The sequence below is a fragment of the Alishewanella agri BL06 genome (assembly GCF_000272005.1).
In the GTDB taxonomy this organism is placed as follows: domain Bacteria; phylum Pseudomonadota; class Gammaproteobacteria; order Enterobacterales; family Alteromonadaceae; genus Alishewanella; species Alishewanella agri.
In genome coordinates this window covers 1-96,099 of the sequence record NZ_AKKU01000018.1, presented here as the reverse complement: position 1 = coordinate 96,099, position 96,099 = coordinate 1, and the positions used below count along the sequence as shown (strand labels likewise).

Here is a 96,099-nt window from a genome sequence, read left to right as displayed (position 1 = left end):
ACCTACTGCTTCACTCTGCTTTTCGGGGCTTTCATCAGCACCCTGAAGCGAGGCGGCCATTTTAGTGATTTAAACGTTGCTGTCAAGCGTCTTTTTCAAGATTTTTGAGCGCTTCGTTTTCTCACCCGGCTTGCCAGCTAAGCTGGTTTAGCGCAGCACCCGGCTACGCGCCCCGCATGTCATGGCGCGCATTATAGGGAGTTTTAACGAGGCTGCAAGCAGAGTTTAGAGAAAACTTCGGGTTTTTAGATCGTTCGCAGAAAAATGCAGCGAAAAGCGCTTTTTTAGAACATTTACTGCATAATAACGCAGCACTGGAGGAAATGATGACAATAAGAGCTTATAAAGGTGTATTGCCGACTCTGGCAGAAGGCGTTTATGTGGATGAGTCAAGCGTACTGGTTGGCGATATCGTGTTGGCTAAAGATGTCAGTATCTGGCCCTTAGTTGTTGCGCGGGGGGATGTTAACTATATCCGCATTGGCGCCCGCACTAATGTGCAGGACGGTTCAGTATTACATTTATCCAGACCGAGCAACGGCAAGCCGGAAGGTTCGCCACTTATAATTGGCGAAGATGTTACCGTAGGCCATAAGGTGATGCTGCATGGCTGTACCCTGGGTAACCGCATCTTGATTGGAATGGGTGCTATCGTGATGGATGACGTTATTGTCGAAGATGATGTCATTATCGGTGCCGGTAGTTTAGTACCACCAGGTAAAAGACTACAAAGTGGTTATCTGTATGTTGGCAGCCCTGCGAAACAGGCACGTCCGCTTAATGATAATGAGAAAGCCTTTCTAACAGAATCTGCCAGCAATTATGTGCAACTGAAAAACGAGTACCTGGCTGGCTAGCTCATACCGAGATTAATCGTTGCCGGTTAGCCAGATCTCACCGGCACTATTATATGCATCTGTCGCAATCGCGGCCTCTGCTACATCTTCCCAATAAAAGCTATCGGCCTGCACTTGCTGCAGAAAATCCGCAGCGCTCTGTGTCGCGGGGATCAGAATAAAACAGCGAACTTTTAGTCCCGCTACCAGGCAACTAAAGCTAATAGCCGCTGCGTTGCTGGCAATCGAAAAGTCATTGTTGAAAATTAACTGTTGGTTCATCGCCCGAGCTCCGCGCTTAACGCCTGCAGTACCGGCGCCACCTCCGGTAGCTTGCCACGCCAGATCCGAAAAGCTTCCGCTGCTTGCCCGACCAACATACCCAGACCATCAGCTATCTTTGGTACACCCTGCTGCTGACACCAAATTAAGAACGGGGTCGGCGTCTTACCGTACAACATATCATAAGCCAACTCACAGCTGGCCAGGTGCTGCGCAGCTAACTCAGGACGTGCACCGGTTAACCCAGATGAGGTAGCATTAATGATCAGTTGATACGCCAGGTCTGGGATCGCCGTTAAGGCACAAGCTATGACCTTTCCCGGAAAACTCGCTGCGATAGCCTGTGCTTTTTCGACTGTACGGTTGGCGAGGATCACCTCACTCACACCGGCCGCCAATAGCGGACCTATCACACCGCGACTGGCCCCACCGGCGCCCAGTAACAGCACCCGCTTTGCTTTTAGTGTTATGCCAAGCCGCTGCAGATCCGTCACCAGACCAATACCATCGGTATTGTCGCCCCATAGTTGGCCACTTGAATCAAAGTATAGAGTATTGACGGCGCCAGCTGCGCTGGCTCTTGCGGTTAACTGTTCAGCCAGATGAAATGCTTGTTCTTTAAAAGGTACAGTGATATTGCCGCCCTTTCCGCCAGCTGCCACAAAAGCATGCCAGTGTTCGGCAAAGCCGTCGACTGGTGCTAGAATGGCCTCGTATTGCATCGACTCTGCCGTTTGCTGTGCGAACAGACGGTGAATAAAGGGTGATTTTGAATGCCCTATCGGATTTCCAAACACAGCGTAACGGTCCACTTTATTTATGCCTTTTAAAAAGTTAGTCCAAATGTTCAGTAAAAAAACCAGCAATCAGGATAATACGGCACATCCGACACCCGGGCAAACCCCTTACCAGCTAATGGGAGGGGAAACGGCAGTGCGGGCGCTGGCAAATCGCTTTTACGATATTATGGCAACCGCACCGGAAGCCAAAGAGTTGTACGCCATCCACCCACTGCCGCTGGATGGTATCCGGCAAAAGTTTTTTGAGTTCTTATCCGGCTGGCTTGGCGGCCCGGCCCTGTTCGAGCAGAAATATGGCCATCCGCGGCTGCGTGCCCGCCACCTACCCTTTACAGTCAATCAGCAACTCAGAGATCAGTGGATGTTCTGTATGGAGCAGGCGTTAGATGAGGTGGTAGAAAACAAAATGCTGCGTGATGGTATTCGCCAGTCGATTGGGCAACTGGCGAGTCATATGATCAATTGTTGATTGGAGTCTTAGTTACAATCGCGCGCTGTAGTTTTCCAGACAACGGGTTGCCAATAGGCATCTCTGCTGCTGCGATCATTTGGGTTTGGAAAATATTCTGCCGCCAGGTGATAAACGGTGTCTGGTTCCACTTTTAGCGTAAGCGTTTTTACAGAACCGAAGTTACGCGCTCGTAGATCGCCGCGATAGCGCGACAAGATATTACCGGGGATATGTTCCTGTAATGTGATTTGTATTTCTCCTACCGGAACCTTTATCACTTCATGAGTTCGTTTATAAGAAAAACCGGCTCTAAAGCCAATAGTGTCAATTTCATTTATTTTTACCGGATGACGTCGTAAGCTTGTAGGAGTATTATAAAATACTGAAACATAGCCACAACTTGTAGATGCAGGCAACTCGTTCTGTTGACCAGCCGCAAGTAACTCCAGACGCCATCCGGGAAGCGCCTGCCGGCTAACAGTGCCTTTTAGGTTAAGTTGTTTGTCAGCCCTCAAAAGTTGCACGCTCAGTGCATCATCATCGGCTAATTCATTGATTTTTGCCAAAATATCGGCCAGATTGCTGTCGGACACGCGCTGCTGATTAATAGCGAGCAATTTATCTCCTTCCTTAAGCCCTAACTTTGCTGCATCGGACTCAGGTGTTACAGCCACAACGACAAACTTAGCATCTAATATTGCGCCAAAGTGATAGATACTTCTCGATGGCTCTTCTATAAGCAGAGGACCGTCTTTGTTTGTTATACCTGAACTCAACAGCGCTTTTTGTACTTGCTGCAATAATTCAACCTGCTTTTGGTAATCAATAGTCTGTTCAGCTACCGCCGAGAACATAACAGGTAAAAGTAGTATTGCTGTCAGATGATTTTTCATAATTCAATGCTCCCGGGTAAGTTAATTTGCATGGCTTTACGTTTTTCCAGCAAGAGTGCAACCTCCACCGAATCGGGTTCAGTTAACAGCAGATGTTGCAATTCAGCATCCAGACTAATAAGTGCTATTTGCGGTGTATGGCCTGACATGTTTTGCGCAGGGTTTGCGCCAAGATATGTCCAGAACGCAATTACCGCCAAACTTGCCGCCAAGCTATACCATGGCCATGCCCTGCGCTGTGATTGCGTCGTCACTTTAGCGGCTATGGCCTGCCAAAGCGCTTCATCAGCCACAAGTGGTTCATGTGTTGCCCGGAGTTTATCCGCGAGCAACTTACTAAAGTCTTCTTGCTGTTTCATGACTGACCTTATTAATTAATGTTGCTTTTAACTTCACAATCGCTCTGCGATAGCGCTGTCTGACTGCCATTTCAGACGTTGCCATCAACGTGGCTAACTCATCATGTCGATAACCTTCAACGGCAAATAGCCACACCAGAGCTCGCTCACTTGTACTTAAAACACGCAGTAATTCTTCTACATCATCAAGTTGGGTGAGTAAATCACAGGCTTGCACCCAGTCATCCGGCGCTTCTATCAGCTCCAATATCTCCGGCTGCGCCCAATCAGACTTTCGCCGCAACTGATCAATTGCCATTCTTGAGCTAAGTTGCTTCAACCAGCCAGCAAAGGCAGCGACGTTTTGCAGCTCTGGTAACTTCTCAAAAGCTTTTATAAAGATCTCCTGCGTGAGATCGCGGCCATCTTCAACCGAGCCCAAGATCCCGGTTACCAGCCTTAAAACACCACTTGCATATTGTTGGTACAGCAATTTCAAAGCAGGTAAGTGCCCGCGCTGAGCGGCTCTGACTAGGTCATCGGTCACGATATCTGGGTGTCCATTAGGAAGTTTTGCTTCAACTGTAAGAATAAGACGGCTTTACTTTGCAAAATGTGACATTGATTTTATGAAGTGCAGTAATACCTGAGTACAGTATTAGCTTTCGCAGTACTCAGGGCCTGTATATTTGGCGATATTTAAAGTCGGGTCAAACCAGTTTAGCTGCAGTCAAACTCCGGACACTGCCGCAGCTTTGTTGATCACAGCTCAGATCACATTTATCGCTTAAGCTCGCCTAACCAATCCTGCGGTTTTAAATAGCGTTCGTAGAGTAAGGCTTCCGGGCTGCCCGGCTCCGGCTGATAACCATATTGCCAACGTACCAGTGGCGGCATCGACATTAAAATCGACTCGGTACGGCCACCACTTTGTAAGCCAAACAGGGTGCCACGGTCATATACCAGATTAAATTCGACGTAACGGCCACGCCGGTATAGCTGGAACTGCCGCTCGCGCTCGCCATAGGGGATGTCTTTGCGCTTAGCCACTATAGGTAAGTAAGCCTGGCAGAACGCCTCGCCGACCGCTCGCATTAAGGCAAAGCTTTGCTCAAAACCCGGTGCATTAAGATCATCGAAAAATAAACCGCCGACACCACGGGTTTCGCCGCGGTGTTTGAGATAGAAATAGTCATCACACCATTTCTTGTAGTCTGGGTAGTAATTAGCGCCAAAGGGATCCACGGCCTGTTTCGCCGTTTGATGCCAATGGATCACATCTTCTTCAAATGGATAATAGGGCGTCAGGTCAAAGCCTCCGCCGAACCACCACACTGGCTCAGCGCCTTCCTTTTCGGCAATAAAAAACCTGACATTAGCATGCGTGGTTGGCAGATATGGGTTATGCGGGTGAATCACCAAGGATACGCCGCAGGCATTGAAATTACGCCCGGCCAGCTCCGGTCGGTGTGCTGTGGCCGAGGCAGGCATTTGCGCACCAAAGACGTGCGAGTAATTCACCCCTGCCTGCTCAAAGACTTGGCCTCCGGTGAGGACCCGGCTGCGACCACCGCCCCCCTCTGCCCGCTGCCAGGCATCTTCTACAAAGGCCGCGCCACCGTCAGCCTGCTGTAATTGTTGGCAAATCTGATCCTGCAGCGCCATTAAGAATGCCTGCACCTGCGCTAACTGGGTTTGATAGGGTTGCATCAATACTCCTGACTGTCTGAGTCAGCGGGCTGTCTGGCAGCGCTGCTGTACTAAAAATTTTCTTCAGTTGCCGATGACGGGTATAATACCGCTTTACGGCCCGATGTTCATTACGTACAGAGAAGGAAACCACTATGCAGGTTGGTATTATCATGGGTTCAACGTCTGATTGGCCTACCATGAAACTCGCAGCAGATATGCTGGACCGGTTTGGTATTGCCTATGAAACCCGGGTGGTTTCCGCACACCGTACGCCACAACTGCTGGCCGAGTATGCCAGCTCAGCCGCCAGCCGCGGTTTAAAAGTGATTATTGCCGGTGCCGGCGGCGCGGCACACCTGCCTGGTATGGCCGCTGCTTTTACCAGCCTGCCGGTACTGGGTGTGCCGGTACAATCGAAAGCCTTAAAAGGCATTGATTCGCTGCTATCAATAGTCCAGATGCCCAAAGGTGTTGCAGTCGGCACCCTGGCCATCGGCGAAGCCGGTGCTGCCAATGCTGGCTTGCTAGCGGCGCAAATTCTTGCCACCTCAGACGCGGCCTTAATGCAGCAAATTGATGCCTTCCGCGCCGCCCAAACCGAAAGCGTATTAAGCCAACCGGATCCAGCACAGGTTCCACTATGAAAGTATTAGTTTTAGGCGCCGGGCAGCTGGCCCGGATGATGGCGCTGGCAGGTGCGCCGCTGAATATCAGCATCAGTGCTTATGATGTGAACAGCGACAATATTGTGCATCCATTGACCCAGCAATTACTGGGTAACGGTTTGGCACAAGCGCTGGTCGATGCCGATGTCGTAACGGCTGAATTTGAGCATATTCCACTGCCGGTGTTAGCACAATGCCAGCAAAGCGGTAAGTTTTTACCCGGTGCGCAGGCCATTCAGGTTGGCGGCGATCGCCGGCTGGAAAAAAGCCTGTTACAAACCGCGGGTGTCGCAACCAGTGCCTTTACTGTGATCAATAACGAAACGGACTTTAACGCCGCTATCGCGCAATTGGGTTTGCCACTGGTATTTAAAAGTGCGCTGGCCGGCTACGATGGCAAGGGACAATGGCGGTTAAAAGACGCGGCAGCCGCGCCGGCATTATGGCAAGAATTGGCGGCGTTCTTAGCAGCGGATCCGCAGCAGGCCATAGTTGCCGAGCAGTTTATTCGTTTTGACCGTGAAGTCTCACTGGTCGGTGCCCGGAACCGCCATGGCGAGATCAAGGTTTATCCGCTGACAGAGAACCACCATGTTAATGGCGTACTCAGTGTGTCGCTGGCTCGCCCGCTAGACACCGCACTACAACAGCAAGCGGAGCAAATGTTTACCGCCGTCGCCGAGCAACTGAACTATGTTGGGGTGTTGGCTATCGAGTTCTTCGATGTACAGGGTAAGCTGCTGGTCAATGAACTGGCACCGCGGGTGCATAACTCCGGCCACTGGACACAGCAAGGCGCTGACTGTTGCCAGTTTGCAAATCATTTACGGGCTGTGTGTGGTTTGCCATTGGGCAGTACGGCTTTGATCCGGCCTACGCTGATGGTTAATATCCTTGGCGAAGATCAGGTCCCGAACAGTATCCTCGAACTACCGGCGCTGGGCTTACACTGGTACGGTAAAACCAAGCGCGCCGGGCGTAAAATGGGACATATTAATTTATCTGCCAACAGCACCGCAGAGTTAAAGGCCCGCTTTGCCCAGCTGATTGACCTGTTACCCGCCGCCACCTTCCCCGAACTGGAACAGATGCTACAGCAGCTATAACCGAGAGCACCATCTGGTGCTCTAGCCAGCCTTTGCCGGCTGCTTTTTCTGACAACCTTTAGCGGCACAATACAGGCCGCTCTTCTTTTGCAGCAACAGTGGAAACTGACAGAACTGACAAGTTCCAAGCTGCGGCGCATCATTAACCAGAAAGCGGCAATCCGGATAACGGTTACAGCCCCAAAAGGTTTTACCAAACTTGCTCAGCCGCTCTGTTAACTGACCTTGCTGGCACTGCGGACAAGCAATGCTGCTACTGGCTGACGCTTCTTCGTGTACCACAAAATGGCAATCCGGGTAACGGGTACAACCGATAAACATGCCATAACGGCCGTGCTTCACCGCCAGCGGCGCGGCACATTCCGGGCAGGGTTCATCCTCCAGGATCTTGACCACCGTATTATCATGCTGATGTAGTGGCTTCAGATAGTCGCAGGCCGGATAACTGCTACAGCCCAGAAAAGGGCCGCTTTTACCGGAGCGAATAACTAAAGGCTGCCCGCATTGCGGGCAGGGTTCGGCGTGCTGTGGTAACTGAAACAGCGGGTTATGATCAGACATCCGTCTATATGATCTCTAGATAAGCGTAAAGTGGTGCCTTAGCTTAATGCAGCGGGCCGTCCACTTCGTCAAAGATTAAATCTTCCATCTGGGCGTAGGCGGTTTCTTTACCTGGTACATTGAACAGCACCATCAGCACTACCCACTTTAAATCTTCCAGACTGATGCTGGCAGCATCTAAATCCATCACCCGATCGATCACCATTTCCCGGGTGGTCGCATCCAGCACATTGATTTGCTCCAGAAACATCAGGAAACCCTGACCGGCAGTATCGATTTTCCGATATTCTTCTGCCGTATAAATCCGGGTAGCAGTACTGACCGCCTTGGTCAGATAGGGCTTGATATGATTTTCCTGCAACGCTGACAGGCGGTCCAGCCACTTCAGCGCACGGAAAATATCATCATCGTGAAAACCGGCTTTACTGAGCTCTTTGGTCAGATCCGCATGGTTCACATAAACATCGGCTTCGTTGTGGATGTAATTTTCGAACAGATAAACGAGGATATCAAACATCTTCAGGCACTCCTCACTCTTATGTAACCACCGGGGACTACTGCTACCCTGCCTGCAAGTTCTAGTTGCAGCAAGGCAATGGATACGTCTGTTACTGACATGCCGGAGCGTTCTGCCAACTGATCAGTGGCAATAGGCTCATCTCCTACGTTAGCTAACAACTGCTGTTCAGACAAGCTGATTTCAGGATTTTTTTCCGTTTTGGCTAAACCGTTATCGGCAAACAGCGCCCGCTCTTCCAGGATATCGGCCACGGAGGTGACAAGTTTAGCACCCTGTTGGATCAGATAATGGCAACCAGCGGCCTGAGTATTAAACAAGGCGCCAGGCACGGCAAAGACTTCGCGGTTGTACTGTACCGCCAGATGGGCACTGATTAAGGAACCGCTGCGCAGCGCCGCCTCCACCACCAGGGTACCAGTACTTAGCCCGACGACAATGCGGTTACGCTGCGGAAAAAACTCTGCCCGGGCGCGTACATCCGGAAAATACTCACTGACTAAGGCTCCGTGCTGCACTATTCTGCCGGCCAGCGCCCGATTGCCTACCGGATAGATTTGCCGCAGGCCATGACCCAGTACCGCTATAGTCTTGCCACCCGCCTCCAGTGCCCCCAGATGACTCTCACTATCAATTCCCTGTGCCATGCCGCTGGTAATCACCATCCCCTGCGTACTGAGTTCAGCCGCAAACTGGCGGGCAATTTGCCGGCCACCCGGCGTCGGTGAGCGACTGCCGACCATCGCAATTTGTGCCTGTTGTAACAGCTCAGCATCGCCCTTCACAAAGAGCACAGCCGGTGGATGCGGCGTTTCTTTTAACAGCAGGGGATAACGGGGATCATCGAAGCAAAGTAAGTGATGCTGTGGGCTTTCAGCTTGCCAATGCAGCGCTTGTTCGACCCAGGGTTGGCTTTGATAACAAAGCAGCTGGGCTTGTTTCGCTGTTAAGCCCAGTTGTTGCAGGGTGCTTGCAGGTAATCTGGTTAAGGCTGCAAGGTCGATATGTTGGGTTAGCTCACGAAGGCGATGACCATCAAGACCATGTACACTCGCTACCGCAAGCCAGTGTTGCAACGAATCCATCGCATGCTGGCTCCCTGGTTAGAACTACTACAAATTACTGACGATATCTCCGACCCGAATCGGCCGCTCGGTTTGGGTTACGATGGCAAAACTGACTTTTTCTGCCACTTTAAAGACCATTAACTCTCCAACTTTCTCCTGTGGCATGTCTAACACTCTACCGCCAAAGTCACGCATCACTTTCTGTAATTTACTGGCATCCTCGAGATAGACCGGTTTCGTACCACTGTCGACCACTGACGGAGACTGGCGGTAAATACCTAACATATGGCCGGCACGCAGTTGCTCTTGCCCCTGATTAAGTACCACGACGTCCATTCGGGCAAACTCACGTAAATCTGACGTACTAGCAATGATGCGACCAACGATATCTGTTTCGGGTTTTGTCATAATAAACTGCGCAGGCAGCATTTGTTGCTCGTAAGCCGGGATGATTTTATCGCCCTGACGAATTTCACGCACCACCGACAGCACGTCCAAAGACGCCGGGATCATTTGTTGGGTTTCGCTGCCCGCCGAACCCGCTCTCACCGCGCGCGCGGTCGCGATTAAGCGGGTTTCAAAGCCTAATATTTCGCCACTGTCCGGATCGACATAGCTACGGCCCGGACGGTATACCGCATAAGCGGCTCCTTCAATAAGCTGGCTATTAACGTAGAGCCGGCTGGTATCGTTGGCGCTCTTCGCTACGGTATCACTGCCCAGGATATAGGGTAAGGCATCAATCTGCTGCTCAGATAGCGCCTGGTCGTAAGTTAAGAAAGGCCGGATAATGCCCAATGGTAAAGTTGCAATCGCATCGGGATTTTTATGGATAGTGCGACCTTGTGGCGTAAGGCGCATTGCCTTTTTACTACTTAGTGCTAAACGCGGGCGACCCTGGCTGTCAAAGGTTAGGGTTAATACATCGCCCGGATAGATCAGATGCGGATTGTCGACCTGCGGGTTCATTTGCCATAATTCCGGCCAACGCCAGGGCTGATCAAGATAGATCCCGGAAATATCCCACAGCGTATCACCCTGTTTCACGGTGTAAGTTGCCGGCGCATCGGGGCGCACCTGCAACACATCCGCTGTTACCGCTGCAGAAAACCAGCATAACAAGGCCGCCAGTGTCAGTGTTATTTTTTTCAGCATGCCCGCATCCTTAACTTTATACTGTTTTTATTAATTACACGCTAAGCTGTTATTAAAGCGCAATAATGGCTAAAATTAAAACATACCACAGCGAACTAATTAAAGCATATTTTGTAGGTGTTATGGCAGTTTTAAAAGTATTACATTTTCCGGATGAGCGTTTACGCACCATTGCTAAGCCAGTGGCAGAGGTTAACGCTGAAATTCGTCAGCTGGTCAAAGACATGCTGGAAACCATGTACGATGAAAACGGTATCGGTTTAGCCGCTACGCAAGTTAATGTGCATCTGCGTGTTGTCGTCATTGATTTGTCAGAAGATCGCAATCAGCCGCAGGTCTTTATTAACCCGGAAATCATCGCTCATGATGGCGAGACCAGCTATGAGGAAGGCTGTTTATCGGTGCCGCAAAACTATGCTTCGGTATCACGGGCGAAAATCGTTACAGTCAAAGCTCAGGATATCGACGGTAACTGGTTTGAGTTACAAGCCGACGGCTTATTGGCGATCTGTTTACAGCACGAACTGGATCATTTAATCGGTAAGCTGTTTATCGATTATCTGTCACCGTTAAAACGGGATCGGATCCGCAAGAAACTGGAAAAAGAAGCCAAACTGGCTGAGCGCCACGCGCTGTAAACAGGACTCAAAGTGACCACGCCTTTACGTATTATTTTTGCCGGTACGCCGGATTTCGCCGCCTGTCATTTACAGGCGTTACTCGCTAGCTCACATCATATCGTTGCTGTTTATACTCAACCGGACCGGCCAGCCGGCCGCGGCCAAAAGCTGCAGCCCAGCCCGGTCAAACAACTGGCGTTACAACATCAAATCCCGGTTTATCAGCCAAAATCGTTAAAAAAAGCCGCCGCCCAACAAGAGTTGGCAGCACTGAATGCGGATTTAATGATTGTTGTCGCCTACGGCCTGATTCTGCCCAAGATCGTGCTGGATACACCTAAGCTGGGCTGTATTAATGTCCACGGCTCGCTGTTACCACGCTGGCGTGGTGCAGCGCCAATCCAACGCGCACTTTGGGCTGGCGACAGTGAAACCGGTATCACCATTATGCAGATGGATGAAGGTTTAGATACCGGCGCTATGCTCAGTAAAGTCCGCTGTCCGATTTTAGCCACTGACACCAGCGCCAGTCTGTATCAGACGTTAGCCGAGTTGGGGCCACAGGCGCTACTGTCCGCAATAGCCGATCTGCCTGCACTGCAGCAACAGGCCGAAGCGCAGGACGAAAAACTGGCGAACTATGCTGAAAAGCTCAGTAAAGATGAAGCCAAGCTCGACTTTAATAAAGATGCCGCCGCACTTGAGCGGGAAATTCGCGCTTTTAATCCCTGGCCGGTCAGCTATCTGGAATTACCGCAAGGCATGGTCAAAGTTTGGCAGGCCCAAGTTAGCCAGAGCTTATCTGGTGCAGCAGGGACTATTCTGAAAACGGATAAAACAGGGATCTATATCGCCTGTCAGCATCAGGTGCTACAAATCACCCAACTGCAGCCTCCAGGTAAAAAACCGATGAGTGCGGCAGATTTTCTGAATGGCCGGGCTGATTGGCTGGCCGTAGGTCAGCAATTATGAGTGCTCAGTTACGCGCCCTGGCAGCGGAGATCTGTTATCAGGTGATTGATCAGGGTAAGTCGTTATCCGAGGCCCTGCCGAAAGGCCAGCAAAAACTGCCGTTTGCACCGGACAAAGCGCTGTTGCAGGAAATCTGTTTTGGCGTGATGCGCCAGCTGCCGCAATTAGAAACGGTGTGCCAGCAGCTGATGGATAAGCCGCTAATTAAACAGCTGCGGCCACTGCAATTTCTGATCTATGTTGGTATCTATCAGCTCAAATTTTTACGGATTCCGGATCATGCCGCTATCAGCGAAACGGTAGAAGCAGCGCGGCTGTTAAAAGGGCAGAATCTGACCAAACTGATTAATGCGGTGCTGCGCAATGTGCAGCGCAAGCCAGAACTATTTGATTTTTGTCAGGCCAGCAGTGCGGTGCAGTTTAATCATCCGGGCTGGCTGATTAACGAACTGCAACAGGCTTATCCTGAACAATGGCAGACGATCCTCACCGCAAACCAGCAAAAAGCACCGCTGTGGCTTAGAGTTAACCAGCAGCAAATCAGTCCCGATGCGTATCTGAAAGCCTTAGATGAGGCAGGTATTGCTGCCAGCCAGCCTTTTGCTTATTTGCCGGTTGCCATTAAGCTGGAACAAGCCTGCGATATCACTACCTTGCCTGGTTATACTGAGGGTTGGTTTTCAGTGCAGGATGCCGCAGCGCAACATGCCGCCTTCTTCCTGGCACCGCAAGCGAGCGAGCGGGTATTGGATGCTTGCAGTGCCCCCGGGGGCAAAACCTGCCATTTACTGGAGCAGGCGCCAGCGCTTCAGTTAACCGCGTTAGATCGTGACGCAACCCGTTTACAACGGGTTACTGAAAACTTGGCGCGCTTAAAGCTGAGTGCGCGCGTTGTTGCCGCTGATGTGCTGGATACCGCCAGTTGGTGGCAAAGCGAATTATTCGACCGGATTTTATTGGATGTGCCCTGCTCAGCAACCGGGGTGATCCGTCGCCATCCGGACATTCGTTGGTTACGCAAAAAAACCGATATCGCGCCGCTAACGGTGTTACAGCAGCAGATCCTGCAATGCGCCTGGCAGTTACTGAAACCGGGCGGTACCTTGTTGTATGCAACCTGTAGCGTATTACCAGCGGAAAACCGTGAGCAACTTCAACAGTTCATGGCACAGCATAGTGATGCCAGCCTGCTATCTTTACCGGAACTGGGCGTCAATAGCTGGCAGATTTTACCCGGCGAGCAGGATATGGACGGTTTTTTCTATGCCTTGCTACATAAAGCAGCCTAACAGAGTACCAGCATGAAAATTATCATTCTCGGCGCCGGACAAGTGGGTGCAACCCTGGCAGAAAACCTGGTGGGTGAGCAGAACGACATTACTATTGTCGATACCAACCTGGATAAATTGCGAGCCCTGCAGGATCGCTTCGACTTACAGGTAGTTTACGGCCACGGCTCACATCCGGATATTTTACGTAAAGCCGGCGCTGAAGATGCGGATATGGTGGTTGCAGTAACCAGCAGCGATGAAGTGAATATCGTCGCTTGTCAGGTTGCCTACAGTATCTTTAATACCCCTCTGAAAATCGCCCGCATCCGTACCAACCAGTATCTAAAATACCGCGATCAGCTATTTCATAAAGATGATATGCCAGTCGACCACTTTATTGCACCGGAAGCGCTGGTGACCAACTATATCCGGCGTTTGATCGACTACCCCGGTGCGCTGCAAGTGGTGGAATTTGCTGAAGGTAAAGTCAGCCTGGTCGCCGTAAAAGCCTATTATGGCGGCCTGTTAGTGGGTCATGCGTTATCTACCTTAAAGGAGCACATGCCACATATTGAAACCCGGGTTGCGGCTATTTATCGGCGCGGTACGGCGATTAAGCCGCTTGGCACCACTATTATCGAAGCCGACGACGAGGTATTTTTTGTTGCCGCGACCAAGCATATCCGCGCCGTGATGAGTGAGTTGCAAAAACTGGAGCGCAGCTATCGCCGGATTATGATTGCCGGTGGCGGTAACGTTGGCTATGGCCTGGCACGGGCACTGGAAAAAACCCATAGCGTCAAGTTAATTGAGCGCAGCAAAGAGCGCGCTGAATTTCTCTCCAGTGGACTGGATAATACGGTGGTTTATGTCGGTGATGTATCAGATCCGGAGCTACTGGAAGAGGAAAATATTGAGCAAATTGACGTTTTTATCGCAGTAACTAACGACGATGAAGCCAACATCATGTCGGCGATGTTGGCCAAACGGATGGGTGCGCAAAAAACCATGGTACTGATTAAACGTGGCGCTTATGTTGATTTATTGCAAGGCGGCGAGGTCGATATCGCCATCTCGCCGCAGCAAGCGACTATCTCAGCACTGTTAACCCATATCCGCCGCGGTGACATTGTTAATGTGTACTCACTACGCCGCGGCGCTGCAGAGGCTATAGAGGCGATTGCCCACGGTGACAGCAGTACCAGTAAAGTTGTTGGCAAAACCATAGGCGAAATCCGCTTACCGCCTGGTACCACCATCGGCGCCATCGTCAGAAGTGATGAGGTGCTGATTGCGCATGACAGCACCCGTATCGAAACTGACGACCATATCATCTTGTTTATGGTCGATAAGAAACATATCGTTGAAGTGGAAAAGCTGTTCCAGGTCAGCGCGATTTTTATCTAATCTTTCCAGAACACCGGCGTAAAGAGTACCAGTAAAGTAAAGATCTCCAGTCGGCCAAACACCATGGCAATAATCAGGATCCACTTGCTGGCATCCGGAATATTGCCAAAATGGGCGGCCACTTCGCCCAGGCCCGGCCCGAGGTTATTCAGGCAAGCCGCGGTTGCTGAAAAAGCAGTAATATTATCCAGGCCGGTAAAAATCAGCGCCAGCATAATCACTACAAACACCAGCGCATAGGCGGCAAAAAAGCCCCAAACCGCCTGCACAATGCGATCTTCAACCGGCCGCCGGCCAAGTTTAATGGCATACATCGCCCGTGGATGAATCAAGCGGTTAAGTTCTCGCACCCCTTGCTTAAATAGCAACAACACCCGTACCACCTTCATACCGCCACCGGTAGAGCCGGCACAACCACCAATAAAGCTGGAGAAAATCAACAATATCGGCAAGAACAGCGGCCAGGCTGCGAAACTGTCAGTGGCAAAGCCAGCGGTGGTAGAAATAGAAACCGCTTGAAAGGCCGCATGATTTAGTGCTGTCAAACCATCCGGATACACGCTGGTATGCAACAGTACCAAAAAGCAGATCAAAATCAGCGCCGCCTGAATGCCAAGAAAGGTTTTAAACTCCGGATCACGAAAGTAGGTTGCCACACTCTTACCGCGGATAGCAGCAAAATGCAGCGGAAAGTTCACCGCACTGATCAGCAGAAACACAATACAGATGGTATTAATCAAGCCACTATCAAAATGACCGATGCTGGCGTCGTAGGTTGAGAAGCCGCCAATAGCCACCGTCGAAAACGCGTGACAAATCGCATCAAACCATGACATTCCGGCCAGATAAAACGCCAGTGCACAGGCCAGCGTTAGCGCCAGATAGATATACCACAGATGTTTGGCGGTATCGGCAATCCGTGGTGTCATCTTGTTATCTTTCACCGGACCCGGTGTTTCCGCCCGGTATAGTTGCATACCACCAACACCCAATAGCGGCAGAATAGCTACAGCTAAGACGATAATACCCATACCGCCCAGCCATTGCAGCTGCTGCCGGTAATACAAAATTGCTTTAGGGAGTAACTCAATGCCGGTGAGTACGGTAGCGCCGGTTGTGGTCAGGCCGGAAAACGCCTCAAACATCGCTGAGGCCAAATTCATATTGGGCCTTTCTGCCAACACCAGCGGAATGGCACCGACTGCTCCCAATACAATCCAGAACAACACCACAATTAAAAAGCCATCACGGACTTTTAATTCAGCCCGATACTGGCGGTTGGGGTACCAAATCAGGAAACCACTTAACAAACATAACAGAAACGACAGAATAAAAGGCACGCCAGCGCCATCCTGGTACCAATATGCCACCAAGGCCGGCGGCACCATAGTGATGCTGAAGATGGCAATCAGCATCCCCAGGATCCGGATTATCGAACGATATTGCATAGCGTCCTTAATGCGCCCTTGCCGCTGCTTATGGCAGTTGCAGCTCGCGGGTCATATTTTCATTACGTTCGCGATGGACAATGATATTGTCCTCAATCCGGATACCGCCATAACTACGGAACTGATCGATTTTTTGCCAGTTTAGCTGCTTGGCTGCTGGCATTGCCTGCAAATCAGCTAATAAAGACTCGATAAAATACAGCCCAGGCTCAATGGTAAATACCATTCCCGGCTCAATCAGTCGGGTACAGCGTAAAAACGGATGCTCTGCCGGCGCCGCAACATGAGTGCCGCGCTCATCAGCCATAAAACCACCCACATCATGCACTTGCAAGCCAAGATGATGACCTACACCGTGTGGGAAAAAGGTACGGCTAACGCCGGTTTCAACCACGCTGTCTGCGTTACCGCGCACAAAGTCAAAGTCGACCAGCACCTGCGCCAGTAAACGATGGGTTAACAGTTGCAGTTCAGTATATTTAATACCCGGTTTAATAGTATCAACCACCTGCAAATGCACCCGGTTTACTGCCTTAATCAGCTCAGCAAATTCATCTTTCGGATTAAAACTATAAGTACGGGTAATGTCGGCGGCATAGCCATGGCAGGAGGCGCCAGCGTCGATTAAAAAGGATTTAGGCTGCTCAGGTTTTAACCGCTCTAACACCGTGTAGTGCAAAATAGCAGCATGCTCGTTAAGCGCAATGATATTGCCGTACGGCACTTCGTTTTCGCCCTGCCCAACGGCCGCCAGATAAGCCAGCTGAATCTCAAACTCACTGCCGCCGGCATAAAACGCAGCTGCCGCAGCACGATGGCCGGTTACCGCCAGCCGGTTAGCTTCACGCATACACGCCAGCTCGTACTCCGTTTTATAAGCACGGTGGTAATGCAGGTAGTTTAGTACCGGCTCCGGGTTAATTTCAGTAAAACCGAGTGCTCTGGCCACTTCCAGATACTCACCAACATAGGCCAATCTGGCTTTGTCATATGGAAGCAGATTCTCGACCATATTGGCTTTTTCCAGCAGTTGAATGTCAAAATGCTCAGCCCAAAAATCGGTTGGTACCGGAGGTACTTTATGCCAGAAATCTTTTGGCCGGTAGAAAATCAACTTGGGTTTATTGACACCGTCAACTAACAACCAGCAATGCGGATTATCCACGACCGGCAACCAGGCTTTAAAATGCGGATTGACCTGAAACGGATAATCCATATCATCCAGAAACTTGCGTTTAGCCTGGCCAGAATGAATAACTAGTGCATCCAGATTTTCGCGAGCCAGCACATTACGGGTGCGCTGTTGTAATTCCTGCAGGTGCGCCTGATACAGTTGTGGGTAGTTCGGAGTCATAATTACCTTATGCATTGCTGTTAAGGGAAAGCCGATAATAACATTATTTGCCAGCACGCCCAATCTGCATGGCTAACAGCGGCTGAAACACATCTTTGGGTTCATTTAAGCGAATATTATAGATCTGATAATATGCCATCACCGCTTTAACGTACTCTCGGGTTTCCCGATACGGAATCGTCTCAACCCACACATCCACTGGCAGGGAGCGGTCACGCGGGATCCACTGCCGCACTCTGCTGTAGCCAGCATTATAAGCCGCTGTCGCCATAATCAGGTTGCCATCATTACGGCGCATCAGATAGTTCAGATAATCGGTGCCAAAATCGATATTGGTGACCGGATTATACAACTGGCTCAGTGGGACTTTCTTTTTTGCAATGTAGTTAGCGGTATCGGGCATAATTTGCATCAAACCACGGGCACCCACCGGCGAATTGGCATCAGGCATAAAGGAACTTTCACGCCGGGCAATGGCCATCGCCCAACCCGAATCAACCTTGGCACTTTTGGCAAAACGCTGGATTTCCTCTTTAAACGCCAGTGGAAAGCGTAACTCGACATCGTCCCAGTAGCCAGCATCGGCCAGGGTAAAAATCGCCCGCTCATGCCACTCCAGCTGGCCTGCCAGTTTCGCCACGGCCAATTTTTGTGGCTCGGTCACAGCGCGTTGTAAAAAATTCCATTCGCGACGCGCCTCAGTCATCCTGCCCAGCGCCAACCACTCTTTGGCCCGCGCAACAGCAGGATGCTGCTGCACCAGAGTTAAATCCTCAGCAGAAACTGTTACCGGGTTATGCGCCAAACTCGGCGGCAAACCCAGTTTTGCTGCTGCCATAAAACCATAGAAATGCCGACGCTGTGCCAACTCGCGGAAAATCGGTTCGGCCGCAGCTTGTTGGCCTTGCTCTTCCAATGCTCTGGCTAACCAGTAACGCCAATTTATATCTGCGGCCAGCTCGACAGGAAAGCGCTCTATCACCTGCTGCACCCGCGGCCAATTCAGCTCGCGCAGCGCATGACCCACCTGCCATTGCGCCAGAGTATTATCCAATTGCTCCGGTGGTAATTGATCCATCCAGGCGCTGGCCCGTTCATCGCCCTTGTGCGCCAACGCGATTGCAAACTGGCGCTGCACGTCCAACCGCTGGGCAGCGGTAAAATAGGGATCGCTGGCATAACGTTGCCAGGTTTGCAGTGCCTGATCCGGTGCCCGCCATACCAAACGCTTTAAACCATAGGCCAAAATATCACGCTCAATCACATGCTTGCCGGGTAAAAACCGCGGTTTAGCAATGGCTGCCGGGTTCTGACGCACTTGTAACCATAAATCTGCTAAATACTGCTGCTGTGCCGGCAATAAGGTTTTTAAATAGCGGATTAAACCGGCATCACCGCCCTCGGCGGATAACTGCAGCCGCCGCAATACCGCTTCAGTGGTTAATTGACCGGCATTACGCCACTGACTAAATAAGGGATCGCAGGCTTTAGGTTGCGATTTGCCCACCGTCCACAGCGATTCTGTTTGTTGCCATATTTCAGCTATCGTAGCAGGTCGCACCTTCAATTGTTGCTGTATCGCGATACAGTTTAGTTCCGGATCATTAGAACCTGGAAAGTGCTCTAAAAATCGCGCTGCCTGCTGCCCTTTGGCTAAACTCATTAACCAGGGGCGACGTAATGGCCAGTCTAGTGGTGAGCCTTGATGTTGCTCCAGAAAACGGGCAATGTCATCGTGTTGAGATATGCGGCGCTGTAACCAGCGTTGTTTCAGATAGGGCTGCAGCGGATAATCCTGCAGCTCGGTCAGCCAGCGCTCGACCTGGGACGGCGATGCCGAACTGATCTGATGTTCTACCTGAATAAATAGCCGACGCTGCTGCTCTTGCTGGGCGGCACTGGAATCTGGCATTTCGGCTTGTAACGGGGCAGACATTGCGCCAAGTGAGATAAAGAAGAACAGGTGTTTCACAAAACGACTCCGGCATAATTAGAAGAGACAATCACAGCGACAAGACTTGGACCGACTGACAGCAATCCAAGATTCAAACACCTGTTTAAATAACTGTTGATATTTTCATTAAAGCACGACACACTGGATAGGATAACCTCATCGTACCAGTTGCGAATAACCCTAAAGCAAAGGCGACCAAGGAGCATATTTATGATTTACCAAAGTAACAGCATCCAGGTGGAATATGTAAAACCTGGCATTGCTAAGTTTACGTTTAACGCCCAAGGTTCGGTCAACAAATTTGATCAGCAAACACTGGCTGATTGTAAGGCAGCGCTCGCGAAGCTGCACGCAGATCCGGCATTAAAAGGCATCCTCTTCGTTAGTGGCAAAGACAACTTTATTGTCGGCGCCGATATCACTGAGTTCTTACCTGTATTCGAGCGTCCGGAAGCCGAACTGGTTCCCTGGATTAAAACCGCTTCTGATGTGTTTGATTACTGTGAAGATTTACCTGTGCCTTCGGTGGTTGCGATTAAAGGTTTTGCACTGGGCGGTGGCTGTGAGTGGACCCTGGCCTGTGATTATCGGGTGGCGGATACCACAACCCGTATCGGTTTACCGGAAGTCAAACTGGGCTTGATGCCAGGTTTCGGCGGTACTGTGCGTTTACCACGCATTATCGGTGCCGATAATGCGATGGAGTGGATCACCACCGGCAAAGAGCGTGGCGCAGAGCAAGCACAGAAAGAAGGCTTAATTGATGCCGTTGTAGCACCGGAAAAACTGGAAGCGGCAGCTCTGAGCATGCTGGAAGATGCCATCGCCGGTAAGCTGAACTGGCAGAAAAAGCGTGCGGTGAAACTGCAACCGCTAAAACTGAACAAAACCGAAGCCACCATGAGCTTTAACACCGCCAAAGGTATGGTGTTCGCCACCGCCGGTAAACACTACCCGGCCCCCATGGTCGCCGTGCAGACTATTGAAGCCGCTGCAACTTTAGGCCGTGACGCCGCCGTCGCACTGGAAAACAGCGGCTTTGCCAAACTGGCAAAAACCGATGCCGCAACGGCGCAAATTGGCCTGTTCCTGAATGATCAGGTGATTAAGGGTAAAGCCAAAAAAGCTGCAAAAGTTGCCACCAAGGCCGTGAAAAAGGCGGCAGTGCTGGGTGCCGGCATTATGGGCGGCGGCATTGCCTACCAGTCAGCGTTAAAGGGCGTACCGGTAGTGATGAAAGACATTGCCGATAAAGCGCTGGAATTGGGGATGGGCGAAGCCACCAAGCTGCTGGCCAAACAGGTGGAGCGTAACAAGCTGGATGCTGTCGGTATGGCGAAAGTGATCTCTGCTATTACACCGACATTAAGCAACGAGCAGGTCAAAGGCGTCGATATCGTGGTGGAAGCCGTGGTCGAAAACCCGAAAATCAAGGGCGCAGTATTAAAAGAGGTTGAAGCCTTGCTGGCCGATGATGCCATCCTGACGTCAAATACCTCAACCATCTCAATCAATCAGCTGGCAGCGAATCTGAGCCGGCCACAGAATTTCTGTGGTATGCACTTCTTTAACCCGGTACCGAAGATGCCACTGGTAGAGGTGATCCGCGGTAAAGACACCAGTGAAGAAACCGTAGCCGCTGTCGTCGCTTACGCGGCGAAAATGGGCAAGTCACCGATCGTCGTTAACGATTGTCCGGGCTTCTTTGTCAACCGGGTACTGTTCCCCTATTTCGCTGGTTTTAGCAAACTGGTGTTAGACGGCGCCGACTTCGCTCAGGTTGATAAGGTGATGGAAAAGCAGTTTGGCTGGCCGATGGGCCCGGCGTATCTGCTGGACGTCGTCGGTTTAGATACCGCTTATCACTGCACGGACGTGATGGCAGCCGGCTTCCCAACCCGGATGGCCAAACTGGACAATGATCCTGTTGCTGCCATGTATCAGGCTAACCGTTACGGTCAGAAAAATGGCCTCGGTTTCTATGCTTACAGCAAAGATGCCAAAGGCAAGCCGAAAAAGGATATTGATGCCGCCAGCCTTAACTTACTGTCCGGTATTGCTGCCGCCAAACAGGACTTCAGTGCCGAGGACATTATTGCCCGCCTGATGGTACCCATGATTAATGAAACGATCCGCTGTCTGGAAGAAGGCATTGTTGCCAGTGCGGCCGAAGCGGATATGGGTCTGGTTTATGGCCTGGGCTTCCCTCCGTTCCGTGGTGGTCCACTGCGTTATGTCGATACCCTGGGTCTGGCTAACTTTGTCGCACTGGCCGACAAGTACTCCCACCTGGGCGAGATTTACCAGGTAACCGAACAAACCCGCGCCATGGCCGCTAATGGCCAGCGTTTCTTCCCGGTTTAAGCGCAGGAGCAGCAGAATATGAAAAACGCCGTTATTGTAGATTGTATCCGTACCCCGATGGGCCGCTCTAAGGGTGGCATGTACCGCAATGTTCGCGCTGAACAGCTGTCAGCCCATGTGATGGCCAGCCTGCTGGAGCGCAACCCGGCTTTAAACCCGGCAGATATTGATGATGTGATCTGGGGCTGTGTGCAGCAAACGCTGGAACAAGGCTTTAATATCGCCCGCAATGCTTCTTTACTGGCGGGTATCCCGCACTCAGTACCGGGTGTCACCGTAAACCGCCTCTGCGGCTCTTCAATGCAGGCATTGCATGATGCCGTGCGCGCCATCCAAACCGGCATGGGTGAGGTCTATCTGATTGGTGGCGTCGAGCATATGGGTCATGTGCCAATGAACCATGGCGTCGACTTCCACCCGGGCTTAGCCACTTCAGTGGCCAAGGCCGCCGGTATGATGGGCCTAACCGCCGAATTACTGGGCAAGCTGCATGGCATCAGTCGGCAGCAGCAGGATGAGTTTGGTGCCCGCTCACATCGCCTGGCGCACGAAGCCACTCTGCAGGGCCGCTTTAAAAATGAAATTATTCCGACCGAAGGTCACGACGCCGATGGCGTACTGCGCCTGTTCGATTACGACGAAGTGATCCGCCCGGAAACCACAGTTGAAGCGCTAAGCCAGCTGCGGCCGGTATTTGACCCGGCTAACGGTACTGTGACTGCCGGCACCTCATCCGCCTTATCCGATGGTGCCTCAGGTATGCTGGTGATGAGCGAAGACAAAGCGAAGGCGCTCGGTTTACCGATCCGCGCTTATGTCCGTGGTATGGGTGTGGCCGGTTGTGATCCGTCTATAATGGGTTATGGCCCGGTGCCAGCCTCGAAGAAAGCGTTAAAGGCTGCCGGTATCAGCATTGCCGATATCGATTATGCCGAGCTGAACGAAGCCTTCGCGGCGCAAGCCTTGCCGGTTATGAAAGACCTGGGGCTGCTGGAAGTGGCTGAGCAGAAAGTGAACCTGAACGGTGGCGCAATTGCTTTAGGCCACCCACTGGGCTGCTCCGGCTCACGCATCAGTACCACACTGATTAATGTGATGGAAGCTAAGGGCGGTAAGTTTGGCCTGGCAACCATGTGTATCGGCTTGGGCCAGGGTATCGCTACGGTGTTTGAACGGCCTTAACCTAGCCGCAACAGCGCAGATAGCTTAAAATAGGGCCATTTACGGCCCTTTTTTGTTACCCTTTTTATTAATTCGCGGAGCAGTTGCCATTATGGAAACCTTATTTCAGCAAGCCGATCATACGCTGGATGCCCTTGGGCTGCGCTGCCCTGAGCCGGTGATGCTGGTACGGTTGCAGATCCGCAAAATGCAGGCAGGTGAAACCTTACTGATTATCGCCGACGATCCTGCCACCACCCGCGATATCCCGGCATTTTGCCGCTTTATGGATCATCAGCTGGTCGGTAGTGATACCGCAGCGTTACCCTACCGCTATCTGGTAAAAAAAGTCAGTAGCTAAAGGTCGACACGACGCCAGCTATCGCAAATACGCCACCAGCCGGCTGATTGCATTGTATTTTCCCGAATTTCGGCTTAGCCTGTTTATTGCTCACCCAGCAATAATAACAACAAAACAGGTTTACCTATGCACCCGCTGCTACTGCTCATTCTTTGCCTCGCGTTATCCTTACCAATGGCTTACAGCCAAACCCCTGAACGCACGCCGTCGGCACCGACGCGAACGGAAGGTGACGGCCCCTATCCGCGTTTAATTCTGCGCGGTGGCATTTTGATTAGCGGCGAAGGGGCGCCACCGGTCGGCCCGGTGGATATCGTGATTGAGCAGGATCGTATTCGTCAGGTCGCCATTGTCGGTTATCCGGAGGTGCCGGTACTGCCGCAAAGCCGGCCACAAGCTAAACCCGGTGATCAGGAATTGGATATCAGTGGCATGTATATCCTGCCGGGCTTTGTCGATATGCATGGCCATATCGGCGGCTCTGCCAACGGGATACCGGCCGAATATGTGTTTAAACTCTGGTTGGCGCATGGCATTACCACTATTCGCGAGCCGGGCAGTTTTAATGGCCTGGCCTGGACCTTGCGCCATATGCAGGCGGCGGCTGCCAATCAGATTGTCGCGCCGCGGATCGTGCCCTATGTTGGCTTCGGTCAGGGCCTGGCGGAGCCGGTTTTTAACCCAAACCAGGCCAAAAAATGGGTGCAGGATATTAAGAAAGCCGGTGCCGCCGGGATTAAGTTTTTTGGTGCCACTCCGCAAATTATGGCCGCAGCGCTGGCCGAAGCCAAACAACAGCAGCTCGGTACCATGATGCATCACGCCCAGCTGAATGTGTACCGCACCAATGTGCTGCACAGTGCCCGCATGGGCCTGACGTCGATGGAGCACTGGTATGGTCTGCCTGAGGCTTTGTTTGACGGCCAGACGATTCAGCAGTATCCGGCTAATTACAACTATCAGAATGAACAGGACCGGTTTGCCGCTGCTGGCCAGCTGTGGGCACAGGCGGCGAAGCCGGGCTCTGCCAAATGGCAGGCGGTAAGGGATGAGCTGATCCAACTCAATTTTACCATCAACCCCACCCTGACCATCTACGAAGCCAGCCGCGATGCCGCTGCGCAGCGGAATGCGGAATGGCATCAGGACTATACCCTGCCGACACTGCAGCGCTTTTTTACACCTAACCGCTATGCCCATGGTTCCTACTGGTTTGACTGGACGACCGAGCATGAGATTCAGTGGCGGGAAAACTACCGGCTCTGGATGCAGTTTTTAAATGACTTTAAAAATCATGGCGGTCGCGTGACTGTTGGCTCCGACGCTGGTTATATCTATAAAATTTATGGCTTTGCCTATATTCAGGAGTTGGAGCTGCTGCGTGAAGCTGGCTTTAATGCGCTGGAGGTGATACAGGCCGCCACCCTAAATGGCGCCACTGCGCTTGGTTTAGATCAGGAAATTGGCAGCGTGGTCGCCGGTAAAAAGGCAGATTTGATGATAGTGGCAGAAAACCCGCTGGCCAACTTTAAAGTATTGTATGGCACCGGCCATTACCGGCTCAATGCCGACAATCAACCGGAGCGCACCAAGGGCGTGCGCTATACCATCAAAGACGGCATTATCTACGATGCGCAGCGCTTACTGGCCGACGTACGGACTTTAGTGCAGCAGGCCAAGGCGGCAGAGCAACAACCCTAAATCAGGCTATTCCGGTGCGCGCTGCGCGCCGGATATTTCCCTGCTGAAATTAGGGTTTCAAGCAGCTTGGTTAATTTACTGTTACAAATCCCCGCTTGACCAGGAACACCTCGCACCATAATCTGGGCAATATGATTCAGGGAGAATTTGTTATGTTATGGCCACTGATTAAGGCATCGCTGCCGGCAAAAAGCCTGCTGTTATTGGCGTTGGCCGTATTGTTCTGGTTTGCCGGCTTTCATACCTTGCTTGGTGTCGCACTCTTTCTGGCGCTGGAAGTGATAATGTGGCGCAATAGCGCGACCTATGCCAGTCAGGATTTTGTTTACAGCAAGGATATCCTGCGCCTGTTCAGTTGTGATGGCGGGCAGCTACGGGTTGGTATGGATACGACGAATATCCGCAATATTGATAAGATCAAACTGTGGCAAGACCAGCAATATGGTTTTATTGATTTTGCACTCGGTCAGCAGCTGCAGGTACGCTACAAATTTCCGCTGGAGCAATATCAGCCGCTGCGGCTTTGGCTACAACAACATCTACCGGCGACTAACTTAGAAACCAGCTTAGCCCTTAATTAGGCTCTAATGCCAACAATAAGTTAGCTGAATGTTCCTCTGAGACACGCAATGCCGGCGCCAGTGCCACCAGCTCAGTATAGAGCGCGGGGTAATACAGCTGTAAACGTTTGGCGCGGCTAAGATGTGTGGGCTTTATTTGTAGCGGCTGGCGCAGGATCTCTGATACGAGTGGAAACAAGCGCCCCTGCTGGAAACTCCAATCCAACGCTAAATGCAGCGCATCCGGCCCGAAACGGTTGTGTTGCGGCATTACCCCCTGCTCTAACAATAATTGCACCACCTGCTCCGCCTGTTCGTGCGCAAAGGCTGGCCGGTATAGCGACATGCCAAACTGGTCGGTTAGCCGGAAGTCAAAACGGCCGGCGACCAACTGCTGCAAGTTCTCGGTGCTGACAAAACTAAACCAGGCCATGGTCAGAGGCGCAACCGGTAAGGTTCGCCCTTCCCAGATACTGATATATTCCGGTTGCAGTAACACCCAGGCTAGCAGCTCGCTGGTCAGGAAAGGCGACAAAGGCGTACTAAACACCAATTGCTGCATCCGCTCCGCCGAGCGCCAGACCCGCATCAGCTCCAGATAGAGCTCCGTCTCCTCAAGTGCAATATCTTGCTCTATGTTTTGTCGTTGCCGGTGCTGTAACGCTACTAACAACGCTGGCTCATAGTCATTCAGTGCCGCCAATAAAGCGTCACCGCTATAGTGCTGCTGAAACTGCTTCAGAATAGCCGCTACCTGCTCGTCACTCCACAACGCCCGGGATTGCCTTAGCTGCTGCTGCGCCGTCAGGCAAGCAGCCGTCGCGTCATCGACCGGCTGTACCGCTAATTGCTGGCGCAGCGCCGATACCAGCGCTGACTCTGGTTGCTCTGCTGCTGGCTCCAGCCATTGACCACTGGCAAGCTCATTCCGGCTATTTAGCCAGGTAAGGCGTAAATAGGGACTACTGAGGGCTGGCAATGGATGTAGCAGATGCCCCTGGTTAGCCAGCTGCTGCAGCTGCCGGACCTGTACTGCGCTGAGTTGATAGCAATTGTCCTGACATTGCCGGTTTAATTGGCGGTTGCGATTCTGTGCTGTCAGGCCCGAAATCAGATAATCCAGCGCACTGAAGGTGCCATTGAGCTGACTGGGTTCAATACCATATTGCGCCAGTACCGGCAGCAGGTTAGCCCGACCAGCGAGTAGCGCAGCATCAGCAAAGTTAAATAGGGCTTTGTTATCCTCAGCCAGACGCCGGAATAACGGCATGCCCTGTAGCTCGACTCCCCGCTCCAGTAATAGCAAGATCAGTTCATCCGGCAGCTGCTGCTGAATAGCATGAGCGATATGTGTCGGATACAGGGTAAGGTTTGCCAACAGCTGACGGGCTTGCGACAACGGCACTGTATTGAGATTGCTGACAAAGGCCAGCCCCGGTGATAATACCCGGCTACTCTGCCATTGATGCTGGTGACTCAATAGCGCCATATCATAAAAGCGGCTACTGTTTGCCAGGCTGTGCAGTAGCTGCAGCCAATCTGCTTCAGTTTGAGGTTCCGTTTGCGGGTCCAATACATCACTGAACAAGATTTCATAGTTGGCTTCGCTGGCATCCAGCACATTAAAGCCCTGTTGCGTTGCCTGCTGCTGTGCCGCCTCATCGAATAGTAATTGCAAATAGGGCCGAAGCTCAGAAGATGCCTGCAACTCCTGATATAGCCGTTCCAGGCTCTGCCCCTGCTGTAATAGCTCGCGAAAGGCGTTAGTAAGCTTTTGTTCCTGCTCGTGCTCATGCTGTTTTTGTCGCTGCTGTAACTGCGGTGTGCAGGCAACGACCTGCTGTTGCAACGCCGCATACTGCTCCGGCGTTACCTCTGGCGCAGCCACCCTGTTATCTCTGGCATCGGCGGCTGGCCGATACGGAGAGTCAGCTAAAGGCGGCACAACAGGAGCTGCTGCCCGGTTCTGACATTGGCTCAGGCCATAGCCGCCAGCTAAGAGCAGCAGGAGCAGTGCGGTAATTTTCAGAGGCTTTGACATATCACTGAAGGTCCTTTTCCGTTACACTGTCGATTCGATTCCTGATTTATCATGCCTGAAAATTCATGTCATTACACCCCAATAACCCCCATCAGGGCCGCTATGATTTCACCCGGCTATGCCGGCACTACCCTGCATTACAGGCTTTTATTATCACCACGCCCGCTGGTGACAGTAGTATTGATTTTAGCCAGGCCGCCGCAGTACAGGCACTGAATGCTGCCATTCTGGCCTGCCATTATCAGGTGACATACTGGCAATTACCACCGGGTTATCTCTGCCCGCCGATCCCAGGCCGCGCCGACTATTTGCATTATGCTGCCGATCTGGTTGCTGAGCTGACCGGTGTGGCTAAAGCGCAGGGTAAGCAATTTCGGTTGCTGGACCTGGGATGCGGTGCGAATTGCATTTATCCGATCCTGGCTAGCCGCAGTTTCGGCTGGCGTGCTGTCGGCAGTGATATTGACAATACCGCACTGAAAGTCGCCGGCGCTATTGTCAAAGCCAACGCCAATCTTAAAGGCTTAATCGAACTCAGGTTACAGCCGAAGGCCACTGAACTGCTATTTGGTATTATCCAACCCGGGGAATACTATGATATCAGTGTCTGTAACCCGCCTTTCTATACATCTGCGGCAGAGGCGGCGGCGGCTAACCAGCAAAAATGGCAGAAGTTAGGTAAGGCCAATAATGGCCGTAATTTTGCCGGCACCGCCAATGAGCTCTGGTGTGAAGGTGGCGAAGTCGCCTTTATCAAAAAATTGATCGCTGACAGCAGTCTGTTTGCCGGTCAGGTCGGCTGGTTTACTAGTCTGGTTTCGCAGCAAAAACATTTACCGGCATTAGTGGCACAATTGCGGCGCCTGGCGGTAGCTGAAGTACGGCAAATTAAAATGCAGCATGGTCAAAAAATCAGTACTATTTTGGCCTGGCGTTTCAGTTAATCCGGCCGCAACGGCGCCTTGTAGCAGAGCGTGCTGGCTTGCAGAACAAGGCTTACTGACTATACTCTAATACCCCTTCCTGAACAGCAGATTCAAGATGAAGCCGCTGCGGGTTTTAATCGCTGATGATGAACCTATTACCAGTCAGTATCTAAAAATACTGTTGCAGCGCTTTCCTAATCTATTGCTGGTTGGCACTACTACCAGTGGTCGGGATACTTTGAATTTCCTGCACCAGCATCATCTGGATCTGATTTTTATGGATATCGTGATGCCGGATATTAGTGGTATAGATATTTTGCGGCAGTTCAATAAAACATCTTCGCTTACACCACCACTGTTCGTGATGCTAACAGCCTACGAGCAGTTTGCCTGTGCTGCCTATAACTTCCACGCTTTTGCCTATCTGACAAAACCTGTGACGCCACAGCATTTAGAGCAGGTACTGCTGGATGCCACCACTTTGCTGCGACCCGATAGCCCATTCTGCAACCAGACAAAGTCACAACTGGTTTTTCAGACCGGCAACAGTGAACTGATTTTTCAGGAGCAGGAAATTATTTTGATTGAAGCGGCCGGTAATTATCTCTGCCTGCATACCCGACATGAGAATTATATTATCCGGAACACCTTAAAAGAACTCCTTGCCAAGCTACCACCTTTGTTTGTTCAGGTACATCGTTCGGCGATCGTTAATATCCTGCATGTCAAACAGGTGGTGACCAGCTCATCTTTACATTTGGTTCTGTCTAATAATCGCCAGGTAAAAATCTCACGACGCTGTAAACTGCAACTGGATACCTTACTCAACTTAGCCCACCGTTAAATCCTCTTAATGGCGCTTTCATCCCAAACTTAGCATTGAACAGGGTTTTGTCATTTCAAAGTGGCTTTTACTGGTTTAAGCCCAAAGCCACAGCTGCAACCGCTTCATCCCAAGTCTGCGTGTAATAACCACGAACACTTCTACACTGTGTGTGGCAATCATGCCAATACCGTCAAAAGGATTGATATTATGAAACGTTATCTTACGCTAACTGCAGTTCTGGCTTCCGCTCTGCTTGTTGCACCTGTTACCGCGAACAACCTAATTGATGAAGGTAGTTACGTACATACTGCGTTGGTTGAGGTCTGTACTCATACCAAGAATGACCAACCAGGGAAATTGTTCAGGACACTGCGCGAATATCGTATCAGCAAGCAAAGTGCGGTTGATAAAGTGATGTGTAATAAACAGCAGTTACTGACTTTTGCCCGTAATCATAATGCGAACAGAGTAGTAAGTATGCTGCAGCCTTATGAAAGACTGCCAGAACGCAAAGTTATTATCAGTGATATTACTGCGCCAGCTAACTAAGTATTATGCAGACTGACTGTATTAGCCAAAGGTGGGACTATCGCTTTGCACGAAATGGCCGGCTGTCGAGCCGGCCATATTTTCTCGTTTTATTGTAACAGTGAGATGTCTGCTACTTGTAAAAACAGTTCACGCAACTGTTTTAATAACGCCTGACGGTTAGCCCGTACTGCGGCGTCCTCGGCGTTTACCATCACCTGCTCAAAGAAAGCATCGATAACCTCACGCATTGCGGCCAGATGGGTTAAACCCTGGCTATAATCGCTAACCCCAGCCTGATATGCCTGCTCCGCGGTCAAGACCTGATACAGTGCCTGTTCTGCCGCTTCCTGCAGCAGCGCCGGATTAACCGTATTGGCAATTTCACCTTCAACCTTGGCCAGAATATTTGCCACCCGCTTATTGGCTGCAGCTAAAGCTGTTGCGGCTTCTAACTGCCGGAACTCGGCTACAGCCTTAACCCGGCGATCAAAGTCTGCCGGATTAGTTGGCCGGCGCGCCAATACCGCCTGAATCACATCGACGCTATAGCCTTCGTCCTGATACCAGGCGCGGAAGCGACCCAGCATAAAGTCCAGGACTTCAGTGGCCACCTGTGGGTTAGTCAGCTTGTTGCCGAAGCTTTGCTGACTCACGGCAATCAGGTCGGTTAAATCCAAGGGTAGCCGTTGCTCCACCATAATACGTAAGGCACCGATGGCGGCGCGACGCAGCGCAAACGGGTCCTTGTCTCCTTTCGGGATCTGGCCAATGCCGAAAATACCGACCAGTGAGTCCAGCTTATCCGCGATAGCCACCGCCGCCCCTTCCAGACGGCTGGGTAACTGGTCACCGGCAAAACGTGGCATATATTGCTCATTTAGCGCCAAGGCTACTGCTTCGGCTTCGCCATCCAGCCGGGCATAGTGCATACCCATAATACCTTGCACTTCCGGGAATTCGCCGACCATATTGGTCATCAGATCGGTTTTCGATAATAAGCCGGCACGGGCAGCGGCGGCCTGATCGGCACCAATTTTTGCGGCAATAAAGCCGGCTACCTGGCTGATGCGTTCCGATTTTTCAAACAACGTGCCCAGCTGCTGCTGAAACAGTACCGTCTTTAAACTGTCTAACCGCTCAGCGAGTTTGACCTTGCGGTCTGTATTAAAGAAGAACTGCGCATCTGATAAGCGCGGCCGTACCACCTTCTCATTACCAGAGATAATTTGCTGTGGATCCTTGCTGCTGATATTGGCCACAAAGATAAACTTGTTCAGTAACTTGCCCTGACTATCCCGCAGCGGGAAGTACTTCTGATTATCCTTCATCGTCGAGATCAGCGGCTCAGCCGGCACCTGCAGGAAGCTTTCTTCAAAGCTACCTACCAGTATTACCGGCCATTCGACCAGCGCCGTGACTTCTTCCAGCAGAGCGTCATCCCATTGCGGCTGTGCTTGTAACTGCTGAGCGGTCGCTTGTACCTGCTCCGCGATATAGGCTTTGCGCTTAGCGAAATCAGCCACTACAAAGGCGTGTTCCAGCGTCGGCAGATAGGCATCGGCATCTTTGATACTGACCAGCGCCGGCGCATGAAAACGATGGCCATAGGTCTGATTACTACTCTGCCGGCCAAGAATAGTAGCAGGCACTACCTGCTCACCATACAGCATAATAATGGTATGTACCGGCCGGATAAATTCGGCATCTGAGCTACCCCAGCGCATCGGCTTGGCAATAGGTAGTTTGGCTAAGGCTGTGCTGACCATCTCCGGCAGCAAGCTGACCGTCGCCTGCCCTTGTTGCTGTTGCCGGCATAATAGCCAGGCGCCTTTGTCGGTTTCTAAACGCTCAGCTTGCGCCACTGTAATGCCACAACCCGCGGCCCAGCCTTCAGCAGCCTTAGTCGGATTACCATTGGCATCAAAGGCCGCGCTAAGTGCTGGCCCGCGCTTTTCTACCACTTTATCGGCCTGGGCTGCGGCTAACTGATTAATCCGCACTGCTAAGCGGCGTGGAGCCGCATACCAGCTAATTTCAGCATGGCTAAGCTCAAGTTTAGCTAATTCGGCTTGCAGATTATCGGCAAAGGCTTGTGCCAAAGTGGTAAGCGATTTTGGTGGTAATTCTTCGGTACCAATTTCAACCAGAAAATCTTGTGAACGCATTAGTTCGCCTCCGACTGCTTGGCGCTCTGATTCTTGCAAAGCGGGAAACCCAGTTTTTCGCGGGCATCATAGTAAGCCTGAGCACAGGCCTTGGCCAGAGTACGAACCCGCAGAATATAGCGCTGACGCTCAGTCACCGAGATGGCATGGCGGGCATCCAACAGGTTAAAGGCGTGCGAGGCTTTCATTACTTTTTCATAGGCCGGCAACGCCAGGCCTTGTTCAATCAGATACTGGCTTTCCTTTTCGCACTGGTCGAAGTAGGTAAACAAGGCGGCTACATCGGCATGTTCAAAATTGTAGGTCGACTGCTCGACCTCATTCTGATGGAACACATCGCCATAGGTTACCCGCCCCAAGGGGCCGTCGGTCCATACCAGATCATAGATCGAATCCACACCTTGGATATACATCGCCAGGCGCTCTAAGCCATAGGTAATTTCGCCGGTTACCGGACGGCACTCCAGGCCACCCACTTGCTGGAAGTAGGTAAACTGCGTTACTTCCATGCCATTTAACCACACTTCCCAACCCAGGCCCCAGGCACCCAATGTCGGTGATTCCCAGTTATCTTCCACAAAGCGGATATCGTGTACCAGGGTATCAATCCCCAGTTCCCGTAGCGAGCCCAGATACAGCTCCTGAATATTGTCTGGTGACGGCTTTAAGATCACCTGGAACTGGTAGTAATGCTGCAGCCGGTTTGGGTTTTCGCCATAACGGCCGTCGGTTGGCCGACGGCATGGCTGCACGTAAGCGACGTTAGTCGGCTCTGGCCCCAGTGAACGTAAAAAGGTCATCGGATGGAAGGTACCGGCGCCAACTTCTAAATCCAGCGGCTGCACGATAACGCAGCCCTGGCGTGCCCAGTAGTCCTGCAGGGCTAAAATTAGCCCCTGAAAGGTTTTAATATCGTACTTATGCATGGCGCAACAGACTCACTTTAAATGACTAAGGGGGCAAAGCTGCCCCCGTTTAATATTTATCAGACGTCGAGGTTGGCGACGTACAGCGCGTTCTCTTCAATAAAGGCGCGCCTTGGCTCAACATGGTCCCCCATCAGGGTGGCAAACAATTGGTCAGCGCCAATGGCATCTTCAATTGTTACCTGCAACATACGGCGGTTTTGTGGATCCATGGTGGTTTCCCACAGTTGTTCCGGGTTCATTTCACCCAGCCCTTTATAGCGTTGAATATAGAGACCACGCTTGGACTCGGTCATTAACCAATCCAGAGCGTCTTTAAAGGTTTCAACCGGCTTCACCTTTTCACCACGGCGGATATAGCCACCCTCTTCAATCAGGTCACGAATTTCATCACCCAGTGCAACCAGACTCAGGTAATCCCGTGAGCTAATAAAGTCGTGATGCAGCAGGTATTCGTTATCGATACCATGCTGACGGATAATCACCTTCGGCTGGAATAAATGGCGCTCACGATCTTCAATCACAGCGTACTTGTAAATTGAACCGTCACCTTCTTTATCATCCAGACGCTTGGCCAGAGTTTTTACCCAGGCTTCAACAGCGGTTTGGTCTTTCATCAGTTCGGCAGTTAAACCGGTAACGTAGATCAGCTCGGTTAACAGGTTAACCGGGATCTTCCGGCTTAAGCGATCGATGACTGCCATCACCTTGTGATACTGCTGTACCAGTTTCTCCAGCGCTTCGCCACTGATCCCCGGCGCATTCTCGTTCACATGTAATGACGCTTCATCCAGTGCCAGCGTGGTCAGATACTGCACCAGCGCCGGTTCGTCTTTGATATATTGCTCTTGCTTGCCTTTTTTAACTTTATACAGTGGCGGCTGCGCAATATAGATATAGCCACGCTCAATCAGCTCAGGCATTTGGCGATAGAAGAAGGTCAGTAACAGAGTACGGATGTGCGAGCCGTCGACGTCGGCGTCGGTCATTAGTACGATACTGTGGTAACGGGTTTTATCCGGGTTATATTCTTCGCGGCCGATGCCACAGCCTAAGGCCGTAATCAGGGTGCCGACTTCCTGCGACGATAGCATCTTATCGAAGCGCGCCTTTTCCACGTTCAGGATCTTACCTTTTAATGGCAGGATGGCCTGGTTTTTCCGGTTACGGCCCTGCTTGGCAGAACCACCCGCAGAGTCACCCTCAACGATATAGAGTTCAGATAAGGCTGGGTCTTTTTCCTGACAGTCGGCCAGTTTGCCGGGTAAACCAGCAATATCCAGCGCGCCTTTACGACGTGTCATTTCACGGGCTTTACGGGCCGCTTCACGGGCACGGGCCGCATCCACTATCTTACCCACGATAATCTTGGCATCACCCGGATTTTCCAGCAGATATTCGTTCAGCTTTTCCGCCATCACGCTTTCTACTGCCGAGCGTACTTCGCTGGAAACCAGTTTATCTTTGGTTTGTGAGCTGAATTTTGGATCCGGTACCTTAACGCTAATTACTGCGGTTAAGCCTTCGCGGGCATCGTCGCCTGAGGCCTGTACCTTCATTTTCTTAGCGTAGCCTTCCTGATCGATATAGGTATTCAATACCCGCGTCAAGGCTCCGCGGAAACCGGCTAAGTGAGTACCACCGTCACGCTGCGGAATATTGTTGGTAAAGCAGAATACATTTTCCTGATAGCTATCGTTCCACTGCATTGCCACTTCAACCGCAATACCGTCTTCTCGCTGATCAGTGAAATAGAACGCCTTAGGGTGAATACTGGTCTTGCTGCGGTTTAGGTACTGTACAAAGGCTTCAATACCGCCATCGTACTTAAAGTGATCCGTCTTATCCGTGCGCTCGTCGGTCAGAATAATGCTGACGCCAGAATTCAAGAATGACAGCTCCCGTAACCGCTTCGCCAGAATGTCATAGTGGAAATTGATATCAGAAAAGATGGTCGGGCTGGGCCAGAACCGAATTGCCGTGCCACTGTCTTCTGTTTCGCCAATTACGGCTAATGGTGCTTGCGGTACACCCAGATGATAGATCTGGCTGTGTACCTGCCCTTTACGACGGATAGTCAGTTCCAACACATCCGATAGGGCGTTAACCACTGAAACACCGACACCGTGTAAGCCGCCAGACACTTTATAGGAGTTGTCATCAAACTTACCGCCGGCATGCAACACCGTCATAATGACTTCTGCGGCAGACACGCCTTCTTCGTGCATATCAGTAGGAATGCCACGGCCGTTATCACGCACCGAGACCGAGTTATCACTGTGGATGGTAACCCAGATATCGGTGCAGTAGCCGGCCAGGGCTTCGTCGATAGAGTTATCCACTACCTCGAATACCATATGATGTAAACCGGTACCATCGTCGGTATCACCGATGTACATCCCTGGTCTTTTCCGGACGGCGTCCAGACCTTTTAATACTTTAATACTGGAGGAATCGTAGTTATGCTCTTCGGCCATCGTTATCTGTCCGTGCTGGTTATCTGACCATGTTCCACGTGAAACACTTGCCGGCAATCGGCAGCAATAAAGGGTGTCACCTGGTCAGCATTAATTGCAGTTATAAAAACCTGTGAATTAATATTAGTTAAAAAATCAAAAATCTTTTTTGTTGAACCGGGGTCGAGTTCCGACGCCAGATCATCAATCAATAGTATCGGCTGCTTTAGCCCACTCCCTGCGATCAAGTTATTTTGGGCAACTTTAAGCGCAAATAATAACACTTTTAGCTGGCCGCGGGATAATACTTCTTCAACCGAATGGCCGGCGCTACGCAGTCGAAGATCGGCTTTTTGCGGCCCATATTGGGTAAAGCCCAGCCGCAAATCTTGCTGAAAACTTTGACCTAACAACTCCTGAAATTCGGCACTCGTCTGCAGCTTCTCCGGCCAGCCGGCGTAAAGCTGTAAGCTGACTGTCGACAGCAAGCTATCCTGATCGGTTAGTGCCGCAAAAGCATTTTGCAACAAGCTAATATAGTGTTGCCGTAACGCCTGCAGTTGCCAAGCCAGTTGCACAAACTGCGCATCCCAGTATTCAAATTGCTGGTTATACTGCCGACTTTGCTTTAGCAGCGCGTTACGTTGTTTAAGTACCCGGCTAAACTGCAGCCAGACAGCAAAAAAATGTTGTTCCACGTGGAACACACCCATATCAAAAAACTGCCGCCGCTCCTTGGGTCCGCCAAAAAACAACTTAAAGCTGTCCGGCGTTAATAACTGCACCGGCAACAGCTCAGCAATATCCGCCAGACGACACTGGGCAGAGCCATTTAAACGCAGCTGTAAATCAGCAGTCCGCTCTCGTTGAATACCAATACTATGTACTTGCTCCGCACTGCTGACTTTGGCATGCAACACAAAGGCCGGCTCATCATGCTGAATTAACCGTTGATGCCGGCTGGTGCGAAACGAGCGGCCATGTGCCAGATAATAAATCGCTTCCAGCAAGCTGGTTTTACCGCTGCCGTTTTCACCAACCAACAGGTTAAATTGTGGATGTGGCTGCAAACTGAGTTCCGCAAAATTGCGAAATTGTTGCGCCTGCAGCAATAGCAGCGACATAACGGAGTAAAAATCAGAGGCGCATCGGCATCACAACATAGGCCGCGCCATTGTTGCCGACCCCTTCAATCAGAGCGCTGGAATTAGAATCGTTCAGATGCAAGATCACCAAATCGGTCGCCAGAGTATTTAATACATCCAGCAAATAGCCAACGTTAAAGCCAATCTCGAGGGTGTCGCCCTGATACTCGACTTCGATTACTTCTTCCGCTTGCTCATGTTCAGGGTTATTGGCAACGATCTGGACTTCGTGATTACTAAGCGTAAAACGCACACCACGATACTTTTCATTCGATAAAATGGACGCCCGGATACAGGCATCTTTTAACACCGCGCGATGCGCAGTCACCAGCTTAGTGCTGTTACGTGGCAAGACGCGGCGGTAGTCCGGGAAACGGCCATCAATCAGCTTACTGCTAAAACTGAAGCTGCTGTCGGTTAAACGGATATGATTCTGCCCTAAACTGAGGCTGACTTGCTGCTCGTCATTGGCCAGCAAGCGCATAATCTCCAACACACCTTTGCGTGGGATAATAATTTGCTTCTGTTGCCCGCTAACAGCAGGTAACGCCAGCGTGCTCATCGCCAGCCGGTGACCATCAGTGGCCACTGCCGTTAAGGTGCCGTTGTCGACTTCAAACAACAAGCCATTTAAATAATAACGCACGTCCTGATTCGCCATCGAGAACGCGGTGTCTTCTAATAACTTACGCAGTTGCTGCCGGCTGAGGTTAATCTCAACCTCGCCTTGCCAACTCTCTAAATTCGGGTACTCGGCAGCACTAAGGGTCGACAGGGTAAACTTACTTTTACCACTGGTCAGAACACAGTTCTCGCCTTGTACCGCGACCTGAATATCACTTTGCTCCGGCAAGCTGCGACAAATATCCAGCAGCTTTTTTGCCGGCACAGTAATCCGGCCCGGACTTTGGATCTGCAGCTGCTCGGTGCTGGCCACCAGCTCGACTTCCAGATCGGTACCGGTCAGCGACAAAGTATCAGCCGTAACGTCCAGCAGCACATTGGATAAGATCGGCAGGTTATGCCGCCGCTCAATGGCACCAGAGACCATTTGTAATGGTTTAAGTAAAGCGTCACGGTTGATCAGAAATTGCATAACAACACCCTGTTAAGAGGACAAAGTACGAATTAAATTTTGGAAATCTTCTTTAATTTCATGAGTTTCTTCTTTCAAAGACTCAATCTTGCGGCAAGCATGTAATACCGTAGTATGGTCACGGCCACCAAAGGCATCGCCAATTTCCGGTAAGCTATGGTTAGTCAGCTCTTTCGCCAACGCCATCGCCATTTGCCGCGGCCGGGCCACCGAGCGGGAACGGCGCTTGGATAATAGATCCGCCACCCGGATTTTATAATACTCGGCTACCGTTTTCTGAATATTTTCAATGGTGACCAGCTTGTCCTGTAACGCCAGTAAATCACGCAGCGCTTCGCGCACAAAATCAATGGTAATGGGCCGGCCGGTAAAGTTAGCATTGGCTATCACCCGGTTTAGGGCGCCCTCCAATTCCCTAACATTGGAACGCAAGCGCTTGGCGACAAAGAATGCGACTTCTTCCGGCAAACGGATCTGGTTTTCCTGCGCTTTTCGCATCAGGATCGCGACCCGGGTTTCCAGCTCTGGTGGCTCGATCGCAATCGTCAAACCCCAGCCAAAACGGGATTTCAGCCGATCTTCCACCCCGTCGATCTCTTTTGGATAACGATCGCTGGTCAGAATGATCTGCTGATTACCCTCTAGCAGGGCATTAAAGGTATGAAAGAATTCTTCCTGTGAACGCTCTTTATTGGCAAAAAACTGAATATCGTCAATCAGCAAGGCATCAACCGAGCGATAGTAACGCTTAAATTCTTCGATAGCATTATTCTGCAGCGCTTTCACCATATCCTGCACGAAGCGCTCAGAATGCATATAGATCACCTTGGCATCAGGCTTTTTCGCCAGAATACCGTTTCCTACCGCATGTAATAAGTGGGTTTTACCCAGACCAGTACCGCCATAAATAAACAGCGGGTTATAGGCAGTACCCGGATTATCAGCCACCTGCGATGCTGCGGCCCGCGCCAGCTGATTCGACTTACCCTCAACGAAGTTAGAAAAGGTATAGTTGGTACGAACATTAGAGCGCACTATGCTTTTTGGGGCAGGTTCTGGTATTTCCGGTTCGGCAGCAGGGGCTTCAGGTGCAGCTTTGGCTGGCATCTGGCTCGGCATACTCACTCTGGCCGTCTGCGTGCTGCTGCCAACATCAAAGCGTAAGCGTGGTGCATTGTCGCCACAATAATCCCGGATCAGCTCGAGGATCCGGTTTAAATATTTTTCTCGCACCCAATCCAGCACGAAGCGATTAGGCGCGTACAAAGTTAGCGCATCAGCTGAACTATCAGCCTGCAGCGGGCGGATCCACATGCTAAAGTGTTGTGCGGGTAGTTCGGCCTGCAATGCCTGCAGACAATTTTGCCAAACGGACTGGTACACCGTCTCTCCTGAAGCCTGAGTTATAAGTAATGATTAAGGCTGGTGCAAAACGCCAGACCGGCATTATCGTACTATCTTATCCACAACTGCAAGATTGACTTTTTAAAAAACTCGGCATTCAGCCAAAAAGATATTTATGCTATTGTATTTATTGCATATTTACTGCTTATTCTATTTAAGAATAGATCACAGCAGACCTTAGTATTTATGTGTAGAAAAGCAAATAACTCACAATTTATTCTGTTTTAACTACCCTACCTGTGGAAAACTTTCTAAAAAGCCGGATCACAACAGTATTGATCGCACTTTTCCTGTAGGATCGCATTGACTTTAGTAGCCGAACTACTTAAAATTCGCGCTCATTTTTGTCAGCTGCGTTTTGGTGTATTTGCTAAAACACAGGTACCCTTAGTAAATATTTCGACCGGACGGATGAAGTTATGAGTAAAAGAACCTTTCAACCAAGCGTGTTAAAACGCAAGCGCAACCACGGTTTCCGTGCCCGTATGGCCACTAAAAATGGTCGTCAGGTGTTAGCACGTCGTCGTGCTAAAGGCCGCAAACGTTTAACTGCCTAAGCTGGCGGTTAAACGCTGCGTGGTCAGCTACAAATTCGGCCGGGAGTTAAGACTACTAACTCCCAGTCAGTTTGATAATGTTTTCCAGAACCCGTTTCGGGTTGCTTCCCCCCTGTTTACCATCCTTGTTAAGCCAAATCAGTTAACCCAGCCAAGAATTGGCCTTACTATCGCCAAAAAACGTGTTAAATTAGCCGTACAGCGTAATCGTATCAAACGTTGTGTGCGAAATAGCTTTCGTTTACATCAGCACCAGCTTCCTGCTGTTGATCTGGTACTCATGGTAAAGGGTGATATCAGCAATACCCCGAATGATGAATTACTGAAACAACTGGAACGGCTATGGCAAAAGATCGCTCGCCAGTACACCGCTTTGTTATCTGGTTAATGCTGGGCGTAGTGCGTGGTTATCAATTACTGATTAGCCCGTTGCTGGGGCCTCGCTGTCGTTTTCACCCCACCTGTTCGCATTATGCGATAGAGGCGATTCAACGCTTTGGTGCTGTGAAAGGGGCTTGGTTAGCCGGTAGACGCATATTAAAATGCCATCCGCTTCACCCGGGCGGTGAAGATCCCGTTCCTGAAAAGCATAATGAGAAAAGCTAACACATGGATTCACAACGCAGTTTTCTAATAATTGCCCTGGCAATCGTCAGTTTTTTCCTCTGGCAGGAATGGCAAAAAGATTATGGCCCTAAGCCGGTAGTTGCACCTGTTACTCAACAACAAGTCAGCAACGATAACAGTTCCGCGTCCCTGATTATGGATAGCCCGGAAACACCGCAAGCCACCACGCCAACCGAAGCCGTTGCCCGGCGGATCAAAGTCAGCACTGATGTGCTGGAACTGGAAATTGACCCACGCGGTGGCGATATCGTCAGCCTGAAATTACCACAGTATGCGCTGACTAAAGACAGTCAGGACCCTTATGTGCTGATGCGGCAAATTGGTGCTTTTGAGTATGTCGCGCAATCCGGTTTAATCGCCCGCGATGGCCCAGACCGTAACGGCCGGCCACTATACCAGAGTGAAGCCAGTGAGTACCGTCTGAACGGCGATACCCTGACTGTACCACTACGTTTAGAGCACAACGGTCTGCAAATCGAAAAGCGTTTTATTTTTACCGCGGGTAAATATGATGTCCGGGTAGAATATCAAATACTGAATAACAGTGCCGAAGTTAAAACAGTTCAGGCCTATCAACACCTACTGCAAAATATCGATAATGGCGAAAGTAGCAGTATGTTTATGCCCATTTATCGCGGTGCCGCTTTTGGTAGTGCTGAAGAGCGCTATAAAAAGTACGACTTCAGCGATATGCAGAAAAACAACCTGACAGTTACCACAACCGGCGGTTGGGTCGCCATGCTGGAACACTACTTCGTATCGGCTTGGGTACCTGATCAGGCTAGCACACACCAGTTATATAGCCGCATCCACGGCGGTAATAAAGGTGTGATCGGTGCGCTGAGTAATCCACTGGATATCGATCCGGGTCAGACTGCAACAATTAATGCGGTGTTCTATGCCGGCCCGAAAGATCAGGATAACCTGGCACAATTGGCGAATGGTCTGGATTTGACTGTCGATTACGGTTTCCTGTGGTTTATTTCACAACCACTGTTCTGGTTACTGACCTTTATCCAGGGCTTTGTTGGCAACTGGGGTGTCGCCATTATTATCATCACCCTGATCGTAAAAGGCTTAATGTATCCACTGACCAAGATCCAATATGAATCTATGGCTAAGATGCGCAATCTGAAGCCAAAGATTGAAGAAATTCAGTCTCGCTACAAAGATGACCGCCAGAAAATGGGCCCGGCCATGATGGAGCTGTACCGCAAAGAAAAAGTTAACCCGATGGGTGGCTGTTTACCGATGCTGATCCAGATGCCGATTTTCCTGGCGTTATACTGGGTATTTGTCGAGAGTGTCGAGCTGCGACATGCCCCATTCATGTTATGGATCACGGATTTATCAGCCAAAGATCCACTGTATGTGTTGCCGGTTCTCTTTGGTATCAGTATGTTTATGATGCAAAAACTGACGCCAATGCAGGTAACAGACCCCCTGCAACAGAAGCTGATGATGTGGATGCCAGTGGTATTCTCAATCTTCTTCTTCTGGTTCCCGAGTGGTCTGGTACTGTACTGGTTAGTCAGTAACCTGATTTCGCTGGCTCAGATGCTGTATATCTACAAAGGTATGGAAAAGAAAGGCATACATACCCGTAAAGCCTAATCTGTTCCTACAGCAGTAGTCACACCAGAGCCTGTTAGCGATGTCTGACAGGCTTTTTTGTTTAGCCGAGGTCAAGATGTTTAGTACCGATACCATTGCCGCAGTCGCCACCGCCCCCGGACGGGCCGGTGTTGGCATTATCCGGATCTCCGGCCCGGACTGTAAAACCGTGGCCGCTGCAATCCTAAAACGCCTGCCTAAACCGCGCTATGCCGAATATCTGCCGTTTTTCGCAACAGATCAGGTACTGGACCAGGGCATCGCCCTGTACTTCCCCGGCCCGAATTCCTTTACCGGTGAGGATGTGCTGGAGCTGCAGGGCCATGGTGGTCCGGTATTGCTGGATATGTTACTGCGCCAGGTGTTGCAGACGCCAAATGTGCGGATCGCCCGCCCGGGTGAGTTTTCTGAGCGCGCCTTTTTAAATGACAAGCTGGATTTGGCACAAGCCGAAGCCATAGCCGATCTGATTGACGCCAGCAGCGAGCAGGCCGCACGCAGCGCCATGCAATCGTTACAGGGTGAGTTTTCCAAGCGCATTCATCAGCTGGTCGAAAAAGTGATTCACTTGCGGATGTATGTCGAAGCCGCCATTGACTTCCCGGATGAAGAAATCGATTTCTTGTCTGACGGCAAGGTTGCCGCCGATCTGGCCGAGATTATCGACGATTTGGCACAGGTCAGAAAACAAGCCACCCAGGGCAGCATTTTGCGCGAAGGGATGAAAGTGGTCATCGCCGGGCGACCCAATGCCGGTAAATCCAGCTTACTGAATGCCCTCGCCGGCCGCGAAGCTGCCATTGTTACCGAGATTGCCGGTACCACCCGCGATGTACTGCGCGAACATATTCATATCGACGGTATGCCGCTGCATATTATCGATACCGCCGGCTTGCGTGATACCGAGGATCAGGTAGAGCAAATCGGCATTGCCCGCGCCTGGCAGGAAATTGCCAAGGCAGATCGGGTACTGTTTATGGTCGACAGCACCACCACTGCTGATACCGATCCCCATGCTATCTGGCCGGAGTTTATCGACCGCCTGCCGCCAGGCTTAGGCATTACCGTGATCCGCAATAAGGCCGATCTGACCGGCGAAAGTCTGCAACCGGACGAACTGGCCGCCGTACCTGTCTATCCGCTATCCGCGAAAACCGGTGCCGGTATTGATGCGCTGCGTGAACATCTGAAACGTTGTATTGGCTTTGATGCCAGTACCGAAGGCAGCTTTCTGGCCCGCCGTCGCCATTTAGATGCGCTGGACCGCGCCGCTGAGCATCTGGCAATAGGCCAGGAGCAACTGCATAGCTTTATCGCCGGCGAAATTCTGGCCGAAGAGCTGCGGCTAAGCCAACAGCACCTGAATGAAATTACCGGCGAATTTAGTTCAGATGATTTACTGGGTAGGATTTTTTCCAGTTTTTGTATCGGGAAATAGCGCGGTCAATAGCATTAAGCCACTACTGCAGCTGCGCTAAGGTCTGATCGGTGCGTTTTAACCAGTAAAGCAAGAGTGCGGCCAGTGCAACAAAGCCGGCCGCCAGCAGCAAGCCGGGTTGATAGGAACCCGTGGCTTTGGCCAGAACGCCGGTAATGGCCGGTGCAATCACCTGGGCGAAGCCATAGGCCAGCGTTAATTTTCCCATTAACCGCGCGGGCTTGGTCGGGTATAAACGCCCGGCCATGGTCAGTACTAAGCTGACGACCCCGATAAAGGTCGCACCAAAGAGCGCAGCACTAAATAGTACGGGCCAAAGTCCGGGCACGGTCAGCGGCAAAGCGATAGCAAGGGTTTGTAATAGCAGCGCCAGAATAATTGCATTCAAAAAACCGAGACCTCTGGCCAGCAAATCCCATATTAATACCGCCGGCGCCGCCGCCAAGCCCAACAGCACAAAAGCCAGATTGCCGCTGCCTGTGAGTCCCGGCAGCCGTTCAACGATAGTAACAATAAAGGTTGCAGTGACGACATAGCCATAGCCGGCACCAAAATAACTGAATAACATTAGTCGGATAAAACGACTGCCCGGTTCAGGCTGCATAGCGGTCTGTTGCTGGCTGGCACCGGTTATAACCGGCAGTGGTAACCAGCGCCAGGCCGGTACCGCCAGCGCAACGCCGAGTAAGGCGAATAAATACCACTGCTGCCGCCAGTCAAAATCCAGATTGAGCATCAGCTCAACCGCCAGTGCAGCAAGAGCAATCCCCAGCCCCAGCCCGGCAAAATGAACCCCAAGCTCGGCCCTTAGCTTGTGCTGCAGTAACCAGTGCAGGATTAACCCGGACGCAATCAGCATCGAGCCGGCACTGCTAAGCCCGGCCAGATAGCGCCAGAATGCCCAGAGCAAGATATTTTCGGTCAGCGCCATACCAAGGGTGCTGATAATCGCTAACAGCAAACCAAAGCGATACAGGCGGTCTTTTAGTGCCAGCGAGTTCAGGCTAGCCGCCAGTAAGGCACCGCTCATATAACCAAGGTAATTTACCGCAGCCAGATAACCACCACTGGCATCATCCAGCATACTTTGTTGCTGCATCAATGGCAGTAAGGGGGTATAGGCGAAACGCGCCACTCCGAGACAGAGTAACTGACTGAAAAAGCCGGCCAGCAGAACTTTCAGGCGTAATGACAGCAAGAGGAAGTCGCTAAGATCCTGGTAAACAGGATCTTAGCTTAGGCGATCCAAGATCGGCTGGCTATGCGACGATAGTCTTAGTGCGGAATCGAATTAACGGGCATAGGTCGCGGTAAGGGTCGCTTTCGCCAATGCCATCGCATTTAGCATAAAGCCGACCACCGCTGCACTGGCGCCATCTGGGGCGGGTAAGGTTTCTTCCGGTAAGGCCCAGACCGTAAATTGATAGCGGTGCATACCATGACCTTCCGGTGGGCAGGCGCCACCAAAGTTTTTACTACCATAATCGTTGGTAAAACTACGGCTACCCGGCGGTAAGCTGCCTTTACCGGCCCCGCGCGGCAAACCGGTGGCTGCCGCCGGTATATCGGTAACCAGCCAATGCCAAAAACCCGAACAAGTGGGCGCATCCGGATCAAACACCGTTACCGCAAAGCTCTTGGTACCTTCAGGCGCATTCTGCCAATTCAAGGCCGGTGAAATATTGGCGCCGTTACAACCAAAACCATCAAATTCCTGATCTTTTGCCATAAAATGGCCTTCTTGCAGATCCGGACTAGTCAGACTAAAACGGGTGTTACTCATCATTCTCTCCCAGGTTTAGAGGCTGGCCTTACCTTACGCCGCGACAAGACGCAGATCAAGTGATCCGACCAACGCCGGTAGTAAGTGGCCGCTTACTTTCAACTATAACGCTGTAGCCATTGATAGAATTGCGCCTTAGGTAAAGCTCCGGCTTGCTGTGCCAGCACCTTACCCTGGTGGATCAGCATAATGGTCGGGATCGAACGAATAGCAAAGCGCGCCGCCAGACTTTGCTGTTGCTCAGTATCGACCTTAGCGAAACGAAAGCGGGGCTCCAACTCTGCGGCGGCGGCAGCAAATACCGGCGCAAAACTGCGGCACGGGCCACACCAGCTGGCCCAGAAATCCAGCACCAACGGCAGCTCAGACTTTTCTGCATGGGCAGCAAAATTCGCTGCCGTCAATTCCAGCGGCTGGCCGCTGAACAAGGCGTGTTTACATTTACCACAACGGCCATCCTGCAGCGGGCGATCGGCAGGTAAGCGGTTTAACGCATGGCAGTGGGGGCAGGCAATAATCATCGGCAGTCTCCGCAACAGGTGATAATGCAGATATAAGGTGATCGGACACAAATTTAAAGACGCGATAACCTATAACAGGTAGAAAAAAGCCCCGGCAGGCGGGGCTTGAACAGTTACGTTATCGCAAAATGTTTATTCACGCGGTTTGCGTGGAGCCCGTGGCGCTGCACCCGGACGCGGGCCGGGGCCGGAACGGCGTTCACCAGCCGGTGCAGCACCAGTATCGACGGTAATATTCAGCTTTTGCTTACGCACATACACCTTTTTCAGATGCTGGAAAATCTCATTCGGGATATTCGCCGGCAGCTCAACGGTACTGAAATGGTCGAACAATTTGATGTTACCGATAAACTGGCTATCAATATTGGCTTCGTTGGCGATAGCACCCACGATGTCACCGGCACGAACGCCATGCTCTTTACCCACTTCAATGCGGTAAGTATTGTAATCGCCCTGCAGCTCGCGACGCTGACGCGGACCGCGCTCTGGCCGGTCACCGGACGGACGGTCGCCAAAGCTACGCTCCGGACGATCACGACGATCGCCTGGACGGTCGTTACGCTCAGCACGGGCGTGCGGCTGGCGCAATTCAGGAAATTTGTTCGCCACATTCAGCGGCTGATCTTTCTGCGCCAGATATAACAGTGCCGCAGCTAATTCAGCGTCTGAGGTTTCCAGCTTATCGCGCCAATCATTAATCAGATCGGTAAAGAAACTCAGGTTTTGGGTTTCGATCGTTTGGGCTAACTGGGCGCGGAAGCTCTCAATACGTTTTTGCTCAATCACCTGACCAGTTGGCAGGTTCATTTGCTCGATCGGCTGCTTGGTCGCATATTCAATAGTACGCAGTAAACGACGCTCGCGTGGCGATACAAACAAAATCGCCTTACCTTCACGGCCAGCACGACCGGTACGGCCGATACGGTGTACATAGGCTTCGCTGTCATAAGGAATATCGTAGTTCACTACCAGGCTGATCCGTTCCACATCCAGACCGCGGGCCGCCACGTCAGTAGCGACAATAATATCCAGCTGACTGGCTTTCATGCGACGGATGGTTTGCTCCCGGTGTGCCTGATTCATATCACCATTTAAACAGGCAACGGCATAGCCGCGGGCACCCAGCTTTTCCGCAATTTCTTCAGTAGCGCTTTTGGTGCGCACAAACACAATACTGGCATCATACTCTTCGCCTTCCAGTACCCGGGTCAACGCATCCAGCTTTTGATTAGCATCCAGTAACACAAAACGCTGTTCAATGCGCTCCACGGTGCTGGTTTTCGAGGCGATCTTAATTTCTTCGGCATTGGTCAGATGCTTCTGGGCAATGGCGCGAATCGGAGCTGGCATTGTCGCCGAGAACATCGCCACCTGACGACCAGCAGGTGTCGCATCCATAATGGTTTGCACATCATCGATAAAGCCCATCCGCAACATCTCATCGGCTTCATCCAGCACGATGGCACGTAGCTTATCCAGCTTCAGGGTGCCGCGATCCAGGTGATCCAGGATCCGGCCCGGTGTACCGACAATAACTTGTGAACCACGTTTCAGTGATTTCAACTGATTGGTATAGCTTTGACCACCATATAAAGGCAATACATGGAAAGCAGGCATATAACGGGCATAAGCCTGGAAGGCTTCTGCGACCTGAATAGCCAGCTCACGGGTTGGTGCTAACACCAGAATTTGTGGATCGTTTTGCGCCGGATCTAACCGGGCTAATAATGGCAGGGCAAAGGCGGCGGTTTTACCGGTACCGGTTTGCGCCTGGCCAAGGACATCCTCGCCAGCTAATAATTTGGGGATGGCAGCCGCCTGAATTGGCGATGCGGTTTCATATCCAAGTTCGGTGACAGCACGTACCAGGGGCTCCGGCAGCATTAGCTGGGAAAATGACATAGAGTCAGACATACTTTGTTTTAACCTCAATAACACGCAGGCTCAGTGGTCGTGCAATTGTCGTTTCTACTATGCCTGCAATGCAGTAAAAACGCGAAATCGAATAAACAGCGCTAGCGTTATTCAATTTTATTCCAGTAGTATAGCCAATCATTTCACTGGCAAGAGGCACAAATGATCGAAATCCTCGTCGGCAGCCAAATGGGCGCAGCGGAATATGTGGCAGAACAAGTTGCTGAAACACTGGTACAAGCGGGCTATGACGTTACAACGCATCTGAAACCCGAACTCAATCAGCTAAACCAGCATGCTATCTGGTTAGTGATTACATCCACCTATGGCGCAGGAGATCTGCCTGATAATATTCAACCCTTTGCGGATCAATTAGCACAAGATCAGGGCGATCTTACCACACTTTCTTATGCTGTGATCACTTTAGGTGATTCCAGTTACGATACTTTTTGTCTGGCAGGGGCGAAAATCGCCGCTTTACTGGCTGCAAAAGGCGCTCGCTGCTTATTACCCGGGCTAAATATCGATGCTCAGGATCCAGAATTACCAGAAGATCAGGCGCTCGCCTGGTTACCACAACTTATCAACAGTTTATCCAGCATCCGCCAGGATTAAGCCTGATCAAGTGCCAAGCAATGGATCCGGCAAAGGCAGTCAAATACTGGCGTTGCCGATCTTATGATCCTCTTATCCTCACTTTACCCACAGTTAATGATCTTAACTTAACGCAATGTTGATAACTTAGAATTTTACCAAGGTATAAGCTGTATTTATCCAATTTATAAGTTTATTAAACCCACCAGCTGTGGATAAAACAGGATCTTACCCACCTGTTAGATCAGGTTAGATCCAAGCTTGATCACAGGATCTGATCCTATTTAACCTTATGATCCTTTTAAAGAAAATAGCCTTATCCACCATAAAACCCTTGCTTAATAAGAGTAATAACAGAAAAGATCTAAAAAGATCCTATATATATTAAGGCGGATCCAGATCTGGTTTTAGCCATTTCCCTCTCCACCGGATCAAGCTACAATATGTGCCCTGTTTTTTATTGGTAACAGATCGAGGCAACAATGCTGTATCAGGAAACTTTTGATGTGATCGTCGTCGGTGGTGGCCATGCCGGTACTGAGGCCGCATTAGCTGCAGCACGCACCGGTTTGTCTACTTTATTGCTGACCCATAATATTGAAACTCTGGGTCAAATGTCGTGTAACCCGGCCATTGGTGGTATTGGTAAAGGCCATCTGGTAAAAGAGATTGATGCCTTAGGTGGCGCTATGGCGATTGCTGCTGATAAAGGCGGGATCCAATTCCGTACCCTGAACAGTTCAAAAGGCCCGGCAGTAAGAGCTACACGCGCCCAGGCCGATCGCCAGTTATACCGCGCCGCAATTCGTCAAATACTGGAAAATCAACCAAACCTGAAGATCTTTCAACAGGCCTGTGACGATCTGATTGTTGAACAGGATCAGGTAACAGGCGTCGTTACCCAGATGGGATTACGCTTTAAAGCCAAAGCTGTGGTATTAACAGTAGGAACCTTCCTTGGTGGCCAGATCCATATAGGTTTAGAGCAATTTGCCGGTGGCCGTGCCGGCGATCCACCCTCTATCGCTTTGGCCAGACGTTTACGGGAACTGCCATTTCGGGTAGATCGCCTGAAAACCGGCACGCCACCACGCATTGATGCCCGCTCCGTCGATTTTTCGATGATGCAAGCTCAGCCTGGTGATACCCCTACTCCGGTATTCTCATTTTTAGGCAAGCATAGCGATCATCCGACACAGATCCCTTGTTTTATTACCTACACCAACGAACAGACGCATCAGGTCATTCGCGATAATCTGGATCGCTCACCGATGTATACCGGTGTCATTGAAGGCATAGGGCCACGTTATTGCCCATCTATTGAAGACAAGGTCATGCGTTTTGCCGATAAAGATAAACATCAGATCTTTATCGAGCCGGAAGGACTGACCACACACGAGCTTTATCCAAACGGTATTTCCACCAGTTTGCCTTTTGATGTGCAGCTGTCGATCGTGCGTTCAATCAAAGGTATGGAAAATGCCTATATCACCCGGCCAGGCTATGCCATTGAGTATGATTTCTTTGATCCGCGCGATCTTAAAGCAACGCTGGAAACCAAATTTATTAAAGGCTTGTTCTTTGCCGGCCAGATCAACGGTACAACCGGTTATGAAGAAGCAGGTGCTCAGGGCTTATTAGCCGGACTTAACGCTGCGCTTTACGCCAAAGAGCAGGATGGCTGGTCGCCAAGCCGCGATCAGGCGTATCTCGGCGTATTGGTTGACGATCTGACCACCTTGGGTACCAAAGAGCCGTACCGGATGTTTACCAGCCGTGCTGAGTACCGGCTGATGTTACGTGAAGATAATGCTGATGCCCGCTTAACTGCCAAGGGCCGCGAACTGGGCTTGGTTGATGATATCCGCTGGGTAGCCTTTAACCAGAAAATGGAACAAATAGAACTGGAACGGCAACGTTTACGCCAGAGCTGGATCCATCCACAACATTCGGCACTGGCAGCAGTTAATACGCTGCTTAAAACCCCCTTAACTCGCGAAGCCAGTTTGGAAGAACTGATCCGTCGGCCGGAAGTCACTTATCAGCAGCTGCTGGCCATTGATAGCTTAGGCCCGGTACTGGCGGATCCGGTAGCGGCAGAGCAGGTTGAGATCCAGATCAAATACGAAGGTTATATCAACCGGCAACAGGATGAGATCGTCAAACAACAGCGTAACGAAGAAACCCGCTTACCGGCTAAGTTTGATTACAGTCAGGTTAAAGGCCTGTCAAATGAGGTGGTTACTAAGTTAAATCAAACTCAGCCGGAAACAGTAGGCCAGGCATCCCGGATCTCGGGTATTACCCCGGCAGCGATTTCATTATTACTGGTTTATCTGAAGAAGCAGGGTTTACTGCGTAAAACCGCTTAAGCGGAATTAAGGATCTATGGCTGAGTTGTTAACTACCCTGCGTAAGCTGGTCGCGCAAACAGATTTATATTTATCAGAATCGCAACTGGCGCAATGTGTACAGTACGTTGCGTTATTGGATAAATGGAATAGTGCTTATAATCTGACTTCAATTCGCGATCCACAAGAAATGCTGATTAAGCATGTGTTAGATAGCCTGGTGGTCGCACCTTACCTTACCGGACAGCGTTTTATTGATGTCGGCACCGGGCCGGGTTTACCCGGCGTTTTGTTAGCCATTTATTATCCGGATAAAGATTTTACCCTGCTTGATAGTCTGGGCAAACGGATCCGCTTTTTAAATCAGGTAAAAATGCAGCTCAAGCTGCAAAATATTACGCCAATCCAAAGCCGGGTAGAGAATCATCAGCCGGTGCTGGGTTATGACGGGGTGATCAGTCGGGCTTTTGCCTCGCTAAATGATATGCTGAGTTGGTGTAAACACTTACCCGCGCCGAATGGGCGCTTTTTCGCCATGAAAGGCGCTGCCGTGCAAGAAGAAATTGCAGCTTTGCCGGATTTTGTTAAAGTAGACGCCATCCATAATTTGCAGGTACCACAACTGGATGCACAGCGTCATCTGGTGGTACTAAGTAAATCCGAATAGGTTACGTCTGATCAGCACGAGGGACACCGTGGGCAAAGTCATCGCAATAGCAAACCAGAAAGGTGGAGTAGGTAAAACTACGACGGCGGTGAATCTGGCTGCCTCCATGGCTGCAACCAAACGCAAAGTGCTGTTAATCGATCTGGATCCACAGGGCAACGCGACTATGGGCAGTGGCGTCGACAAATATGAACTTGCTGCCACCGCTTATGAATTATTAGTCGATGAAAAACCGCTGGCTGAAGTGGTCGTCAAAGACACCTCTGGTGGTTACCACCTGGTGGGCGCGAACTCTGATGTGACCGCGGCTGAAGTCCGTTTAATGGACGTATTTGCCCGCGAGCTGCGTTTGCGCAATGCACTGAAAGCTTACAAGAACAGTTACGACTTTATTTTTATCGATTGCCCGCCGTCGCTCAACATGCTTACGGTCAATGCCATGTCGGCGGCAGACAGTGTGCTGGTACCGATGCAATGCGAATATTTTGCCCTGGAAGGCTTAACCGCCTTGGTTGATACCATTAATAAACTGGCTTCAGTTGTTAATCCCGAGCTAAAAATCGAGGGTATTCTGCGTACTATGTACGATCCACGCAACCGGCTGGCGAATGACGTCTCCGAGCAGTTAAAGCAGCATTTTGGTGATAAAGTCTACCGCGCGGTGATCCCACGCAATGTTCGTTTAGCTGAGGCGCCAAGTTTCGGTGCCCCAGTGATGTATTACGATAAAAGCTCCACTGGAGCCAAAGCTTATCTGGCGTTAGCCGGTGAAATCTTGCGCCGCTCTGAAAAGAAAAAGCCGGTTACCGGTGCCGTCGCCCAGTAATCGCATATAAGGATAATAGAATCGCATGTCTTTGAAAAAACGTGGTTTAGGTCGTGGGCTCGATGCGTTATTAACGGCAGGTAAACCTGCCCCGGTCGCTGCAGCCAAAGAGCGTTCTGAATTACAGCAGATCCCGGTTGAATTTTTACAACCCGGCAAATATCAGCCACGTAAAGATATGTCGCAGGATGCACTGGAAGATCTGGCCAGTTCGATCAAAGCCCAGGGTGTGATTCAACCGATCGTCGTGCGGCCCCTGGCTGAAAACCGCTATGAAATTATTGCCGGTGAACGCCGCTGGCGCGCTTCGCAACTGGCGCAACTGGCTGAAGTCCCGTGTCTGATCAAAGATGTGCCGGATGAGGCCGCGGTTGCTATTGCACTGATTGAAAATATCCAGCGCGAAGATCTGAACGCTATGGAAGAAGCGGTAGCACTGCAGCGGCTATTAACCGAATTTGAATTGACGCATCAGCAAGTTGCCGACGCGGTAGGGAAATCCCGCGCTGCGGTGAGTAACCTGCTGCGGTTAAATCAGCTGAATGATGATGTCAAACTACTACTGGAACATGGCGATATCGAAATGGGTCATGCCCGGGCACTGCTGGCGCTGGATGGTGATGCGCAATCGGATGCTGCCAGACTGGTAGCCGCCAAGCAGCTGACGGTGCGTGATACCGAAAATCTGGTAAGACGTATTTTGGAGCCGTTACCGGAAAAAGCGCCGCGCGAAAAAGACCCGGATGTACTGGCTCTGGAACATCGACTAAGTGAGCGTTTTGCGGCGCCGGTGCTGATCGATTACAACAAAAAAGGTAAAGGCAATCTGGTTATCAGCTATAGCAGCCTGGCTGAATTAGACGGTATTTTAAACAAACTGGGTCATCAGTCGGATGAATAGCCGGTATTTTTAACCAAGATTGCGACAAGACCTTGGTCTATGCCGCTTTTAGTTGCAAATCAGGGGTAAATAAGTATACTTTCGCAAGTTTTTTGTTACCCCGGTTCGGGCTGTTACAAGGGGTATTTCAGTGGCTGAATTAAACAGTGGACAGACGCGCAAAAGCGCTTATCTTCTGGTGTTATTTCAGGCGCTGGTGGCGCTGACGATAGCGTTGATATTTTGGGCCACGCTGGACGTGGCAGCGGCTAAATCAGCTTTTAAAGGTGGTTTGGTTGCCGTAGTAGCGAATTTCGTATTCGCTTTTTTTGCGTTCCGACATAGCGGTGCAGAAAAAGCAGAACTGATCGCGGCATCGATGTTACGTGGTCAGTCGTTTAAAGTATTGTTAACAGTAATCTTGTGTGCAGCAGTTTTTCAACAAGAGCAAACCGTGGCAGGGCCTTTTTTAACCGGTTTTTTGCTTACTCTGCTGACACAATGGACAGCACCTTTTTTCTTTAAACATTAACATTGGGATGAAACATGGCTGCAGGTGAAGAGTTAACGCTATCCAGCCATATTCAGCACCACCTTACTAACGCAAAAATGTGTACCGTTGACGGTAGCCTGGCATTTAATAAAGCGTGTAGTGAGGCCGGGTTCTGGACATGGCATATTGATACGCTCGCTTGGTCTATTGGCTTAGGCCTTTTATTTTTAATGCTGTTCCGCAGTGCGGCGAAAAAAGCCTCAACTGGCGTTCCGGGTAAATTTCAGTGCTTTATTGAAATGATCATCGAGTTCGTTGCGGCAAACGTTAAAGACACCTACCACGGCAAGAGCAAACTGATTGCACCATTGGCGCTGACCATCTTCGTCTGGGTTTTCCTGATGAACCTGATGGATCTGGTGCCGGTAGACTTCCTGCCAGCCTTCGCCGGTTGGGTGGGCGCGACCTTCTTTGGTATGGATTCGCATGATGTTTACATGAAAATCGTACCAACTACTGATATCAATATGACCGCAGCATTAGCAATTGGCGTATTTTTGCTGATGATTGGTTATTCAATCCGCATTAAAGGTGTATTGGGCTTTGTGAAAGAACTGACACTGCACCCATTCAGCACCAAAATCGTACCGCTGCAAATTGTACTGATCCCGTTCAACCTGTTACTGGAGCTGATTGCCCTGGTTGCCAAGCCATTCTCGCTGGCACTGCGGTTATTCGGTAACCTGTACGCCGGTGAAATGATCTTTATCCTGATCGGTGCTATTGGCTTACTGCAGTTACCTCTGCACTTTGTCTGGGCGGTATTCCACATCCTGGTAATTGTATTGCAGGCCTTTGTGTTTATGATGCTGACCATTGTTTACCTGAGCATGGCCAGTTCGGACAATCACTAATTTTTTTTAAACTTTAACTTTACTTTAAATATCGGAGAGAAAAATGGAACTAGTATTAGGCCTTAAGTTAATCGCAGTAGCACTGTTAATCGGTTTTGGTGCTATCGGTACTGCACTGGGTTTCGGTAACATGGGTGGTAAATTCTTAGAAGCCTGTGCCCGTCAACCAGAACTGGCCCCGTCACTGCAAGTTAAAATGTTCATCCTTGCTGGTCTGATCGACGCCGTAGCTATGATCGGTGTTGGTATCGCCATGTACATGTTGTTCGCAATGTAATTAAAGGTTTTTAAACGTCGAACAACTAATTAAGGAGGAGCGGACGTGAACTTAAACGCCACTCTTATCGGTGAATTAATCGCTTTTATCGTCTTCGTACTGTTCTGTATGAAGTTCGTCTGGCCACCGCTGAGTAATGCAATCGAAGCGCGCCAGAAGAAAATCGCAGACGGTCTGGCGGCTACTGATCGGGCTGAAAAAGATCTTGCCTTAGCGCAGGACAAAGCCAAAGACCAGTTAAAAGATGCCAAGGCACAAGCAGCCGAAATCATCGAACAAGCGAAAAAGCGTGAAGCGAAAATGCTGGACGAAGCTGTCGCTAAAGCCAATGCCGAGCGGGAAAATATTCTGGCCCAGGCAAAAGCGGAAGTGGAAGCTGAACGCAACCGTTTACGTGAAGATTTACGCAAGCAGGTAGCAGCCTTAGCGGTAGCCGGTGCAGAGAAAATTCTGCAGCGCTCTATCGATGAAGCGGCTCACGCTGACATTCTGGAAAAACTGGTTCAAGAACTGTAACGAGGATGAGCTATGTCTGATTTGACGAATATTGCTCGTCCGTACGCAAAGGCGGCCTTTGACTATGCTGTAGAGCAGAATGCACTGGACGCCTGGCTGCAGATGCTGGTGTTTGCTGCTGAAGTAGCAAAAGACGCTCAGGTGCAAGCCTACTTGCGTACTCATGGCACTGCTGACAAGCAGGCCGACCTGTTTATCCAGGTATGTGGTGAGCAACTCAATGAGCAGGGCCGCAACTTTGTTAAAGTCATGGCCGAAAATCACCGCTTGTTGGCGTTGCCTGAAGTATTAGCTGCCTTTGTTGCACACAAAGCCGCGTATGAGAAAGAAATTACTGTTGAAGTAACCTCTGCTACTGCGCTGACAACTGCACAACAAGACAAGCTGATAGCTGCATTATCGCAACGTTTGGCACGCAAGGTTAAATTGAACTGTAGCGTTAACCCGGAAGTCGTCGGCGGTATGCTGATTAAAGCCGGCGACATGGTTATAGATGGCTCGGTCCGCGGTAAGCTGGACCGTTTAGCAACTGCGCTGCAGTCTTAATGGGGAACAGAGAATGCAACTGAATTCCACAGAAATATCAGAACTGATCAAAAGTCGTATTGCTCAGTTCGACGTGGTCAGTGAAGCTCGTAACGAAGGTACTATCGTTCAGGTAACTGACGGTATTATCCGTATCAATGGCCTTGCTGACTGTATGCAAGGTGAGATGATTGAGCTTCCTGGCAGCCGTTATGCTATCGCACTGAACTTAGAGCGTAACTCAGTGGGTGCTGTAGTAATGGGTCCGTACGCGGACCTGACAGAAGGTACTAAAGTAAAAAGCACTGGCCGGATCTTAGAAGTTCCGGTTGGTCCGGCGTTATTAGGTCGTGTGGTTAATACCTTAGGTATGCCAATTGACGGTAAAGGTCCAATTGATGCTGCAGGCTATGAGCCGGTAGAGAAAATTGCTCCTGGTGTTATTGACCGTCAATCAGTAGACCAGCCAATGCAAACTGGCTACAAGTCAGTTGATGCGATGATTCCAATCGGCCGCGGTCAACGTGAATTGTTGATCGGTGACCGTCAGACCGGTAAAACGGCGCTGGCGATCGATGCTATCATCAACCAGAAAGGCACTGGCGTTAAGTGTGTGTATGTCGCTGTAGGTCAAAAAGCGTCTACTATCGCTAACGTAGTACGTAAGCTGGAAGAGCACGGTGCACTGGGCCACACTATCGTGGTAGTCGCCTCTGCTTCTGAAGCTGCGGCACTGCAGTTCCTGGCGCCATACTCTGGTTGTACTATGGGCGAATACTTCCGTGACAACGGTGAAGATGCGCTGATCGTATACGATGACCTGTCAAAGCAAGCTGTGGCTTACCGTCAGATCTCGTTACTGTTACGTCGTCCACCAGGCCGTGAAGCTTACCCAGGTGACGTATTCTATTTACACTCTCGTCTGCTGGAGCGTGCATCACGCGTTAATGCTGACTACGTCGAGCGTTACACCAAGGGTGCCGTAACAGGTAAAACCGGTTCTTTAACCGCACTGCCAATTATCGAAACTCAGGCGGGTGACGTTTCTGCGTTCGTACCAACTAACGTAATCTCGATTACTGACGGTCAGATCTTCTTAGAAACTGACTTATTCAACGCTGGTATCCGTCCTGCGGTGAACGCCGGTATTTCGGTATCGCGGGTAGGTGGTGCAGCCCAAACCAAGATCATCAAAAAGCTGGGTGGCGGTATCCGTCTGGCCCTGGCCCAGTACTCAGAACTGGCGGCGTTCGCGCAGTTTGCCTCTGACCTGGATGATGCAACCCGTGCTCAGTTAGAGCATGGTCAGAAGGTAACTGAGCTGATGAAACAGCTGCAGTATAGCCCGATGTCTGTTGCAGAGATGGGTGTGTCTATTTTCGCTATCGAAAAAGGCTTTATGAAAGATGTAGACGTGGCTAAAGTCCTGGACTTCGAAGCCGGCTTAATCGCTTTCATGAAAGCTGAGCACGCTGAGCTGATGGCTGAGATCGACAAAACCGGTAACTACAACGACCAAATCGAGTCTACGTTTAAAGCTGCTATTGAGAAATTCAAGGCAACGCAGACTTGGTAAGCAATGTGGGTGGCCTGTGCCACCCCATTCGTTGAATAAATCGGAGATACAGTCATGGCCGGTGGTAAAGAGATAAAAAGTAAGATTGGGAGTATTAACAATACTCGCAAGATCACCAGTGCTATGGAAAAAGTTGCGGTCAGTAAAATGCGCAAAGCGCAGGACCGCGTGGCTGCAACTCGCCCATACGCTGAAGGTATGCGCAAAGTGATCGGTAACGTGGCGCAAGGCACGCTGGAATACCGCCATCCGTATTTAGCGGAGCGGGAAATCAAGCGCGTTGGCTATATCGTCATCTCAACCGACCGCGGTCTTTGCGGTGGCCTGAACACCAATGAATTCAAAAAAGTAGCTGCAGAGCTGAAAGGCTGGAAAGATAAAAATGTAGACGCTCAGTTTGCCGTGATCGGTAACAAAGCCACTGCATTCTTCAAGCGTTTTGGCGGTAAAGTGGTTGCTGCGCAACCGGGTTCAGGTGACGTACCACGTCTGGCAGATGTGATTGGTTCGGTCCAGGTAATGCTGCAAGCATTTAACGAAGGCCGGATTGACCGCTTATTCCTGGTGTACAACAAGTTTGTTAACACCATGAAGCAAGAGCCAGTGATCGATCAACTGTTACCTCTGCCAAAAGCAGACATCGCACAAAAAGAGCATAACTGGGACTATCTGTACGAGCCGGATCCAAAGCCAATTTTGGATATGTTACTGACTCGCTACATCGAATCACAGGTTTACCAGGGCGTAGTTGAAAATTCTGCCAGTGAACAGGCAGCACGGATGGTGGCGATGAAAGCCGCAACCGATAACGCCGGTAACCTGATGGACGACCTGAAGCTGGTGTATAACAAAGCACGTCAGGCCGCGATTACCCAGGAGCTTAGCGAAATCGTCGCAGGTGCGGCAGCTGTAGGCTAAGGTAAAGAGTTTTGCAAAATTGAGGAAACATCATGAGTCAAGGTAAGGTCGTCCAAATCATTGGCGCCGTTGTGGATATCGATTTTCCACAAGATGCGGTACCTGGTATCTATGACGCGTTAAACGTTGCCGACGGTGACCTGAAAGGTCTGGTGCTGGAAGTTCAGCAACAGCTGGGTGGCGGTACGGTTCGTGCTATCGCACTGGGTACTACTGACGGTTTACGTCGCGGCACTGCCGTGGTGAATACCGGTAAAGCAATTCAGGTTCCGGTGGGTAAAGCCACACTGGGCCGTATTATGAACGTTTTGGGTGAGCCAATCGATGAAGCTGGCCCAATCGGTGAAGAAGAGCGTTGGTCTATCCACCGCGCTGCACCAAGCTATGAAGATCAGGCTGCTTCAAACGCCCTGCTGGAAACCGGTATCAAGGTTATCGACCTGGTATGTCCGTTCGCCAAGGGTGGTAAAGTGGGTCTGTTCGGTGGTGCCGGTGTAGGTAAAACCGTAAACATGATGGAACTGATCCGGAACATCGCGATCGAGCACAGCGGCTACTCAGTATTCGCCGGTGTAGGTGAGCGTACCCGTGAAGGTAACGACTTCTATCACGAGATGAAAGACTCTAACGTACTGGATAAAGTATCGTTAGTGTATGGTCAGATGAACGAGCCACCTGGAAACCGTCTGCGTGTAGCCTTGACCGGCTTAACCATGGCAGAAAAATTCCGGGATGAAGGCCGTGACGTACTGTTCTTCGTTGATAATATCTACCGTTATACCCTGGCCGGTACTGAAGTATCTGCGCTGTTAGGCCGTATGCCTTCAGCAGTAGGTTACCAGCCAACACTGGCGGAAGAGATGGGTGTACTGCAAGAGCGTATCACCTCAACTAAGACCGGTTCTATCACGTCAATCCAGGCCGTTTACGTACCTGCGGATGACTTAACTGACCCGTCACCGGCAACGACGTTCTCGCACTTAGATGCGACCGTTGTACTGAGCCGTAACATCGCTTCTCTGGGTATCTACCCGGCGATCGACCCACTGGATTCTACCTCTCGTCAGTTAGATCCACTGGTTATCGGTAAAGAGCACTATGAAGTCGCTCGCGGTGTGCAGTCAGTATTACAGCGTTACAAAGAGCTGAAAGATATTATCGCCATTCTGGGTATGGATGAACTGTCTGACGAAGACCGTACTACTGTATACCGGGCGCGTAAAATTCAGCGTTTCCTGTCACAGCCATTCTTCGTTGCTGAAGTATTCACTGGCTCACCAGGTAAATACGTACCGCTGAAAGAAACTATCCGTGGCTTTAAAGGCATCCTGGCCGGTGAATATGACCATATGCCAGAGCAGGCTTTCTACATGGTTGGTTCAATCGACGAAGCGATCGAAAAAGCGAAGAAACTGTAAGTTCAGGCTTTAGGAGAGCGAGATGGCGATGACAGTGCAACTGGATGTAGTAAGTGCCGAAGAAAAAATCTTCTCCGGCCTTGTCGAATCCGTGCAGGTCACAGGCAGTGAGGGCGAGCTGGGTATTTTACCTTTCCACGCCCCGTTACTGACCACCCTGAAACCTGGCATGGTCCGTATCGTAAAACAATTTGGCGAAGAGCATCTGATTTATGTTGCCGGCGGTGTACTTGAAGTACAACCCGACACCATTACGGTGCTGGCCGATGTTGCGGTACGTGGCGAAGACTTAGATGAGCAGGCTGCTTTAGACGCACAAAAACGTGCTGAAGAAGCCATGCAGCATGCCAGCGCTGACTTTAATTACGCCGAAGCGGCGGCGCAACTGGCGGAAGCCATTGCCCAGCTGCGCGTTATTCAGAAAATGCGCAAAAAATAAGTTTCCGTAAGCTAAAAAAGCCACCTCAGGGTGGCTTTTTTTATGCTCAAAACGCTATTTTCCTGCTGTTCACAACTTGTCGCAGTTAGTAAACCTCTTTATAGTAAAACTGCTACCGATAAGCAGTAAATAACAACACAGGATAAATAGGATAACTAACAATGCGCGCTTTACTCGCAGTATTACTTTTATGTTGGCAGTTTGCGGCTACGGCTCAGTCGCTTACATTGGCCGACTATGCCAGACAGCCACAGTTTCTGGAAATAAAAATCTCGCCTACAGGTAAATATCTTGCTGCTACCAGCCGCAGCGAAGAAGGTAATGTTTATCTACAAGTTATTGATATTAAGACTAATCAGGTTATCAGTGTACGCCACTTCAGCGGTAGAGACTCAATAGGCACCATTAACTGGGCGAATGCCGAACGGTTATTATTAACGATAGTACGGGATATTGGCGCCTTAGAATCGCCGGTTGCGACCGGTGAGTTATTCGCCGTCAATGCCGATGGCAGTAATGCCAGAATGCTGACCGGTTATCGCGCTGACCACGAAAAAGATGCTGCGACTATTATTAATTATCTGCCTGAGGACGAGAACTTTGTATTAATTGTCACTGCAACACCAAATCGTCGCGGTTCATTTAGTCTGGTAAAACGCTTAAATATTGAAAATGGCCGTACTCGCCAGATTGCCAGAGCGCCGATGCGTTCGTCGGGTATGATAACTGATGCTAATGGTGTCGCCCGTATTGCTGTTGGTGTTGACCAGAACAACGACAATGAAATGGTGATGATGTACCGTAAAGATGAGCGTAGTGATTGGCAAACGTTACGTCGTTATGGGCAACGCGATGGCAGTTTCCAACCCATAGGCTTTATGGCGGATAATGTGCGCATCCTGGGTACCAGCGACACGCAGACGGATACTAAGGCGATCAGTATTTTTAATCCTGAAACAGGTCAGGAAGAAGTACTGGCGCATCATCCAAAAGTCGATGTTGCCCCCATTTTTAGTCTGCGTAATGGTCTGATTAATGAGGTGATAGGCGCAGCATACGACTATGATATTTATGACGAAGTGTTTTTTGCTGATGTCAAAGATCAGGAGTTTAGTGCAAATTTACAAGCCTTAAGGGCGGCATTCCCTGGTCGTCGAATCAGCATTACGTCAGGTACCCAGGATAACAGTTTGGCCATACTCTCCGTAAGATCAGCCAACCATCCAGTCGAGTTTTATATCTATGATATTAAAAACAAGCAACTGAGTTATTTGCTTAACGCCAGCCCCTGGTTAAAGGCCGAACAATTAGCGCAAACCCAGGCGATTTTCTATAAGAGCCGTGACGGCCTGGATATTCATGCCATTCTTACTTTACCTAACAATAAAGAGGCAAAAAATCTACCACTGATTATGCTACCGCACGGCGGTCCGCATGGTCCGCGTGACTATCTGGATTACGATAGTGATGCCAAGGTGCTGGCACAACACGGTTATGCTGTTTTACAGCCTAACTTCCGCGGTTCGGGTGGTTTTGGCCGCAGTTTCTTACAGGCAGGCTATCAAAACTGGGGTACCACCATGATCGATGATATGACCGATGGTGTGTTACATCTGGTTAAAGAGGGTATCGTAGACCAAAACCGCGTATGCGCTTACGGTGGCTCCTACGGTGGTTATGCCGCCTTAATGAGCGCCGTGCGGGAACCGGATTTGTATAAATGTACCGTCGGTTTTGTTGGGGTCTTTGATCTGAATCTGATGTATACCGATGGCGATATTCCACAACGCAAAAGCGGTATTAACTATCTGGAAATGGCAATTGGCCGTGATCAACAGCGGTTAGATGCACAGTCACCGATTAAGCACTTAGATAAACTTAAGGCTCCGGTATTTATTATCCATGGTAAGGAAGATCAACGGGTGCCGATTATTCATGCCGACCGTTTACGGGCTGAGTTAGAAAAGCGCAATCATCCGTTCGAGTGGCTGGTAAAAGAAAAAGAGGGTCATGGCTTTTATAAACCAGAGAATAACGTAGAGCGCTGGGAAAAAATGCTGGCCTTCTTTGATAAATATATTGGCGATAGCCGCGCCGCTAATTAAACCAAGATGAGCGTATACCGAGGGAGCCAGCAGGCTCCCTTTTTTTCGTGATAAGATTTAGATAATATTTTCCGCTATTTAAAATCAATGGTTTAGTGATTTTATGTTCGCGATAAATTGCTAAGTGTTCGATAAGCGACACTATCGTTTCCTGCCATTATAGTTTGTTGGTCAGTGGCTCATGCCACCTAACAGAGTCGACGAAATTCAAACTATAAGATGCAGGGAAACTCCATGAACAAGCATGTCCTATCACGGTTTTATCAAGCAAGCGCACTGCTACCGCTTTTGGTTAGCTCGGCGTTATTTGCTGCGCCAGCAGAGGTTGGTGTCGTCACCACAAACCCAACTAAGGTGCAGCTTGTACCTTGTTATGCCAAAGATCTGCCGGACCGTCTGTTGTGTGGCACGGTGCAGCAACCGTTAAATATCAAAGCAGTAAAAGATGCTGAGAATCAGACGATTTCGATTCATTTTGCGATTATTCCGGCAATTAAGCCGCTATACCCGACAGAGGCTGTGCTGGCTTTTGCCGGCGGACCTGGACAGTCAGCATTCGATGCCGCTGCCGTCTTTGCGCAGGCCTTGCGGTATGCCCGTGAAAACCGGGATATTTTGCTGGTCGATCAGCGTGGCACCGGCAAATCAGGTCTACTGCAATGTGACGGTATGGATCTGGTTAGCCAATTTGCATTTGATGAAAGCACCGCAGATATCGTTGCGCTGGCGAAAACCGACACCCTGGCCTGTAAAGAAAAACTGCAGGTCGACCTTAACCATTACACCACGGTAGCCGCTGCCAGCGATTTTGAGGCGGTAAGGCAGGCTCTGGGTTACCAAAAGTTACATCTGTACGGGGGTTCCTATGGCACCCGGATGGCGCAGGAATATATGCGGCAATACCCTGCTGCAGTCGTTACAGCGACTCTGGATGGCGTGGTACCTTTTAATCAAAGCCTGGGCGCTTTAGGGGCCGCTTCCGATGCCTCTGTTGCCGCCTTGTATGCCTATTGCGAAGCATCAGAGACATGCCACCAGCAATTTCCGCGTGCTCGCCAGCAATTGCAGCAACTGATCCAACAGCTGGATGCGGCACCGGTAAGCACCCGGGTCCGTCATCCGCGCACCTTTGCCTTAATCGATCTCACCCTGACCCGCGCCAAACTGCAACAGGCAATACGATTTGCCTTATACAGCAACAACAGCCGGGCTTTGTTGCCCTACACCATTGAACAAGCATTAGCGGGTGACTACAGCCCCCTGGTCGGTCTGATGTTGTCGCAGGACATCGTGCAACAGCTTTCTGTTGGCGTGAATTTCGCGGTGGTGTGTGCAGAAGATGTGCCGTTCTGGACGGCAGAAAGTCGTGCTGAATTTGCCAAAAGCTACTTAGGCCGTACCTGGATGCAGAGCGCTGAAGCCAGCTGCGCTGTGTGGCAAACGCCGGCAGTCGATGTTGCTTATACGCAGCCACTGCAAACCGCGACACCGGTACTGTTACTCTCGGGCGGCCTGGATCCTGTCACGCCTCCGGCTTGGGCAGAATTAGCCATGAGTCAGATGCCGAATGCCCGCCATCTGGTCGCGCCTCATGCCACCCATATCGTCGCGTCGCAAAGCTGTGCCCCCAAGCTGATTAGCCAGTTTATCAATCAGCAGTCGGCAGCAAATCTCGATGCCAGTTGCCTGAATCAGGAACTGCGCAAACCTTTCTTTACTAACGCCAATGGTGTGGCGTCGTTAACTGCAGAGCAGGAGTAACAGATGATTAGGGTAAATGATTTATATAAGACTATTGGCCAGGTTAAAGCACTGAATGGCCTGAGCTTTCATGCCGATAATGGCACCATTACCGGCTTGCTGGGTCCAAATGGCGCCGGCAAAACCACCTGCTTACGCACCTTATTAGGTTTACTGAAAGCCGATAGCGGCAGCGCCAGTATTGATGGCTTTGATATTGCGCGGCAGACACAACAAGCGCGCCAGCAAATTGGGCTTTTTCCCGATCCCTTCGGGCTGTATGAGCGGCTGACCCCACGCGAATACGTGCAGTTTTTTGCAGAGTTAAACGGTATGTCCAGCCAGGCGGCAAAACTGGCGACGGCACAAGTGCTTAGTTTGTTACGGATGGATGAGATAGCCGATCGCCGCTGTCAGGGCTTTTCGCAGGGGCAACGCATGAAAACGGCGCTGGCGCAGGCCATAGTGCATAAACCCACCAATATCGTACTGGATGAACCCACCCGAGGCCTGGATGTCATGAGCACCCGGGTGCTGCGTGAATTATTGCTGACCTTAAAACAGCAAGGCCATTGCGTGTTGTTCTCCAGCCATGTGATGCAGGAAGTTGCAGCTTTATGTGATCAGGTGGTCGTAATGGCCAAAGGCCGGGTGGTGGCTCAGGGCTCACCAGCAGAATTATGCGCGCGCACCGGCAAGAACAGCCTGGAAGACGCTTTTATTACATTAATTGGCACAGATGAAGGGATTGCAGCATGATCAGGTTATTTAACACTCTATTTCGTAAAGAACTATTAGATGCCAGCCGTGATAAGCGCTCTGTGATGGCCGGTTTATACTATGCCCTGGGTACGCCAATTTTAATGTGTTTACTGTTTTCAGTACTGCTGAAGCAGCTAAGTTCAACCGACGAGCTGCAGATCACTATTGAAAACGCCGAAGCTGCACCGGCGCTGGTGCACTATCTGGCAAGCAAAGAGATTAATCATGGTGAGGGCGATAAAGTTAAAGCTATCCGGTTACAGCTAAGTACTGATTTTCAGCAAAGTATGCAGCAAGGGCGCCCGGCTGTGGTGATTATTGATGCGGATCGCTCTAACGACCGGCTGCAATCGGCAATTCGCCGGTTAGAGCGTGCTCTTAGCCAATATAGCAATGAAGTTGCGCACTTAAGATTGCTGGCGCGGGGTATCGATCCAAATTTACTGCAGGCGATCGATGTGCAAATGCACGATCAGGCAACGCCGGACTCTCGCGGTGGTATGTTCCTTGGTGTGGCAACCTTATCGATCATTCTGACTTTGTTTTATGCTGCCATGAACCTGGCGATTGACACCAGTGCCGGTGAACGTGAGCGGAATTCATTAACTCTATTGTTAAGCCAACCGTTAAGTAGCTTACAACTGGTACTGGCAAAGGTGGTTGCGATTAGCTGCTTCTCGATGGCCGGTTTATTATTAATCCTGGTGGTATCTAAGTTTGCCTACGGTATGGTGCCATGGCAGCAACTGGGTTTTAGCATCAGTCTGAATCTTGATTTTATGTTGTTTGCCATCGTTGTTGGCTTACCTTTGGCGCTAATGTCGGCGAGTTTGCAAGTGATGGTGTCATTTATGGCGAAGTCGTTTAAGGAAGCGCAAACCTACGTCACGCTGGTACTGTTTGTACCGCTGGTGCTGAGTATGGTCACTACCTACAATATCGCTGATGATTATTTGCAGTGGTTGCCGATAGCGGCACAACAACAAGCGATGATTGCGTTTTTAAAAGGTGCCGTTATACCAGTGCCGCAGTTAATGGTTTCCAGTGTGATCACCTTACTGATTTTTGGTGTGTGCAGCTATGCCAGTAGCCGGCTACTAAAAAGTGAGAAGGTGGTATTTAGCCTGTAAGGTTAAACACCACGCCCGGCTATTCCGGGCGTGGTGTCTGCTAACCAAAGTTAAGGCGTTTTCGGTTTTACCGGTGTTGCAGCGCTGCTCTCGTTTACCGCCGTTGTTTGCCATTCAATATACTCCAGCGCCATTTCCGGCGGCTGAAAGATAGTGACAAAGACTTCATCTGCGTTGTGCGGATTTGGATAAAGGCTCATAAACTGATAGGGGAATTGTGTTTCAAACGCCGATGAGTTACCGCTTGTATCCAAAACTTGTCGCCGTAAATGCCCCATAAAGCTAAAACTAAGTAACTGAGCACCCCATAATTGATTTTGCTGATACAGGGTGCCGGGGTTAAGCTCTGGTCGCGCCAAATCAGCGCGGCGACCGTCAACATAGCGATAAATCTGACCATCCCTTACGTAGTGTAACTGACCCTGGTGGTCATACTGGGGTTGGGCACCGGCAATAAAAGTCAGCTGTTGTAAGCTATCGCTGAGTAAATCTAACTGCCATAGATTCTGGTTATCTTGCAGGATACGGGTGACGATTAAGCCACTGTTGTCGCTTAACCAAAGTGTTTGCGCAATATCGTTATTCTGCGTTTTCTGTAACAGCTGTTTTAATTGCAAATCATAAAGATACAGATTGCCTTGGCGGGTTAAGGCAATATAACGTCCATTCGGCGACCAGCTCAGACTGCCAATCATCGCTTCACTGTCACTAAATTCAGTGACGACATAGTGCTGCTCACCATCAGATAACCAAAGCTGCCAGTTGCCGTTCCAGTTTGCGGTAAAGGCCAGTTGTTTCGGATCGGTTGGATGAAAAATGAGTTCATGGGTACTGCCGGCCGCTTCCGAAAAGGGGCTCACTTTAGCTTTTTCAGGGTTAAAGGGGTCGCTAATCCGCAGAATGTGCATACCGCCCTGGATGGCAGAACCGAAGGATAGTGGCGAAACATAGGCCTGATTGTCACTGAGCAGTGACAGCTCACCCACTTGTAAGTCTGGTGGCAGGATTAACGTTGTGATTGCTTTAGATGCAATATCCAGTTTGAGTAACGCATTAGTTGCCGGCATCAGTAAGTAGTCGCCGGTTGCTGACCAGTCCAGCCCCATAATCACTATCGGCACTGGTAACGCCGCTAGCCTTTGCTGTTCTCGTTTTTCAATGGAATACAAATAAATTTCGGGGTGGTTCGATTCTGGCATCATGATATAAGCCAGGTGTTTACCGTCTGGTGACAGCGCCAGCATCGCTACACCAAACCCTGAAGTGGGCGCATCCGCCAATAACTGGATATGCCCGGTTGCTATGTTTTCAGCGACTAAAGCTGATGGTGTTAATAAACCATTGGTCGACTGTGCGCGAAATAGCGTTTGGCCGTCGTGACTGAGTTGAGCCGGGCTAATGTTTAAGTGCTCACAATGACTGACAATTTCGGCCGATGCCGCCGGGAAAGTCGCGAAATTATAGCGTTCAAAGGTGCAGGCAGAGCCATCTTTACTAATCTTTTGCACTAGTAAGACCTGACTCTGTGGCTGCCAGGTGTGGGCAAAAATCAGCTGCGCGTCATCTTCAATAATCATTTCTTGTGGTGCACTACCCAATACACTGCTTTGTTTCCGCACGATAGTGCGCACGTGATTATTCGGTAGGGTATGGCTGTAGGCCAGATATAACTTGTCTGGTGAAAGCAAAGGACGCGATTCAATGCCTTTAAACCAGGTGACTTTTTGCCGGTTTAGCATCTCCAGTTGTTGTCTGTTTGACACCGGTTGAATTGTAGCTTCATTCGCAATATTGGGTTCGCTGTCAGACGGCTGTTCTGGCGCAGACAGGAAAAAATAGCCGCCGGCCGCACTGATGATTAACAGCAATACAACAGCATAAAACGCGCTAGTCTTAACCGGGCGTTGGCTGGCAACTTTAGTGGAGCTGGCGTCCTGTTGCTGCGAATCGATCTTTGGCGCCAGGACGGCAGGCATCGTTTCGGATTTAAGCTGTTGCTTGCTGTACTGCGGATCCAGTTGCAGGCTATAGCCTTTGCGATGGTGCGTTTTAATCGGTGAAACCGGTAACTCCGGATGCTGCAATACTTTACGCAGTTCTGAGATAGCGCGATTAATTGCATTGTCATCAACATAGCTTTGCTGCCAAATGGCCTCAACCAGTTCCTGGCGGTTGATAATACGTCTGGGGTGGATTGCAAAAAAATGGAGCAACTTAAATAACAGGGGTTCAAGTTCAATCCGCTGCTGTTGATCGCTCAGACAATAATCGGCAACGCTCAGTTGCCAGGGTCCCAAATGTATAATTTCCATACCAACACATTTTTTGTTAATAGCGGGTAGCAACTTTAATTCAATTGTGATGGCGTGGCTAGTCCAGGCGCAATTTAAACCTTATCTGTACCGGATAAGATCTTCGTAATGTTTTATTTATTCTATATAAAACAGGTGATTAGTCTTATTTTTCTTAGCAATCTATTGCTTAGCTTCTGATAAGCGACAAGTTGTCCGGTACTGACTAGAGTGTATCCAACAGCGTAAGGCGCCGGCAGTAAGGCCAACGTTAATTACCCGAAAATAATCGAAATGCCAACACAGGAAATGAATATGAAAACTTCGAATACCTCGATCTGCAATCTGTTTTTAGTGCTGACTTTGTTCACGAGCAATGCTGCCATGGCTGATGAACCGGTAACTACAACAGCCGCAGCTAAAACAACGACAACGAGTGTTGAAACCCCGGAGGAAACCCGCAAAGCAACGGATACGACATACCTGACAGACCTGCGGTTACAGTTAACTGAAGATTTTACACAGCAGTTAAGTACTGCTGTTCGTAGCCAGGTACAGTCAACGCTGATTGAGTTGGCGGCGGCAGTAAAACAGGTTGTCAGCAATTAGCTGGTTAATCACCCTCACCCTATTACGTAAAGGAATTTAAAATGAAACAGCAATCATTGTTCAAAACAGGCCGTTTAGCGCTGTTATTAGGCGCAGTGTTAATTTCCACTACAACCTGGGCAGAAACTTCGCTCTGGAAAGTCAGCAAAGGAGATGATTATCTCTATGTTGGCGGCACCGTCCACTTTTTACCGGAATCGGCGTTTCCGTTACCGCCTGCATTCGAAACTGCATATCAGGCTACGGATACTTTGGTACTGGAAACCAAGTTACCTGAGCCGAATGATACGGCCTTGCAGGCTGCCATGATGCAGGCTATGGCATATCAGGATGAACGTCGGCTGTCGACAGTGCTGTCGAGTGATGTTTATCAACAGGTTGCGAGTTATTTTGCCCCTTATGGCGTGCAATTGCAGCAGCTTGATGCCTACAAGCCGGGTTTTATCGTGTTACAAATGTTAGGTTTGGAGTTGATGAAGTCACAGATGGCGGGTGAAGGGGTTGATGCCTACTTCGATAAAAAAGCCCGCGCTGAGGGTAAAACCCTGGCTTATCTCGAGTCTGTTGAAAGCCAAATTCAATTATTGGCCAATATGGGTGAAGGCTACGAAGACGCGTTTATGACCATGAATTTGCAGCAATTCAGCGATTTTAAAACCTATTTCTCTGCGGCTATCAGCGCCTGGAGAGTCGGTGATATGCAAGAATTGAATGACTTGATGGTGCAGCCAGCACGCGAACTGGATCCGATTTTATATCAAGCACTGTTTGTGGCGCGGAACCAAAATTGGCTGCCGCAAATTCAGAATATGTTTGGCAATGACCAGAAAGAGTTAGTGTTGGTCGGAAGCGGTCATTTGGCGGGTGAGCACAGTGTACTGGAGTTGCTGCAGCAAGCCGGATATCAGGTTGAGCAAGTCAAATAAGGCGGCTTATTCAGTAAAACTTCACCCTGCCCCTGTATTCTGGATGCTGATCATTTAGAATAGAACGCTAAGCTAAGATTCAGAATTACAGGGACTCTTTTATGGCACTAAACGTCGTTATTCTCGCCGCCGGTAAAGGCACACGGATGAAATCGGATTTACCTAAGGTATTGCACAAGGTGGCCGAGCGGCCAATGGTGCAGCATGTGATTGATACTGCCCGCGCGCTGGGCGCCGCTAAACCGCAGCTGGTGTATGGTTATGGCGCCGAGGCGTTAAAAGCGGCCATGGGCGGGCAACCACTGCATTGGGTATTACAGGCCGAACAGCTGGGTACCGGCCATGCAGTGGCGCAAGCCATCCCGAATATCGCTGACGAAGATACCGTATTAGTACTGTATGGTGATGTGCCGTTAACCCGGCTGGAAACCCTGCAGCAACTGCTGGCAGCAAAACCGGCTAATGGTTTAGCCATTCTTACCGTTAATCTGCCGAACCCAACCGGCTATGGCCGTATTGTGCGGGAAAACGGCAAAGTCGTCGGTATTGTCGAGCAAAAAGATGCTTCGCCAGAACAGCTGAAAATTCAGGAAGTAAACAGCGGCATTATGGCGCTGCCGGGTAAACAGCTAAAAGGCTGGCTGAGCCGGTTATCGAATAGTAATGCTCAGGGCGAATACTATCTGACCGATGTGATTGCGATGGCGCATAGCGAAGGTGTGGAGATTGCCACTGCCCAGCCGCAAAACCCGATGGAAGTCGAGGGCGCCAATAACCGGGTGCAGTTAGCCGCGTTAGAGCGTGCCTATCAGCAACGCAAAGCGGAAGAGTTAATGCTGGCTGGCGCTAACCTGCGCGATCCGGCGCGGATTGATGTGCGCGGTACCGTTGCAGTGGGTAACGATGTGATGATCGATATCAACGTTATTTTTGAAGGCCAAGTCGTGCTGGGTAAAGGCGTGACCATTGGTGCCAACTGTATTCTAAAAGACTGTAGCATTGGTGATAACACCGAAATTAAACCGAACTCGATGATTGAACAAGCAACTGTGGGTAGCGATTGCTCAGTTGGCCCATACGCCCGGCTGCGGCCAGACAGTGTGATGCTGGATGATAGCCATGTTGGCAACTTTGTCGAGATGAAGAAAACCACTTTGGGCAAAGGTTCTAAAGCCAACCACTTAACTTATCTTGGTGATGCGGTGATTGGTGACAAAGTGAATGTCGGTGCTGGTACCATTACCTGTAACTATGACGGTGCCAATAAATTTGTTACTACTATTAAAGATGGTGCCTTTATTGGCTCCAACAGCTCACTGGTCGCACCGGTTACGGTTGGCGTAAATGCCACTGTTGGCGCCGGTTCAGTGCTAACCCGTGATGCCGGCGATGGCGAGCTGGTGGTAGCCCGCGCTAAGCAGAGGCATATCGAAGGCTGGCAACGGCCGGTGAAAATCAAGAAATAATGATTGTTATTAACCCCACCAAGCTGTGGGGTTAATTTTATCTCGGCACTGGCTTTGCGTAAGGCTTAGTCTGGTGATCGTTTTGATGCTTGTTTTGCGGTCTGCCATTCTGCGTGAGTAATGGCACTGGTCGCAAGTTGTGTCAGATCTTGCTGCTGATACTGGATTTTACGTGCCGCCACCTGCTGCATAATAGCCGCCAGCTCAGCCTCTGAACGACGGTTCCAGTCGACAATTTCACTGATATGCCGATAGCAGCCAATGCAGACTTTGGCACTGTCTAACTTACAGCAGGCGACGCAGGGCGATTCGATCATCTTAAGCTTTTCTTTAGCCAAATAAGCTGACCGGGTTAGCCCTGGCCAGCAACGACTTTAACTCTTATCTACCAGCACTGCGATGGCACCATCACCGGTGACATTACAGGCCGTACCGAAGCTATCCTGCGCCATATAAAGCGCTATCATCAGCGCAATAGCGCCTTCACCAAAGCCCAGCATAGAGCCGAGTAACCCCACTGCCGACATGACCGCGCCACCAGGCACGCCAGGTGCTGCTAACATCACCACGCCCAAAGTCAGGATAAACGGAATCATCGTCAGCAAAGAGGGAATTTCCAGATTGCTCTTCATCATAATGACGGCAACAGCACAGCTGACGATAGTAATGGTGGAGCCCGACAGATGAATAGTGGCGCACAAAGGTACTGAGAAGTTTGCTACTTCGTCTTTAACACCATTATTTTTGGTCGCTTGCAGCGAAACCGGGATGGTTGCCGCACTGGACATGGTTCCGAGCGCCGTAAAGTAGGCCGGCAGCATATTGCGAATTAACGTAAAAGGCGACTTGCCTGCTTTGATACCGGCAATAACAAACAAAGTAATAATCCAGGCCCAGTGCAACAATATAGCCAGAATCAGCACTATGCCGAAAGTTTTCAGGGTGACGAAAACCGTACCGGCTGCGGCCATCTGTGCGAATACACCGGCAATATACAGCGGTAGCAGTGGGATAATTACTTTACTCAGTAATAGCTGAATGATATCGCGACCCTGATCCGATAATTGTTGCAAAGCGACGGCCCGGGTACTGGCAATGCCAAGACCAAATACAAAAGCCAGCGCCAGCGCGGTCATCACACTAAACACCGGCGGGATATTCATTTCGATGTAAGGCACCAGATTGACGCCTTCGGTACCCGCCAGATCGGCCGCTGCGGGTGCCAACATCGGAATGACCAGGGCGGCAATCAAAAATGCCAGTACACCGGCAGCAATAGTCGAAACATAGGCCAGACCAAGAGTGCGGCCCAATAGTTTTCCCGAATTGCGCGGCAGGGCGGCGATACCACTGGTAATAAAGAATAAGATCAGTAATGGAATGGTGAAAAATAACAACTGACCAAATAGCGCTTTAAAGGTGATCAGAATTTGTGTTAGCCAATGTGGTGCATACAGCCCCAGTAACATCCCCAGCACGATGCCGGCGACTAATTTTAGGATCAGTAACATAGATGGTTCTCGTTATTATGGTTTGCCAGAGCGATAGTTGCTCTGCCTGGTTGTTCCCCACCGCAGAGCATATCACACTCCGGTCAGCGTTAGCTGCTCTGGCTGGTTTAGCCAGTTAGTCGATTATCTCTGCCTGCGGTAATTCTACCGCTAACCAGGTTTTTAGCGCAGGAAGTTGCTTGGCTGGAAAGCGTATTGCGGCAGCGCGATAAAGATTAAACGGAAAATCCAGTAGTGCCTGTTGCTCGTCCAGCTTGCTCAGCGCCACCTTTTTAATCTGCTGCACCTGAAGTTGACGTTGTTTCACGTGAAGCACATCTTGCTCACGCTTTAGCTGGGTAAACACATCCGCCACCCATTCGGGCTCGCTTGATGGCTTGGGCTGCAAGCCTAATATCAGGCTTTGGATCACGCCATTAAATGCTGCCAGTGTTAAGACAACCTCTTGCTGCAGGGCATAATGTACTGTTGCAATCGAAAAAATGGTCGCAAGCAACACACGTAATGGGTGGCGTTGGCAAAAGTTACGGATTTTCACCAGTGGCGAGAGGTGTTTAAGCATCATTTGACGTCCTGTCGAGTAAGTTGGATAACGTGGATATTACAATTTCTTTGGAAAGTTGCAACTGATTCGCAGCCAGTGCCAGTTGTTGCAATTGCGGCAAGAGTTGCTGCAGACGGCTGGCTTCGGTTTGGTTCGGCGCGCTGGCTGCAGCTATCGTCATCGGCTTGCCACGCTGGCGCTCCAACAGGCCTTCGGCCTCCAATAGGCTATAGGCTTTGGAGATAGTCATCGGGTTAATCGCATATTGCGCGGCTAATTCCCGGACTGAGGGCAGCTCGGCGCCCGGCTGCAATTGACCTCCGGCCACCATGCGTTTGACCTGCTCGGTGAGCTGCCGGTATATGGGTTCGCCACTATTGGGGTTAATGCTAAACATCCTGCTGCCTCACTGCTTTAGCGGCCTGGGTAAAGTCCAGCTGTTGCCAGTTTTTATTTGCCCAGCTGCGTAATAGTAATGTAAGCAGCAATAAGCCGGTCAATAGCCAGCTTTGGGTGATGGTTTGGGTAGAGACTGGCCAGATATCAATGGATAGCGCCAAGATGAGGCCGTAGCTGCAGCCAAAACCTAACTTGTAATTGGCGCCAAGTAACAGGTAAGTACTACTGAGCAATAAACCCAGGCTTAGCATCAGGGCCACCAGCAGCTCTGCCTGTGCCAGTCCACGACTGAGCAGCAAGAGGCTTAGTGGCAGCAATAGCAACAGCAGCTGCTGCAGATAATAGCGCTCCAGGTAATAAAATAGCTGCTGGCGGCTAAAGGGATAAAACAACCAGGCTTTGCTGAGATTACTCTGTTGTTGCCGGACCTGTAGCAGCCAACACATTAAGGGGCTAAACAGCAGCATATTGTTGAAGATTGACCAGCTGTCTGTGGGTAACCACTGCCACTGACCGGCAGTAAACCGATAAACGATGCTTTCGACAACCGGTAATGCAAAGCAATAACAACTATAGATAAAGAGCCGATAAAACCATTGGCCGTTTTGTTGCAGATGCAGGCTAAGTGCTAAAGACGGCTGTATTACCCTTTGCCACCAATTTAGGCTGATTTCTGGCTTGGGTAGCTTACCGGTTGCCAGTAAGGTTTTACTTAGAACAATGGCAACGCTCAATGTTACCAGTGCCAAAGCGATGCCAAGCCATTGTGGACGGTCAAACAGCAGCAGGAAATACCAGTTCGGCGTCAGGTAAGTTGTGAAAACCAGGATCCCGAGAACCGCATCAGCTTTTTGTTTGTTTACTAATAACGCCATTGTATGTAGCAGCGCATGGATACCAGCTAACATCAGTATCAGTTGCCACAGTGGTACTGCACTTAACTGATCGTCAGCGACCTGATACAAGCCCGGAATGGGTAACAGGATTATTAACAGTGCCAGCAGTAGCAGACTCAGCAGCCGTTCAGTCTGACTGAGTAACAAACGGCCATAACTGCTGCGCATAAAATACAAGGCTTTCGGTAACAGGCTACCATAGTAATAAGGCAGCAGGATCAGATTTGCCACTACAAAGCCTAAGGGAGCTAGAAAGCCCAGAACCCAGAAAAAACCTATTAGTCCCCACACAAAGCTGCCTAAAGGCGTAATGGTGAGCAGCCGGGCGCAATTGCTGACAGCGATTGGTAACACGGCTTTGTTACTCATAACCCGCTCCTGATAGTCTGTAGGTTGGCTAGCTTGAGTTGTCCCCAATCCAGTTGTTGCAGCTGGGCTTTAACACTAAGACGTAAGATGGCGACCGACAACCAGAGTGCAGCCGTGAGCAGCAGTAATATTTGCGGCTGGTTCCAGCAGGTGATTAACAGTAATACGCCGGCAATTTGCAGGCTTACCAGCACCAGCCCACTTTGCCACAGTGGTTGCTGAATCAGACGCCAATTGACCAGGACTGAGCAAGCCACCAGGCTGGGCCACAATAGCAAAGTGCAGGCTGCGGCAATGTAGTGTGGTGACACCAGCAGCACCAGTGGTGCTACGATAAGGGTGCAAAGCAGGATATGTTGTGCTGCCTGTCGCTCCAGCATTGGATAAAGTTGATCCCGGCTAAGCGGCAGCTGTAACCAGGCCCGTCTGACTCGTTTTAGCATCAGGGTCAGTTGCTCAAGTAAAAAGACTGCGGGTAAGAAAATATACAAAGCTCGCAGAAAAGGGTTCTCTGTGAATGGCGTATTGCCAAACAAACTACTCCAAAGCCACATGATTACCGGCAGATACCAGCAATAAGCCAGATAACGCACGCTGCGCGAAACCCAGCTATCACCTTGCCCTAATAGTAAGGTGCCGGACAGTGAGCCAGCCCGACGGGTCAGGCGCTGCATGGCGAGCCATGGGCTTGCGATGCCCTTTGCCGAGCGATGGCGATAACCTGTATCAGGGGTTAACCAATTCAGGGCAAACCAGGCAAGTAGCAAAATATTGACTAAACCAAGAATGGTTAAGAACAATGGCAGGCTGAACAACGGCAGCTGTTGTGGTAATTTGGCGGCCAGTACCAGAATTAGTAAACTGCTGCCAAACCAAAGTGGTCGCAAATGGCCCCGCACCAGACACGGCAGGATTAAGCCAGCAAAAGCCAGCACACCTAACTGCAAGCCCAATATAAAGCTTTGCTCTGTCAGCCACAGCAGGGCGCCAGCTAAACAGCCGAATAATACGGCACTGAGTAGCAATTGTTGCCGGCTATGGCGCTGAAAGTGTGGCAGTAAGCGCCAGCTGCCGCGCCGGCACAATGTCATAAACTGTAGTGGAATACAAAATAGCAATAACATCAAACAGGCCAGAGGCACTACCACAGTTTTTGGTTGCGCACTGAGTAAGGTGACAGCGAGCAGCAGTAACAATAAGCCCCAAACCACTTTAATAACGAAACTCGGCCACAACAGGCGGCCAAGCAAGGCAAACCAGGCTTTCATCGGTGCAGCTCCAGAAAAATCTCTTCCAGATTCAGGTATTCAACCCGGATATCAGTAGCCAGTAGCTGCTCTAAACTGGCCTGCCACTGCGGTTGCCAGTTGGTTACGGTCAGAGTGTATTGTGTGGTCTGCTGTTGTTGATGTAACACTTTTAACTCATGCAAGGTGGCCGGTAGCGCTTTGGTGGAACTAAAATGCAGCCGTACGACCGACTCTTTCAGCGCATCCAGTTCGCCTTGCCATAACAGCTGCTGATCTTTTAGTAGCCAGACTTTATTCGCCACCCGCTCCATATCGGTAACAATATGGGAAGAGAAGATAATGGTCGTTTGTTGATCGGCGGCAATATTCACCAGCTCGGTCAGAAACTGCCGCCTTGCCAGCGGATCCAGGCTGGCAACCGGTTCATCGAGGATAAGGAGTCTGGGGTTATGACAAAGCGCCAGCATAATGGAGAGTTTCTGGCGCTGTCCGAGAGACAGTTTGTTAATACGGGTCGTCAGCGGAATTTCCCAGCTACTACACAGGCGATCTGCCAGCTTGGGATCCCAATTCGGTTGGAAGCGGGCAAATAACTCCAGTTGCTCATAGGGTGTCAGTTGCTCCAGCAACTCATCTTGCTGCGGCACAAAACCGATTTGTTGCTTTTCGCGGGCGCCAATTTCAGTACTGGCGGTGCCGAATAAGCGCACCTCGCCATGCTGCGGTACGGCAAAGCCGAGAATCGTTTCCAGTAAGGTTGTTTTTCCGGCGCCATTTTTGCCCAGTAAGGCTATCACATCGCCCTCAGCTGCTGTGGCTTGTAGCTGGTTCAGCACGCTACGACCGCTAAAGTGGCGGCTTAAGTTGTTTACTTCGATTACTGCGGGCATATCCCTGTCTCCATTTAAACTGTATTAATACACTAATACAGTTTAAATGGCTGTGCAAGCTTCGAAATAAAAAATTTACAAAGTTACAATATCAGCTCTCGCTGTTGATAGAGTTGTTGCCAGTGTGCACCGGCCTTATTGCTGATTTCGCTATCAAAGTAATGTAACAAACGGCGGCGGTCTTCCGGGTTATCTTTTAAGGCTGACCCCAGTAAGAAATGCAGCAACTGCCCATATTCCAGCTGGCCTTGCTGATAGTAATAACTATGCACACACAGCGTATGGCCTACCACCACGGCTTCCGCGGTTGACATAGCAGCCGCCGCCAGGCGATCCGTGCTGCGACCATCCAGGGTTTGGCCGTTGCGCAGTTCATGAAAAATGGTGGCCAGCATTTCAAATAGCAGTGGGTCGAGATTAATATCGATACCGGCGCCGGCATTCAGTTTCGCGGTTTCCCACATCACCACACTGATTTCATCGTCAATATGACTAATCGGCTTAATATGTTCAAAGTTCATCCGTCGTTTCAGGGCTGCGCTCATTTTATGTAAGCCCTCATCCACGCTATTGGCGGTGGCGATAATATTAAAGCCCTTTTTGGCATAGAGCACACCCTGGGGCCCACTTAGCTCCGGTATGGTGATAACCCGATCCGACAGCAGCGAGAGCACAGCATCCTGTAACGGTTGCGGGCAGCGCGACATTTCTTCAAAGCGCACAAATTTACCATCGCGCATTGCCCGATATAACGGGCTGGGCACCAAAGCGTCCGGGCTGGGGCCCTGACGCTGCAGAATTGCCTGGTTCCAGCTGTAAAGTAGCTGATCGACACTATTCACCGCCCCACCTTGCACAATCAATGAGGAATCGCCGGAGATTGCTGCACACAGTAATTCTGATAACCAGGATTTAGCGGTGCCCGGCTCGCCAATCAGTAAACAACCGCGTTGGGTACAGAGCGAAATGACAATTCGGGTAACAACACTGGCTGGCGCCACAAACTTCTTTTTAACATTCAGATTAGGGTCGCCAATAATAAATTTTTCGGCGGCAACCGGTGACATTTGCCAACCGGGGGGAATGGGCGCCGGATCCCAATGGCGCAGGCGTTCGAGCTCGTCAGCAAAGCTTTGTTCTGCCGGTAGGCGCTGTTTGTCAGAGGTGGTTTGCATCAGCTTCTCCTGCTACCGCCACGTTGTTCGGGGGCCATCCGATCCTGCGGCAGAATTTTAGGCAGTTCAGATAACGGAATAACGCCATTAATCACCAGATCCAGTGCGCTGTCGCGCATGGTAATTAAGCCGGCATCCAGTGCTTGCCAGCGGATCTCGGTAATCGATGGCTGGCGTGAGATGGCATTGCGGATATCAGCGTTGACCTGCATAAATTCCACCACTGCGGTACGGCCTTTAGTGCCGCGGTCATGACAATGTGTGCAGCCCTGGCCTTCATAGCAGCGAAAACTGGCTGGTACGCCTTGAGGAAAGACTTCGCGCAAAATCGTTGGATCCGGAGTCGCTGCCACTTTACAGTGCGGGCAGATACGTTTTGCCAAACGTTGCGCAATCACGGCCAGCAGCTCACTGGCCAGTGAGTTGGGATGAATATTTAAGTCATACAACCGCTGTAGCGCATCTACGGCGTCGTTACAGTGCAGCGTCGACAGTACCAGATGACCGGTTTGTGAGGCGCGGATTGCCTCTAGTGCAGTCGGATGGTCACGGATTTCCCCAACCAGAATCACATCGGGATCTTCGCGCACAAAGGCGCGTAATGCATCCGGAAAATCAAAGCCAATTTCACTGCGAATGCGGGTTTGCTGAATATTGTCAATCGAATATTCGATCGGATCCTCAACGGTAATTACCTTGCGGGTGCCGTCGTCGGCTAATTCCTGTAAACCAGCATATAAGGTTGTTGATTTTCCAGAGCCGGTAGGGCCGACGACCAGCACCAAGCCCGCTGGATTATTGAGTAAACGGTGGTAATAGCCGGCGACTTTAGCGGACATTCCCAACTCTTGCATCGTCAGGGCGCGGCCGGTGTGTTTTAGCAGCCGAATCACCACATGTTCGGCGTGCAACGAAGGTTGGGTCTGGATCCGTAAATCATAGGTATTTGCGCCGTGCTTGAGTTGCGAGCGACCCCCCTGAGGTAAACGCCGCTCAGCAATATTCAGCTCTGAGCGGATTTTTATGATATTTACCAGCCCGGCCATTTCCGCCAGACTAAACTGAAAATGCGGAATATCATGCAGATCGCCATCTACCCGCAAACGAACCCTGGCAGCATTGTTATAAAATTCCAGGTGAATATCACTGGCATTTTCGCTGACCGCCTCCAGCAAGATAGCTTCATAAAGCGCCACCAGGTAAGGGTTAATCGTATCGGCCGCTTGAGCGGGTGCATCGGTAGTGTCGCTGTCATCGCTTTGCACCCTTTGCTGTGACATTGCATCATTACCACGTTTCGACATATCCAGATGTGACCACAGACGCTTAAAGTCATTCGGAGTAACTAAAATACAGGCGACGCCACCGCTGCCGTTCATACCGATAAGTTCGTCAATTTGTACGTCAGGATTATCGGTAACGAGGAGTAGCTGTTGCTGTTGATATTTAAGTGGTAGCACACGTTGGCGATCGAGATAGGTTCTGGAGAACAAATTGAACAAACTCGCGTCGATGTCATTGACCAGCTCATCAAAGGCTTTAAATGGCAGTTGACGTTCTTTTGCCAGCGAGCTGAATAACTTTTGATCATCCAGGTTGAGTTTTTTACTCAGGATCTGCATCAGCGGTTTCTGCAGCTTTTTCGCTTCCAGGCTGGCTTCGCGAATTAACTGTTCATCGGCCAGGCCCAAATCGATAATACTTTGTTGCAAACGACGACTGAAGTCTATCCAGCCAAGATTACGGCGCCGCTGCAGATTCCCGTTATCTTTTTGATATAACGCCAGATTTGATAGCCCATCCTGTTCATCCTCCAGTACCACTAAAAAACCATGCTCGGTTAATAATGGCTCCAGATACTTAAAGCTACGTAGCTGACAGGTACATAAAATGAGCTTACAGGGCGGCAGTGGCCCAAAATCCTGCTCAGCGTCGCCATGGATGACTTGCACATTGTTAAGGTGCAGCGTGGCAAGGCGACTGCTTGCCAGAGCTGCCACCGCAGCGTCGCGCTCAAGTGCATAGACTTGACTAGCCATTTGAGCCAATACCGCGGCTATATAGCCGCTGCCGGTGCCCACATGTAATACCGTAGCATCCGGATGCGGCGGTGGGATTAAACTTAGTAAACGTTGCATCGCCGCCTGGGTTGGCAGGCTGTGACCGGTGATCAGTGGCTCGCGGCTGGCGTCAGCGACAAAGTGCTGCCGTGGTACGGCCAGGATTGCCGGATAAAGTTGCTTTTCTGCATCGACTTCATACATAGTGGCGTTAGCCTCTTACACTGGCAGTTAATTCTCGGTAGCTTGCAGCAGGGTGGGAGCTGCAAAGTCTGCTGCCGGACGACCAAACAGGTAGCCCTGAAACAAATCACAGCGCATTTGGGATAACATATTAAACTGCTCTACCGTCTCGACACCTTCTGCAACAACGGTAAGGTTCAGCGCTTTAGCCATGCTGATAATCGTATCCACAATAGCGTAATCTTTTTGATCAACCAGAAAATCTCTGACAAAAGAACGATCAATCTTCAGCACCTGAATCGGTAAATTCTTCAAAAATGCCAGTGATGAATAGCCGGTGCCAAAGTCATCAACAGCGAAGCTAATACCTTGACGATGTAATTTCTCAAGCTTGTCTCGGGTATGCTCTACGTCCGTCATTAACATACTTTCGGTGATTTCAAATTCAAGTTGGCTCGCCGGCACACCACTACTGAGCACAGCTGCAAGTGTCGATTCCACAAAATCATCGGTTTGAAGTTGGCGTTTACTAACATTGATGGCAATGACTAACGACGAATCAGACAGTTGCTGCAAAGCCTGACAAGCCCGCATCAATACCCAGTGTCCCAGCTCGATAATAAAACCGGATTGTTCTGCGATTGGAATAAACTCATCCGGACTAATCATGCCCCGTTCCGGATGTTGCCAGCGCAGCAAGGCTTCATAACCTGTCAATTTGCCGCTGCCGTCTACTTTAGGCTGGAAATACACTTTAAACTGTTGTTGCTGTAATGCTGTTTGCATTTCAGCTTCCAATTGCTGACGCAACAGAATCCTGTGCTGCATACTTTGCTCGAAAAAATACCACCTGTTCCGCCCCTGCTCTTTAGAGTGGTACATCGCTAAATCGGCTGATGCCATTAATTCATCGGTATTTTTACTATTATCGTTAAAGAGTGCTATACCGATACTGGCAGAGATCTGGTATTGCTGTTGCTCAAGTTTGAACGGTTCGCGGATCAGTTGCAGTAATTTAGTTGCCAGTTTCTCGGCGTCTGCTGCTGCCTCGCTAAGCTGAGTTTTATAGCAGGGTGCCAATAAAATAAATTCGTCTCCGCCAGGTCGGGCCAACGTATCCGTTTGACGTAAAGTTGGGTTTAGGCGGCTGGCTAATTGCTTAAGTAATTCGTCGCCGCTGGAGTGTCCGAGCGAATCGTTAAGCCGTTTAAAGTGGTCTAAATCAATAAATAACAGTGCCGCATAATGTCCGGTTCTGGCGCACTCGTGCTGGACTTCATTGATCCGCTCTAACAGCAGCCGTCGGTTTGGTAGTTGCGTTAACGGGTCATAAAATGCCAGCCGATAAATCCGTTCCTGATCTGACTTTAAGGCGCTGATATCGTTAAAGCTGGCGATATAATGGGTTACCTGCCCTTTTTCGTCATGGATGGCATTAACGATAATGTACTCAGGATAGATTTCGCCGTTTTTTCGTTTGTTGTAAATCTCGCCACTCCAAACGCCGTTATGTTCCAGAGTTTGCCATAGTTCGGCATAAAAATGCTCATCATGTAAACCAGAGCGCAAGATAACAGGGGTTTGACCACACACTTCGTGTTCGCTGTAACCTGTAATTTCAGTAAAAGCTGGATTGACCCGGATGATTCGCCGCTGTGCATCGGTAATCATAATGGCTTCACGCGTTTGAAAAGCCAAAGCGTTTATTTGGGAGTTTGCTTCGGCTATTTTCTGCTCTGTAATATTGCGCGCGGCTAGTACAAAGCGTGGTCGATGGTTTGATATTGCCTCTTGTTTTAGCGAGGCGATAACCTGAAACCATTCCATTTTATTGGCAATCTCTAAAGCATAGTGTTGTGGAGACGAAACGCCTTTATTTTGCCAGGCTTCAGCAATCGCCAGTTCACCAGCTTGTCTGGCTGAGTCCGGCATCACCTCTGCAATGGTTCTACCGAGGAAAAACTCCGGAGAATAAAGTAATTGTTGGTTTTGTCCGGTATGCACCCGATAAAAGCGGCCGTCCAGGTCCACCTCGAACAGCAAATCAGGTACCGCGTTTAGCATCGCCGCCAGCTCAGCCGAGGATGCTGCGAGTTTACGAAAGGGTTTTGCCAGACTTTCATGCACCAGTGCCCGATATAAAAAGAGATATGATGCAACTTTCAAAACATGTCCAATCAGCGCATAGATATCGCTCATACTGTGATACAAGGTAAAAAATAACTCTGACAAAATAATCAGAATCAGTGCCACACTAAGTGCTGCCGAGGCAAAAGGCCGCTCCTGCTCACCTTGCAACCTGAGCAATAGCAGACTTAAACCACAGATGGCAACAATGGTGTATTCCGCCAGAATTTTATAGCGGGTTAATCCGGTTCCTGGCAGATAGGTTGCGGGCACTGTGTCTGGAAAGCTGATAAACCAGATATGACAAAGCGCGACGAATACACCAGCAATAACAATCGCAGGTAAGAGTAATTTCGGTTTAGCTGCCCGATCGGCCTGTGGCAGCACCGCATAGAGTAAAGCCACGGCAGCAACAAAGCGCGCACTGAGCCAAAAGTTGATGGTTTTTGCTGGCGTATTGTCGCCAAAATAAGGCGCCATGCCCTGAAACGATAAAATGTGAGCCAGATCGAGCCAGAATACAGCAAAAAATGCTGCCGCCAGCACCAGCCCACGCCAACTTAACTCGTATTGTGCTTGTTCTCGGATCACGGCGAAAATCAGTGCGCTGATCGTTATGGCGATTATCTCGAGTGCTGTGTGCATCGGCAGATAATAATCAATGCTGATAGCCGGTAGTTTCGATTGAAATAATAACGGTAAAAATGTTAGTAGTATTAAGAGCAACAAAATAGGGCTCAAAATAAAGGGGGCGCCAGGGAGCAGGCGATGCGAGAAACGTTGGATGCTGGCTAACATCTGGCAGCTTAATCGGATTTGACTAAATTAAGAATACGCCTTTTTAGCCAAAACTCAAATCCGTGACAGTGAAAGTTGATCCACAACAAATCCCGTTTTATGTTCAGCCACTGCTCAGCTGCACAACCTAAGATACAAGCTATGCTTTCTGCATTAGCAGGCAAATTTTATCAACTGAGAATGACTATGCGCGTATTACTGATGTTAATTTGTGGTGTTTTGTTGGTTGGCTGCAGCCAGCTGGCCCCGGTGTCAGTGTTTTCGGTGTCAGAGGCTGATTTGGAACAGTTGTTAACGCGCAAAGTGCCTGAGCTGACGCGGCAAGCTAATGTGGCCGGTATACCGCTGAAAATGGCGGTAGACCAGATGAGCGTGCAGATTGGCCCGGATAATTCGGATGTGATTCGGATTCAAACTGCCGCTAACGCCAGCTTAAGTTTATTTGGCTTGACCTATCCGGCAGATTTACAGCTGCAAGTTGAAGGTGTGCCTTATTATGATGCAAGCGAGCAGGCGGTTTACGTGCGTTCAGTTAAATTGCTTAATTCCTCTATTGAGGCCGCGGGCTATCGCGGTAATCTGACGCCGGTAAGCAATGAGCTGTTGCAACTGGTCAATCAATTTCTGGCGACCAACCCGGTATATCGTTTTGACCGAGAGGATCCTAAGGTTAAGTTACTCACCGCCATGCCGCTTAATCTAGCGGTGCAGCAAGGCCGTATTGCCTTCATACCCGGCGCATCATCCGGTAGCAGATAGTACAAAATCTCTCTTGCACTCAGTCGGAGCACGGGTAATACTTTTGGCATAGACTCTGGCTGGAAGAAGTATGGCGTGCAGTACTGGCTAAAATTCGCGTTGTTACACGCTATCGCACTGTGTTTTGTCGCGACAGCCGGTGCTGAGTCCTTACCTGATCCTGCCGCCACTCCGGTGTACAGCCGCTTTATTAATCTGACCCATCCGAATAAGTCTTTACCGGTGCCAACTACGATGGCACGTGATCAGCAGGGATTTCTGTGGCTTGGTACTCAGCAAGGCTTATTTCGGCATGATGGCACTGAGGTGTTAGAATTTCGCGCCGATCCCGGACGCCCTGATGCCTTATCCGCCAGTTGGGTATCTGCTTTAGCTCCCGCGCCCGACGGGGGGCTTTGGGTCGGTACCCGCTATGGTGGCCTGAATTACTATGATCCGGCGACCGAACGTTTTACCCGCTATGAACTAACTGCCAACTTTAGTGCGGCGGCAGAAATTTCTTCGCTGTTATTTGATGCCAATCAGACGCTATGGGTGGCGACCTATGGGGGCGGTTTATTTCGCTGGCAGCCACAACAACAGCAATTCTTGCCGATTGCCTTACCTAATCTGCCAAACTTAGCGGTAAATCATATCAATGATATTTACGTTGATCCTCAGGGTGGGCTATGGCTGGCGCTCGGCGATGCCCCTCTGCGTACCATAGGGCAGCAACAAGGTGGCGTGTTATATCAACCGGCGGACAGTGCAGACTGGCAGCAACTGCACTTTGCGCAAACTACTGGCGGCGTTTCTGTAACCCGGATCCGCGCTGCGGCTGACGGTCAGATTTACGCTGCCAGTTATGGGCAGGGGTTGTTTCGTTACCAGGCGGCGCAACAACACTTTGTTAAGGTGCCGCAACCGCCTGCTTTGCAACAGGCTTTGCTGTCTGATCTAAGCGTTGATGCAGATAATGGGCTTTGGCTAAGCAGTTATAGCGCTGATAGTCGGGGTGGACTCTGGTATTTTAGTGTGGCTGGCGGATGGCAACATTATCCTTACAGTGCCGAATTCAGCGATGGCCTACCGCGCAGCGACTTACTCGGGTTGTATTATGATCAGCAAGGTATTTTGTGGACGATCAGTCAGGCGGGCTTTAAAGGCTTAAGTCGCTTCGCCAAACAAATCAAAACGCTGCCACCCGGCCAGCCTGCGCATGGTCTGCTACCGGCGCCGAATGTGCTGGGATTAGATGCGGTTGCCGCCGATAGTCTGTGGCTGGCCAACCGCGAAGGTGGTGTGGTGCACTTTAATCCCCTCACCGGCAAGCTGCAACATTGGCCTATTCCGGTAACAGCGACTCAGGTCAGCTCGGTACAAACGGTGAAGCAAGATCAGGCAGGCGTGTTGTGGCTGGGGACAGACAAAGGCCTGTTCCAGCTAGACGCCGTGACGGGCCACTGGCAATTGTTTAGTCTGAATGCTGGCGATGAGCCGATAGTACGTTTTCTGTTTACAGACCGCCAGCAAAATCTCTGGATTGGCAGTCGTGGCCAGGGGTTGTTCCGGTTAGATCCACAGCGGACCGCAGTGCGGCATTTCCGCCAGGCAAAAGGCGCTGAGCCTGTGGTGCGGTTTGAAGATGTCAACAACATCAGTGAGGACTATCTGGGAGCGATCTGGATCGGTTCAACCGATCAGGGATTGGCACGCTATCAACCGGCAACTGGTCAGGTTGACTATTGGATGCAGCACCCCGGCAGCAGTCATGGTTTGCGGCTGAATGGTATCCAGCTGATTATAGAAGATACGCAGCAGCAGCAGCTATGGGTAAGAGCGGGTAATGTGAATCACCGGGTGCTGCGGGATGCAGAGCAGCCAGATACTATTAAGGGCTTTAAAGCCTATCTGGCGCCAGAAGATCAGGACCCGGAACTACAACAAGCCGATATATTCCGCTTACTCTATCGTTTGCATTGGTTACCAGAGCAAAACACTTATCTGGAACTTGACGAAATGCACGGTATGCAAAGCGTAACCTGGATTGGCGCCTGGGATGTACATGGCCAGCGGATTTACCGTGGAGGTGCCCGTGGCTTTGATTATTTTGACGTAGACAAGCTGCCACAGCGCGTTGCATTAAGTCAGGTGCAGCTTACCGGCTTGTCGTTATTTAACCAGCCAGTGCCGGCTGGCAGCGCAATATTACCTGCGGCGCTCGGGCAATTGCAGCAGCTGAAGTTGAATTATGAGCAGGACATGTTTAGCTTACGTTTTGCCTCGCCCGAGTTTAAACAACCGCGGTTAATCCAATATCGTTATCAGCTGGTTGGGTTCGATCGGGATTGGATCCTGACTAGTGCCCAAAATGCGGTAGCAACCTATACCCGACTGCCACCGGGTAACTATGTATTTCAAGTCAGCGCCCGACTGGCTGATGGACAGTGGCAACAACCCACACAGCTAGCGTTGCAGGTGTTACCGCCCTGGTGGCTGACCTGGTGGTTCAGGTTAGGGTTATTATTGAGTGTCGCGCTTGGTATCGGTTGGTTTATTCATTGGAAACTGCAACGGGAATATCGGGTTCGTCACAAACTGGAGCAACAAGTGGCACAGCGTACTGCGCAGTTAGCTGAACAGAATCAAGCCTTAGAGTTATCCTATCAACGGTTACAACAAACCCAGCAACAGCTGATCATGCAGGAAAAAATGGCCTCACTGGGTGGCTTGGTTGCCGGTGTCGCCCATGAAATTAATACACCGCTCGGGATTTGCGTTACTGCCACCAGTCACTTACAAAGTGAACAGCAGCAATTGGCGGCTGCCTTTGCCAGCCGCACCATGCAACAAAGTCAGTTTGAGCGCTTTATGCAGCAGCTGGCCGATGGTTTAAGAATCCTGCAAGTGAATACGCAGCGCGCCGCTGATTTAGTCTCCAGTTTTAAACAAGTTTCTGTCGACCAAAGCACAGACAGCTACCGTGAGTTTGAACTTTATCAGTATCTGCAGGATGTGATGTTGTCGTTGCGTTCCCGCTTAAAGCAGCAACATTGTCAGTTGCAACTGCAGTGTCCGGATCCGTTACCCTTATATTCTGATCCCGGAGCCCTCGCTCAGGTGCTGACCAATCTGGTTATCAATGCGTTAATTCACGGTTTAGAAGGGCAAACCACAGCGCAGATCAGCATTGAAGTTACTGCGGAAGACGATTGGATACAGCTTAATTTTAGTGATAATGGCCGCGGTATGACTACCGAGCAGTTACGTCAGCTATTCGAACCTTTCTTTACTACCAAGCGCAATCAGGGAGGGAGTGGTTTGGGGGCACATATTGTCTACAACCTGGTGACAGTGCGCCTGCAGGGAAGCATTAACGTACAAAGTGCGCCAGGGCAGGGTTTGCATTTCCAAATTCGCTTTCCGCGATGGATCGCGGCTTAAAAAATCGGGGAGCCTAAGCTCCCCGGCAATGCAGGACAAATTTTACAACGACCAGAACATCCCTATTCGGGCTAGGCCCGCTCTCTCCATCGACCTTGTTACTATAGTCTTCTTTAGATCTAAATGCAAATAGTTATCATTAAATTATTTTCTTATCTTGGTTGCTTGCAAAAGCAACAAAGATCATTAAAATATGTTTCGTTTCGAAACTTAAGCGAAAGAAATGAATAAGCGTAATACCCAGCAACGCCGCCATCTGATCGTCGCCCGCCTGCAACAGCAGGGCGAAGTGACTGTTGAGCAGTTAGCCGAGCAATTTCAAACCTCCGAAGTGACGATTCGTAAAGACTTAACGGCATTAGAGGCTGCGGGATTGTTATTGCGCCGCTATGGTGGTGCTGTGCCGGTGCCACAGGACTTTGTCTCAGACAGCAGCCTGGAAAAAGTTTCAGAGCGAAAGTTGGCGATTGCCAAAGCAGCGGCGGCGCTGATTAAAGATCATTACCGGATTATTATCGACAGTGGCCGCACCACGGCGGCCTTGTTACCTGAGCTGGCGCAAAAACGCGGTTTGGTGGTAATGACCAACTCGCTGGCAATTGCCAATGCGCTGCGCGAGCTGGAAAACGAACCGACGCTGCTGATGACTGGCGGTACCTGGGATCCGCAATCGGAAGCTTTTCAGGGCCAACTGGCAGAGCAGATGTTACGCAACTATGATTTTGATCAGTTATTTATTGGTGCCGATGGTATCGATCTGGCGCGTGGCACCACTACCTATAACGAGCTGTATAGTTTAAGCCGGGTGATGGCGGAAGTATCACGCGAAGTGATAGTGATGCTGGAGTCCGACAAGTTGGGACGCAAAATCCATAATCTGGAACTGCCCTGGTCGCTGGTTAAGGTGTTAGTGACCGATACCGGTCTACCCGAAGCCGCCGCCGCAGAAATTACACAACACGGGGTACGGGTGATCCGGGTTCAGGCCTGATTAACCTGACCTCGATAATTTAGAATTTATTTAGTCACTTATTGGAGTATAGCTATGTGTGGTATTGTCGGCGCGGTCGCGCAACGGGATGTGGTAGATATTCTGGTCGAAGGTTTACGCCGGCTGGAGTACCGCGGCTATGATTCTGCCGGTGTGGCAGTAGTTAACGACAGTGGCGAACTGCAACGTTTGCGCCGCCTGGGTAAGGTGAAAGAGCTGGCGGATGCGGTTGCCGCGCAGCCGGTTCCCGGCGGTACCGGTATCGCTCATACCCGCTGGGCTACCCATGGTGAACCAAGCGAGCGCAATGCCCACCCGCATGTTTCCAGCAACATTACGGTGGTGCATAACGGTATTATCGAGAACCACGCCGTATTACGCGACGCTTTAAAAGCCAAAGGCTATATCTTCACTTCTGATACTGACACTGAGGTGATTGCCCACCTGGTTGAAGAAGAGCTAAAAAGCCACAGTTCATTACTGACTGCGGTGCAGGCTGCGGTAAAACAATTACACGGTGCTTATGGTACTGTGCTGCTGGATAAAACCGATGCCAGCCGCGTGGTAGTAGCCCGCTCGGGCAGCCCGCTGGTGATTGGTCTGGGTATTGGTGAAAACTTTATCGCCTCGGATCAGCTGGCGCTGCTACCTGTTACCCGCCGCTTTATCTTTTTAGAAGAAGGCGATGTGGCCGAAATTACCCGCCACAGTGTTAGTATTTTTGATAAAAACGGCCAGGCGGTCGAGCGCGAAGTGCATGAGTCTAACGTTAGCTATGACGCCGGCGACAAAGGCCAGTACCGCCACTTTATGCTAAAAGAAATCTACGAGCAGCCAAGTGCGATCAATAACACGCTGGAAGGCCGGCTTAGCAGCGACAGCGTGCTGGATGAAACCTTTGGCAATGGCGCGGCTGAGCTGTTTAAAAAAGTAAAACATATTCAAATCGTCGCCTGCGGCACCAGCTACCACTCGGGTATGGTTGCCCGTTACTGGTTGGAAGCGCTGGCTGGCGTGTCCTGTAATGTCGAAATTGCTTCTGAGTTCCGCTACCGTAAATCCTTTGTGCAGCCAAACAGCCTGCTGGTAAGCATTTCACAATCCGGTGAAACGGCCGACACTCTGGCGGCACTGCGCTTGGCGAAAGAAGCCGGTTATCTGGGCAGTCTGACTATTTGTAACGTCGCCGGCTCGTCGCTGGTGCGCGAATCGGATCTGGCCTTTATGACCCGTGCCGGCGCCGAAATCGGTGTTGCCTCCACCAAAGCCTTTACCACCCAGTTAGTGGGCCTGGCGATGTTAACACTGGCGGTGGGTAAATATAACGGTTTAACGCTGGAGCAACAGCGTGAGCTAACAGCCGCCCTGCGCAGCCTGCCAGCCAAGCTGGAAGAAACACTGACGCTGGCGCCGCAAATTGAAGCTTTGGCAGAAGAGTTTGCCGACAAGCACCATGCGTTGTTCCTCGGTCGTGGCGATCAGTATCCTATCGCGATGGAAGGGGCGTTAAAGCTAAAAGAAATTTCCTATATCCACGCTGAAGCCTATGCCGCCGGCGAGTTAAAGCATGGCCCGCTGGCGCTGATCGATGCCGATATGCCAATTATCGTTGTTGCACCCAATAACGATCTGCTGGAGAAACTACAGTCGAACGTGGAAGAAGTGCGTGCCCGCGGCGGTATTCTGTATGTGTTCGCCGATGCCAATGCCCGCTTTAAATCAGATGCCACCATGCGCGTTATCAATGTGCCGCATGTGGCTGATATTCTGGCGCCCATCGTCTACACCCTGCCACTGCAGTTACTGAGCTACTATGTGGCCATTATCAAGGGTACCGACGTAGACCAGCCGCGTAATTTGGCAAAATCTGTTACGGTCGAATAATATCGGGTTTTTTTAACGTTTTTCGCATCATTCTAAGGCGGCTAACCAATGGCCGCCTTTTTATTTGTGTCACTGTTGTGCTACTTACCCTACAGTGATACCGAATTAAATCTGAGCTTTTTTTACACAGTGCATTGACGGCTGAAAATTCTTGTTCTACCTTATGTAAGCGCTTACATTTTTTGGTGGGCGGTTTGGCGTCGCCTGCCGCTGGCGTGACAAGGTGAAAAAACAGGAATTCAGGGTATGACAATTAAAATGAAAACAGCGAAACCCCTGGCTGCAGTGCTACTGGCAGCAGGGCTGAGCGGTTGTGGCGGGGATGTAAAAACGAACTCCGACTTTACCGCGGTCGATCCAACTGTACCAGTTAGCGACTGGAAGTTGGTGTGGAGTGACGAATTCGACGGTGCCAGCATTGACCAACGTAAATGGACTTTTGAAGTAGACTGCCGCGGCGGCGGTAACCAGGAAAAACAATGCTATACCGACAGCGCTGAAAATGCTTTTGTCTCGAATGGTACCCTGAAGATTGTCGCCAAACCTGCTGAGGATGGCGCCCCCCTGCCTTACACCTCTGCCCGCCTGAATTCCAGATATCAGGGCGATTGGAAATATGGCCGGATTGAAGTGCGCGCCAAAATGCCAACGGGTCAGGGTAGCTGGCCGGCAATTTGGATGATGCCGACTGATGAAGTTTATGGTGGCTGGCCAAAATCCGGCGAAATCGATATTGTCGAAGCGGTGAACCTGAAAACGACTGATGCCGAGGGCGTGGTCGAATCACGTGTTTATGGCACCCTACATTATGGCCGTGATTTTCCGGGTAATGTTAACAGCGGTAAAGATTATGCCTTACCGAATGGCGCTAACCCGGCCGACAATTTTAATACCTACGCTATCGAATGGCAGGAAGGTGAAATTCGCTGGTATGTAAATGACTATCTGTATCAAACTCAGCAAGCGTCGCGGGTGCGGGTAAATAGTCGCGGTGAGTTAATTGGTTTAAGCCATCGTGGCTGGTTCGCCGAGTACTTTAATACTGCCACCGGTAAGCTGGAAGTCCAGTATAACGCTGCGCCTTTTGACCAACGCTTTTACTTAATTATGAATCTGGCTGTTGGTGGTAACTGGCCAGAAAACGTCAATAATCTGGGTATCGATGCCGAGGCGTTCGCCAATGGTCAAACTTTGGAAGTTGACTGGGTGCGGGTTTATCAGTGCCAGGCTAATGTGAATACCGGTAAAGGTTGTGAAACTATCCGTGATGGTTATCTGGATGCCAATACCCTGGTTACTGGCTTAGCGCCTATCCCATCGCCTCCTTCTTCTGGTGTGGCGCAAAATCTAACCATTTTTGATGGTACGCCAAATCCAAACTGGCCAGCCTGGGATTGCTGTGGTGGTTCTACACCGACACTGGTCGCAGATGCAGACCGTGGCGATGTGTATGAGTTTTATGTCGGACCGCAACCTACAGTGAACGGTTTTATCAGTCGTTCCGCCTTTATTACACCGCCTGGTGTCGCCAGTCCTTTCGATGCCTCGCCGCTGATTGAAAACGGCAGTATCAGCTTTGATATGTATGTAGAGAGCTTGCCTAATAATTCTACCACTCCCTGGTTATTCAAAGTTGAAAGTATTGAGGGCTCTACCGCAGTTGAATTACCGCTGACTTCCAGTACCGAAGGTGTGGCGCCGGTTGCCGGCCAATGGCAAACCTTTACCTTCCCGTTAAGTATGTTGGATGCGGCAGGTTTGGATTTGACCGCAATCGATGTAGTGATGGTGTTTCCAGCCTGGGATACCGGTAATGGCGCGGTTTATCGTTTAGATAATGTGAAAATTGCCCAACCGGCCTCATTCCCTGAACTGGTTATTTTTAGTAACGGTGAAAACGCCGACTGGCCAATGTGGGACTGCTGTGGTGGCAGCACGCCAATTGAAGTGCTGGACGAAGATACCAATACCTTAGCAGCTGAATTTACTGTAGGTGCATCGCCAACGGTATTAGGCTTCTTTAACCGGGCGCCTTTAGGTGGTGGTAACGCTTTTGATGCTTCAGCCTTACTGGCCGATGGTGTGGTGCAATTTGCGGTAAAAGTGGTTGATGCGCCGGCCAATCCTGACTCGACCTGGATGTTTAAGATAGAGGCTGCTGGTGGTGATTCAGCAGTTGAGTTACCTCTGAGTGCCGGTAATGGCGGTCAAGCGCCTGTTACAGGTCAGTGGGCGACTTATACCTTCAGTTTGCAATCGCTGTTTGACGCTGGTCTGGACATCAGTGCTATCGACGTACTGATGATCTTCCCGGCCTGGGGCACCGGTGAGGGTGCGGTATTCCGGGTTAATGATGTGAAAATTTTTAATCCTAACGCGGCAGCTAACCAATTAGTGTTGTTCCGTGACGCCGTGAAAGCGGGTTGGGAATTGTGGGATTGCTGCGCCGGTTCTGTACCAAAAGTTGTGGATGCTGATGCGCCGTACGGCAAGGTTGCACAGTTTGAAATTCTGGGTTGGCCAGAAACCGTACTGGGCTTCCTGGCTGATGAAGGTGAAAGCTTTGATGCCACCTCTTTACTGGCTAATGGCAGTGTCAGCTTTGATATGCGCGTCGTCTCCGCGCCAACTAATCCAAACAGCAGCTGGTTCTTTAAGATTGAATCCAGTGGAGCGGCAACTGCAGTCGAGTTAGCGCTGAGTGTGGGTAGCAATGGCGTAGCGCCGGTTACTGGTGAGTGGCAACGCTACAGCTTCTCGCTGCAAAGCTTATTTGATGCCGGCTTAGATATCAGCGATATCAACGTACTGATGGTGTTCCCGGCCTGGGGAACCGGTCAGGGTGCAGTATATCAGATTGATAATGTTGAAATTTCGAATAACTAACGGTGCGACGAGAGTAGACTATGATGAAAACAACAACTTTTACCAAAAGCCGGGTCGCTACCGCAGTGTCAATGGTGCTGTTATCCGGATTAAGTTTGCCGCTGCTGGCGCAGGATGCGCCAGCAACAGATGAGAATGCTGAACCTAAGGTTGAAATTATTGAGGTGCGCGGTATTCGCGGCAGTTTGGCCCGCTCAATGGATGTGAAGCGCGAGTCTTCAGGGGTTGTCGATGCCATTTCTTCCGAGGAAATGGGCAAATTTCCTGATACCAACTTAGCTGAATCACTACAACGTATTACTGGTGTCTCGGTAAGCCGGGTTAACGGTGAGGGCAGTCAGATCACGGTGCGCGGGTTCGGGCCGGAGTTTAACCTGATTACCTTAAATGGCCGGCAAATGCCGGGTACCGGTTATACTCGTTCCTATAATCTGGAAAACCTGTCTTCAGAGGGCGTCAGTGCGTTAGAAGTGTATAAAACAGCACGCGCTGAAAATCCAAGCGGTGGTTTAGGGGCGACAGTTAATATTGTTACTGCTAAACCCTTAGCAAGCCCAGGTCAAAAGCTGGCGTTAATGGGTAAGGGTGTACACGATAGCTCCAACGAAAAAGGAGAGGACATTACGCCTGAGTTCGCAGCGCTTTACAGCAATACCTTTGCCGATGATCGTTTTGGTGTCGCGTTCTCTTTTTCACAAGCGCGGCGTGATTTCCAAATTCAGAATGCCAATATCCAAGGCTGGCAGGCTAATGTGCCGCTGCCGGGTAACCCAACTCAGGTTATTGACCGGCGTCCATTAGGTGCCGATGGTTTGCCGACCGGCAACTATTTCTTCCCGAAGGATATGAACTATGGCATTACCGACTTCCAACGGGAAAGAACAACCGGCCAACTGACATTGCAATATGCCGCAACCGATGACATTACTTTTACTGTAGATTACACCGGCAGTCGCGCCATTGTTGGTAGCGAAGGTATTGGTTGGGGTATCTGGAATAACTTTGGCGACAATATCAATGCCTATGAGTTAGACGAGCGTGGTACAGCGTTGTTTGCTGATATCAGCGGTGATGATGGCTCTTTTACCGCCAGTAAAGGTACGACAGAAGTCAAAGCGGCTTCCATCGGTTTTAATATGGAATGGCAAGTTACTGATGATTTGAAAGTCAGCTTTGACTACCATGACTCCAACAACAAAACCGACAACGGTGCGGACAAGGGCAGTGGTAATAGTGGTCAGGTTATCCTGGGATCGGACCAGCTGATCACCAAATTTTACGATTATCGCACCGGTGATATTCCGCAAGCCTATATCTTATGGCGTAACGGCACTAACGTCTTAAATCCATCGGAAATCGACTCTAACTTTAGTCAGTTTTTTGATTCGCCAGGCGAATCTGATATTCAACAGTTTCAGCTAGACAGCACCTGGTATAATTCGCGCTTTAAAATCCCATTAGTTTCCATTAAAGCTGGTGTAGCCCGCACCGATCAGAACCTCGGTGGCTCCAATGCCTGGAGTGGTTTGCGAGGCGGCCCGGGTTTTAATCCGAGTTTTACCTTCGTTTTCCCGGATAGTATGTTTACCAAGCAAGGAACGGGTAATTTCCTCGACCAATTTTCTGGTGGTGGGAATGGTTTAGTCAGTAACTATTATTATAGCTATAGCTATGATGAAGCGGTGGCACGGCAGGCTGCTTACCTGACTGAAGCGCTATTAGGTGAGAACGCCTATGTGCCCGATGCTTTTTATGGCCCATATGGCGAGAGCTATGTGCAGGAAGTGACCGATAGCGTCTATCTGCAATCAGCCTGGGAATTTGACGTTGCCAGTTTTCCGGTACAGCTGAATGTTGGTGTTCGTTATGAACAAACCGATGTCACCAGCAGTGTGTTGCAGGATGTCGAGCGTCAGGTGAACTGGGTCAGCCCGTCCGAGTGGATTATGCAATATGAACCGGGAGAGTCGAACTTCCTGACTTTAACTGGCTCGCATAATATTCTGTTACCAATGCTGGATTTACGTGTTGATCTGACCGAAGATTTAGTCAGCCGTTTTTCTGTCGGTAAAAGTATTTCGCGCGCGCCTTTGGGGGCTTTGGGTGGTGGTCGCAGCTTAAGTGGCAGTCCAAAGCCTGGTTCGCGGAGCGGTGGTCAGGGTAACACCAATTTACAACCTTACGAGTCGACCAACCTTGATTTAAGCTTAGAATACTATTACGCCCCAGGTAGTTATGCGGCTATTGGTTACTATCGTAAAAGTGTTAAGAACTTTATTAGTAACACCATTACAGATATTACTATCGAAGGTTTGCATGACATTTTAAATGGTCCACGTTACCAGCAAGCAGTTGCTGATATCACTGCGCGCGGTGAACAACCAACGGATACGGCAATCTATAATCAGATGCTGGCTAATGGTCATGGTGATGCTAATGGCGCTATCTCACCAACCAGCGCCGATCCACTGATTGTCTGGAGTATCAGCCAGCCACAAAACAGCCCGGACTCCAAAACAGTAGATGGTATTGAAGCCGCTTGGCAACACCTGATTGGCGAAACCGGTTTTGGTTTTGGTATCAACGGTACCATCGTTAATGGTGATGTCGAGTTTGATGTTAACAGCCTGACGCAACAGGCGCCGTTAGTGGGTTTGAGCGATTCCGCAAACTTACAATTGTTTTACGAGAACTATGGCTGGTCGGTAAAACTGACCTATGCGTGGCGCGATAGCTACTTAATTGGTGTTGGTCAGTCGCAAGGTTCTTCCGATGCACCGCCGCAGTTTGCTAAAGCTTATGCCCAGTGGGATTTAAGCGTGAACTACGATGTGACAGAGAATTTTACGGTGTTCTTTGAAGGAATTAACCTGACTAATGAAACCGAACAAGGTTACGGCCGTTATGAGGAGCAATTCCTGTTTGCACGGCAATTTGGCCCACGTTACATCTTAGGTGCCCGTTACCGCTTCTGATACCTGCGTTACTCCCTGGTTGTCTTTAATGCCCGCTTAGCGGGCATTTC

At 50.3% G+C, this 96,099-nt stretch carries 83 protein-coding genes; 48 read left to right on the top strand and 35 right to left on the bottom strand.

Features of this window, described 5'->3' with window-relative positions:
* The first annotated feature begins 326 nt into the window (after positions 1 to 326).
* Positions 327 to 857, top strand: coding sequence for a gamma carbonic anhydrase family protein (locus AGRI_RS11280; protein WP_008985068.1), 531 nt, complete (start codon positions 327 to 329; stop codon positions 855 to 857).
* A gap of 12 nt (positions 858 to 869) precedes the next feature.
* Here the strand turns inward: AGRI_RS11280 and AGRI_RS11275 are convergent, their stop codons facing one another.
* Positions 870 to 1,118, bottom strand: coding sequence for a DUF1488 family protein (locus AGRI_RS11275; RefSeq protein ID WP_008985067.1), 249 nt, complete (start codon positions 1,116 to 1,118; stop codon positions 870 to 872).
* A complete protein-coding gene (gene aroE / locus AGRI_RS11270; protein WP_083847142.1) occupies positions 1,115 to 1,930 on the bottom strand; it encodes a shikimate dehydrogenase in 816 nt (271 codons plus the stop codon). Before aroE ends, AGRI_RS11275 begins: the two co-directional genes overlap by 4 nt.
* Before the next feature lie 31 nt (positions 1,931 to 1,961).
* Between aroE and AGRI_RS11265 the strand changes: the two genes are divergently transcribed.
* Positions 1,962 to 2,387 carry a group II truncated hemoglobin gene (locus AGRI_RS11265; RefSeq protein WP_008985065.1) on the top strand — a complete coding sequence of 142 codons (426 nt, stop codon included), beginning with the start codon at positions 1,962 to 1,964 and terminating at the stop codon, positions 2,385 to 2,387.
* Positions 2,388 to 2,395: 8 nt separating this feature from the next.
* Here the strand turns inward: AGRI_RS11265 and AGRI_RS11260 are convergent, their stop codons facing one another.
* The 4 genes from AGRI_RS11260 to hemF form a co-directional block, all read right to left on the bottom strand.
* The gene (locus AGRI_RS11260) at positions 2,396 to 3,262 is read right to left on the bottom strand and encodes a PDZ domain-containing protein (RefSeq protein WP_008985064.1); all 867 of its coding nucleotides are present in this window, start codon (positions 3,260 to 3,262) and stop codon (positions 2,396 to 2,398) included.
* A complete protein-coding gene (locus AGRI_RS11255) occupies positions 3,259 to 3,621 on the bottom strand; it encodes a hypothetical protein (protein ID WP_008985063.1) in 363 nt (120 codons plus the stop codon). Before AGRI_RS11255 ends, AGRI_RS11260 begins: the two co-directional genes overlap by 4 nt.
* Positions 3,599 to 4,147 (bottom strand): RNA polymerase sigma factor, encoded by a 549-nt coding sequence (locus tag AGRI_RS11250; RefSeq protein WP_008985062.1) that lies wholly within the window; start codon positions 4,145 to 4,147, stop codon positions 3,599 to 3,601. Before AGRI_RS11250 ends, AGRI_RS11255 begins: the two co-directional genes overlap by 23 nt.
* 233 nt (positions 4,148 to 4,380) lie before the next feature.
* The gene (gene hemF / locus AGRI_RS11245) at positions 4,381 to 5,310 is read right to left on the bottom strand and encodes an oxygen-dependent coproporphyrinogen oxidase (protein ID WP_008985061.1); all 930 of its coding nucleotides are present in this window, start codon (positions 5,308 to 5,310) and stop codon (positions 4,381 to 4,383) included.
* A gap of 134 nt (positions 5,311 to 5,444) precedes the next feature.
* On the opposite strand from hemF, the gene purE reads away from it, so the two are divergent.
* Together purE and AGRI_RS11235 are read left to right on the top strand one after the other, a co-directional pair.
* Entirely contained in the window at positions 5,445 to 5,936 is a 492-nt protein-coding gene (gene purE, locus AGRI_RS11240) for a 5-(carboxyamino)imidazole ribonucleotide mutase (RefSeq protein ID WP_008985060.1), read from the top strand.
* Positions 5,933 to 7,063 carry a 5-(carboxyamino)imidazole ribonucleotide synthase gene (locus AGRI_RS11235; protein ID WP_008985059.1) on the top strand — a complete coding sequence of 377 codons (1,131 nt, stop codon included), beginning with the start codon at positions 5,933 to 5,935 and terminating at the stop codon, positions 7,061 to 7,063. The genes purE and AGRI_RS11235 overlap by 4 nt, the downstream gene beginning before the upstream one ends.
* Positions 7,064 to 7,084: 21 nt before the next feature.
* Here the strand turns inward: AGRI_RS11235 and AGRI_RS11230 are convergent, their stop codons facing one another.
* Genes AGRI_RS11230 through AGRI_RS11215 form a run of 4 tightly spaced genes read right to left on the bottom strand, consistent with a single transcriptional unit; the run spans position 7,085 to position 10,363 of the window.
* A complete protein-coding gene (locus AGRI_RS11230; protein ID WP_008985058.1) occupies positions 7,085 to 7,624 on the bottom strand; it encodes a DNA topoisomerase family protein in 540 nt (179 codons plus the stop codon).
* 43 nt (positions 7,625 to 7,667) lie between these two features.
* Positions 7,668 to 8,141: a DUF494 family protein gene (locus AGRI_RS11225; RefSeq protein ID WP_008606152.1), complete on the bottom strand. Its 474-nt coding sequence runs from the start codon at positions 8,139 to 8,141 to the stop codon at positions 7,668 to 7,670.
* 2 nt (positions 8,142 to 8,143) lie between these two features.
* Positions 8,144 to 9,226 carry a DNA-processing protein DprA gene (dprA, locus tag AGRI_RS11220; RefSeq protein WP_008985057.1) on the bottom strand — a complete coding sequence of 361 codons (1,083 nt, stop codon included), beginning with the start codon at positions 9,224 to 9,226 and terminating at the stop codon, positions 8,144 to 8,146.
* A 27-nt stretch (positions 9,227 to 9,253) separates the two neighbouring features.
* Positions 9,254 to 10,363, bottom strand: coding sequence for a LysM peptidoglycan-binding domain-containing protein (locus AGRI_RS11215; protein ID WP_008985056.1), 1,110 nt, complete (start codon positions 10,361 to 10,363; stop codon positions 9,254 to 9,256).
* A 122-nt stretch (positions 10,364 to 10,485) separates the two neighbouring features.
* On the opposite strand from AGRI_RS11215, the gene def reads away from it, so the two are divergent.
* From def to trkA, 4 genes are read left to right on the top strand one after another with little or no spacing between them, the layout of a single operon-like run.
* Entirely contained in the window at positions 10,486 to 11,001 is a 516-nt protein-coding gene (gene def, locus AGRI_RS11210) for a peptide deformylase (RefSeq protein ID WP_008985055.1), read from the top strand.
* Positions 11,002 to 11,013: 12 nt separating this feature from the next.
* Positions 11,014 to 11,955, top strand: coding sequence for a methionyl-tRNA formyltransferase (gene fmt / locus AGRI_RS11205; protein WP_008985054.1), 942 nt, complete (start codon positions 11,014 to 11,016; stop codon positions 11,953 to 11,955).
* Positions 11,952 to 13,244 carry a 16S rRNA (cytosine(967)-C(5))-methyltransferase RsmB gene (gene rsmB / locus AGRI_RS11200; protein WP_008985053.1) on the top strand — a complete coding sequence of 431 codons (1,293 nt, stop codon included), beginning with the start codon at positions 11,952 to 11,954 and terminating at the stop codon, positions 13,242 to 13,244. Before fmt ends, rsmB begins: the two co-directional genes overlap by 4 nt.
* Positions 13,245 to 13,256: 12 nt before the next feature.
* Positions 13,257 to 14,633 carry a Trk system potassium transporter TrkA gene (gene trkA, locus AGRI_RS11195; RefSeq protein ID WP_008985052.1) on the top strand — a complete coding sequence of 459 codons (1,377 nt, stop codon included), beginning with the start codon at positions 13,257 to 13,259 and terminating at the stop codon, positions 14,631 to 14,633.
* Here the strand turns inward: trkA and AGRI_RS11190 are convergent.
* From AGRI_RS11190 to AGRI_RS11180, 3 genes are read right to left on the bottom strand one after another with little or no spacing between them, the layout of a single operon-like run.
* A complete protein-coding gene (locus AGRI_RS11190; RefSeq protein WP_008985051.1) occupies positions 14,630 to 16,081 on the bottom strand; it encodes a TrkH family potassium uptake protein in 1,452 nt (483 codons plus the stop codon). The genes trkA and AGRI_RS11190 overlap by 4 nt on opposite strands.
* A 28-nt stretch (positions 16,082 to 16,109) precedes the next feature.
* A complete protein-coding gene (gene pepQ, locus AGRI_RS11185) occupies positions 16,110 to 17,435 on the bottom strand; it encodes a Xaa-Pro dipeptidase (protein WP_040291871.1) in 1,326 nt (441 codons plus the stop codon).
* Positions 17,436 to 17,478: 43 nt separating this feature from the next.
* Positions 17,479 to 19,407 (bottom strand): transglycosylase SLT domain-containing protein, encoded by a 1,929-nt coding sequence (locus tag AGRI_RS11180; RefSeq protein WP_008985049.1) that lies wholly within the window; start codon positions 19,405 to 19,407, stop codon positions 17,479 to 17,481.
* A gap of 192 nt (positions 19,408 to 19,599) precedes the next feature.
* On the opposite strand from AGRI_RS11180, the gene fadB reads away from it, so the two are divergent.
* The 5 genes from fadB (at position 19,600) to AGRI_RS11155 (ending at position 25,557) form a co-directional block, all read left to right on the top strand.
* On the top strand, positions 19,600 to 21,753 hold the full coding sequence (gene fadB, locus AGRI_RS11175; protein WP_008985048.1) for a fatty acid oxidation complex subunit alpha FadB: 2,154 nt from the start codon (positions 19,600 to 19,602) through the stop codon (positions 21,751 to 21,753).
* 18 nt (positions 21,754 to 21,771) lie between these two features.
* Positions 21,772 to 22,935: an acetyl-CoA C-acyltransferase FadA gene (gene fadA, locus AGRI_RS11170; RefSeq protein ID WP_008985047.1), complete on the top strand. Its 1,164-nt coding sequence runs from the start codon at positions 21,772 to 21,774 to the stop codon at positions 22,933 to 22,935.
* A gap of 91 nt (positions 22,936 to 23,026) precedes the next feature.
* Positions 23,027 to 23,275: a sulfurtransferase TusA gene (tusA, locus tag AGRI_RS11165; RefSeq protein ID WP_008985046.1), complete on the top strand. Its 249-nt coding sequence runs from the start codon at positions 23,027 to 23,029 to the stop codon at positions 23,273 to 23,275.
* Between the two features lie 126 nt (positions 23,276 to 23,401).
* Positions 23,402 to 24,976: an amidohydrolase family protein gene (locus AGRI_RS11160; protein ID WP_008985045.1), complete on the top strand. Its 1,575-nt coding sequence runs from the start codon at positions 23,402 to 23,404 to the stop codon at positions 24,974 to 24,976.
* Between the two features lie 152 nt (positions 24,977 to 25,128).
* Complete coding sequence (locus tag AGRI_RS11155; RefSeq protein WP_008985044.1) at positions 25,129 to 25,557, top strand: hypothetical protein; 429 nt, start codon at positions 25,129 to 25,131, stop codon at positions 25,555 to 25,557.
* Here the strand turns inward: AGRI_RS11155 and AGRI_RS11150 are convergent.
* Positions 25,550 to 27,577 carry a hypothetical protein gene (locus AGRI_RS11150; RefSeq protein ID WP_008985043.1) on the bottom strand — a complete coding sequence of 676 codons (2,028 nt, stop codon included), beginning with the start codon at positions 27,575 to 27,577 and terminating at the stop codon, positions 25,550 to 25,552. The genes AGRI_RS11155 and AGRI_RS11150 overlap by 8 nt on opposite strands.
* Positions 27,578 to 27,642: 65 nt before the next feature.
* Between AGRI_RS11150 and rlmF the strand changes: the two genes are divergently transcribed.
* The 3 genes from rlmF (at position 27,643) to AGRI_RS11135 (ending at position 29,878) form a co-directional block, all read left to right on the top strand.
* Positions 27,643 to 28,521, top strand: coding sequence for a 23S rRNA (adenine(1618)-N(6))-methyltransferase RlmF (rlmF, locus tag AGRI_RS11145; RefSeq protein WP_008985042.1), 879 nt, complete (start codon positions 27,643 to 27,645; stop codon positions 28,519 to 28,521).
* 97 nt (positions 28,522 to 28,618) lie between these two features.
* Positions 28,619 to 29,347, top strand: a complete 729-nt coding sequence (locus AGRI_RS11140) for a LytR/AlgR family response regulator transcription factor (RefSeq protein ID WP_008985041.1) — start codon at positions 28,619 to 28,621, stop codon at positions 29,345 to 29,347.
* Between the two features lie 189 nt (positions 29,348 to 29,536).
* On the top strand, positions 29,537 to 29,878 hold the full coding sequence (locus tag AGRI_RS11135; protein ID WP_008985040.1) for a DUF3718 domain-containing protein: 342 nt from the start codon (positions 29,537 to 29,539) through the stop codon (positions 29,876 to 29,878).
* A gap of 89 nt (positions 29,879 to 29,967) precedes the next feature.
* On the opposite strand, the gene glyS is transcribed toward AGRI_RS11135, so the two are convergent.
* Genes glyS through dnaA form a run of 6 tightly spaced genes read right to left on the bottom strand, consistent with a single transcriptional unit; the run spans position 29,968 to position 39,031 of the window.
* Complete coding sequence (glyS, locus tag AGRI_RS11130; RefSeq protein ID WP_008985039.1) at positions 29,968 to 32,025, bottom strand: glycine--tRNA ligase subunit beta; 2,058 nt, start codon at positions 32,023 to 32,025, stop codon at positions 29,968 to 29,970.
* Complete coding sequence (gene glyQ, locus AGRI_RS11125) at positions 32,025 to 32,951, bottom strand: glycine--tRNA ligase subunit alpha (RefSeq protein ID WP_008985038.1); 927 nt, start codon at positions 32,949 to 32,951, stop codon at positions 32,025 to 32,027. The genes glyS and glyQ overlap by 1 nt, the downstream gene beginning before the upstream one ends.
* Positions 32,952 to 33,010: 59 nt before the next feature.
* Positions 33,011 to 35,428 carry a DNA topoisomerase (ATP-hydrolyzing) subunit B gene (gene gyrB, locus AGRI_RS11120; protein ID WP_008985037.1) on the bottom strand — a complete coding sequence of 806 codons (2,418 nt, stop codon included), beginning with the start codon at positions 35,426 to 35,428 and terminating at the stop codon, positions 33,011 to 33,013.
* Positions 35,429 to 35,430: 2 nt separating this feature from the next.
* On the bottom strand, positions 35,431 to 36,531 hold the full coding sequence (recF, locus tag AGRI_RS11115; protein WP_008985036.1) for a DNA replication/repair protein RecF: 1,101 nt from the start codon (positions 36,529 to 36,531) through the stop codon (positions 35,431 to 35,433).
* Between the two features lie 13 nt (positions 36,532 to 36,544).
* Positions 36,545 to 37,648: a DNA polymerase III subunit beta gene (gene dnaN, locus AGRI_RS11110; protein WP_008985035.1), complete on the bottom strand. Its 1,104-nt coding sequence runs from the start codon at positions 37,646 to 37,648 to the stop codon at positions 36,545 to 36,547.
* Positions 37,649 to 37,660: 12 nt separating this feature from the next.
* The gene (gene dnaA / locus AGRI_RS11105) at positions 37,661 to 39,031 is read right to left on the bottom strand and encodes a chromosomal replication initiator protein DnaA (protein WP_008985034.1); all 1,371 of its coding nucleotides are present in this window, start codon (positions 39,029 to 39,031) and stop codon (positions 37,661 to 37,663) included.
* Between the two features lie 440 nt (positions 39,032 to 39,471).
* Here dnaA and rpmH point away from each other — a divergent pair, with 440 nt between their 5' ends.
* From rpmH to mnmE, 5 genes are all read left to right on the top strand, one after another.
* Entirely contained in the window at positions 39,472 to 39,609 is a 138-nt protein-coding gene (gene rpmH, locus AGRI_RS11095) for a 50S ribosomal protein L34 (RefSeq protein WP_008222343.1), read from the top strand.
* A gap of 19 nt (positions 39,610 to 39,628) precedes the next feature.
* Positions 39,629 to 39,997, top strand: a complete 369-nt coding sequence (gene rnpA, locus AGRI_RS11090) for a ribonuclease P protein component (protein ID WP_008985032.1) — start codon at positions 39,629 to 39,631, stop codon at positions 39,995 to 39,997.
* Positions 39,952 to 40,215: a membrane protein insertion efficiency factor YidD gene (yidD, locus tag AGRI_RS16395; protein WP_008985031.1), complete on the top strand. Its 264-nt coding sequence runs from the start codon at positions 39,952 to 39,954 to the stop codon at positions 40,213 to 40,215. Before rnpA ends, yidD begins: the two co-directional genes overlap by 46 nt.
* Positions 40,216 to 40,218: 3 nt before the next feature.
* Entirely contained in the window at positions 40,219 to 41,850 is a 1,632-nt protein-coding gene (gene yidC / locus AGRI_RS11085) for a membrane protein insertase YidC (protein ID WP_008985030.1), read from the top strand.
* 76 nt (positions 41,851 to 41,926) lie between these two features.
* Entirely contained in the window at positions 41,927 to 43,288 is a 1,362-nt protein-coding gene (mnmE, locus tag AGRI_RS11080; protein WP_008985029.1) for a tRNA uridine-5-carboxymethylaminomethyl(34) synthesis GTPase MnmE, read from the top strand.
* A 22-nt stretch (positions 43,289 to 43,310) separates the two neighbouring features.
* Here the strand turns inward: mnmE and AGRI_RS11075 are convergent, their stop codons facing one another.
* From AGRI_RS11075 to AGRI_RS11060, 4 genes are all read right to left on the bottom strand, one after another.
* Complete coding sequence (locus tag AGRI_RS11075) at positions 43,311 to 44,486, bottom strand: YbfB/YjiJ family MFS transporter (RefSeq protein WP_008985028.1); 1,176 nt, start codon at positions 44,484 to 44,486, stop codon at positions 43,311 to 43,313.
* Positions 44,487 to 44,579: 93 nt separating this feature from the next.
* Positions 44,580 to 45,071, bottom strand: a complete 492-nt coding sequence (locus tag AGRI_RS11070; protein ID WP_008985027.1) for a YbhB/YbcL family Raf kinase inhibitor-like protein — start codon at positions 45,069 to 45,071, stop codon at positions 44,580 to 44,582.
* Positions 45,072 to 45,169: 98 nt separating this feature from the next.
* Entirely contained in the window at positions 45,170 to 45,592 is a 423-nt protein-coding gene (trxC, locus tag AGRI_RS11065; RefSeq protein WP_008985026.1) for a thioredoxin TrxC, read from the bottom strand.
* A gap of 132 nt (positions 45,593 to 45,724) precedes the next feature.
* Positions 45,725 to 47,506 carry a DEAD/DEAH box helicase gene (locus AGRI_RS11060; RefSeq protein WP_193353436.1) on the bottom strand — a complete coding sequence of 594 codons (1,782 nt, stop codon included), beginning with the start codon at positions 47,504 to 47,506 and terminating at the stop codon, positions 45,725 to 45,727.
* Positions 47,507 to 47,668: 162 nt separating this feature from the next.
* Here AGRI_RS11060 and mioC point away from each other — a divergent pair, with 162 nt between their 5' ends.
* The 18 genes from mioC (at position 47,669) to AGRI_RS10970 (ending at position 65,637) form a co-directional block, all read left to right on the top strand.
* Positions 47,669 to 48,121, top strand: coding sequence for an FMN-binding protein MioC (gene mioC, locus AGRI_RS11055; RefSeq protein WP_008985024.1), 453 nt, complete (start codon positions 47,669 to 47,671; stop codon positions 48,119 to 48,121).
* 461 nt (positions 48,122 to 48,582) lie between these two features.
* Positions 48,583 to 50,472 (top strand): tRNA uridine-5-carboxymethylaminomethyl(34) synthesis enzyme MnmG, encoded by a 1,890-nt coding sequence (gene mnmG / locus AGRI_RS11050; protein ID WP_008985023.1) that lies wholly within the window; start codon positions 48,583 to 48,585, stop codon positions 50,470 to 50,472.
* A gap of 16 nt (positions 50,473 to 50,488) precedes the next feature.
* Positions 50,489 to 51,118, top strand: a complete 630-nt coding sequence (gene rsmG / locus AGRI_RS11045) for a 16S rRNA (guanine(527)-N(7))-methyltransferase RsmG (RefSeq protein ID WP_040291858.1) — start codon at positions 50,489 to 50,491, stop codon at positions 51,116 to 51,118.
* 28 nt (positions 51,119 to 51,146) lie between these two features.
* Positions 51,147 to 51,944 (top strand): ParA family protein, encoded by a 798-nt coding sequence (locus AGRI_RS11040; RefSeq protein WP_008985021.1) that lies wholly within the window; start codon positions 51,147 to 51,149, stop codon positions 51,942 to 51,944.
* Between the two features lie 25 nt (positions 51,945 to 51,969).
* Positions 51,970 to 52,845: a ParB/RepB/Spo0J family partition protein gene (locus AGRI_RS11035; protein ID WP_008985020.1), complete on the top strand. Its 876-nt coding sequence runs from the start codon at positions 51,970 to 51,972 to the stop codon at positions 52,843 to 52,845.
* Positions 52,846 to 52,975: 130 nt separating this feature from the next.
* A complete protein-coding gene (locus AGRI_RS11030) occupies positions 52,976 to 53,356 on the top strand; it encodes an ATP synthase subunit I (RefSeq protein ID WP_008985019.1) in 381 nt (126 codons plus the stop codon).
* A gap of 14 nt (positions 53,357 to 53,370) precedes the next feature.
* Positions 53,371 to 54,231, top strand: coding sequence for a F0F1 ATP synthase subunit A (atpB, locus tag AGRI_RS11025; protein WP_008985018.1), 861 nt, complete (start codon positions 53,371 to 53,373; stop codon positions 54,229 to 54,231).
* A gap of 43 nt (positions 54,232 to 54,274) precedes the next feature.
* Complete coding sequence (atpE, locus tag AGRI_RS11020) at positions 54,275 to 54,508, top strand: F0F1 ATP synthase subunit C (protein ID WP_008985017.1); 234 nt, start codon at positions 54,275 to 54,277, stop codon at positions 54,506 to 54,508.
* A 45-nt stretch (positions 54,509 to 54,553) separates the two neighbouring features.
* On the top strand, positions 54,554 to 55,024 hold the full coding sequence (gene atpF, locus AGRI_RS11015; RefSeq protein ID WP_008985016.1) for a F0F1 ATP synthase subunit B: 471 nt from the start codon (positions 54,554 to 54,556) through the stop codon (positions 55,022 to 55,024).
* A gap of 12 nt (positions 55,025 to 55,036) precedes the next feature.
* Positions 55,037 to 55,570: a F0F1 ATP synthase subunit delta gene (atpH, locus tag AGRI_RS11010; protein WP_008985015.1), complete on the top strand. Its 534-nt coding sequence runs from the start codon at positions 55,037 to 55,039 to the stop codon at positions 55,568 to 55,570.
* Between the two features lie 13 nt (positions 55,571 to 55,583).
* A complete protein-coding gene (atpA, locus tag AGRI_RS11005; RefSeq protein ID WP_008985014.1) occupies positions 55,584 to 57,125 on the top strand; it encodes a F0F1 ATP synthase subunit alpha in 1,542 nt (513 codons plus the stop codon).
* A gap of 54 nt (positions 57,126 to 57,179) precedes the next feature.
* Complete coding sequence (gene atpG, locus AGRI_RS11000; RefSeq protein WP_008985013.1) at positions 57,180 to 58,043, top strand: F0F1 ATP synthase subunit gamma; 864 nt, start codon at positions 57,180 to 57,182, stop codon at positions 58,041 to 58,043.
* Between the two features lie 32 nt (positions 58,044 to 58,075).
* On the top strand, positions 58,076 to 59,461 hold the full coding sequence (gene atpD / locus AGRI_RS10995; RefSeq protein WP_008985012.1) for a F0F1 ATP synthase subunit beta: 1,386 nt from the start codon (positions 58,076 to 58,078) through the stop codon (positions 59,459 to 59,461).
* Between the two features lie 22 nt (positions 59,462 to 59,483).
* The gene (locus AGRI_RS10990; RefSeq protein WP_008985011.1) at positions 59,484 to 59,900 is read left to right on the top strand and encodes a F0F1 ATP synthase subunit epsilon; all 417 of its coding nucleotides are present in this window, start codon (positions 59,484 to 59,486) and stop codon (positions 59,898 to 59,900) included.
* 161 nt (positions 59,901 to 60,061) lie between these two features.
* Positions 60,062 to 62,005: an alpha/beta hydrolase family protein gene (locus AGRI_RS10985; RefSeq protein ID WP_008985010.1), complete on the top strand. Its 1,944-nt coding sequence runs from the start codon at positions 60,062 to 60,064 to the stop codon at positions 62,003 to 62,005.
* 234 nt (positions 62,006 to 62,239) lie between these two features.
* Positions 62,240 to 63,766 (top strand): alpha/beta hydrolase, encoded by a 1,527-nt coding sequence (locus AGRI_RS10980; protein WP_008985009.1) that lies wholly within the window; start codon positions 62,240 to 62,242, stop codon positions 63,764 to 63,766.
* A gap of 3 nt (positions 63,767 to 63,769) precedes the next feature.
* Positions 63,770 to 64,504, top strand: a complete 735-nt coding sequence (locus tag AGRI_RS10975) for an ABC transporter ATP-binding protein (protein WP_008985008.1) — start codon at positions 63,770 to 63,772, stop codon at positions 64,502 to 64,504.
* On the top strand, positions 64,501 to 65,637 hold the full coding sequence (locus AGRI_RS10970) for an ABC transporter permease (RefSeq protein ID WP_008985007.1): 1,137 nt from the start codon (positions 64,501 to 64,503) through the stop codon (positions 65,635 to 65,637). The genes AGRI_RS10975 and AGRI_RS10970 overlap by 4 nt, the downstream gene beginning before the upstream one ends.
* Positions 65,638 to 65,687: 50 nt before the next feature.
* Here the strand turns inward: AGRI_RS10970 and AGRI_RS10965 are convergent, their stop codons facing one another.
* Positions 65,688 to 67,949 carry a winged helix-turn-helix domain-containing protein gene (locus tag AGRI_RS10965; protein WP_008985006.1) on the bottom strand — a complete coding sequence of 754 codons (2,262 nt, stop codon included), beginning with the start codon at positions 67,947 to 67,949 and terminating at the stop codon, positions 65,688 to 65,690.
* A gap of 294 nt (positions 67,950 to 68,243) precedes the next feature.
* Here AGRI_RS10965 and AGRI_RS10960 point away from each other — a divergent pair, with 294 nt between their 5' ends.
* From AGRI_RS10960 to glmU, 3 genes are all read left to right on the top strand, one after another.
* On the top strand, positions 68,244 to 68,537 hold the full coding sequence (locus AGRI_RS10960) for a hypothetical protein (RefSeq protein ID WP_008985005.1): 294 nt from the start codon (positions 68,244 to 68,246) through the stop codon (positions 68,535 to 68,537).
* Positions 68,538 to 68,578: 41 nt separating this feature from the next.
* Positions 68,579 to 69,463, top strand: coding sequence for a TraB/GumN family protein (locus AGRI_RS10955; RefSeq protein ID WP_008985004.1), 885 nt, complete (start codon positions 68,579 to 68,581; stop codon positions 69,461 to 69,463).
* A gap of 101 nt (positions 69,464 to 69,564) precedes the next feature.
* A complete protein-coding gene (glmU, locus tag AGRI_RS10950; protein WP_008985003.1) occupies positions 69,565 to 70,929 on the top strand; it encodes a bifunctional UDP-N-acetylglucosamine diphosphorylase/glucosamine-1-phosphate N-acetyltransferase GlmU in 1,365 nt (454 codons plus the stop codon).
* Between the two features lie 65 nt (positions 70,930 to 70,994).
* Here the strand turns inward: glmU and AGRI_RS10945 are convergent, their stop codons facing one another.
* The 10 genes from AGRI_RS10945 to AGRI_RS10900 all read right to left on the bottom strand — a co-directional run bounded on the left by AGRI_RS10945 (position 70,995) and on the right by AGRI_RS10900 (position 83,131).
* The gene (locus AGRI_RS10945; protein ID WP_008985002.1) at positions 70,995 to 71,246 is read right to left on the bottom strand and encodes a DUF1289 domain-containing protein; all 252 of its coding nucleotides are present in this window, start codon (positions 71,244 to 71,246) and stop codon (positions 70,995 to 70,997) included.
* Positions 71,247 to 71,303: 57 nt separating this feature from the next.
* Positions 71,304 to 72,440 carry a dicarboxylate/amino acid:cation symporter gene (locus tag AGRI_RS10940; protein WP_008606241.1) on the bottom strand — a complete coding sequence of 379 codons (1,137 nt, stop codon included), beginning with the start codon at positions 72,438 to 72,440 and terminating at the stop codon, positions 71,304 to 71,306.
* Positions 72,441 to 72,555: 115 nt separating this feature from the next.
* Entirely contained in the window at positions 72,556 to 73,005 is a 450-nt protein-coding gene (locus AGRI_RS10935) for a hypothetical protein (protein WP_237713074.1), read from the bottom strand.
* On the bottom strand, positions 72,995 to 73,381 hold the full coding sequence (locus AGRI_RS10930; protein ID WP_008985000.1) for a GntR family transcriptional regulator: 387 nt from the start codon (positions 73,379 to 73,381) through the stop codon (positions 72,995 to 72,997). Before AGRI_RS10930 ends, AGRI_RS10935 begins: the two co-directional genes overlap by 11 nt.
* Positions 73,374 to 74,648 carry a hypothetical protein gene (locus AGRI_RS10925; RefSeq protein WP_008984999.1) on the bottom strand — a complete coding sequence of 425 codons (1,275 nt, stop codon included), beginning with the start codon at positions 74,646 to 74,648 and terminating at the stop codon, positions 73,374 to 73,376. Before AGRI_RS10925 ends, AGRI_RS10930 begins: the two co-directional genes overlap by 8 nt.
* Positions 74,645 to 75,916: a hypothetical protein gene (locus AGRI_RS10920; RefSeq protein ID WP_008984998.1), complete on the bottom strand. Its 1,272-nt coding sequence runs from the start codon at positions 75,914 to 75,916 to the stop codon at positions 74,645 to 74,647. Before AGRI_RS10920 ends, AGRI_RS10925 begins: the two co-directional genes overlap by 4 nt.
* Positions 75,913 to 76,788 (bottom strand): ABC transporter ATP-binding protein, encoded by an 876-nt coding sequence (locus tag AGRI_RS10915; protein ID WP_008984997.1) that lies wholly within the window; start codon positions 76,786 to 76,788, stop codon positions 75,913 to 75,915. The genes AGRI_RS10920 and AGRI_RS10915 overlap by 4 nt, the downstream gene beginning before the upstream one ends.
* An 83-nt stretch (positions 76,789 to 76,871) precedes the next feature.
* A complete protein-coding gene (locus AGRI_RS10910) occupies positions 76,872 to 77,963 on the bottom strand; it encodes an ATP-binding protein (protein ID WP_008984996.1) in 1,092 nt (363 codons plus the stop codon).
* Positions 77,963 to 80,227, bottom strand: a complete 2,265-nt coding sequence (locus AGRI_RS10905; protein ID WP_008984995.1) for an ATPase, T2SS/T4P/T4SS family — start codon at positions 80,225 to 80,227, stop codon at positions 77,963 to 77,965. Before AGRI_RS10905 ends, AGRI_RS10910 begins: the two co-directional genes overlap by 1 nt.
* Before the next feature lie 27 nt (positions 80,228 to 80,254).
* Positions 80,255 to 83,131: an EAL domain-containing protein gene (locus AGRI_RS10900; RefSeq protein WP_008984994.1), complete on the bottom strand. Its 2,877-nt coding sequence runs from the start codon at positions 83,129 to 83,131 to the stop codon at positions 80,255 to 80,257.
* Positions 83,132 to 83,317: 186 nt separating this feature from the next.
* Here AGRI_RS10900 and AGRI_RS10895 point away from each other — a divergent pair, with 186 nt between their 5' ends.
* From AGRI_RS10895 to AGRI_RS10870, 6 genes are all read left to right on the top strand, one after another.
* Complete coding sequence (locus tag AGRI_RS10895) at positions 83,318 to 83,890, top strand: YceB family lipoprotein (RefSeq protein WP_008984993.1); 573 nt, start codon at positions 83,318 to 83,320, stop codon at positions 83,888 to 83,890.
* A 75-nt stretch (positions 83,891 to 83,965) separates the two neighbouring features.
* Positions 83,966 to 87,313 (top strand): sensor histidine kinase, encoded by a 3,348-nt coding sequence (locus AGRI_RS10890; RefSeq protein ID WP_008984992.1) that lies wholly within the window; start codon positions 83,966 to 83,968, stop codon positions 87,311 to 87,313.
* Positions 87,314 to 87,536: 223 nt separating this feature from the next.
* Positions 87,537 to 88,304 carry a DeoR/GlpR family DNA-binding transcription regulator gene (locus AGRI_RS10885; protein WP_008606265.1) on the top strand — a complete coding sequence of 256 codons (768 nt, stop codon included), beginning with the start codon at positions 87,537 to 87,539 and terminating at the stop codon, positions 88,302 to 88,304.
* A 54-nt stretch (positions 88,305 to 88,358) separates the two neighbouring features.
* Positions 88,359 to 90,188 (top strand): glutamine--fructose-6-phosphate transaminase (isomerizing), encoded by a 1,830-nt coding sequence (gene glmS, locus AGRI_RS10880; protein WP_008984991.1) that lies wholly within the window; start codon positions 88,359 to 88,361, stop codon positions 90,186 to 90,188.
* Between the two features lie 246 nt (positions 90,189 to 90,434).
* Positions 90,435 to 93,074, top strand: a complete 2,640-nt coding sequence (locus AGRI_RS10875) for a glycoside hydrolase family 16 protein (protein WP_008984990.1) — start codon at positions 90,435 to 90,437, stop codon at positions 93,072 to 93,074.
* A gap of 23 nt (positions 93,075 to 93,097) precedes the next feature.
* Positions 93,098 to 96,049, top strand: coding sequence for a TonB-dependent receptor (locus AGRI_RS10870; RefSeq protein ID WP_040291851.1), 2,952 nt, complete (start codon positions 93,098 to 93,100; stop codon positions 96,047 to 96,049).
* The last annotated feature ends 50 nt before the right edge of the window (positions 96,050 to 96,099 follow it).

Excerpts from the sequence above, each read along its gene's own strand:
- AGRI_RS11280 (WP_008985068.1), top strand. The coding sequence starts at position 327 with ATGACAATAAGAGCTTATAAAGGTGTATTGCCGACTCTGGCAGAAGGC.
- AGRI_RS11275 (WP_008985067.1), bottom strand. The coding sequence starts at position 1,118 with ATGAACCAACAGTTAATTTTCAACAATGACTTTTCGATTGCCAGCAAC.
- AGRI_RS11265 (WP_008985065.1), top strand. The coding sequence starts at position 1,962 with ATGTTCAGTAAAAAAACCAGCAATCAGGATAATACGGCACATCCGACA.
- AGRI_RS11260 (WP_008985064.1), bottom strand. The coding sequence starts at position 3,262 with ATGAAAAATCATCTGACAGCAATACTACTTTTACCTGTTATGTTCTCG.
- AGRI_RS11255 (WP_008985063.1), bottom strand. The coding sequence starts at position 3,621 with ATGAAACAGCAAGAAGACTTTAGTAAGTTGCTCGCGGATAAACTCCGG.
- hemF (WP_008985061.1), bottom strand. The coding sequence starts at position 5,310 with ATGCAACCCTATCAAACCCAGTTAGCGCAGGTGCAGGCATTCTTAATG.
- purE (WP_008985060.1), top strand. The coding sequence starts at position 5,445 with ATGCAGGTTGGTATTATCATGGGTTCAACGTCTGATTGGCCTACCATG.
- AGRI_RS11235 (WP_008985059.1), top strand. The coding sequence starts at position 5,933 with ATGAAAGTATTAGTTTTAGGCGCCGGGCAGCTGGCCCGGATGATGGCG.
- AGRI_RS11230 (WP_008985058.1), bottom strand. The coding sequence starts at position 7,624 with ATGTCTGATCATAACCCGCTGTTTCAGTTACCACAGCACGCCGAACCC.
- AGRI_RS11225 (WP_008606152.1), bottom strand. The coding sequence starts at position 8,141 with ATGTTTGATATCCTCGTTTATCTGTTCGAAAATTACATCCACAACGAA.
- dprA (WP_008985057.1), bottom strand. The coding sequence starts at position 9,226 with ATGGATTCGTTGCAACACTGGCTTGCGGTAGCGAGTGTACATGGTCTT.
- AGRI_RS11215 (WP_008985056.1), bottom strand. The coding sequence starts at position 10,363 with ATGCTGAAAAAAATAACACTGACACTGGCGGCCTTGTTATGCTGGTTT.
- def (WP_008985055.1), top strand. The coding sequence starts at position 10,486 with ATGGCAGTTTTAAAAGTATTACATTTTCCGGATGAGCGTTTACGCACC.
- rsmB (WP_008985053.1), top strand. The coding sequence starts at position 11,952 with ATGAGTGCTCAGTTACGCGCCCTGGCAGCGGAGATCTGTTATCAGGTG.
- trkA (WP_008985052.1), top strand. The coding sequence starts at position 13,257 with ATGAAAATTATCATTCTCGGCGCCGGACAAGTGGGTGCAACCCTGGCA.
- AGRI_RS11190 (WP_008985051.1), bottom strand. The coding sequence starts at position 16,081 with ATGCAATATCGTTCGATAATCCGGATCCTGGGGATGCTGATTGCCATC.
- pepQ (WP_040291871.1), bottom strand. The coding sequence starts at position 17,435 with ATGACTCCGAACTACCCACAACTGTATCAGGCGCACCTGCAGGAATTA.
- fadB (WP_008985048.1), top strand. The coding sequence starts at position 19,600 with ATGATTTACCAAAGTAACAGCATCCAGGTGGAATATGTAAAACCTGGC.
- fadA (WP_008985047.1), top strand. The coding sequence starts at position 21,772 with ATGAAAAACGCCGTTATTGTAGATTGTATCCGTACCCCGATGGGCCGC.
- tusA (WP_008985046.1), top strand. The coding sequence starts at position 23,027 with ATGGAAACCTTATTTCAGCAAGCCGATCATACGCTGGATGCCCTTGGG.
- AGRI_RS11160 (WP_008985045.1), top strand. The coding sequence starts at position 23,402 with ATGCACCCGCTGCTACTGCTCATTCTTTGCCTCGCGTTATCCTTACCA.
- AGRI_RS11155 (WP_008985044.1), top strand. The coding sequence starts at position 25,129 with ATGTTATGGCCACTGATTAAGGCATCGCTGCCGGCAAAAAGCCTGCTG.
- AGRI_RS11150 (WP_008985043.1), bottom strand. The coding sequence starts at position 27,577 with ATGTCAAAGCCTCTGAAAATTACCGCACTGCTCCTGCTGCTCTTAGCT.
- rlmF (WP_008985042.1), top strand. The coding sequence starts at position 27,643 with ATGTCATTACACCCCAATAACCCCCATCAGGGCCGCTATGATTTCACC.
- AGRI_RS11140 (WP_008985041.1), top strand. The coding sequence starts at position 28,619 with ATGAAGCCGCTGCGGGTTTTAATCGCTGATGATGAACCTATTACCAGT.
- AGRI_RS11135 (WP_008985040.1), top strand. The coding sequence starts at position 29,537 with ATGAAACGTTATCTTACGCTAACTGCAGTTCTGGCTTCCGCTCTGCTT.
- glyS (WP_008985039.1), bottom strand. The coding sequence starts at position 32,025 with ATGCGTTCACAAGATTTTCTGGTTGAAATTGGTACCGAAGAATTACCA.
- glyQ (WP_008985038.1), bottom strand. The coding sequence starts at position 32,951 with ATGCATAAGTACGATATTAAAACCTTTCAGGGGCTAATTTTAGCCCTG.
- gyrB (WP_008985037.1), bottom strand. The coding sequence starts at position 35,428 with ATGGCCGAAGAGCATAACTACGATTCCTCCAGTATTAAAGTATTAAAA.
- recF (WP_008985036.1), bottom strand. The coding sequence starts at position 36,531 with ATGTCGCTGCTATTGCTGCAGGCGCAACAATTTCGCAATTTTGCGGAA.
- dnaN (WP_008985035.1), bottom strand. The coding sequence starts at position 37,648 with ATGCAATTTCTGATCAACCGTGACGCTTTACTTAAACCATTACAAATG.
- rpmH (WP_008222343.1), top strand. The coding sequence starts at position 39,472 with ATGAGTAAAAGAACCTTTCAACCAAGCGTGTTAAAACGCAAGCGCAAC.
- yidD (WP_008985031.1), top strand. The coding sequence starts at position 39,952 with ATGGCAAAAGATCGCTCGCCAGTACACCGCTTTGTTATCTGGTTAATG.
- yidC (WP_008985030.1), top strand. The coding sequence starts at position 40,219 with ATGGATTCACAACGCAGTTTTCTAATAATTGCCCTGGCAATCGTCAGT.
- mnmE (WP_008985029.1), top strand. The coding sequence starts at position 41,927 with ATGTTTAGTACCGATACCATTGCCGCAGTCGCCACCGCCCCCGGACGG.
- AGRI_RS11070 (WP_008985027.1), bottom strand. The coding sequence starts at position 45,071 with ATGAGTAACACCCGTTTTAGTCTGACTAGTCCGGATCTGCAAGAAGGC.
- trxC (WP_008985026.1), bottom strand. The coding sequence starts at position 45,592 with ATGATTATTGCCTGCCCCCACTGCCATGCGTTAAACCGCTTACCTGCC.
- AGRI_RS11060 (WP_193353436.1), bottom strand. The coding sequence starts at position 47,506 with ATGTCTGACTCTATGTCATTTTCCCAGCTAATGCTGCCGGAGCCCCTG.
- mioC (WP_008985024.1), top strand. The coding sequence starts at position 47,669 with ATGATCGAAATCCTCGTCGGCAGCCAAATGGGCGCAGCGGAATATGTG.
- mnmG (WP_008985023.1), top strand. The coding sequence starts at position 48,583 with ATGCTGTATCAGGAAACTTTTGATGTGATCGTCGTCGGTGGTGGCCAT.
- rsmG (WP_040291858.1), top strand. The coding sequence starts at position 50,489 with ATGGCTGAGTTGTTAACTACCCTGCGTAAGCTGGTCGCGCAAACAGAT.
- AGRI_RS11035 (WP_008985020.1), top strand. The coding sequence starts at position 51,970 with ATGTCTTTGAAAAAACGTGGTTTAGGTCGTGGGCTCGATGCGTTATTA.
- atpB (WP_008985018.1), top strand. The coding sequence starts at position 53,371 with ATGGCTGCAGGTGAAGAGTTAACGCTATCCAGCCATATTCAGCACCAC.
- atpE (WP_008985017.1), top strand. The coding sequence starts at position 54,275 with ATGGAACTAGTATTAGGCCTTAAGTTAATCGCAGTAGCACTGTTAATC.
- atpH (WP_008985015.1), top strand. The coding sequence starts at position 55,037 with ATGTCTGATTTGACGAATATTGCTCGTCCGTACGCAAAGGCGGCCTTT.
- atpA (WP_008985014.1), top strand. The coding sequence starts at position 55,584 with ATGCAACTGAATTCCACAGAAATATCAGAACTGATCAAAAGTCGTATT.
- atpG (WP_008985013.1), top strand. The coding sequence starts at position 57,180 with ATGGCCGGTGGTAAAGAGATAAAAAGTAAGATTGGGAGTATTAACAAT.
- atpD (WP_008985012.1), top strand. The coding sequence starts at position 58,076 with ATGAGTCAAGGTAAGGTCGTCCAAATCATTGGCGCCGTTGTGGATATC.
- AGRI_RS10990 (WP_008985011.1), top strand. The coding sequence starts at position 59,484 with ATGGCGATGACAGTGCAACTGGATGTAGTAAGTGCCGAAGAAAAAATC.
- AGRI_RS10985 (WP_008985010.1), top strand. The coding sequence starts at position 60,062 with ATGCGCGCTTTACTCGCAGTATTACTTTTATGTTGGCAGTTTGCGGCT.
- AGRI_RS10980 (WP_008985009.1), top strand. The coding sequence starts at position 62,240 with ATGAACAAGCATGTCCTATCACGGTTTTATCAAGCAAGCGCACTGCTA.
- AGRI_RS10975 (WP_008985008.1), top strand. The coding sequence starts at position 63,770 with ATGATTAGGGTAAATGATTTATATAAGACTATTGGCCAGGTTAAAGCA.
- AGRI_RS10970 (WP_008985007.1), top strand. The coding sequence starts at position 64,501 with ATGATCAGGTTATTTAACACTCTATTTCGTAAAGAACTATTAGATGCC.
- AGRI_RS10965 (WP_008985006.1), bottom strand. The coding sequence starts at position 67,949 with ATGGAAATTATACATTTGGGACCCTGGCAACTGAGCGTTGCCGATTAT.
- AGRI_RS10960 (WP_008985005.1), top strand. The coding sequence starts at position 68,244 with ATGAAAACTTCGAATACCTCGATCTGCAATCTGTTTTTAGTGCTGACT.
- AGRI_RS10955 (WP_008985004.1), top strand. The coding sequence starts at position 68,579 with ATGAAACAGCAATCATTGTTCAAAACAGGCCGTTTAGCGCTGTTATTA.
- glmU (WP_008985003.1), top strand. The coding sequence starts at position 69,565 with ATGGCACTAAACGTCGTTATTCTCGCCGCCGGTAAAGGCACACGGATG.
- AGRI_RS10945 (WP_008985002.1), bottom strand. The coding sequence starts at position 71,246 with ATGATCGAATCGCCCTGCGTCGCCTGCTGTAAGTTAGACAGTGCCAAA.
- AGRI_RS10940 (WP_008606241.1), bottom strand. The coding sequence starts at position 72,440 with ATGTTACTGATCCTAAAATTAGTCGCCGGCATCGTGCTGGGGATGTTA.
- AGRI_RS10935 (WP_237713074.1), bottom strand. The coding sequence starts at position 73,005 with ATGATGCTTAAACACCTCTCGCCACTGGTGAAAATCCGTAACTTTTGC.
- AGRI_RS10930 (WP_008985000.1), bottom strand. The coding sequence starts at position 73,381 with ATGTTTAGCATTAACCCCAATAGTGGCGAACCCATATACCGGCAGCTC.
- AGRI_RS10925 (WP_008984999.1), bottom strand. The coding sequence starts at position 74,648 with ATGAGTAACAAAGCCGTGTTACCAATCGCTGTCAGCAATTGCGCCCGG.
- AGRI_RS10920 (WP_008984998.1), bottom strand. The coding sequence starts at position 75,916 with ATGAAAGCCTGGTTTGCCTTGCTTGGCCGCCTGTTGTGGCCGAGTTTC.
- AGRI_RS10915 (WP_008984997.1), bottom strand. The coding sequence starts at position 76,788 with ATGCCCGCAGTAATCGAAGTAAACAACTTAAGCCGCCACTTTAGCGGT.
- AGRI_RS10910 (WP_008984996.1), bottom strand. The coding sequence starts at position 77,963 with ATGCAAACCACCTCTGACAAACAGCGCCTACCGGCAGAACAAAGCTTT.
- AGRI_RS10905 (WP_008984995.1), bottom strand. The coding sequence starts at position 80,227 with ATGTATGAAGTCGATGCAGAAAAGCAACTTTATCCGGCAATCCTGGCC.
- AGRI_RS10900 (WP_008984994.1), bottom strand. The coding sequence starts at position 83,131 with ATGTTAGCCAGCATCCAACGTTTCTCGCATCGCCTGCTCCCTGGCGCC.
- AGRI_RS10895 (WP_008984993.1), top strand. The coding sequence starts at position 83,318 with ATGCGCGTATTACTGATGTTAATTTGTGGTGTTTTGTTGGTTGGCTGC.
- AGRI_RS10885 (WP_008606265.1), top strand. The coding sequence starts at position 87,537 with ATGAATAAGCGTAATACCCAGCAACGCCGCCATCTGATCGTCGCCCGC.
- glmS (WP_008984991.1), top strand. The coding sequence starts at position 88,359 with ATGTGTGGTATTGTCGGCGCGGTCGCGCAACGGGATGTGGTAGATATT.
- AGRI_RS10875 (WP_008984990.1), top strand. The coding sequence starts at position 90,435 with ATGACAATTAAAATGAAAACAGCGAAACCCCTGGCTGCAGTGCTACTG.
- AGRI_RS10870 (WP_040291851.1), top strand. The coding sequence starts at position 93,098 with ATGAAAACAACAACTTTTACCAAAAGCCGGGTCGCTACCGCAGTGTCA.